This window comes from Streptomyces yokosukanensis, assembly GCF_001514035.1.
Taxonomy (GTDB): domain Bacteria; phylum Actinomycetota; class Actinomycetes; order Streptomycetales; family Streptomycetaceae; genus Streptomyces; species Streptomyces yokosukanensis.
Map to the genome: position 1 here is coordinate 1 of NZ_KQ948219.1, position 113,066 is coordinate 113,066.

101 protein-coding genes, 3 tRNA genes and 4 pseudogenes (1 of these 108 running past the window's edge) are annotated in these 113,066 nt (G+C 71.6%); 60 read left to right on the forward strand and 48 right to left on the reverse strand.

Translation table 11 applies throughout. The features are described 5' to 3' along the window. Positions 1 to 182 precede the first annotated feature (182 nt). Positions 183 to 665, forward strand: coding sequence for a hypothetical protein (locus AQI95_RS30605; RefSeq protein ID WP_067131105.1), 483 nt, complete (start codon positions 183 to 185; stop codon positions 663 to 665). A 127-nt stretch (positions 666 to 792) separates the two neighbouring features. Here the strand turns inward: AQI95_RS30605 and AQI95_RS49230 are convergent, their stop codons facing one another. Further along, complete coding sequence (locus AQI95_RS49230) at positions 793 to 2,529, reverse strand: eCIS core domain-containing protein (protein ID WP_067131108.1); 1,737 nt, start codon at positions 2,527 to 2,529, stop codon at positions 793 to 795. 742 nt (positions 2,530 to 3,271) lie between these two features. Between AQI95_RS49230 and AQI95_RS30615 the strand changes: the two genes are divergently transcribed. From AQI95_RS30615 to rbsD, 5 genes are read left to right on the forward strand one after another with little or no spacing between them, the layout of a single operon-like run. Beyond that, positions 3,272 to 4,327, forward strand: a complete 1,056-nt coding sequence (locus AQI95_RS30615; RefSeq protein ID WP_067131111.1) for a LacI family DNA-binding transcriptional regulator — start codon at positions 3,272 to 3,274, stop codon at positions 4,325 to 4,327. Continuing rightward, on the forward strand, positions 4,324 to 5,856 hold the full coding sequence (locus AQI95_RS30620) for a sugar ABC transporter ATP-binding protein (RefSeq protein ID WP_067131114.1): 1,533 nt from the start codon (positions 4,324 to 4,326) through the stop codon (positions 5,854 to 5,856). Before AQI95_RS30615 ends, AQI95_RS30620 begins: the two co-directional genes overlap by 4 nt. Further along, positions 5,846 to 7,798 carry an ABC transporter permease/substrate-binding protein gene (locus AQI95_RS30625; protein ID WP_067131117.1) on the forward strand — a complete coding sequence of 651 codons (1,953 nt, stop codon included), beginning with the start codon at positions 5,846 to 5,848 and terminating at the stop codon, positions 7,796 to 7,798. Before AQI95_RS30620 ends, AQI95_RS30625 begins: the two co-directional genes overlap by 11 nt. A gap of 57 nt (positions 7,799 to 7,855) precedes the next feature. Beyond that, positions 7,856 to 8,758, forward strand: a complete 903-nt coding sequence (locus AQI95_RS30630) for a ribokinase (RefSeq protein ID WP_067131120.1) — start codon at positions 7,856 to 7,858, stop codon at positions 8,756 to 8,758. Next, positions 8,755 to 9,135: a D-ribose pyranase gene (rbsD, locus tag AQI95_RS30635; RefSeq protein ID WP_067131123.1), complete on the forward strand. Its 381-nt coding sequence runs from the start codon at positions 8,755 to 8,757 to the stop codon at positions 9,133 to 9,135. The genes AQI95_RS30630 and rbsD overlap by 4 nt, the downstream gene beginning before the upstream one ends. Positions 9,136 to 9,170: 35 nt before the next feature. Here the strand turns inward: rbsD and AQI95_RS30640 are convergent, their stop codons facing one another. Next, the gene (locus AQI95_RS30640; RefSeq protein ID WP_425264931.1) at positions 9,171 to 9,521 is read right to left on the reverse strand and encodes a Rossmann-fold NAD(P)-binding domain-containing protein; all 351 of its coding nucleotides are present in this window, start codon (positions 9,519 to 9,521) and stop codon (positions 9,171 to 9,173) included. 58 nt (positions 9,522 to 9,579) lie between these two features. On the opposite strand from AQI95_RS30640, the pseudogene AQI95_RS50405 reads away from it, so the two are divergent. Beyond that, positions 9,580 to 9,698: pseudogene (locus AQI95_RS50405) on the forward strand (transcriptional regulator); the annotation flags it as partial. On the opposite strand, the gene AQI95_RS30645 reads toward AQI95_RS50405, so the two are convergent. Then, positions 9,691 to 9,975 (reverse strand): hypothetical protein, encoded by a 285-nt coding sequence (locus AQI95_RS30645; protein WP_067131126.1) that lies wholly within the window; start codon positions 9,973 to 9,975, stop codon positions 9,691 to 9,693. The pseudogene AQI95_RS50405 and the gene AQI95_RS30645 overlap by 8 nt on opposite strands. 128 nt (positions 9,976 to 10,103) lie before the next feature. Between AQI95_RS30645 and AQI95_RS30650 the strand changes: the two genes are divergently transcribed. Next, on the forward strand, positions 10,104 to 10,928 hold the full coding sequence (locus AQI95_RS30650; protein ID WP_067131128.1) for a helix-turn-helix domain-containing protein: 825 nt from the start codon (positions 10,104 to 10,106) through the stop codon (positions 10,926 to 10,928). Continuing rightward, a complete protein-coding gene (locus AQI95_RS30655; RefSeq protein ID WP_067131131.1) occupies positions 10,915 to 11,121 on the forward strand; it encodes a DUF397 domain-containing protein in 207 nt (68 codons plus the stop codon). Before AQI95_RS30650 ends, AQI95_RS30655 begins: the two co-directional genes overlap by 14 nt. Positions 11,122 to 11,182: 61 nt before the next feature. Here AQI95_RS30655 and AQI95_RS30660 read toward each other — a convergent pair whose 3' ends face one another. Genes AQI95_RS30660 through AQI95_RS30670 form a run of 3 tightly spaced genes read right to left on the reverse strand, consistent with a single transcriptional unit; the run spans position 11,183 to position 14,312 of the window. Next, on the reverse strand, positions 11,183 to 12,016 hold the full coding sequence (locus AQI95_RS30660; protein WP_067131134.1) for a sugar phosphate isomerase/epimerase family protein: 834 nt from the start codon (positions 12,014 to 12,016) through the stop codon (positions 11,183 to 11,185). Continuing rightward, complete coding sequence (locus AQI95_RS30665; protein WP_067131137.1) at positions 12,013 to 13,164, reverse strand: dihydrodipicolinate synthase family protein; 1,152 nt, start codon at positions 13,162 to 13,164, stop codon at positions 12,013 to 12,015. Before AQI95_RS30665 ends, AQI95_RS30660 begins: the two co-directional genes overlap by 4 nt. Further along, positions 13,161 to 14,312: a Gfo/Idh/MocA family protein gene (locus tag AQI95_RS30670; protein ID WP_067131156.1), complete on the reverse strand. Its 1,152-nt coding sequence runs from the start codon at positions 14,310 to 14,312 to the stop codon at positions 13,161 to 13,163. The genes AQI95_RS30665 and AQI95_RS30670 overlap by 4 nt, the downstream gene beginning before the upstream one ends. 223 nt (positions 14,313 to 14,535) lie before the next feature. Here AQI95_RS30670 and AQI95_RS30675 point away from each other — a divergent pair, with 223 nt between their 5' ends. Then, positions 14,536 to 15,591, forward strand: a complete 1,056-nt coding sequence (locus tag AQI95_RS30675; RefSeq protein WP_067131158.1) for a LacI family DNA-binding transcriptional regulator — start codon at positions 14,536 to 14,538, stop codon at positions 15,589 to 15,591. Here AQI95_RS30675 and AQI95_RS30680 read toward each other — a convergent pair. Continuing rightward, the gene (locus tag AQI95_RS30680) at positions 15,577 to 16,833 is read right to left on the reverse strand and encodes an FAD-dependent monooxygenase (protein WP_208614309.1); all 1,257 of its coding nucleotides are present in this window, start codon (positions 16,831 to 16,833) and stop codon (positions 15,577 to 15,579) included. The genes AQI95_RS30675 and AQI95_RS30680 overlap by 15 nt on opposite strands. Positions 16,834 to 16,929: 96 nt before the next feature. Continuing rightward, positions 16,930 to 17,220, reverse strand: a complete 291-nt coding sequence (locus AQI95_RS30685) for a hypothetical protein (RefSeq protein ID WP_208614310.1) — start codon at positions 17,218 to 17,220, stop codon at positions 16,930 to 16,932. Between the two features lie 350 nt (positions 17,221 to 17,570). On the opposite strand from AQI95_RS30685, the gene AQI95_RS30690 reads away from it, so the two are divergent. The 3 genes from AQI95_RS30690 to AQI95_RS30700 all read left to right on the forward strand — a co-directional run bounded on the left by AQI95_RS30690 (position 17,571) and on the right by AQI95_RS30700 (position 20,896). Then, entirely contained in the window at positions 17,571 to 18,500 is a 930-nt protein-coding gene (locus tag AQI95_RS30690) for a bifunctional helix-turn-helix transcriptional regulator/GNAT family N-acetyltransferase (RefSeq protein WP_067131164.1), read from the forward strand. Between the two features lie 17 nt (positions 18,501 to 18,517). After that, a complete protein-coding gene (locus AQI95_RS30695; protein WP_067131167.1) occupies positions 18,518 to 19,318 on the forward strand; it encodes a sugar phosphate isomerase/epimerase family protein in 801 nt (266 codons plus the stop codon). Between the two features lie 159 nt (positions 19,319 to 19,477). After that, positions 19,478 to 20,896 (forward strand): S28 family serine protease, encoded by a 1,419-nt coding sequence (locus AQI95_RS30700; RefSeq protein WP_067131170.1) that lies wholly within the window; start codon positions 19,478 to 19,480, stop codon positions 20,894 to 20,896. A gap of 7 nt (positions 20,897 to 20,903) precedes the next feature. Here the strand turns inward: AQI95_RS30700 and AQI95_RS30705 are convergent, their stop codons facing one another. The 6 genes from AQI95_RS30705 to AQI95_RS30730 form a co-directional block, all read right to left on the reverse strand. Next, positions 20,904 to 21,494 carry a hypothetical protein gene (locus tag AQI95_RS30705; protein ID WP_067131173.1) on the reverse strand — a complete coding sequence of 197 codons (591 nt, stop codon included), beginning with the start codon at positions 21,492 to 21,494 and terminating at the stop codon, positions 20,904 to 20,906. Between the two features lie 89 nt (positions 21,495 to 21,583). Continuing rightward, positions 21,584 to 23,443 (reverse strand): glycoside hydrolase family 3 protein, encoded by a 1,860-nt coding sequence (locus AQI95_RS30710; RefSeq protein ID WP_067131176.1) that lies wholly within the window; start codon positions 23,441 to 23,443, stop codon positions 21,584 to 21,586. 317 nt (positions 23,444 to 23,760) lie between these two features. Beyond that, positions 23,761 to 24,156 carry a hypothetical protein gene (locus tag AQI95_RS30715; protein WP_067131179.1) on the reverse strand — a complete coding sequence of 132 codons (396 nt, stop codon included), beginning with the start codon at positions 24,154 to 24,156 and terminating at the stop codon, positions 23,761 to 23,763. A gap of 89 nt (positions 24,157 to 24,245) precedes the next feature. Continuing rightward, complete coding sequence (locus AQI95_RS30720) at positions 24,246 to 27,974, reverse strand: ABC transporter ATP-binding protein (RefSeq protein WP_067131182.1); 3,729 nt, start codon at positions 27,972 to 27,974, stop codon at positions 24,246 to 24,248. Between the two features lie 91 nt (positions 27,975 to 28,065). After that, positions 28,066 to 29,130, reverse strand: a complete 1,065-nt coding sequence (locus tag AQI95_RS30725) for an esterase-like activity of phytase family protein (protein ID WP_067131831.1) — start codon at positions 29,128 to 29,130, stop codon at positions 28,066 to 28,068. Positions 29,131 to 29,192: 62 nt separating this feature from the next. Next, the gene (locus AQI95_RS30730; protein WP_067131185.1) at positions 29,193 to 30,125 is read right to left on the reverse strand and encodes a serine hydrolase; all 933 of its coding nucleotides are present in this window, start codon (positions 30,123 to 30,125) and stop codon (positions 29,193 to 29,195) included. A gap of 150 nt (positions 30,126 to 30,275) precedes the next feature. On the opposite strand from AQI95_RS30730, the gene AQI95_RS30735 reads away from it, so the two are divergent. Then, a complete protein-coding gene (locus AQI95_RS30735) occupies positions 30,276 to 32,495 on the forward strand; it encodes a mannosyltransferase YkcB-related protein (protein WP_067131188.1) in 2,220 nt (739 codons plus the stop codon). Between the two features lie 91 nt (positions 32,496 to 32,586). On the opposite strand, the pseudogene AQI95_RS45315 reads toward AQI95_RS30735, so the two are convergent. Further along, positions 32,587 to 32,848, reverse strand: a pseudogene (locus tag AQI95_RS45315) (hypothetical protein); the annotation flags it as partial. A 6-nt stretch (positions 32,849 to 32,854) separates the two neighbouring features. Continuing rightward, on the reverse strand, positions 32,855 to 33,265 hold the full coding sequence (locus tag AQI95_RS30740) for an ATP-binding protein (RefSeq protein WP_067131191.1): 411 nt from the start codon (positions 33,263 to 33,265) through the stop codon (positions 32,855 to 32,857). Positions 33,266 to 33,306: 41 nt separating this feature from the next. On the opposite strand from AQI95_RS30740, the pseudogene AQI95_RS30745 reads away from it, so the two are divergent. Further along, a pseudogene (locus AQI95_RS30745) lies at positions 33,307 to 33,567 on the forward strand (Scr1 family TA system antitoxin-like transcriptional regulator); the annotation flags it as partial. An 8-nt stretch (positions 33,568 to 33,575) separates the two neighbouring features. Beyond that, positions 33,576 to 33,779, forward strand: coding sequence for a DUF397 domain-containing protein (locus tag AQI95_RS30750; RefSeq protein ID WP_067131197.1), 204 nt, complete (start codon positions 33,576 to 33,578; stop codon positions 33,777 to 33,779). A 189-nt stretch (positions 33,780 to 33,968) separates the two neighbouring features. Here the strand turns inward: AQI95_RS30750 and AQI95_RS30755 are convergent, their stop codons facing one another. From AQI95_RS30755 to AQI95_RS30765, 3 genes are read right to left on the reverse strand one after another with little or no spacing between them, the layout of a single operon-like run. Beyond that, the gene (locus tag AQI95_RS30755) at positions 33,969 to 35,654 is read right to left on the reverse strand and encodes a thiamine pyrophosphate-binding protein (RefSeq protein WP_067131200.1); all 1,686 of its coding nucleotides are present in this window, start codon (positions 35,652 to 35,654) and stop codon (positions 33,969 to 33,971) included. Positions 35,655 to 35,659: 5 nt separating this feature from the next. Then, complete coding sequence (gene speB, locus AQI95_RS30760) at positions 35,660 to 36,631, reverse strand: agmatinase (protein WP_067131203.1); 972 nt, start codon at positions 36,629 to 36,631, stop codon at positions 35,660 to 35,662. A gap of 56 nt (positions 36,632 to 36,687) precedes the next feature. After that, positions 36,688 to 38,148 carry a sodium:solute symporter family protein gene (locus AQI95_RS30765; protein WP_067131206.1) on the reverse strand — a complete coding sequence of 487 codons (1,461 nt, stop codon included), beginning with the start codon at positions 38,146 to 38,148 and terminating at the stop codon, positions 36,688 to 36,690. 197 nt (positions 38,149 to 38,345) lie between these two features. On the opposite strand from AQI95_RS30765, the gene AQI95_RS30770 reads away from it, so the two are divergent. Next, positions 38,346 to 40,094, forward strand: coding sequence for a PucR family transcriptional regulator (locus tag AQI95_RS30770; protein WP_067131834.1), 1,749 nt, complete (start codon positions 38,346 to 38,348; stop codon positions 40,092 to 40,094). 100 nt (positions 40,095 to 40,194) lie between these two features. Continuing rightward, positions 40,195 to 40,983, forward strand: coding sequence for a phosphatase (locus AQI95_RS30775; protein ID WP_067131208.1), 789 nt, complete (start codon positions 40,195 to 40,197; stop codon positions 40,981 to 40,983). A 12-nt stretch (positions 40,984 to 40,995) separates the two neighbouring features. On the opposite strand, the gene tesB is transcribed toward AQI95_RS30775, so the two are convergent. The 3 genes from tesB to AQI95_RS30790 all read right to left on the reverse strand — a co-directional run bounded on the left by tesB (position 40,996) and on the right by AQI95_RS30790 (position 43,778). Further along, positions 40,996 to 41,862, reverse strand: coding sequence for an acyl-CoA thioesterase II (gene tesB, locus AQI95_RS30780; protein ID WP_067131211.1), 867 nt, complete (start codon positions 41,860 to 41,862; stop codon positions 40,996 to 40,998). Positions 41,863 to 41,906: 44 nt separating this feature from the next. Continuing rightward, positions 41,907 to 43,064 carry an acyl-CoA dehydrogenase family protein gene (locus tag AQI95_RS30785; RefSeq protein ID WP_067131214.1) on the reverse strand — a complete coding sequence of 386 codons (1,158 nt, stop codon included), beginning with the start codon at positions 43,062 to 43,064 and terminating at the stop codon, positions 41,907 to 41,909. Between the two features lie 99 nt (positions 43,065 to 43,163). Next, positions 43,164 to 43,778: an SACE_7040 family transcriptional regulator gene (locus tag AQI95_RS30790; protein WP_067131218.1), complete on the reverse strand. Its 615-nt coding sequence runs from the start codon at positions 43,776 to 43,778 to the stop codon at positions 43,164 to 43,166. Positions 43,779 to 43,875: 97 nt separating this feature from the next. Here AQI95_RS30790 and AQI95_RS30795 point away from each other — a divergent pair, with 97 nt between their 5' ends. The 5 genes from AQI95_RS30795 (at position 43,876) to AQI95_RS30815 (ending at position 50,256) form a co-directional block, all read left to right on the forward strand. Continuing rightward, positions 43,876 to 45,492: a carboxyl transferase domain-containing protein gene (locus AQI95_RS30795; protein WP_067131220.1), complete on the forward strand. Its 1,617-nt coding sequence runs from the start codon at positions 43,876 to 43,878 to the stop codon at positions 45,490 to 45,492. A gap of 11 nt (positions 45,493 to 45,503) precedes the next feature. Continuing rightward, on the forward strand, positions 45,504 to 47,531 hold the full coding sequence (locus AQI95_RS30800; protein WP_067131223.1) for an acetyl/propionyl/methylcrotonyl-CoA carboxylase subunit alpha: 2,028 nt from the start codon (positions 45,504 to 45,506) through the stop codon (positions 47,529 to 47,531). Next, positions 47,528 to 48,472: a hydroxymethylglutaryl-CoA lyase gene (locus AQI95_RS30805; protein WP_067131225.1), complete on the forward strand. Its 945-nt coding sequence runs from the start codon at positions 47,528 to 47,530 to the stop codon at positions 48,470 to 48,472. The genes AQI95_RS30800 and AQI95_RS30805 overlap by 4 nt, the downstream gene beginning before the upstream one ends. A 5-nt stretch (positions 48,473 to 48,477) precedes the next feature. Beyond that, positions 48,478 to 49,638 (forward strand): acyl-CoA dehydrogenase family protein, encoded by a 1,161-nt coding sequence (locus tag AQI95_RS30810; RefSeq protein WP_067131837.1) that lies wholly within the window; start codon positions 48,478 to 48,480, stop codon positions 49,636 to 49,638. A 201-nt stretch (positions 49,639 to 49,839) separates the two neighbouring features. Beyond that, positions 49,840 to 50,256, forward strand: coding sequence for a hypothetical protein (locus tag AQI95_RS30815; protein ID WP_159056609.1), 417 nt, complete (start codon positions 49,840 to 49,842; stop codon positions 50,254 to 50,256). Positions 50,257 to 50,279: 23 nt separating this feature from the next. Here AQI95_RS30815 and AQI95_RS30820 read toward each other — a convergent pair whose 3' ends face one another. Then, complete coding sequence (locus AQI95_RS30820; protein ID WP_067131230.1) at positions 50,280 to 50,921, reverse strand: biliverdin-producing heme oxygenase; 642 nt, start codon at positions 50,919 to 50,921, stop codon at positions 50,280 to 50,282. After that, entirely contained in the window at positions 50,918 to 52,060 is a 1,143-nt protein-coding gene (locus AQI95_RS30825; protein ID WP_244188901.1) for a polyprenyl synthetase family protein, read from the reverse strand. The genes AQI95_RS30820 and AQI95_RS30825 overlap by 4 nt, the downstream gene beginning before the upstream one ends. 257 nt (positions 52,061 to 52,317) lie before the next feature. On the opposite strand from AQI95_RS30825, the gene AQI95_RS30830 reads away from it, so the two are divergent. The 6 genes from AQI95_RS30830 to AQI95_RS30855 all read left to right on the forward strand — a co-directional run bounded on the left by AQI95_RS30830 (position 52,318) and on the right by AQI95_RS30855 (position 59,445). Next, positions 52,318 to 53,364, forward strand: a complete 1,047-nt coding sequence (locus AQI95_RS30830; protein ID WP_067131236.1) for an ABC transporter substrate-binding protein — start codon at positions 52,318 to 52,320, stop codon at positions 53,362 to 53,364. Positions 53,365 to 53,471: 107 nt separating this feature from the next. After that, complete coding sequence (locus AQI95_RS30835; protein ID WP_067131239.1) at positions 53,472 to 54,326, forward strand: siderophore-interacting protein; 855 nt, start codon at positions 53,472 to 53,474, stop codon at positions 54,324 to 54,326. 113 nt (positions 54,327 to 54,439) lie between these two features. Then, positions 54,440 to 55,882 carry a lysine decarboxylase DesA gene (desA, locus tag AQI95_RS30840; RefSeq protein WP_067131241.1) on the forward strand — a complete coding sequence of 481 codons (1,443 nt, stop codon included), beginning with the start codon at positions 54,440 to 54,442 and terminating at the stop codon, positions 55,880 to 55,882. Further along, positions 55,866 to 57,152 (forward strand): lysine N(6)-hydroxylase/L-ornithine N(5)-oxygenase family protein, encoded by a 1,287-nt coding sequence (locus AQI95_RS30845; RefSeq protein WP_067131244.1) that lies wholly within the window; start codon positions 55,866 to 55,868, stop codon positions 57,150 to 57,152. Before desA ends, AQI95_RS30845 begins: the two co-directional genes overlap by 17 nt. Then, a complete protein-coding gene (locus AQI95_RS30850; RefSeq protein ID WP_067131247.1) occupies positions 57,149 to 57,679 on the forward strand; it encodes a GNAT family N-acetyltransferase in 531 nt (176 codons plus the stop codon). Before AQI95_RS30845 ends, AQI95_RS30850 begins: the two co-directional genes overlap by 4 nt. Further along, a complete protein-coding gene (locus AQI95_RS30855) occupies positions 57,676 to 59,445 on the forward strand; it encodes an IucA/IucC family protein (RefSeq protein ID WP_067131250.1) in 1,770 nt (589 codons plus the stop codon). Before AQI95_RS30850 ends, AQI95_RS30855 begins: the two co-directional genes overlap by 4 nt. 59 nt (positions 59,446 to 59,504) lie before the next feature. Here AQI95_RS30855 and AQI95_RS30860 read toward each other — a convergent pair whose 3' ends face one another. Next, positions 59,505 to 61,106: a beta-N-acetylhexosaminidase gene (locus AQI95_RS30860; protein WP_067131253.1), complete on the reverse strand. Its 1,602-nt coding sequence runs from the start codon at positions 61,104 to 61,106 to the stop codon at positions 59,505 to 59,507. A gap of 78 nt (positions 61,107 to 61,184) precedes the next feature. Between AQI95_RS30860 and AQI95_RS30865 the strand changes: the two genes are divergently transcribed. Further along, on the forward strand, positions 61,185 to 62,060 hold the full coding sequence (locus AQI95_RS30865; RefSeq protein WP_067131256.1) for a DUF4429 domain-containing protein: 876 nt from the start codon (positions 61,185 to 61,187) through the stop codon (positions 62,058 to 62,060). A gap of 40 nt (positions 62,061 to 62,100) precedes the next feature. Here the strand turns inward: AQI95_RS30865 and AQI95_RS30870 are convergent, their stop codons facing one another. Further along, a complete protein-coding gene (locus AQI95_RS30870) occupies positions 62,101 to 63,666 on the reverse strand; it encodes a purple acid phosphatase family protein (RefSeq protein WP_067131259.1) in 1,566 nt (521 codons plus the stop codon). Positions 63,667 to 63,832: 166 nt separating this feature from the next. Between AQI95_RS30870 and AQI95_RS30875 the strand changes: the two genes are divergently transcribed. Together AQI95_RS30875 and glmS are read left to right on the forward strand one after the other, a co-directional pair. Further along, complete coding sequence (locus AQI95_RS30875) at positions 63,833 to 64,090, forward strand: hypothetical protein (protein WP_067131262.1); 258 nt, start codon at positions 63,833 to 63,835, stop codon at positions 64,088 to 64,090. A 12-nt stretch (positions 64,091 to 64,102) separates the two neighbouring features. After that, positions 64,103 to 65,920, forward strand: coding sequence for a glutamine--fructose-6-phosphate transaminase (isomerizing) (glmS, locus tag AQI95_RS30880; protein WP_067131265.1), 1,818 nt, complete (start codon positions 64,103 to 64,105; stop codon positions 65,918 to 65,920). 71 nt (positions 65,921 to 65,991) lie between these two features. On the opposite strand, the gene AQI95_RS30885 is transcribed toward glmS, so the two are convergent. Together AQI95_RS30885 and AQI95_RS30890 are read right to left on the reverse strand one after the other, a co-directional pair. Further along, on the reverse strand, positions 65,992 to 66,552 hold the full coding sequence (locus AQI95_RS30885) for a GPR1/FUN34/YaaH family transporter (RefSeq protein WP_067131268.1): 561 nt from the start codon (positions 66,550 to 66,552) through the stop codon (positions 65,992 to 65,994). Between the two features lie 115 nt (positions 66,553 to 66,667). Then, a complete protein-coding gene (locus AQI95_RS30890) occupies positions 66,668 to 67,195 on the reverse strand; it encodes a universal stress protein (RefSeq protein WP_067131271.1) in 528 nt (175 codons plus the stop codon). A 316-nt stretch (positions 67,196 to 67,511) separates the two neighbouring features. On the opposite strand from AQI95_RS30890, the gene AQI95_RS30895 reads away from it, so the two are divergent. The 4 genes from AQI95_RS30895 to AQI95_RS30910 all read left to right on the forward strand — a co-directional run bounded on the left by AQI95_RS30895 (position 67,512) and on the right by AQI95_RS30910 (position 70,318). After that, entirely contained in the window at positions 67,512 to 67,802 is a 291-nt protein-coding gene (locus AQI95_RS30895) for a hypothetical protein (RefSeq protein ID WP_208614311.1), read from the forward strand. 378 nt (positions 67,803 to 68,180) lie between these two features. Then, complete coding sequence (locus tag AQI95_RS30900) at positions 68,181 to 69,401, forward strand: helix-turn-helix domain-containing protein (RefSeq protein WP_067131274.1); 1,221 nt, start codon at positions 68,181 to 68,183, stop codon at positions 69,399 to 69,401. 126 nt (positions 69,402 to 69,527) lie between these two features. Then, entirely contained in the window at positions 69,528 to 70,130 is a 603-nt protein-coding gene (gene orn / locus AQI95_RS30905) for an oligoribonuclease (RefSeq protein ID WP_067131277.1), read from the forward strand. 115 nt (positions 70,131 to 70,245) lie between these two features. Further along, positions 70,246 to 70,318, forward strand: a tRNA-His gene (locus tag AQI95_RS30910). A gap of 1 nt (position 70,319) precedes the next feature. Here the strand turns inward: AQI95_RS30910 and AQI95_RS30915 are convergent. Then, positions 70,320 to 71,804 (reverse strand): DHA2 family efflux MFS transporter permease subunit, encoded by a 1,485-nt coding sequence (locus AQI95_RS30915; RefSeq protein ID WP_244188902.1) that lies wholly within the window; start codon positions 71,802 to 71,804, stop codon positions 70,320 to 70,322. 97 nt (positions 71,805 to 71,901) lie between these two features. Between AQI95_RS30915 and AQI95_RS30920 the strand changes: the two genes are divergently transcribed. Continuing rightward, positions 71,902 to 72,483: a TetR/AcrR family transcriptional regulator gene (locus AQI95_RS30920; protein ID WP_067131283.1), complete on the forward strand. Its 582-nt coding sequence runs from the start codon at positions 71,902 to 71,904 to the stop codon at positions 72,481 to 72,483. Positions 72,484 to 72,525: 42 nt separating this feature from the next. Here the strand turns inward: AQI95_RS30920 and sigJ are convergent, their stop codons facing one another. Together sigJ and AQI95_RS30930 are read right to left on the reverse strand one after the other, a co-directional pair. Continuing rightward, entirely contained in the window at positions 72,526 to 73,461 is a 936-nt protein-coding gene (gene sigJ, locus AQI95_RS30925; protein WP_067131286.1) for an RNA polymerase sigma factor SigJ, read from the reverse strand. Between the two features lie 156 nt (positions 73,462 to 73,617). Beyond that, positions 73,618 to 74,673 (reverse strand): LacI family DNA-binding transcriptional regulator, encoded by a 1,056-nt coding sequence (locus AQI95_RS30930; RefSeq protein WP_067131289.1) that lies wholly within the window; start codon positions 74,671 to 74,673, stop codon positions 73,618 to 73,620. Between the two features lie 374 nt (positions 74,674 to 75,047). Between AQI95_RS30930 and AQI95_RS30935 the strand changes: the two genes are divergently transcribed. The 4 genes from AQI95_RS30935 (at position 75,048) to AQI95_RS30950 (ending at position 79,807) form a co-directional block, all read left to right on the forward strand. Beyond that, positions 75,048 to 76,379, forward strand: coding sequence for an ABC transporter substrate-binding protein (locus AQI95_RS30935; RefSeq protein ID WP_067131292.1), 1,332 nt, complete (start codon positions 75,048 to 75,050; stop codon positions 76,377 to 76,379). Next, the gene (locus tag AQI95_RS30940) at positions 76,376 to 77,401 is read left to right on the forward strand and encodes a carbohydrate ABC transporter permease (protein WP_067131295.1); all 1,026 of its coding nucleotides are present in this window, start codon (positions 76,376 to 76,378) and stop codon (positions 77,399 to 77,401) included. Before AQI95_RS30935 ends, AQI95_RS30940 begins: the two co-directional genes overlap by 4 nt. Next, positions 77,398 to 78,288, forward strand: a complete 891-nt coding sequence (locus tag AQI95_RS30945; protein WP_067131298.1) for a carbohydrate ABC transporter permease — start codon at positions 77,398 to 77,400, stop codon at positions 78,286 to 78,288. The genes AQI95_RS30940 and AQI95_RS30945 overlap by 4 nt, the downstream gene beginning before the upstream one ends. Positions 78,289 to 78,388: 100 nt before the next feature. Then, positions 78,389 to 79,807 (forward strand): GH1 family beta-glucosidase, encoded by a 1,419-nt coding sequence (locus AQI95_RS30950; RefSeq protein ID WP_067131301.1) that lies wholly within the window; start codon positions 78,389 to 78,391, stop codon positions 79,805 to 79,807. 27 nt (positions 79,808 to 79,834) lie between these two features. On the opposite strand, the gene AQI95_RS49235 is transcribed toward AQI95_RS30950, so the two are convergent. From AQI95_RS49235 to AQI95_RS30975, 6 genes and pseudogenes are all read right to left on the reverse strand, one after another. Continuing rightward, on the reverse strand, positions 79,835 to 81,283 hold the full coding sequence (locus tag AQI95_RS49235) for a hypothetical protein (RefSeq protein WP_159056610.1): 1,449 nt from the start codon (positions 81,281 to 81,283) through the stop codon (positions 79,835 to 79,837). Between the two features lie 16 nt (positions 81,284 to 81,299). Then, positions 81,300 to 81,644 (reverse strand): annotated as a pseudogene (locus AQI95_RS50410) (trypsin-like peptidase domain-containing protein); the annotation flags it as partial. Beyond that, positions 81,628 to 81,939, reverse strand: a complete 312-nt coding sequence (locus tag AQI95_RS30960; protein WP_067131308.1) for a trypco2 family protein — start codon at positions 81,937 to 81,939, stop codon at positions 81,628 to 81,630. The pseudogene AQI95_RS50410 and the gene AQI95_RS30960, both read right to left, overlap by 17 nt. Before the next feature lie 55 nt (positions 81,940 to 81,994). After that, entirely contained in the window at positions 81,995 to 83,473 is a 1,479-nt protein-coding gene (locus AQI95_RS30965) for a glycoside hydrolase family 18 protein (RefSeq protein WP_067131311.1), read from the reverse strand. 132 nt (positions 83,474 to 83,605) lie between these two features. Then, a complete protein-coding gene (locus AQI95_RS30970; protein ID WP_067131314.1) occupies positions 83,606 to 84,997 on the reverse strand; it encodes a sensor histidine kinase in 1,392 nt (463 codons plus the stop codon). Next, positions 84,994 to 85,701, reverse strand: coding sequence for a response regulator transcription factor (locus tag AQI95_RS30975; RefSeq protein ID WP_067131316.1), 708 nt, complete (start codon positions 85,699 to 85,701; stop codon positions 84,994 to 84,996). The genes AQI95_RS30970 and AQI95_RS30975 overlap by 4 nt, the downstream gene beginning before the upstream one ends. 98 nt (positions 85,702 to 85,799) lie before the next feature. Between AQI95_RS30975 and AQI95_RS30980 the strand changes: the two genes are divergently transcribed. After that, positions 85,800 to 86,318, forward strand: a complete 519-nt coding sequence (locus AQI95_RS30980; protein WP_067131319.1) for a hypothetical protein — start codon at positions 85,800 to 85,802, stop codon at positions 86,316 to 86,318. Positions 86,319 to 86,413: 95 nt separating this feature from the next. Here AQI95_RS30980 and AQI95_RS30985 read toward each other — a convergent pair whose 3' ends face one another. Together AQI95_RS30985 and AQI95_RS30990 are read right to left on the reverse strand one after the other, a co-directional pair. Continuing rightward, the gene (locus AQI95_RS30985) at positions 86,414 to 87,292 is read right to left on the reverse strand and encodes a spermidine synthase (protein ID WP_067131322.1); all 879 of its coding nucleotides are present in this window, start codon (positions 87,290 to 87,292) and stop codon (positions 86,414 to 86,416) included. 151 nt (positions 87,293 to 87,443) lie between these two features. After that, a complete protein-coding gene (locus tag AQI95_RS30990) occupies positions 87,444 to 87,848 on the reverse strand; it encodes a hypothetical protein (protein WP_244188903.1) in 405 nt (134 codons plus the stop codon). A gap of 266 nt (positions 87,849 to 88,114) precedes the next feature. On the opposite strand from AQI95_RS30990, the gene AQI95_RS30995 reads away from it, so the two are divergent. Beyond that, on the forward strand, positions 88,115 to 89,596 hold the full coding sequence (locus AQI95_RS30995) for an NsdA family TPR-like regulatory protein (RefSeq protein ID WP_208614312.1): 1,482 nt from the start codon (positions 88,115 to 88,117) through the stop codon (positions 89,594 to 89,596). A 150-nt stretch (positions 89,597 to 89,746) separates the two neighbouring features. Here the strand turns inward: AQI95_RS30995 and AQI95_RS31000 are convergent, their stop codons facing one another. Beyond that, a complete protein-coding gene (locus AQI95_RS31000) occupies positions 89,747 to 90,343 on the reverse strand; it encodes a histidine phosphatase family protein (RefSeq protein WP_067131327.1) in 597 nt (198 codons plus the stop codon). A 215-nt stretch (positions 90,344 to 90,558) separates the two neighbouring features. Between AQI95_RS31000 and AQI95_RS31005 the strand changes: the two genes are divergently transcribed. The 8 genes from AQI95_RS31005 to AQI95_RS31035 all read left to right on the forward strand — a co-directional run bounded on the left by AQI95_RS31005 (position 90,559) and on the right by AQI95_RS31035 (position 96,930). Continuing rightward, positions 90,559 to 91,503, forward strand: coding sequence for a phosphatase PAP2 family protein (locus tag AQI95_RS31005; protein WP_067131331.1), 945 nt, complete (start codon positions 90,559 to 90,561; stop codon positions 91,501 to 91,503). Beyond that, positions 91,484 to 92,611, forward strand: a complete 1,128-nt coding sequence (locus AQI95_RS31010) for a hypothetical protein (protein WP_067131845.1) — start codon at positions 91,484 to 91,486, stop codon at positions 92,609 to 92,611. The genes AQI95_RS31005 and AQI95_RS31010 overlap by 20 nt, the downstream gene beginning before the upstream one ends. Then, entirely contained in the window at positions 92,602 to 94,191 is a 1,590-nt protein-coding gene (locus AQI95_RS31015) for a hypothetical protein (RefSeq protein ID WP_067131334.1), read from the forward strand. The genes AQI95_RS31010 and AQI95_RS31015 overlap by 10 nt, the downstream gene beginning before the upstream one ends. After that, complete coding sequence (locus AQI95_RS31020) at positions 94,188 to 95,528, forward strand: AAA domain-containing protein (RefSeq protein WP_067131337.1); 1,341 nt, start codon at positions 94,188 to 94,190, stop codon at positions 95,526 to 95,528. Before AQI95_RS31015 ends, AQI95_RS31020 begins: the two co-directional genes overlap by 4 nt. Beyond that, complete coding sequence (locus tag AQI95_RS47510; RefSeq protein WP_159056611.1) at positions 95,525 to 95,698, forward strand: hypothetical protein; 174 nt, start codon at positions 95,525 to 95,527, stop codon at positions 95,696 to 95,698. Before AQI95_RS31020 ends, AQI95_RS47510 begins: the two co-directional genes overlap by 4 nt. Before the next feature lie 88 nt (positions 95,699 to 95,786). Next, positions 95,787 to 96,155, forward strand: a complete 369-nt coding sequence (locus AQI95_RS31025) for a hypothetical protein (protein WP_067131341.1) — start codon at positions 95,787 to 95,789, stop codon at positions 96,153 to 96,155. A 141-nt stretch (positions 96,156 to 96,296) separates the two neighbouring features. Continuing rightward, positions 96,297 to 96,866 carry a hypothetical protein gene (locus tag AQI95_RS31030; protein ID WP_067131344.1) on the forward strand — a complete coding sequence of 190 codons (570 nt, stop codon included), beginning with the start codon at positions 96,297 to 96,299 and terminating at the stop codon, positions 96,864 to 96,866. After that, positions 96,857 to 96,930 (forward strand) — tRNA-Lys (locus AQI95_RS31035). The genes AQI95_RS31030 and AQI95_RS31035 overlap by 10 nt, the downstream gene beginning before the upstream one ends. A 119-nt stretch (positions 96,931 to 97,049) precedes the next feature. Here AQI95_RS31035 and AQI95_RS31040 read toward each other — a convergent pair. Continuing rightward, positions 97,050 to 98,312, reverse strand: coding sequence for a M6 family metalloprotease domain-containing protein (locus tag AQI95_RS31040; protein ID WP_067131347.1), 1,263 nt, complete (start codon positions 98,310 to 98,312; stop codon positions 97,050 to 97,052). A 320-nt stretch (positions 98,313 to 98,632) separates the two neighbouring features. Between AQI95_RS31040 and AQI95_RS31045 the strand changes: the two genes are divergently transcribed. Next, positions 98,633 to 100,438: a putative bifunctional diguanylate cyclase/phosphodiesterase gene (locus AQI95_RS31045; RefSeq protein ID WP_067131348.1), complete on the forward strand. Its 1,806-nt coding sequence runs from the start codon at positions 98,633 to 98,635 to the stop codon at positions 100,436 to 100,438. Here the strand turns inward: AQI95_RS31045 and AQI95_RS31050 are convergent. The 3 genes from AQI95_RS31050 to AQI95_RS31060 all read right to left on the reverse strand — a co-directional run bounded on the left by AQI95_RS31050 (position 100,417) and on the right by AQI95_RS31060 (position 103,103). Beyond that, a complete protein-coding gene (locus tag AQI95_RS31050) occupies positions 100,417 to 101,505 on the reverse strand; it encodes an LLM class flavin-dependent oxidoreductase (RefSeq protein ID WP_067131350.1) in 1,089 nt (362 codons plus the stop codon). The genes AQI95_RS31045 and AQI95_RS31050 overlap by 22 nt on opposite strands. 81 nt (positions 101,506 to 101,586) lie before the next feature. After that, entirely contained in the window at positions 101,587 to 102,318 is a 732-nt protein-coding gene (locus AQI95_RS31055) for a maleate cis-trans isomerase family protein (protein WP_067131353.1), read from the reverse strand. After that, positions 102,315 to 103,103: a maleate cis-trans isomerase family protein gene (locus AQI95_RS31060; protein ID WP_067131355.1), complete on the reverse strand. Its 789-nt coding sequence runs from the start codon at positions 103,101 to 103,103 to the stop codon at positions 102,315 to 102,317. The genes AQI95_RS31055 and AQI95_RS31060 overlap by 4 nt, the downstream gene beginning before the upstream one ends. A 150-nt stretch (positions 103,104 to 103,253) precedes the next feature. Between AQI95_RS31060 and AQI95_RS31065 the strand changes: the two genes are divergently transcribed. Further along, complete coding sequence (locus AQI95_RS31065) at positions 103,254 to 104,204, forward strand: D-2-hydroxyacid dehydrogenase (RefSeq protein ID WP_067131358.1); 951 nt, start codon at positions 103,254 to 103,256, stop codon at positions 104,202 to 104,204. 15 nt (positions 104,205 to 104,219) lie between these two features. After that, a complete protein-coding gene (locus AQI95_RS31070; protein WP_067131362.1) occupies positions 104,220 to 105,620 on the forward strand; it encodes an amidase in 1,401 nt (466 codons plus the stop codon). 37 nt (positions 105,621 to 105,657) lie between these two features. On the opposite strand, the gene AQI95_RS31075 is transcribed toward AQI95_RS31070, so the two are convergent. Then, on the reverse strand, positions 105,658 to 106,152 hold the full coding sequence (locus AQI95_RS31075; RefSeq protein ID WP_067131365.1) for a DUF3830 family protein: 495 nt from the start codon (positions 106,150 to 106,152) through the stop codon (positions 105,658 to 105,660). Positions 106,153 to 106,198: 46 nt separating this feature from the next. Between AQI95_RS31075 and ehuB the strand changes: the two genes are divergently transcribed. The 6 genes from ehuB to AQI95_RS31105 all read left to right on the forward strand — a co-directional run bounded on the left by ehuB (position 106,199) and on the right by AQI95_RS31105 (position 110,421). Next, a complete protein-coding gene (gene ehuB, locus AQI95_RS31080; RefSeq protein WP_067131368.1) occupies positions 106,199 to 107,116 on the forward strand; it encodes an ectoine/hydroxyectoine ABC transporter substrate-binding protein EhuB in 918 nt (305 codons plus the stop codon). Then, entirely contained in the window at positions 107,113 to 107,832 is a 720-nt protein-coding gene (gene ehuC / locus AQI95_RS31085) for an ectoine/hydroxyectoine ABC transporter permease subunit EhuC (RefSeq protein WP_067131371.1), read from the forward strand. Before ehuB ends, ehuC begins: the two co-directional genes overlap by 4 nt. After that, a complete protein-coding gene (ehuD, locus tag AQI95_RS31090) occupies positions 107,829 to 108,479 on the forward strand; it encodes an ectoine/hydroxyectoine ABC transporter permease subunit EhuD (RefSeq protein ID WP_067131374.1) in 651 nt (216 codons plus the stop codon). Before ehuC ends, ehuD begins: the two co-directional genes overlap by 4 nt. A gap of 10 nt (positions 108,480 to 108,489) precedes the next feature. Then, positions 108,490 to 109,266: an ectoine/hydroxyectoine ABC transporter ATP-binding protein EhuA gene (ehuA, locus tag AQI95_RS31095; protein ID WP_067131377.1), complete on the forward strand. Its 777-nt coding sequence runs from the start codon at positions 108,490 to 108,492 to the stop codon at positions 109,264 to 109,266. Positions 109,267 to 109,480: 214 nt separating this feature from the next. Then, positions 109,481 to 110,239: an IclR family transcriptional regulator gene (locus tag AQI95_RS31100; protein ID WP_067131380.1), complete on the forward strand. Its 759-nt coding sequence runs from the start codon at positions 109,481 to 109,483 to the stop codon at positions 110,237 to 110,239. Between the two features lie 108 nt (positions 110,240 to 110,347). Next, positions 110,348 to 110,421, forward strand: a tRNA-Lys gene (locus tag AQI95_RS31105). A 56-nt stretch (positions 110,422 to 110,477) separates the two neighbouring features. On the opposite strand, the gene AQI95_RS31110 is transcribed toward AQI95_RS31105, so the two are convergent. From AQI95_RS31110 to AQI95_RS31120, 3 genes are all read right to left on the reverse strand, one after another. Next, positions 110,478 to 112,184, reverse strand: coding sequence for an AMP-binding protein (locus tag AQI95_RS31110; RefSeq protein ID WP_067131383.1), 1,707 nt, complete (start codon positions 112,182 to 112,184; stop codon positions 110,478 to 110,480). A gap of 40 nt (positions 112,185 to 112,224) precedes the next feature. After that, complete coding sequence (locus tag AQI95_RS31115; RefSeq protein ID WP_067131386.1) at positions 112,225 to 112,692, reverse strand: DUF3592 domain-containing protein; 468 nt, start codon at positions 112,690 to 112,692, stop codon at positions 112,225 to 112,227. A gap of 149 nt (positions 112,693 to 112,841) precedes the next feature. After that, positions 112,842 to 113,066 carry the 3' end of a lytic polysaccharide monooxygenase auxiliary activity family 9 protein gene (locus AQI95_RS31120; protein ID WP_067131389.1) on the reverse strand. 381 nt of this gene lie beyond the right edge of the window, so 225 of the gene's 606 nt are visible here — the last part of the coding sequence; its start codon lies off the right edge, out of view; it ends in the stop codon at positions 112,842 to 112,844.

Here is a 113,066-nt window from a genome sequence, read left to right on the forward strand (position 1 = left end):
GACCTCCCCCGGTACCGGCTGATAAGAAACGTTTCCGCCCTTGCCATGTTCACAGTTGGTGATCGCGACTGCAACCGCCTGACGTCACAGCCCCGCCACAGGGTCCCTGCGCGAGCGCGCGCCTCCACACGACCGACAGTACCCATGGGGTCTGACATCGGGCGCTGTTACTGTGCGTCCCCATGTGGGGAGCCAGCAGGGCAGACGCCGTCGGGGAGTTCCAGGACCGTATCGAGGCTGCCGTCGCGGGCTCGTCGTACCGGATGCGCCGTACCGGGCAGGGGTTCGACCTCGTCGTGGACGTCCACGGCCGGGAGCGACGAGAGCACACCTACCGCGTCGCGCTGCGGCCGTCGGAGAAGGCGTTCACGATGGCGGACATCGTGCGCGGCACCACATACGACGCCGACCCGGGTCGCATACGCGTGGGCAGATCGGTGTCCTCCGGCCGGAGCCTGTACGTCGTCACGTCCCGGAACCCGGACGGCACCCGGTACCGCTTCTCGTCCGCCGACGGCCATCGCCTGATCCGGGGAGTGGCCCGGGAGCTGGGCTGGCGGGAACTCATGCCCACCAGCGTGAAGGTCGCCATCGGCTTCGGCATCTTCGGCGGCCTCGTCGGCATCGGCGTACTGGTCGGCCTCGCCATCGCCTTCTGGCTCTGATCCGCTCCATTGCGTGTCCGACAGGTCGTGCAAGCCGGTTCCCTGGTGCCGATCCTGATGAGCGGGGTCCCCGGCAGCCACGCCGCCGGGGAACCGACACTGTGACCTACTGTCAGGTCTCGGTGAGTTACGCCAGGATTTGGACCCAGGGATTCATGAGTTGATATGGCGTGTCCGCGGGGATTTTCAGGTCTCCCATCTTCGCTGTGATGTTCCCCCCGGCCTGAGCCGTGTCCTGAGTGTCGGAGGGTATGAAGTATGTGCGTCCGTTCGTCTGGGCAAGGCCCCAGTATTGATAGTGTGTCAAAGTCAGGTAGACACGCTTCTGGATGTAATCGAGCACAACCTTGGTATTGTGCTCGAAGTTTGATCCAGTCCCGGTGTACTCGGCGAATCCTCGCGGGAATCCTGCGGCGTTCTGGATCGAGGATCCTGTGCCTGACTGGGAATTGGCACTGTAGTGGTCGTGGAGGTTGCGGCTTTCCTGCGGAACCTGATCACGGAATTGGTCCGCACCCTGGCGGTGGTCCGCGTTGGTGGAGGGGAGCCGGCCTGCGTCGTCCTGGTGCCAGCTTCGCAGCGTGCCTGGCTCATTGGGCGTTGCATCTCTCCTGGCCAGCTGATTCGGTGTCCGCTCATCGATGAGGGCTCCGCTCTCCAACTGGAATCGAACATCGAAGATCAGGTTCACCAGCGGTCTGGGCAAAAGCTGCTTGGCCTGCTCCCAGGTGAGCTGCTTGAGCGGCTCATTCCCTACGCGACCGAATGTCTCCGTCGCATCCTGGGCATGCTCTCCCAGGCCTTGCCCGAACTCATCCCACATTGCCACATCGTTCGCCCACGGAGCGTCGACACCGACGGATTGGTGCTCGTATCCCGCCAGCGGGTCCACGGAGTACCGCGTGTCCTTGTTGGCTCGGTACGCTTCGGGGACATCCGCAGCCATGACCCTGTTGACTTCCGCAACCAGAAGGTCGAGCTCGGCGGCACCGTTTCCTTCCGATCGGATTGTCGCCTTGAACCTCGCCTTGAGGGCTTTGCCGCCGTCCTCCGCGTACTGCACTGCCAGTCGATAGTCGTCGAAGACTGCTGCCTTGAGGTATTCCATGACTTGTGGACGAGTAAGGGCACTTCTGTCCGCAACGCCTTTGGCTCTCGCATAACCGTCCGGGGTGACCTTGATCGCACGTTGCACCGCCGCTCCGTGAGGCGCCTGCCCCTGCGGAGCCTCACGGCCAGTTGCCGGACCCGGCGACATGGCCGTCCGCTGAGGCCCGGCCATCGACATCACCCGTGTCGCGTTGGCTTCGGCTTCACGCTCGAACCGGTCGGACGGGTCCGAGACCTTGAGTCCGGCCCCGTTGTCACTGCCGGTGACGGGCCCTTGGCGTTGCTGGATCACGTGGGTCAGTTCATGGGCGAGAGTGTGTCTGTCGCTGCCTCCGTCGCCGATCACCACGTGATTGCCGGAGGTGTAGGCACGCGCGCCTATCTCGGCCGCCGAGGCTTTGGCCGCGCTGTCCGTGTGGATACGGACGTCGGAGAAGTCAGCCCCGAGGCGGGTCTCCATGTCGACGCGGGTGGCGTCGGCCAAGGGCCGACCGCTGGAGCGGAGGACGTCATGCACGGCGGACCGCTGCACTGCGGGCTGCTCAGCCTGTTGGTGGCCACAGTCGGCATTGTGCTGATGCTGCTCCTGGGCCCGTGAACGGCCGGCCTGGCGAAGCATCTGTACAACGGCTGCGTTGCCGGCACTCGCCTGGAGAGCCAGGAGGCCCGTGGGTACGTCACCGCGCGAGGTGTTGGCGGGTGCACGGATGGGGCGCTTGCCATCGGACGTCTGGGCTTGTTCGTTGGCGTGCATCGGGTCCTTTCGAGGCTGCGGGCTGCAGCCGGGCGCGGGACCGTGATCGTTTCACGGGGAGGCAACGCACAAGGCTTCTCACCTGATTGTGGACACGATGCCGTGCAGCGACGGCCGACGTAGTTGATCTCTGTTGGAATACGGCGGGACAAGGTGACCGATCGCCGAGCGCCTGAGCTGGTGGTTGCCGTGGCCGAGCCAGCGGAGTCGCGGGGGGGACATGCCGGAGGGTGTCGGCGGCGATCGGCAGGTTTGTGCCACGGATGACGGAGGGACGCCGGGTGCCTTCGCGGGCTGAGCGCCCGGGCATGCGGTGAGGGTGGCCCAGATCTGCCGATTGGCTTCTTGACCGATGACGTCCGCGCACCACAGCAGGGGGCTCTGTTGCTCATTTCCCGGTGCGGATACACGTGTTGGCGGAGGACGGCCCTTGCGAACCGCTGCCGTGTCGTGCGGTCGCGGGGGCAACGTCCATGCCTCCAAGAAGTTGCCCGTCGCTCCAGGGCCAGACCGAGGCCACGGCCCTCGCCGCGTTCCCCGACGGCAGTCCCGTACCGGCCGACCCCGGGTGAAGCCGCCCCCGGGTGCCGCATCCGACCCTGGTCACGATTGGGTTTCGGTCGGCCCTCGGGCTCTTGCCTCCTCCCCGTGTAATCGATTCCAATCCTTTCTGCGGCACGGCGTGGAATCGATTACACGGCACCGTGCCGGCGGAGAGTCTCACGAGGAGGTGAGCCCGTCGATGGCGAGCATCAAGGACGTGGCCGCCGCGGCCGGGGTGTCCGTGGCCACGGTGTCGCGTGTTCTGAACGCGCATCCGTCGGTCAGTGCCGATGCGCGGGCGCGGGTACTGGCCGCCGTCGAGGAGCTGGGGTATCGGCCCAACGCCGTGGCCCGGTCGCTGCGTACCGATCAGACCCACACCCTCGGGCTCGTGATCAGTGACGTGCTGAATCCCTACTTCACCGAGCTGGCACGCTCCGTGGAGGAGGAGGCCAGGGCGCTCGGGTACAGCGTGATCATCGGGAACGCCGACGAGCGGCCCGAGCTTCAGGACCATCACGTGCGCAATCTGCTCGACCGGCGGATCGACGGGCTGCTCGTCTCGCCCACCGATGGCGGGTCCCCGCTGATGCTCGACGCCGCTCGCGCCGGGACGCCCATGGTGTTCGTGGACCGGTGGATCCCCGGTCTGGACGTGCCCGTCGTACGGGCCGACGGGCGGGCCGCCGTACGGGATCTGGTCGCGCATCTGTACGCGCTCGGGCATCGGCGGCTCGCGATCATCGCCGGGCCCGCCGCCACCACGACCGGCAGTGAGCGCGTCGAGGCCTTCCGGGACGCCCTCGCCGAGTACGGGCTCGCGCTCCCCGGCGCCTACATCGGCCAGGGCGACTTCCAGGCCGAGAGCGGGCGGCGGGTGACCGAGGGGTTCCTGGATCTTCCCGAGCCGCCGCAGGTCGTCTTCGCGGCCGACAACCTCATGGCCCTGGGTGCGCTCGACGCCGTACGCGCGCGTGGGCTGCGCGTTCCCGACGACATCGCGCTCGCCGCGTTCGACGACATCCCCTGGTTCGTGCACACGGATCCGCCCGTCACCGCGATCGCCCAGCCGACGGGTGAGCTGGGGCGGGCCGCCGTACGGGCCCTCGTCGACCGCATCGAGGGGCGGACGCCGCGGTCGGTGACGCTGCCCGCCCGGCTCGTCGTGCGGCGCTCGTGCGGGGAGCCGGCCGCACCGGCGCAGGCCCCCTCCGCCGATCTGTCCCCCTCCCCAGTGCAAAGGAGCACGTCGTGAGCAACCCGGACGAGTTGCTGCGCATCGAGGGCGTACGCAAGACCTTCCCCGGCGTGGTCGCGCTCGACGGCGTCGACTTCGATCTGTGCCGGGGTGAGGTGCATGTGCTGCTCGGTGAGAACGGCGCCGGCAAGAGCACGCTCATCAAGATGCTCTCCGGGGCCCATACGCCCGATGCCGGGCGGATCCTCGTCGACGGGCGCGAGGTGCGTGTTCATGGTGCCCAGGACGCCGCCCGGCTCGGTATCGCCACCATCTACCAGGAGTTCAATCTCGTCCCGGATCTGACCGTCGCCGAGAACATCTTCCTCGGGCGCCAGCCCCGGCGCTTCGGGATGATCGACCGGAAGCGGATGGAGGCCGAGGCCGAAATCCTCCTCGCGCGCGTGGGGGTGCACGTCTCACCACGCGCGCGTGTCCGCGAACTCGGCATCGCGCGGCTGCAGATGGTCGAGATCGCCAAGGCGCTCAGCCTGGACGCGCGCGTGCTCATCATGGACGAGCCGACCGCCGTGCTCACCTCGGAGGAGGTCGACAAGCTCTTCGGCATCGTGCGTCAACTGCGCGCGGACGGTGTGGGGATCGTCTTCATCACCCATCATCTGGAGGAGATCGCCGCCCTGGGGGACCGGGTCACGGTCATCCGGGACGGCCGCAGTGTCGGACAGGTCCCGGCTTCGACTCCCGAGGACGAACTCGTACGGCTCATGGTCGGGCGGTCCATCGAGCAGCAGTATCCGCGCCGACGGGCCGACCGTGGCGCCGCGCTGCTGTCCGTCGAGGGGCTGACCCGGGACGGTGTGTTCCACGACGTGGACTTCGAGGTGCATGCCGGGGAGGTCGTCGGGATCGCCGGGCTCGTGGGTGCCGGGCGGACAGAGGTCGTACGGGCCGTGTTCGGGGCCGATCCGTACGACGACGGGGTCGTGAAGGTCTCCGGCGACCGGCTCAAGCGGCATGACGTGAACGCCGCGATGGCCGCCGGGATCGGGCTCGTGCCCGAGGACCGAAAGGGGCAGGGGCTGGTGCTCGACGCCTCCGTCGAGGAGAACCTCGGGCTGGTCACCATGCGCGCGGCCACCCGGAGCGGGTTCGTCGACCGCAAGGCCCAGCACGTGGCCGCCGAGCGGATGGCCGGGCAGCTGGGCGTGCGGATGGCCGGGCTCGGGCAGCAGGTACGGACCCTGTCCGGCGGCAACCAGCAGAAGGTCGTCATCGGCAAGTGGCTGCTGGCCGACACCAAGGTGCTGATCCTCGACGAGCCGACGCGCGGGATCGACGTCGGCGCCAAGGTCGAGATCTACCAGTTGATCAATGAGCTGACCGCCGCCGGCGCCGCCGTACTCATGATCTCCAGCGATCTGCCGGAGGTGCTGGGCATGAGCGACCGGGTGCTGGTCATGGCCCAGGGCCGGATCGCCGGCGAGCTGCGAGCGGCCGACGCCACGCAGGACGCCGTCATGGCGCTCGCCGTCTCCACCCCCACCGCTGAGAAGAACACTGCGAAGGAGGCCAGCCGTGGCCACTGACACGCTCAAGAGCCGGGCGGGCGCGAGCGGCGCCCCGGGCGGCCTGCGCCGGCTGCTCCTCGACAACGGCGCGCTCACCGCGCTGATCGTCCTGGTCATCGCCCTGTCGGCGCTGTCCGGGGACTTCCTGACGACCGACAATCTGCTCAACATCGGTGTGCAGGCGGCCGTCACGGCGATCCTCGCCTTCGGGGTGACCTTCGTGATCGTCTCGGCCGGTATCGATCTGTCGGTCGGTTCCGTGGCCGCGCTGTCGGCGACCGTGCTGGCCTGGAGCGCCACGCAGGCCGGGGTGCCGGTGGCGGTCGCCGTGCTCCTCGGGCTCGGCACGGGTGTCGTGGCCGGTCTGGTGAACGGTTTCCTCATCGCCTACGGCAAGTTGCCGCCGTTCATCGCGACGCTGGCGATGCTGTCGGTGGGCCGTGGTCTCGCGCTCGTCATCTCGCAGGGCTCCCCCATCGCCTTCCCCGGCTCGGTCTCGCATCTCGGGGACACGCTCGGCGGCTGGCTGCCGGTGCCCGTGCTGGTCATGGTGGTGATGGGGCTGATCGCCGCCCTCGTGCTGGGGCGGACGTACATCGGGCGCTCCATGTACGCCATCGGCGGCAACGAGGAGGCCGCGCGGCTGTCGGGGCTTCGGGTGCGCAGGCAGAAGCTCGCGATCTACGCGCTGTCCGGGGTGTTCGCGGCCGTCGCCGGTGTCGTGCTGGCCTCCCGCCTGTCCTCGGCGCAGCCGCAGGCCGCCGACGGCTACGAGCTGGACGCGATCGCCGCGGTCGTGATCGGCGGTGCCTCGCTCGCGGGCGGCACCGGCAAGGCGTCCGGCACGCTGATCGGCGCGCTGATCCTGGCGGTGCTCAGGAACGGCCTCAACCTCCTGTCCGTGTCGGCCTTCTGGCAGCAGGTCGTGATCGGTGTCGTCATCGCGCTGGCCGTGCTGCTGGACACCGTGCGCCGCAAGGCCGGGGCGGCTGCGGTGACCACCGGCGGGGCTCCCGGCGGCAGGGGCAGGCAGGCGGCGACGTACGCCCTCGCGGCCGTCGTGACCGTGGCGGTCGTCGGCGCCACCTCCTTCCTGCACGGTGGCTCCTCGTCCTCCACGACCCCGCGGATGGGCCTGTCGCTGTCCACGCTCAACAACCCCTTCTTCGTGCAGATCCGGGCCGGCGCCCAGGCCGAGGCGGAGAAGCTGGGCGTGGACCTGACCGTCACGGACGCCCAGAACGACGCCTCCCAGCAGGCCAACCAGCTGCAGAACTTCACCAGTTCGGGCCTGGGCGCGATCATCGTCAACCCGGTGGACTCGGACGCGGCGGGCAACTCGGTGAAGGCCGCCGACAAGGCGCGGATCCCGGTGATCGCCGTCGACCGGGGCGTCAACAAGGCGGACGTGGACGCCCTGGTGGCCTCCGACAACGTGGCGGGCGGTGAGCTGGCGGCCCGGACGATCGCCGAGAAGCTCGGCGGCAAGGGCAGGATCGTGATCCTGCAGGGGCAGGCGGGTACGTCGGCGGCCCGGGAGCGGGCGCAGGGCTTCGCGAACGGGCTCAAGGCCTATCCCGGTGTCCAGGTGCTGGCCCAGCAGCCCGCCGACTTCGACCGGACCAAGGGACTCGACGTGATGTCGAACCTGCTCCAGGCCCACCCGGACGTGCAGGGCGTCATCGCCGCCAACGACGAGATGGCACTCGGCGCGGTCAAGGCGCTCGGCTCCAAGGCCGGCACCTCGGTGCAGGTGGTCGGTTTCGACGGCACCCCGGACGGACTGACGGCGGTGAAGAGCGGCACGTTGTACGCGTCGGTCGCCCAGCAGCCGACGCAGTTGGGAAGGATTGCCGTGGACAACGCGCTGAAGGCGGTCCAGGGCAAGAAGGTGGAGTCGACGGTGAAGGTACCGGTGAAGGTGGTCACGAAGGACAACGTGGCCGGATTCAGCGGCTGACCACCGGCGGCCGACACCGGGCGGGCCATCTCTCAGCGGAACAAGGGGAGTCAACTGATGTACGGCTACGACCTGTTGGTCGTGGGTTCGGCCAACGCCGACCTGGTGATCGATGTCGAGCGGCGGCCGGCCGCCGGTGAGACGGTGCTCGGCGGCGACCTGGCCGTCCACCCGGGCGGCAAGGGCGCCAACCAGGCGGTCGCCGCCGCCCGGCTCGGCGCGGCCACGGCCCTGCTGGCCCGGGTCGGCGACGACGGCCACGGTCGGCTGCTGCTCGACTCCCTGCGCACGGCCGGCGTCGACACGGTCGGCGTGCTGGTGGGTGGGGCGCCGACGGGCGTGGCGCTGATCACCGTGGACCCCGAAGGCGACAACAGCATCGTCGTGTCACCCGGCGCCAACGCCCGGCTGGCCCCGGCGGACGTCCGGGCGGCCGTGAGCCTGTTCCTCGCCTCCAAGGTGGTGTCGGCGCAGCTGGAGATCCCGCTGGAGACGGTCGTGGAGGTGGTGCGGCACCTGTCCCCGGACAGCCGTTTCGTACTGAACCCGTCCCCGCCGCAGCCGCTGCCCACGGAGGTGCTCGCGGCCTGCGATCCGCTGATCGTCAACGAGCACGAGGCGCGGGTGATCCTCGGGGAGTCCTGTGTGAGCGAGGACCCGGCGCACTGGGCTCGGCTGCTGCTGGCCAAGGGCCCGCGCTCGGTGGTGGTCACGCTGGGCGCGCAGGGGGCGCTGGTGTGCGACTCCTCGGGGGTGACGCGGGTGGCGTCGGTGAAGGTGGACGCGGTGGACACCACGGGCGCGGGCGACGCGTTCACGGCCGCGCTGGCCTGGCGGTTGGGGGCGGGGGCGGGTCTGGCCGAGGCGGCGGCCCACGCGGCCCGGGTCGGGGCGGCGGCCGTGACGAAGCGGGGCGCGCAGGAGTCGTATCCGACGGCTCGGGAGGTCGACCTGCTGTGAAGAAGGCGGGGATCCTCAACCGTCATCTGGCCGGCGCGCTGGCCGAGTTGGGGCACGGGGACGGGGTGCTGGTGTGCGACGCGGGCATGCCGATCCCGGCCGGGCCGCGCGTGGTGGACCTGGCGTTCCGTGCCGGTGTCCCGTCCTTCGCCGAGGTCCTGGACGGCCTGCTGGCCGAGCTGGTGGTGGAGGGCGCGACGGCGGCGCGGGAGCTGAGCGGCCAGAACCGGGCCCTGCTGGAGGGCCGTTTCCCGGGGCTGGAGCTGGTCCCGCACGAGCGGCTGAAGGAGCTCACGGCGGGCGCCCGGCTGGTGGTCCGCACCGGGGAGGCTCGGCCGTACGCCAATGTGCTGCTGCGGTGCGGGGTGTTCTTCTAGGCGGGCACGGCGCGCATCGGTGCGGAACCGGCCGGTCAGACGTGCGCGTTCGCGAGGAGCTGCGCGGTGGCCTGCCACAGGCGGCGCTCCCGGTCGCGGTCCTGGGCGACGGGCCGCACCTCGGTCACCTTGTCCCGCACCACGAACGCGCCGTCGCGCAGGTGCGCCCACTTCTCGTCGAGTGCGACCGAGGCCAGGGCCGGCCCGGAGCGTTCCGGCGTGGCCACCCGGGGCAGGTGCGCGATGCCGCGGCCGATCGCCCGGAGCACCGCGGGCGCTCCTCTGCCCAGGTCGGTGCCGGGCATCCAGCCGGGTTCGTACACCGTCACGTCGACGCCGGGCCCGGCATGACGCTGGAGTTCGTGGGCGTAGTAGAGGAACCGCACCGTGCACACCGCGCAGGAGCAGGCCGAGCACGAGGCGAGACTCGTCGCCGACCTGCGGCTGACCGCCTCCGGTGACGACCTGCGCTCACGGTGTACACCGCCGAGCCCGGCACCGAGCACGCCGAGCGCCTCGCACTCGCCGTCGTCCTCGGCACCCGGACACTCGCGGCTACCTGAGCCGGGCGCCCCTGCTCTCCGCGACCCGCCTGACGTCCGCCAGGGACTCGCTGAGGCGTCGGGCCAGATAGCGCAACTCCTCGCCCGTCAGCCGCTGTTCCGCGAGGAGCCGGGCCGCGTGCTCCAGCAGATCGTCCGCCATGCCGAGCTGCACGCTCTCGATCCGGTCGGCGAGCCGGGAGACGTACCCCGCGCCGTCGCCCACGAGATAGCAGGGCTTGCCGTCCGCACCGGTCCAGGGAAGGAGGCGCCCTCGAACGGGCAGGAGATCTGTCATGCCGACCTGCTTTCTCACCTGCGGTCACTGCGTTCTGTGGTGAATCACTCACAGAGTGGGGTCGGTGATGGCTACGCTGCCAGGGATGGAGATCTGACACCGCGCCTGTCAGCAAGGGAGTTGGCCCGATGAGCGTTGCCCGCAGGCCGAGGACCCCGCGTGAGAAGTACGGCGAGGAGTTGAGGTTGCGACGGGTGGCAGCCGGGCTCACGCAGGAGCAGCTGGGCGAGCTGGTCGTGTGCTCACCCACGCTGATCAGCCATTACGAGGCGGGGAGACGACTGCCGAAACCGGATGACGCGCGCCGGATCGACTTGGCGCTGAAGACGGACGGGTTCTTCGAGCGGTGGCTGGAGGACCTGGAGTCGAAGTACGCCGACCATTTTGCGGCGGCTGCCGAGTTGGAGAAACAGGCCACTCTGATCCGGCTGTTCGCCCTGACGCTCATGCCGGGCGTACTTCAGACGGACGGCTACGCACGGGCTCTCTTCCGCGCCTACCAGCCGAACCACACCACGGAGGAACTTGACGAGGCCGTTGTCATCCGAACGAAACGTCGACAGCTTCTCGACCGGTCTGCGCGTCCTGTCGTATGGACACTGCTGGACGAGGCCGTGGTCCGGCGATGTGTCGGCGGCCCTCAGGTCATGTCGGAACAGTTGAACGCAGTCGCGGACTTGGCAGAGGCAGGACGGGTACGCCTGCACGTTCTGCCCTACGGCGTCGGCGCGCACTCGCTCATGGAGAGCCTGCTCACGCTCATGAGCTTTGCGGACTCCGCCCCAGCCGCCTACGTCGAGGGCTTCATGACCGGAAATCTCATGGACGATCCGGCCCTGGTGGGTCACTGTGAGACCGCTTACGCTCTGGCTCTGAGCGATGCCTTGTCGCAACAGGAGTCACTGGCCCTTGTCAGGGCCGCAGCGAAGGAACACACGCATGGTCAGCAGTGAGAACACCTTCACCGGGTGGTACAAGTCCAGCTACAGCGGCGGCGGCCAGGGCGAATGCCTGGAAGTCGCACGTGGCCATGTTGCCGTTCCCGTCCGCGACAGCAAGGACATCTCCAGGCCCGCTCTGCTCTTCTCGGCCGACAGCTGGACCTCCTTCGTCACCGCCGTCACGGTAGGTCACATAGCGGGCTGAATTGCGAGAGGCCCGGGTATTCCACAGGAATAGCCGCCCCTTTCACAGAATTGAGCCCCGCTCATTGGAATACGCTGTGGAAACGCTCCACCGTCTCCGCCAGCACCTCCCGCCCGTCCCTGGCCCACAGTTCGTCGTTGAAGAGTTCGACCTCGACGGGGCCCGTGTACCCGGCCGCCTCCACAAGACCGCGCCACTCGCGCATGTCGATCGCACCGTCGCCGATCTGGCCCCGCCCGTTGAGAACGCCCTGCGGCAACGGGGTGATCCAGTCGGCCAGTTGGAAGGCGTGGATACGTCCGCCCGCTCCCGCCCGCCCGATCTGCGCGGGCGCCTGGTCGTCCCACCAGACGTGGTAGGTGTCGACGGTGACCCCGACCTGGTGCGCCGGGAAGCGTTCGGCGAGGTCCAGGGCCTGGGCGAGGGTGGAGACCACGCAGCGGTCCGAGGCGTACATGGGGTGGAGGGGCTCGACGGCCAGGCGGACGCCGTGCCGCTCGGCGCAGGGGCCCAGTTCGGCGAGGGCGTCGGCGATCCGCTCCCGGGCCCCGTACAGGTCCTTGGAGCCCGCGGGGAGGCCGCCGGAGACCAGGACGAGGGTGTCCGTGCCGAGGGTGGCCGCCTCCTCGATCGCCCGGCGGTTGTCGGCGAGGGCGACGGCACGCGCCTGCGGCTCGGTCGCCGTGAGGAAGCCGCCCCGGCACAGGGTCGTCACCGTCAGGCCCGCGTCGCGCATCAGTTTCGCCGTTGCCCGAAGGCCGTACTCCTGGACCGGTGCACGCCACAGACCCACCTGGGTGACACCCGACTCGCCACACGCTGCCGCGAGTTCGGGCATGGAAAGCTGCTTCACGGTCATCTGGTTGATGCTGAAGCGCGCGAGACCGGCCGTCATGAGGTCACCCCGTACAGCGACAGCAGAGTCCTCATCCGCTCCTCCGCGAGCCCCGGGTCCGGGAACAGGCCGAGGCCGTCGGCGAGTTCGTAGGCGCGGGCCAGGTGCGGGAGGGAGCGGGCCGACTGGAGACCGCCGACCATCGTGAAGTGCCCCTGGTGGCCGGCGAGCCAGGCGAGGAGGACCACACCCGTCTTGTAGTAGCGGGTCGGCGGCTGAAAGAGATGGCGGGAGAGGGCGACGGTCGGGTCCAGCAGCCGCCGGAACCCGGCCGTGTCCCCCGTGTCCAGGAGCCGTACCGCCTCGGCCGCCAGCGGGCCCAGCGGGTCGAAGACGCCGAGCAGGGCGTGGCTGAAGCCCTGGTCGTCGCCGGCGATCAGCTCGGGGTAGTGGAAGTCGTCGCCGGTGTAGCAGCGGATCCCGCGCGGCAGGCGGCGGCGCAGCTCGATCTCCCTGCGCGCGTCCAGCAGGGACACCTTGATGCCGTCGACCTTGTCCGGGTGGGCGGCGACGACCTCCAGGAACACCTCGGTCGCGGCGTCCAGGTCGGCCGCACCCCAGTAGCCCTCCAGCGCGGGGTCGAACATCGGGCCCAGCCAGTGCAGGATCACGGGCTCGGCGCACTGGCGGAGCAGGCGGCCGTAGATCTCCAGGTAGTCCTCCGGGCCGGAGGCGACGGCGGCCAGGGCCCGCGACGCCATCAGGATCGCCTGGGCGCCCGACTCCTCGACGACCGCGAGCTGCTCCTCGTAGGCCGCGCGGATGTCGGCGAGCGTCCCGCCCGTGATCTGGTCGGTGCCGGCTCCGCAGGCGATCCGGCCGCCCGCGCCGCGCGCCTCGGCGGCGCTGCGGCGGATCAGCTCGGCCGCGCCCGCCCAGTCCAGGCCCATACCGCGCTGGGCGGTGTCCATCGCCTCGGCGACACCGAGCCCGTGCGACCACAGATGGCGGCGGAAGGCGAGGGTGGCGTCCCAGTCGACGGCGGCGGGCGAGTCGGGCGAGACGTCGGCGCGGGGGTCGGCGACGACATGGGCCGCCGAGAAGACCGTACGGGAGGTGAAGGAGGTGCCGGGCCGGGCGGGAAGAGGCTCGGCGCGGGGCTCGTACGTCCGCAGGGTGCCGTCGGCGGCGGGGAGTCGGAGGGTCACAGCGAGATCTCCGGCACGTCGATGCGACGGCCCTCGGCGGAGGACTTCAGGCCCAGCTCGGCGAGCTGCACGCCACGGGCGCCGGCCAGCAGGTCCCAGTGGTACGGCGCGTCGGTGTGGACGTGCCTCAGGAACAGCTCCCACTGCGCCTTGAAGCCGTTGTCGAAGTCCCCGTTGTCCGGCACTTCCTGCCACTGGTCGCGGAAGACCTCCGTCGCCGGGACGTCCGGGTTCCAGACCGGCTTGGGGGTCGCGGAGCGGTGCTGGGCGCGGCACCTGCGCAGACCGGCGACCGCCGAGCCCTCGGTGCCGTCGACCTGGAACTCGACCAGTTCGTCGCGGTTGACGCGCACGGCCCAGGAGGAGTTGATCTGGGCGACGGCGCCGCCCTCCAGCTCGAAGATGCCGTAGGCGGCGTCGTCGGCAGTGGCGTCGTAGGGCTTGCCCCGCTCGTCCCAGCGCTGCGGGACGTGGGTGGTGGCGAGGGCCTGGACGGAGGTCACGCGGCCGAACAGCTCGTGCAGGACGTACTCCCAGTGCGGGAACATGTCGACGACGATGCCGCCGCCGTCCTCGGCGCGGTAGTTCCAGGAGGGGCGCTGGGCCGGCTGCCAGTCGCCCTCGAAGACCCAGTAGCCGAACTCGCCCCGGACGGACAGGATCCGTCCGAAGAAGCCGCCGTCGACGAGCCGCTTCAGCTTCAGCAGGCCCGGCAGGAAGATCTTGTCCTGGACCACTCCGTGCTTGACGCCCTTCTCGCGGGCGAGACGGGCGAGTTCGAGGGCGCCCGCCAGTGACGTCGCCGTCGGCTTCTCGGTGTAGATGTGCTTTCCGGCGGCGATCGCCTTGGTGACGGCCTCCTCGCGGGCGGAGGTGACCTGGGAGTCGAAGTAGATGTCGACGCGGGGGTCGGCGAGCACCGCGTCGAGGTCGGTGGAGACGTGCTCCAGGCCGTGCCGTTCGGCGATCCGCCGCAGGGCGTGCTCGCGGCGGCCGAGCAGGATCGGCTCCGGCCACAGCACGGTGCCGTCGCCGAGGTCGAGCCCGCCCGCCTCGCGCAGGGCGAGGATCGACCGGACGAGGTGCTGGCGGTAACCCATCCGCCCGGTCACGCCGTTCATGGCGATACGCACCGTCTTGCGTGTCACGTCAGTCCCTTTCGTGGACGAGTTCAGCAAGCGCTTTCTACTGCCGAGAAGCTAACCGCAGGACACCGGTCCGTACAAGACCGTGTCCCCTTCGAGTCGTTCGAGGGGGCGAACACGCCGGGGCCATGGCTTTAAGGTCTGCTCGACGGTTTCTCGGAACCAGCAGCTGGGCCTGGCTGTCTACGAGGGCGTACGACACGATGCACGACCGGAGGACGACGACATGACGGTGACCCTGGCTGATGTGGCGGCCCGCGCCCAGGTCTCACCCGCGACGGTGTCGCGCGTGCTGAACGGCAACTACCCGGTGGCCGCTTCCACGCGCGAGCGGGTGCTGCGGGCGGTGGACGAACTGGACTACGTCCTCAACGGCCCCGCGAGCGCCCTCGCCGCGGCCACCTCCGACCTGGTCGGCATCCTCGTCAACGACATCGCCGACCCGTTCTTCGGGATCATGGCGAGCGCGATCCAGGCCGAGATCTGCGGCCCGGGGGGCCGGGCGGGCGGCGAGCGGCTGGCGGTCGTGTGCAACACGGGCGGCTCGCCGGAGCGGGAGCTGACGTACCTCACGCTGCTGCAGCGGCAGCGGGCGGCGGCCGTGGTGCTGACCGGCGGGGCCGTGGAGTACGCGCCGCACGCGGCGGCGGTCGCGGCGAAGCTGCGCAAGCTCACGGAGGCGGGCACCCGGGTGGTGCTGTGCGGGCGGCCGCCGGCGCCCGGCACCGACGCCGTGGCCCTCACCTTCGACAACCGGGGCGGCGCGCGCCGGCTCACCGAGCATCTGCTCGGCCTCGGCCACCGCCGCCTCGGCTACATCGCGGGCCCCGAGGAGCGCACGACGACCCGGCACCGCCTGGAGGGCCACCGCGCGGCGCTCCGGGCGGCGGGCGTCGAGGACGACCCGCGCTGGACGGTGCACGGGCGCTACGACCGCCAGTCCGGTCACGAGGCCACGCTGGAGCTGCTGCGCCGCGACCCCTCGCTGACGGCGGTCGTCGCCGCGAACGACTCCGTCGCGCTCGGAGCGTGCGCGGCGCTGCGGGAGTCGGGGCTGCGGATTCCCGAGGACGTCTCGGTGGCCGGGTTCGACGATCTGCCCTTCAGCGTGGACGCGGTGCCCTCGCTGACGACGGTGCGGTTGCCGCTCGCGGAGGCCGGGGCGCGGGCCGGGCGCATCGCCATGGGGCGGGCGGAGGCGCCGCCCGGGGGTGTCGCCTCCGTTCAGGGGGAGTTGATGGTCCGGGGGTCTTCGGGGGTGCCCCGGTCAGTGGGGACGTGACCGGCCCAGCAGCGGCAGCGGGGCCTCGCCCCTGCGGCGGTCGCGGTACCAGCGGCGGCCCGTGTCGAAGGCCAGCTGGGCCTTGCGCAGGGCGGGGATCTGGGTGGCCAGGTGGACCTGGTAGCGCCAGGGGGACTGCTTGCCCGTGCGGACCGACATGGCGTAGGCGAAGGCGACCGGGTCACGGTCCAGATAGTCGTCCAGCTGCTCGAACCAGGCCATGCTGGAGCGCGCTCCGGCCTGGACGGGGTGCAGTTCCTCGCGGCGGTGCTCGTCGTAGGCGCGCAGCGCCGCCCCGAGGTCCGCGTGGTGCGTGAGGCTGTGGGCCAGCACGATCGCGTCGATCATCGCCAGCCGGGTGCCGGATCCGAGCGTGAAGTGGGTGGTGTGGGCGGCGTCGCCGACGAGGACGACATTGCCGTCGACCCAGGTTCTGTTGCTGATGTGCGTGAAGCGCTGCCACTTCGCCGGTTCGCCGCGTGACCTGCTGATCAGGGAGTGGCCGTCGAGCGCGCGGTGGAAGATCTTCTCCAGCAGGGGTACGGCGTCCTCGGGGTCGAGCGTGTCGAGGCCGAGCCCCTGCCAGGTCTGCGGTGAACACTCCACGATGCAGGTGCTGATCCGTCCCTCGACCGACGGATAGGCGTGGAACCAGATCCAGCCCGCGGGGGTCTCCTCGAAGCAGAACACGAAGCTGTCGAACTGCCGGTCCGTGCCGAGCCAGATGTAGGGGTTGCGGCCGGTCTCCGTCCTGGTGCCGAAGCGCTCGGCACGGCTCTGCCGCAGCCGGCTGCCCGCACCGTCGGCGGCCACGACCAGGTCGGCCTCCGGGAGGTCGGCGGGGTCGGCCAGGCTCTCGTGCCGGACGTCCACGCCGAGGGACTTCGCGCGCCGGGTCAGCGCCTCCAGCAGAGCGGCGCGGCCCATGCTGTAGCCGTAGCCCCCGAAGTGCGCCGTACCGTCGTGCCTGCTGCCGTGCAGTTGGATGTCCTGCCCCTGCCAGAGCACCGAGCCGGCGCTCACCACCCGCGCGCTCTCGGGGTCGTTGCGGTGCAGGATGTCCAGCAGATCGTTCCAGTACACGACGCCCCAGCCGTACGTCGCCTCCGGCGGGTCCCGCTCGATCACGATGATCTCGTGGCCGGCGTCCCGCAGCTTCGCGGAGATCGAGAAGTACAGCCCGGCCGGGCCTCCACCCACGCAGACGATCCTCATCCGGTCACCGCCTTCACGGCTCTTCATGGCCACGGGGTCGTTCGGAGTCATATGGATCCGGGTGCCCCTCAGGGCACCCGGATCCATCCTTTGTCGTGCGGAAGGTCAGGTCACGACCGGCGGTCAGTCACAGTTGTCGCCGCCCCAGCCGCCGCCGCCCCAACCCCAACCCCAACCCCAGCCACCGCCGCCGCCGTGGTCTCCCCAACCCCAGCCGCCGCCCCAGCCGCCGTCGCCCCAGCCGCCGCCGCCGTGGTCTCCCCAACCGCCGCCGCCGCCGTGGTCGGCGACAACGTTGGTCGGAGCGGCAGTGGTGGCAGCGCTCGCGACTCCGGCTCCGGCCGCCAGGGCCAGGATCGGTGCCGAGCAGACCGCGATGGCCACTCTCCTGATACGTGAGGTGTGTGCGCGCATGATGGACCCCTCTCCGAGGGTGTAATGGATCTTCCGGCGGCCTCGATGGGCCGTTCGCCTGCGCTCTCAGAGCCTGCGCGTAGCTCTGCGCGTCGTCCGCCGCTCGCGATGCGCTTCCGGCGGCGGATCGTCACTGCCGATAAAAACGGACATAAGTGACGTTTGCTTCAAACCTACGATGCAGGCGCGGGGATGTCAAAGGCAGGGCCGGGCACGGAAAGAAATATCCGGCAAAGGAAGTTGGGGTGCCGGCGCGGCCGGGCCGTGGACGTGGGAGACCGGCGGACCTAGGCTCGGAGGGACGGTATCGCTGACTGAGTCAAGCATCTGTCGAGCAACCGGGGGCGATCATGACCGTCCAGGACGTCCGCGCCTTCAACCGCTTCTACACGGGCCTCATCGGCGCCCTCGACCACGGCCGCCGCCTCTACGCCCCCTACACCCTCACCGAATCCCGTGTGCTGCACGAACTCGCCCAGGTGCCGCATCTGGACGCGGTCGATCTGCGCACCCTGCTCGACCTGGACGCCGGGTATCTGAGCCGCATCCTGAACAAGTTCGAGAACGCCGGGCTGGTCGAGCGGGGGCCCTCCCGGAGCGATCCTCGCCGGCGCAGCGTACGGCTGACCGCGCCGGGCCGGGCGGCCGCCGGGCTGCTGGAGGAGCGGGCCCGCGCGAGCGTCGGGGCGCTGCTCGACACCGTGCCCCCGGCCGACCGGCCACGGCTGGCCGAGGCCATGCGGGCCATCCAGGACATCCTCGGCGCCCGGCCCGGCGGATCCCACGAGGGCGTGCTGCGCGAGCCGCGCCCCGGCGACCTCGGCTGGATCGTGCAGCGCAACGCCGCGCTGTACGCGGCCGAATACGGCTGGAACGCCGACTACGAGGGGCTGGTCGCCCGGATCGTCGCCGACTTCGCGCAGGACCACGACCCGCATCTGGAGCGGGTGTGGATCGCCGAGCGGGCAGGCCGTCCGGCGGGCTGTGTGATGTGCGTACGGGACGAGGCACCCGGTGCCGCCCGGCTGCGGCTGCTGCTCGTCGAGCCCGAGGCACGCGGGCACGGCATCGGGGACCGGCTGGTCAGGGCCGTGATCGACTTCGCGCGCGGGGTCGGCTACCGCGAGCTGGTGCTGTGGACCAACGACGTGCTCGGCAGCGCCCGCCGCATCTACCAGCGGCACGGCTTCGTCCTCGTCGCCGAGCGACCGCACCGCTCCTTCGGAAAGGATCTCGTAGGGCAGGACTGGCGGCTGGATCTGCACGAATCGGGCACATGACGAGTAGGGTCCGAGCCATGAAGCTGGCGTTCTCCACCCTCGGTGTCCCCGGACTGCCCGTCCCGGAGGTCCTGGCACTCGCCACCGCGCACGGCTACCACGGCGTCGAGCTGCGCGCCCACCCGCAGGAGCCGGTGCATCCCGGCCTCTCCCCCGCCGAACGCACCGAGACCGCGGCCCTGTTCAAGGAGGCCGGGATCGAGGTGCTGGGGATCGCCGGATACGCGCGCGTCGCCGCTGCCGGTGCGGACGCCCCCGTACTGGCGGAGATCCGGGATCTGCTCCGGCTCGCCCACGATCTGGGCGCGCCGTTCGTCCGGGTCTTCCCCGGAGGCGACCCGGACCGCCCCCGCGAGGAGTCCGACGCCCTCGCCGCCGGCCGGCTCGGCACCGCCGCCGAGGACGCCGCGGCGCTCGGGGTGCGGATCCTGCTGGAGACGCACGACTCGCACCCCACCGGTGCCGCCGCGCTCCGGGTGCTCGGTCCGGTCGGACACCGGCAGGTGGGCGCGCTGTGGGACGTGATGCACACCTGGCTGGGCGGCGAGCAGCCTTCCGACACCTATGCGGCGCTCTCCCCGTACCTGGGATATGTGCAGGTCAAGGACATCGCCTCGGCCGAGGACACGGTGCCGCTGCCGCTGGGCTCGGGCGTGCTGCCGCTCACCGAGTGCGTGGACGTGCTCTGCCGGCACGGGTGGGACGGCTGGCTGTGCTGGGAGTACGAGAAGCGGTGGTACGAGTCGGCTGCGCCGCTTGCGGGGCTGCTCGGTGCGGGGCGGGATCATCTGCTTCGGCTGCTGGGCGAAGCGGCCTGACCGCGGCCCCGAGCACGGAGCCGGCCGCGGAGCGGGATCCGGCGCCGACGGCGGGGCGTACGCCCCCCGTCGCGCCGGCCGGCCGACAACTCCCTCTGGTGTGAGATCAGTTGCTCCGATAGCTTCCGGCGCACATCTGTCTCACAGGGGAGAGTGTGCATGCGCAAGGCGCTCAGATGGCTGCTGGCGCTCGCCGTGCTGATCGGCACGCTGAGCGGCACGGCGGCGGGAGCGGCCACCGCCGCCCGGGCCGAGCCCACCGACATCAAGGACCGGCTGCTGTCCATACCGGGCATGAGCCTGATCCAGGAGAAGCCGTATCCCGGCTATCGCTACTTCGTCCTTGACTACACCCAGCCGGTCGACCACCGCCACCCGGACCGCGGCACCTTCCAGCAGCGGATCACCGTGCTGCACAAGGACACCAGCCGTCCGACGGTCTTCTACACCAGCGGCTACAACGTCTCCACGACCCCGGCGCGCAGCGAGCCCACCCGGATCGTGGACGGCAACCAGGTCTCCCTGGAGTACCGCTTCTTCACCCCGTCCCGCCCCGAACCTGCCGACTGGTCCAAGCTCGACATCTGGCAGGCGGCGAGCGACCAGCACCGGGTGTTCCAGGCCCTGAAGCCGATCTACGGCGGCCACTGGATCGCCACCGGCGGCTCCAAGGGCGGCATGACGGCGACGTACTACGAGCGCTTCTATCCGCGCGACATGGACGGCGTGGTCGCCTACGTCGCCCCCGACGACGTCGTCAACGACGAGGACTCGGCCTACGACCGCTTCTTCACGACCGTCGGCACCAAGGAGTGCCGGGACCGGCTGAACGCCGTCCAGCGGGAGGCCCTGGTGCGCCGCGAGCCGCTGGAGCAGCGGTATGCGCAGTACGCCACCGACAACGGCTACACCTTCGACACCGCCGGCGACCTGGACAGGGCGTACGAGGCGGTCGTCCTCGACTACGTGTGGAGCTTTTGGCAGTACAGCCTGCTGAAGGACTGCGACACCGTCCCGGCGGACGCGGCCACCGCGAGCGACGACGACATCTGGAAGTCGGTCGACACCGTCTCCGGCTTCGAGGCCTACACCGACCAGGGCCTCGCGCAGTACACCCCGTACTACTACCAGGCGGGTACCCAGCTGGGCTCGCCGACCATCCACTTCCCCTCCATCGAGCGGGGGTTGATCCGGTACGGCTATCAGCCGCCGCGCAACTTCGTGCCGCGCTCCATCCCGATGCGCTTCCGGCCGGGGGCGATGCGGGACGTGGACACATGGGTACGGCACCGCGCCGCGCACATGCTGTTCGTGTACGGCCAGAACGACCCCTGGGGTTCGGAACGGTTCCGGCTCGGCACGGGCGCCCGTGACTCCTACGTCTTCACCGCGCCCGGCATGAACCACGGCGCGAACGTGGCGAGCCTGGTGCCGGACGAGAAGACCCTCGCCACGGAGCGCATCCTGCGGTGGGCGGGGGTGTCGTCGGCCGGCGTCGCGCGGGCCGAGCCGCTGGCCCGGTTCGACGCCGGGCTGGACGGCCGGGACACCGAGCGCGAGCCCGCGCTGCGGCCGTAGAGGGGCCTCAGAGCCGCCTGGCGCAGCCCACCGGCAGGGCCCCGTCCAGGTGGACGTAGAGCGTCGTCGACGCGGGGCACTCCCCCCGCGTCGACGCCGCCTCGGTGATCCGGTACTGCGGCCGGTGCTCGGCCGAGCCGTCGCAGCGCGTCTCGCGGACCTCCCCCGCGCCGGAGGTGTACACGCAGTCGCCCGGGATCGTGCGCGGGCCGCCTCCGCCCCCGGGGTCGCCCGGGTGCGGGGGCTCCAGGTCGCGCATGCAGGCGTACCCCGGGGAGATGGCGGCCTGGGCGCCGATGTGCAGCACGAAGTCGGTGGTCGCCGGGCACAGGGGGCCGTCGGTGGCCGCACCGTCGTAGCGGGCGACGACCTTGGCCGCGGCCCGCTCGCTCGCGCAGGGCACCTCGGTGAAGCTGGTCGCGCCGAAGGAACTGCACTCGCCGACCGCGAGGAACTCGGCGCCGTAGCCGCCGGTCGTGGCGGGGGTGGGGCGGGCGTCGCCGACGGGGGCGCCCGACTGGCCGCGGCAGCCGGTGAGCAGGGCGGCCGGCAGCAGGCACATGAGGCACACGGCCCCGACGGCACCTTTCCCACGCATCGCGATCCCCCCTGACACCCCGGTCCAGCGTGGCCCTCGGCCCTGCGGCCACGCCAGACATGCGGGAGGGTTTCCGCCTGTTGGGGGTATTACGCCGGGTGTGCGGCGTACGGCTGGTACGTCAGTCCGTGTCCGATCGGGTACAGCACCTGCGTGGGGTCGTCGGCCCGCTGCACCGGCACCGGCAGCGTGCCGCGCGGCGCGACGCGTCCCGCGATCACCCGTGCGGCGGCGCGCACTTCGACGTCCGTCCAGCCGTAGGACGTCAGGCACGCCTTGACGGAAGGGAACTGGGCGACGTCGTAGGGGTTGCGGACGGCGAGGGCGGCGAGCGGCCTGCCCGTGGCGAGCAGGTGCGCCACCAGCGTGCGCTGCGCGTTGCCCGCCGTCACGTCGTACGTCGCCACGACCACCGCGTCCGCGTCCTGCGCGGCCGTGACCGCCTCGGCGATCGTCGCGTCGGAGGGCGAGGTGCCCGTGGACCGGGCGGTGGCGGAGAAGCCCAGTTCGGTGAGGGCGGCGGCCAGCACGCCGGTGGGCGGACCGGTGGTGCCGGAGGGGGAGTCGGGGTCCGCGCCGACGACCAGGATCCGGCACTCGGTCCGGGGGTCGAAGGGGAGCGTGCGGTCCTCGTTGACCAGCAGGGTCGTGGTGCGCTCGGCGATCCGGTCGGCGGCGGCCAGGTGCGCCTTGGTGCCCACCGTGCGCTCGATGGCCGCCCGGCCGGTGCGCCGGTGGTCGAAGAGCCCGAGCCGTGCCTTCAGTCGCAGGATGCGCAGGATCGATTCGTCCAGGCGGGACTCGGTCAGTTCACCGTCCTGTACGGCCTTCAGCACGGCGTGCCAGGCCACGTCGATCGACGGCGGGTTGAGCAGCTGGTCGACGCCGGCCTTCAGCGCGAGCACCGGCACGCGGTCGTCGCCGTACTTGGTGCGCACGCCCTCCATGCCGAGGGAGTCGGTGATCACGACCCCGTCGTAGCCGAGTTCGCCGCGCAGGATGCCGCTGAGGATGGCGGGCGAGAGGGTGGCCGGGTCGCCGGAGTCGTCCAGGGCCGGGAACTGGATGTGGGCGGTCATGATCGAGTCGATGCCCGCCGCGATCGCCGCCCGGAAGGGCACGGCGTCCAGCTTCTCCCACAGCTCGCGGCTGTGGGTGATGACCGGGAAGCCGGTGTGGCTGTCGACGGCGGTGTCGCCGTGGCCCGGAAAGTGCTTGGCGGTCGCCGCGACCCGGGACGCCTGATAGCCCTTCACCTCGGCGGCCACCAGGGCGCCGACCGCGTCCGGATCGGCGCCGAACGACCGTACGCCGATGATGGGGTTGGCCGGGTTGACGTTGACGTCGGCGTCCGGGGAGTAGTCCTGGTTGATGCCCATCGCGCGCAGTTCGGCGCCGGAGATCCGGCCGAGCGCGTGCGCGTCGGCGCGGGAGCCGCCGGCGCCGACGGCCATGGCGCCGGGGAACAAGGTGGCGGGCTTGCCGACCCGGCAGACCGCGCCGTGCTCCTGGTCGGTGGCGATCAGCACGGGCAGACCGCGCGGCTGGTCCAGGGAAGCCCGCTGGATGCCGTCGGAGAGGTCCGCGATCTGGTGCGGATCACGGGTGTTGTGCGCCCAGGTGAAGTAGATGATGCCGCCGACGCGGTACTTCGCGATCAGCTCGGCGGCCGTGCGGACGCCCAGCTCCTTGAGGTTGGCATCGATGTCGGCCTGGTCGGGGGCGGTGGCGGAGTGGCCGTAGACCCGCATCACGAAGAGCTGGCCGACCTTCTCCTGAAGCGTCATCCGGGAGACGAGGGCGCGCAGCCGGCGGGGGTCGGGGGGTGCGGCGGCGTGGGCGGTGGTCGGTACGGTCAGTGCGGCGGTGAGGCCCGCGGTGGCGGCGATGACGGCGCGTCTGGACGGCCGTGCGGTGTTTCCCGTGCTTCCCGTGCTGGTGTCGTGCACGTGCGCTCCTTCCAGAGGAGAACCGCTGAAGGAAACTTCCGAGGAGTCACCAATATCCGGGAAGTTTCTTTCCGTCAAGGGAATGCACAGTAACCACCGGGGGGCCGCCACCGACGCATTGGAGGGGGCGCGCCGGTGACGGCGGGCTGTCGGCCGTGCCGCGGCGAAGAGGGTGGGTCGGCGTTCGCGGCCAGGCGCGAGGGGCCGACACCACGGCACGGAGGAACGGTCCGGCAGCCCGCGCGTTGGACGGCCCCGGGGCGCTCCGGGTTCCCCCTGGCCGGGCCGTCCGGCGCTCCGCCGCCTTCACACGGCCGTCAGCAGAGGATCCAGCCCGTGTCGACGCCCGGTCCGTCCCCCACCGATCCCTTGATCCACACGCAGCGGTGACCGGCGTGGACGGTGATCGGGCCCGCGTGGTGCACATAGCTGCCCTTGTCGACGACCGGCCGGCCACCGCGGGCCTGCACGCTGACGGAGATCGTCTGGGCGCGTCCCGGGTGCCGGGCGACGGTCGTGGCGCAGACGTAGCCGTCCTGCTTGTAGACGTGTGTGACACCCGCGCTGAACGACAGGGTCCGCACCTCGCGCCCGGCGCAGCTGCGGGGCGTGCCCGCCTGCGCGGTGCCGGCGGTCACGAACCCGAGCATCCCCGTCGCGGCCAGTACGGCCGCACCGAGCGCCAGACGCCGGCGCATCCCACCACTGTCCACTGTTGTCCTCCCCGTCCCCGCAATCGTGCTCCCCCGATGGCCGTACGGATGTACGGACGCACGACGTATGTCGGATGGTTGCACGGCCGTCAGCGGGACGCGGTGACCGGCTCCTCCGGTTCGGGGCGGCCGACGAAGGTGCGCCACAGTTCGGCGTACCGGCCGTCGCGGGCGAGGAGTTCGTCGTGGGTGCCGTCCTCCGCGACCCGGCCGTGGTCCATCACGACCACCCGGTCCGCGCGGGCCGCCGTGGTGAGGCGGTGGGCGACCACCAGGGTTGTACGGCGGCCCGCCAGGCGGTCGGTGGCCTGGTTGACCTGGGCCTCCGTGGCCAGGTCCAGGGCGGCCGTGGCCTCGTCGAGGAGCAGGACGTCGGGGTCGACCAGTTCGGCGCGGGCGAGCGCGATCAGCTGGCGCTGACCGGCCGAGAGGTTCCGGCCGCGCTCGGCGACCTCGTGCAGATAGCCGCCGTCGAGGGTGGCGATCATCTCGTGGGCGCCGACCGCCCGTGCCGCCGCCTCCACCTCGGCGTCGGTGGCGCCCGGACGGCCGTAGGCGATGGCGTCCCGGATCGTGCCCGGGAAGAGGTAGGCCTCCTGCGGGACGACCCCGAGGCGGTGCCGGTAGGAGGTCAGGTCCAGGGCGCGCAGATCCGTGCCGTCGACCGTGACCCGGCCGCCGGTGGGGTCGTAGAACCGGGCCACCAGCTTGACGAGCGTGGACTTGCCGGCGCCCGTCTCGCCGACGAAGGCCACCGTCTGCCCGGCGGGGATCGTCAGGTCGACGCCGGCGAGGGCCGCGTCGGCCTCGTCGGCGGCCCCGTACGCGAAGCGCACGTCCTCGAAGGCGATGTCCCCGCGCAGGGACAGCACCTCCAGCGGCTCCTGCGCGGACTTCGTGGACGTCGGCTCGCGCAGCAGCTCCTGGATGCGGCCGAGGGAGACGGTCGCCTGCTGGTAGCCGTCGAAGACCTGGGACAGCTGCTGGACCGGGGCGAAGAACAGGTCGATGTAGAGGAGGTAGGCGACCAGGGCGCCCGTGGTGAGGGTCGCCGCCTCCACCCGATGCGCGCCCGCGATCAGCACGGAGGCCGCCGCGACGGACGACAGGAGCTGCACGAACGGGAAGTAGACGGATATCAGCCACTGGCCGCGGATCCGGGCCCGCCGGTAGCTGTCGCTGCGCTCGGCGAACCGCCGCCCGCCGTCCTGCTCGCGCCGGAAGGCCTGCAGGATCCGCAGCCCGGCGACCGATTCCTGAAGGTCGGCGTTGACCGTCGAGACGCGTTCGCGGGCGAGTTCGTACGCCTTCACGCTCGCCCGGCGGAAGAAGAAGGTCCCGACGATCAGCGGGGGCAGCGTCGCGAAGACGACGAGGGCGAGCTGGATGTCGATCACCAGCAGGGCGACCATGATGCCGAAGAAGGTGACGACCGAGACGAACGCGGTGACGAGACCGGTCTGCAGGAACGTGGACAGCGCGTCGACGTCCGTCGTCATCCGCGTCATGATCCGGCCGGTCAGCTCGCGCTCGTAGTAGTCGAGGCCGAGCCGCTGCAGCTGGGCGAAGATCTTCAGCCGCAGGGAGTAGAGGACCCGCTCGCCGGTACGGCCGGTCATCCGGGTCTCGCCGATCTGCGCGGCCCACTGCACCAGCACGGTCAGCAGGCCGAGCAGCGAGGCCGCCCAGACCGCGCCGAGGGCCAGCTTCGTCACGCCCGCGTCGATGCCGTGCCGGATCAGCACCGGCAGCAGCAGGCCCGCGCCCGCGTCCACGGCGACCAGCAGCAGGCTGAGCAGGAGGGGCGGGCCGAAGCCGCGCAGCAGGCGGCGCAGACCGTAGGAGTCCTCGCGCCGGACGGCCGCGGCCTCGTCGATGTCCGGGGTCTCGGTGGCCGGGGGCAGCGCGTCCACCTGGGCGAGCAGCTCCGGGGTGGCCGGGGTGCCGGAGAGCGCCTGGTCCTTGGGCTCCCGGTCGCCGGTCCACAGCCTCGGGGTCACGCCCCGCTCGGCGTCGAACTCGGCGTCCAGTTCCTCGCGGACGGAGGTGTCCTCGGCCGGCGCCGCGGGCTCGGCGTGGCCCGGGGAGATCCCGCCCAGCTCGTCCGGGTCGGTCAGCAGCCGCCGGTACAGCGCCGAGCGCTGCTGGAGTTCCTCGTGGGTGCCGAGGTCGGCGAGCCGGCCGCCGTCGAGGACGGCGATGCGGTCGGCGAGGTTCAGGGTGGAGCGGCGGTGCGCGATGAGGAGGGTCGTACGGCCCTGCATCACCTGCTTCAGGGCTTCGTGGATCTCGTGCTCCACCCGGGCGTCCACGGCCGAGGTGGCGTCGTCCAGGACGAGCAGCCTCGGGTCGGTGAGCAGGGCGCGGGCGAGGGCGACGCGCTGGCGCTGGCCGCCGGAGAGGGTCAGGCCCTGCTCGCCGACCTTGGTGTCGTATCCCTCGGGGAGTTCCCTGATGAAACGATCCGCCTGGGCGGCGCGGGCGGCGGCCCCGATCTCCTCCTCGGTGGCGTCCGGGCGGCCGTAGGCGATGTTGGCGCGGATGGTGTCCGAGAAGAGGAAGGAGTCCTCGGGGACGAGCCCGATCGCGGCCCTGAGCGACTGAAGGGTCAGCTCGCGCACATCGTGGCCGCCGATCAGGACGGCGCCGTGGGTGACGTCGTAGAAGCGCGGGAGCAGCAGCGAGAGGGTGGACTTGCCGGAGCCGGAGGAGCCGACGACGGCGAGGGTCTCGCCGGAGCGTATCTCGAAGGTGAGCCCTTCGAGGACCGGGCGCTCGTGGTCGTAGCCGAAGGACACGTCGTCGAACTCGACGGTCGCGGGCGCGTCGGCCGGGAGGGTCTTGGTGCCCTCGTGCAGCGTCGGCTCGGTGTCGATCAGTTCCAGGACGCGCTCGGTGCCGGCCCGTGCCTGCTGGCCGACCGTGAGGACCATCGCGAGCATCCGCACCGGGCCGACCAGCTGGGCGAGATAGCTGGAGAAGGCGACGAACGTGCCGAGCGTGATGTGCCCGCGCACCGCCAGCCAGCCGCCGAGCGCCAGCATGGCGACCTGGCCGAGAGCCGGGACGGCCTGCAGGGCTGGGGTGTACTTGCTGTTCAGGCGTATGGTGCGCAGCCGCCCGGCGAAGAGCCTGCGGCCGACCTCCCTGAGCTTGCCGGTCTCCTGCTCCTCCTGCCCGAAGCCCTTCACCACACGGACGCCGCTCACGGCGCCGTCGACCACGCCCGCCACGGCGGCGGCCTGGGCCTGGGCGTACCAGGTGGCGGGGTGCAGCTTGCTGCGGCTGCGCTTGGCTATGAGGGCGAGCGCGGGCGCGACGGCGAGGGCGACCAGGGTCAGCGGCAGCGACAGCCACGCCATGATCATCAGGGACATCAGGAAGAGCAGCAGGTTCCCGATGGTCATCGGGAGCATGAAGAGCAGGCCCTGGATCAGCTGGAGGTCGCTGGTGGCCCGGCCGACGACCTGCCCGGTGGACAGCTCGTCCTGGCGGCGGCCGTCGAGGCGGGTGATCGTGCCGTACATCTCGGTCCGCAGGTCGTGCTGGACGTCGAGGGCGAGCCGGCCGCCGTAGTAGCGGCGGACGTAGGTGAGGACGTAGACGAGGAGGGCCGCGCCGACCAGGGCACCGGCCCAGGGGGTCATGGAGCGGGTGTGGTTCCCGATCACGTCGTCGATGATCACCTTGGTGATCAGCGGGACGACGGCCATGACGGCCATGCCGACGAGGGAGGAGCCGAGGGCGAGGAGCACGTCCCTGGGATGACGCCAGGCGTGCCCCGCCAGTCTCCGTGCCCATCCCCGTTGCGCTGCCACGCCGGTGCCTCCCTGTTGAACTGCTCTGCCGGAAGGCACCAACGCACACGTGAGCGGATTTCATCCCTCCGCAACAAATCGGAGGGACGGATCAGACCCGTACCCGCAAGTAGTAGAACCTCGTCGTCTGGGCCGCGTTCTGGTTGTCGTCGCTCACCAGCAGGACCTTCAGGCGGCCGGTGCGGTCGCGGCCCGTGATCGTCATGCCCTCGATGTTGTCCAGCAGGGGGTTCGGCTGGGGCTGCTTCGCCGTGGCGCCGAGGGAGGGGCAGGCGGCGACGTCGGTCAGGAGGGTCTTCTCGATCGGACGCACCCCGGGCTGACCGGTGAGGTTCTCGATGCCGCTGGTGTCGGTGGCGTGGCGGAGGTCGGCCAGGTAGAGGCGGACGGTGTTGCCGACGCCGGCGGTGAAGCCGCGTTCCAGCACGAGGAGGCGGCCGTCGGGCGTGGCCTGGACCTCGGGGACGCCGAGGCCGGCGTCGATGCGGTAGGCGTACTGCGCTCCGAGCCGGAAGTGGTCGCCCTTGGTGCGGGTCCAGGTCTGGAAGCGGACGAGGTCCTTGGCGTCGCCGGAGATCGGCTCCTCCATGGACGCGAGGAGCGTGCGCCCGCCGGGCAGCAGGGTCAGGCCCTCGAAGGTCTGGTTGGCGGTGGCGCGCCCGGCCGGGGCGACCAGCAGGGCGGGCGGGACCGGGAGCCGGTCGAGGATCCTGCCGTCGGGCGAGTAGCGGCGGATCGACGGCTCGGTCTCGGAGGTGATCAGCAGGGTGCCGGTGGAGGTCCCCCCGCCCGAGCGGGGCCGGGCGCGCGGGACGTCGACGACCAGGCCCTCGGAGTCGAGGTCGGCGCCCTTCTCGTCGGCGAGGTGGACGGCCGACTTCGGCCGGAGGGTCTTCGGGTCCAGACGGAAGAGGGAGGAGCGGTCCTCCAGTGCGGCGATCGAGCCGTCCCGGTCCACGGCGAGCGCGGAGAAGTTGCCGACGAACGTGCCGTCGTACGTCGTCTTGTCGAGCACGTCGGAGAAGCGGTCGAGAAGGACGGACCGCGAACAGGCGTGGCCGGGCGGGGGGTTGGCGCTCGCCGGCCCGGCGGCGGTCAGCGAGGTGGCCGCCGCCAGGCCGGCGGTGAGGGTGGCGAGTACGGTTCTCAGGCGCATGCCCGTCACCGTAGGGCGGGCGGGTGTCCCGCGGGAGTCCGCCTCGTGAACCGCCCCGCGCGTCAGCCCTGCGAGGGCACCGGGACCAAGGCCTCGCTCGGCCTGCCGGTCGGGGTGTAGAGCGCGGTCCGGGAGGTGGTCGGCACCAGGTCCTTGTGGATGGCCTTGGCGACGTTCTGGATGGTCGTGACGCCGTAGTTCATGGTGCTGTTGTCCTGCGTGAGCACCGACATCATGTAGTCGCGACCGGCGCCGTCGAAGGTGCCGAGGCTGTGCACGCGCCAGCCGTGCGTCGAGCGCTGCAGCCAGCCGTTCTTCACGTGCACGGAGACGGTGGACGGCGCGCCGGCCGGGGTGCCCCAGCGCTGATCGGGGACGACCTGGCCCATCAGCTTCAGGATGTAGGCGCGGGAGTTGTCGCTGAGCACGCCGTTCCTGGCGGTGACGAGCTTGAGCAACTTCTGCTCGTCGGTGACGTTCTCCTGGGTCAGACCCCAGTAACCGCCCGTGCCCGGCACGGTCTTCGTCATGCCGGCGGCGGACAGGAAGCCCTTGATCTTCGTCATGCCCAGCTGCTTCCACAGCTTGCTGGTCGCGTCGTTGTCCGACTTCGTGATCATGGCTGTGGCGAGCTTGGTCTCCGTGCCCGTCAGATACCGGTTGTGCTTCTTGGCGTCCCACAGCAGCGTTGCGAGCACGGTGACCTTGACGGTGCTGGCCGAGTCGTAGGAGCTGGTGGCGCGCAGCGTGCAGGTGGTGCCGGTGGCACGGTCGTACAGGCCGATGGCGACGGTGCCCTTGCGGCCCGCGAGGGCGGCCGTGATGTCCTTCTGCAGCTTGCCGGCGAGGCCCGCCTCGGCGGACGTGCAGCTGACGGTGGGCGCGGCCGCGGCGGCCGGCGCGGCGGCGGCGGTGACGGTGACGGCCGGTACGAGCAGTGCGGCGCCGAGGGCGGCGGCGCGCACGCCGGTACGTCTCGATATTCGGGAGTCCATGCCATCGTTGACGTACGGAGGCGGCCGAATGGTTGTACGACGTTCCCGTCCGGGAGAGTTCACGGCCGGCTCACCCGACTCTCACCGACCCACAGGTTCCGCCCAGGTGCACCACAGCCCCCACCCATCGCCGCTCTGCACGGTGCACTGGTGACATCTGCCACCGATCCCCTCCCCCACTCCACGACCGCGGCCGTCCCCGGCCCGCCGGCACCGGACACCGTGCCGCCGGAGCCCGCGCCCCGCTGGTCGCTGCCCGCTCTGCTCGCGATCCTGCTGCTGGCCGCCGTGCTGTACACCTGGAACCTGTCGGGCAACAGCCTCAACAGCTTCTACAGCGCGGCCGTCTACAGCGGCACACAGAACTGGAAGGCATGGTTCTTCGGCTCGCTCGACGCCGGGAACTTCCTCACCGTCGACAAACCACCGTTCGCCGACATGGTCATGAGTCTGTCGTGCCGCATCCTCGGCTTCGGCACCTGGCAGATGATGGTGCCGGAGGTCGCGGCCGGGCTCGGCGCGATCTGGATCCTGCACTCCTGCGTGAAGCGGTCCTTCGGGCACGCCGCGGCCGCGGTGGCCGCGCTCGTCCTCGCGCTGACCCCCATCACGGTGGCCATCAACCGGGACAACAACCCCGACACGATCCTCGTCCTGCTGATGGTCGGGGGCGCCGCGCTCGCCCTGCGCGCCACCCGCGACGGACGGCTGCTGCCGCTGCTCGGCTCGGCGGTCTGCTTCGGCCTCGCCTTCAACACGAAGATGCTGGCGGGGTACATCGCGCTGCCCGCCGTCCTCGCGGCCTACCTGCTCGCCGCGCGGCCAAGGCTCGTGAAGCGGATCGTGAACCTGCTGATCGCCGGCGTGGTCCTCGCGGTCTCCAGCTTCTGGTGGGCGATCGCCGTGTCCCTGGTCCCCGCCTCCGAACGGCCGTACATCGGCGGCTCGACGGACGGCACCGCCTGGAACCTGATCACGGGCTACAACGGCCTCGGCCGGATCTTCGGCGGCGAGGGCAACGGCGGGGGCGGCGGCGCGGGCGGCGGGGGCGGCTTCTCCGGTTCCGCGGGCCTCGGCCGGATGTTCAACGACATCCTCGGCGGCCAGATCTCGTGGCTGATCCCGTTCTCGGCACTGGCCCTCGTGTGCGGCCTGATCCTGTGCGGCCGCGCCCCGCGCACCGACCCCACCCGGGCCGCGCTCGTCCTGTGGGGCGGCTGGACGGTGCTGCACTACGTGACCTTCGCGACCGCCGAGGGCACGATGCACCCCTACTACACGACCGCTCTCGCGCCCGGCATCGCGGCACTGTGCGGAGGCGGCGGCGTGCTGCTGCTGCGTGCGTTCCGCACCGACAGGCGCTGGGCATGGGCCCTGCCGGCCGCTCTCGCCGTCACCGCGCTCTGGGCGATCGTGCTGCTGCGCCGGGCCTCCGGCTGGAACACCTGGCTGTGGCCGGCCGTCGGTGTGGTCATGGCGGCGGCGATCACCGGCCTGTTCCTCTTCCGCTCCGGTGGCCGCGTACGGCTGTTCGCGGCATCCGTGGCGGCGGCGATCGTCGCCGCGCTCGCAGGCCCGGCGGCGTACGCCTGGTCGGTGCCGTCCGGTTCGGGCGGCGGGATGAGCGGGGTGAACCCGACGGCCGGCCCCTCGACGGGCGGCGGCTTCGGCGGCGGCCGGGGCGGTTTCGGTGGCGGCCGGGGCGACTTCCCGGGCGGCGGCGGGATGCCGGGCGGCGGGCGGAACGCGGGGGCGGACGGCGGCTTCCCCGGGGGTGCTTCCGGTGAGGCGCCTGGTGGGAACAGGCCGGGCGGCGGCTTCCCGGGCAGCGGTCGGAACGGTGAACTCCCCGGCGGCCAGGGCGCGTCCGGTGGCACGGCCCCGGGCGGCACCGGCGCCCCGAACGGCGAGTCGGGACGCACGGGCGGCGGCCGTACGGGTGCCGGTACGGGCGGTGGCCCCGGCGGCATGGGCGGCGCGAACAGCGAACTGATCGCGTACCTGAAGAAGCACCGGGACGGCGCCACGTGGCTGCTGGCGGTCTCCAACTCGCAGAGCGCGGCATCGATCGAGCTGAGCACGAAGGTGCCGGTCATCTCCATGTGGGGCTTCACCGGCACCGACAGGGCGATGACCGTCGCCAAGCTGGAGGAGCTGGTCAAGAAGGGCGAGCTGCACTACGTCCAGCTGGGCGGCGGCATGATGGGCGGCGGCCCCGGCGGCTCCACCAACAGTGTGTCCTCCCAGGTCACGGCCTGGGTGAAGAAGCACGGGACGGTGGTGAAGGAGAGTGCGTACAGCACGAGCGCGACGTCCTCCAAGTCGTCTTCGTCCACGATCTACCGCCTGGACCCGTCGGACATGAGCTGAGGCAGCGGTACGGCCCCTTCACGAACCGCGGCGCACCAAGGCTTCACCGCCTTGGCGCGCCGCGCCGCGGGGCCCCGCGCCCGCCCTCGGCTCACTCCTCGGCGAACAGCTCCGCCGCGTCGGTGGCGTGGACGGCTCGCTGGGCCCAGACCTCCAGCTGGTCCAGATCCGTGCAGGGCATCACACGCTCACGGACGGAGTCGGGCACCGGGATTCCACGCCATTCCAGGACGCGGAGAACGGTGCTGCCAGAAGTACTGGATCGCCGTCATCGGGTCCCTCCCCATCTGCTTCGCCTGGGGGTCGGCCAGGCACGAGTCGACGAACTGCACGAAGACTGCGGCACTGTCGGCAACGACCTACGCCGCCGCAAGTTCGCACCACACGTACTTCCCCCGGTCCCCGAACCGAGCCGTCGGCCGCCACCCCCAGTACTCCGCACAGGCCCGCACCAGCCCCAACCCCCGCCCCTCCTCCGACTCCCCCACCTGCTCCAGCGGGCGCGGCGGATCCGGCGGCGCCGGGTCGCTGTCCCACGCCCCGATCCACACCGTGCCCTCCGGGGTACGGCGGACCCTCAGCGCGGCCGGGCCCTTCGTGTGCCGTACGGCATTGGAGACCAACTCCGCCGCCAGCAGCTCCGCCGTGTCAGCGACACCGATCACCCCCTGCAGGGTCAGGATCAGGCGCAAGGTGCGGCGGCACACCGTCACCGCTCTGAGGTCGTTGGGCACGTAGAGCGTGTAGTCCCAGGACTCGATTTCGGGCATGCGTCATCAACTCCGGTGAGGTGAGGGGATTTCGCGCAGGCTCCGAAGCGGATCACATCACCGTGCGCGTCGTCCCCTTCGACCTGGACGGCTTCGCCAGAGCCTCCAGCACGATGACGTACATGGGCGGCCTCCTGCCCAAGCTGGACACGGTGGTACGAGATGCACCCCACGGCTCGGTCCTCATCGACTCCGAAGCCCAACTCGCCAGCTATCGCACGCGCTTCCGTAAGGTGGAGGCCGTATCGCTTGAGCCTGACCGCTCGCGGAACTTCATGCACAAGCTGGCGAAGGAGCTGTGAGGCACCCCATGATCACCTTCGGCAACTGGCGAAAATCGTCCTACTCCGGCGAAGGCGACGGCAACGAATGCGTGGAGATCGCGCACACCCCCACCCACATCGCCGTCCGCGACTCCAAGGCCCCGGCCCGAGCCACCCTCACCTTCCCGGCCGCCGCCTTCGCCCCCTTCGTCGAAGCCCTGAAGGAGGGCCAGGCTCCCACCCCCGGCTGAGCGGAGCGACCCGGCCGCCCGGGCCGGGTTGCTCCATACGCCGCCGGCTGCTCCTCGCCACTCCTCGCCGAGCGGCCTCACGAACTCCAGGGTCCACGTCTCCTGGAACTCCGGCTCGGGCGCGATGATCGGTGGCCGTCACCATGGAGGTCGGGCCGATGATGTTACGGCTACCGGCTCGCGAACCACCTAGCCCAGGTGCGTCGGCGCGAACATCCGCAGGACCGCCGGGAGTACGACCACCGACGGGCCCGGTGCGGCGAGGGCCTTCGCCAGGTCCGCCTCCAAGGACTCCGGAGTCGTCCGCACCCCCGGGACGCCGAAGGACTCGGCGAGGGCCACGTAGTCCGGGCGGGTCAGTTCCGTCGCGGTGGCCTGGCCGAACGCGTCCGTCATGTACTCGCGGAGGATGCCGTAGCCGCCGTCGTCGACGATCAGCCAGGTGACCGGGAGGTCGTACTGGCGCGCCGTCGCCAGCTCGGCGATGGAGTAGAGGGCTCCGCCGTCGCCCGAGACCGCCAGCACCGGGCGGGTGGGGTCGGCCGCCGCCGCGCCCAGGGCCGCCGGGAAGCCGTAGCCGAGGCCGCCCGCGCCCTGGGCCGAGTGCATGGTGTTGGGGCCCTGGGCGTCGAAGGCCGACCACGCCCAGTACGCCAGGATCGTCATGTCCCAGAAGGAGGGGGAGCCGGCGGGCAGGGCGCGCCGGACCGAGGCCAACACGTCCTGCTCCAGGGTCAGTTCCTGGGACGCGATGCGGGACGCCACCTTCTCCAGCAGCTCCCGCACCCGCTGCGGCGCCGAGGCGTCCGTGCGCTCCTGAACCGTCTCCAGCAGGGCCTGCAGGGCGAGGCGGGCGTCCGCGTGGATGCCGAGCGCGGGGTGGTTGGACTCCAGCTTGCCGAGGTCGGCCTCGATCTGGATGACGCGGCCGCGCGGCTTGAACGTGTGGTAGTTCGAGGAGAGTTCACCGAGGCCGGAGCCGACCACCAGGAGTACGTCCGCGTCCTGGAGGAAGTCCGTGGTGTGGCGGTCCTCCAGCCAGGACTGGAGGGAGAGGGGGTGGTTCCAGGGGAAGGCGCCCTTGCCGCCGAAGGTCGTCACGACCGGGGCGCCCAGCTTCTCGGCCAGCGCCTTCAGCTTGCCCGAGGCGTCCGAGCGGACGACTCCGCCACCCGCGATGATCGCCGGGCGGGCCGCGCGCGACAGCAGGTCGGCCGCCACCGCGGTCAGTTCGGGGCGCGGCACCAGGTCGTCCGGGGTCGCGTCCAGCGCCGTCACGACGGGCAGCGAGGTCTCGGCGAGCAGTACGTCCTGCGGGATCTCCACCCACACCGGGCCGTGCGGGGCCGTCAGCGCCGACTTCCAGGCCGCCGCGACGGCGGACGGGATCTGGGAGGCGGCGCGGACCGTGTGCACCGACTTGACCACGCCCCGGAACGAGGCGGACTGGTCGGGGAGTTCGTGCAGATAGCCGTGGCGGCCGCCGCCCAGGCCCGCCGTCGGGATCTGGCTGCCGATCGCGAGGACCGGGGCGGAGGCGGCGGCGGCTTCCTGCAGCGCGGCCAGCGAGGTCAGCGCGCCCGGACCCGTCGACAGGAGCAGCGGGGCCGCCTCACCGGTGACACGGCCGTACGCGTCCGCCGCGAAGCCCGCGTTGTTCTCCACCCGCAGGCCGATGTAGCGCAGGGAGGAGCGGCGCAGGGCGTCGAACATGCCGAGCGCGTGCTGGCCGGGCAGGCCGAAGACGGTCGTCGCGCCGAGCCCGGCCAGGGTCTCCACGACCAGGTCTCCGCCGTTGCGCCCCGAGGGAGGGTCGAGGGCCGCGGTGATCTGCGCCTGCGTCGGGCGGAGTACCAGGTCGTGGTCGTGAGTCACTGCGCTTACGCGTCCTTCCGGGCCGCCGCGATCTGGCGGCTCATGATGGTGGTCAGTTCGTAGGCCGTGTGGGAGGCGGCGACCGAGGTGATCTCGGCGTGGTCGTACGCGGGCGCCACCTCGACGACGTCGGCCGAGACCAGGTTGCAGGAGGCCAGGCCGCGCAGGATCTCCAGCAGCTCGCGGGAGGTCATGCCGCCCGCCTCCGGCGTGCCGGTGCCGGGCGCGTGCGCCGGGTCGAGGCAGTCGATGTCGATGGAGATGTACAGCGGGCGGTCGCCGATGCGCTGGCGCAGCTGGTCGGCGACCTCGTCGGCGCCCCGGCGGTAGATGTCGGCGGAGGTGACGATGCCGAAGCCCATCTTCTCGTCGTCCGTCAGGTCCTGCTTGCCGTACAGCGGGCCGCGGGTACCCACGTGGGAGAGCGCCTCGGTGTCGAGGATGCCTTCCTCGACGGCGCGGCGGAACGGGGTGCCGTGGGTGTACTCGGCGCCGAAGTAGGTGTCCCAGGTGTCCAGGTGGGCGTCGAAGTGGAGCAGGGCGACCGGGCCGTGCTTCTTGGCGACCGAGCGCAGCAGCGGCAGGGCGATGGTGTGGTCGCCGCCCAGGGTCATCAGGCGGGCGCCGGTGCCGAGCAGCTCGTCGGCGGCGGCCTCGATGGTGTCGACGGCCTCGTTGATGTTGAACGGGTTCACGGCGATGTCGCCGCCGTCCGCGACCTGGGCGAGGGCGAAGGGGGAGGCGTCCTGCGCCGGGTTGTACGGGCGCAGCAGCCGGGACGCCTCGCGGATGGCGTTGCCGCCGAAGCGGGCGCCCGGCCGGTACGAGACGCCGGAGTCGAACGGCACGCCCACGACGGCGACATCGGCGGTGCCGACCTCGTCCAGGCGGGGCAGCCGGGCGAAGGTCGCGGGGCCGGCGTACCGCGGGATGCGGGAGGAGTCGACGGGGCCGCGGGGCGTCTCGTTGCTGCTCATGGTGAAATGCCTTCTTTCCTGCGCTTCATCGCGCATGTACTGCTTTCCCTACGACTCTACTGGTGAGCCGGGACCGGTTCGGACTTCAGTTCGGCGGACCGTCCGGCGAGGCGCTCGCGCCAGGTGCTGAGGACGGCCTCGTCGGTGGGCTTCGTGGCCAGGGAGACGGCCACGTAGACGGCGAGGGAGGCGAGCAGACCGTAGTAGACGGGCTCGTTGGCGAGGATGCCGTAACCGGCCATCAGGCCGATCACGGCGAGGCCGCCGACGATCACCGAGGCCAGCGCGCCCTGGCCGGTGCCGCGCTTCCACAGCAGGCCGCCGAGGATGGGCACGAGCAGACCGGCGACCAGCAGGTTGTACGCCACGGTCAGCGCCTCGACCACGTTGTTCAGCGCGATCGCCGTGCCGATCACGGCCACGCCCATGACCAGGATGAACGCCCGGTTGCCCGCGACCTCGTCATGATCATCGCCGTCACGCCGTACGACACCGCGCAGCCGCGACCAGATGTCGTTGTTGGCGACGGTGGCGCAGGCGATCAGGGCGCCGGAGGAGGTGGACATCACGGCCGCGAGGGCGGCGGCGAGCACCAGGCCGCGCACGCCGACGGGCAGTTCGTCCTTGACGATGGTGGCGAAGGCGTCGTCGGGGCTGCCGAGCTTGGGGTAGAGCACCTTGGCGGCCGTGCCGATCACCGCGCCGGCGAGGGCGTAGGCCAGACAGTAGGTTCCGGCCACCGTCCCGCCCCACCGGGCGGTCCTGTCGCTGCGGGCGGTGAACACCCGCTGCCAGATGTCCTGCCCGATCAGCATGCCGAACGTGTAGATCAGGACGTAGGTGAAGATCGTCTCGCCGCCGATGCCCAGCGGGTCGAAGTACGACGTCGGCAGCTCGGCCTTCATCTCGCCGAAGCCGCCGGCCTTGACGACCGCGATGGGCAGGAGCAGGAGCAGCACGCCGATGGTCTTCACCACGAACTGCACCATGTCGGTCAGGGTGATCGACCACATGCCGCCGAGGGTGGAGTAGGCGACGACGATCGAGCCGCCGATGACGATCGCGAGCGTCCGGTTCATGTCGAAGAGGACGTCGAAGATCGTGGCGTAGGCGATGGTCGAGGTGACGGCCAGCATCAGCGTGTACGCCCACATGACCACGCCGGAGATGACCCCGGCCCGGCCGCCGTAGCGCAGGTCCAGCATCTCGGAGACGGTGTAGACCTTCAGCCGGGCGATGCGTGCGGAGAAGAAGACGGACAGGGCGAGCAGGCCGAGGCCGATGGTGAAGACCATCCAGGCGCCCGACAGGCCGTACTGGTACCCCAGTCCCACGCCGCCGATGGTGGACGCGCCGCCGAGGACGATCGCCGCCATGGTGCCGGAGTACATGGCGGGCCCCAGGCGCCGGCCCGCCACCAGGAACTCGCTCTTCGACTTGGCGCGGCGCATGCCCCACCAGCCCATGGCCAGCATCCCGGCGAGATACAGGACGATCACTGTGTAGTCGACGGCCATGTGGGGCCCTCCTTCGCGCACTGTCGGTGGCGTGTCGTGCAGATGCATGGGGGGTGAGGGGCGCCGGCAGCGGATCGCGGGGACATCCGCCCGTACCCGCGGCTGCCGTGCTGACTTGACATTAGGTGGCCGGAAAGCGACTGCGAAGTGTACGTTTCATCCATAGGAACGGGGCCGGAGTGGAGGGAACGCACACCATGCCGGAGTCGATCACCCCAGCGGTCCCACCGACCCCACCCGTACCACTGTCGGCGCTGCTGGCCCGCGAGGATCTCGCCCTGCGCCGGATCGCGGGCCCGGACGACCCGTCCGTGGTGATCCACTGGGCGCACACCTCGGAGATGGCCGACCCGTACCCGTATCTGCTGGGCGGCGAGCTGCTGCTGACGGCCGGGGTGCACGTCCCGGCGGCGGATTCGAGACTGGCCGCATACTTCGACGACTACGTCTCCCGGATCGTCGCGGCGGGCGGCGCGGCCCTCGGCTTCGGCGTGGCCCCGGTGCACGACACGGTTCCGCCCGCCCTGGTCGCGGCCTGCGACGCCCATGGCCTGCCCTTGCTGGAGGTCCCGCCGCAGACCACCTTCTCCGGCGTGGCCCGCGCGGTGTGGCAGCTGATGGCCCAGGCCCGCCTCGCCGAGCTGCGCCGTGTCACGGAGGCCCAGCAGAGCCTCGCCTCCGCCGCCGCACGCCCGGACCCGGTGCCGTCGGTGCTGCGCCGCCTGGCCCGGCACCTGTCCGGCCTCGCGGTGCTCTACGGCCCCGACGGCACGGTCCTCGCCGGCGCGGGCCGGGAACCGTCCGAAGAGATCCGCACCGCACTGGCCGACCTCACGGCAGTGGTACGCCCCACCGCCACACCGACCCCCGAACCTCCGGCCGCCCTCCCGCCCACCACGGCCGTGGGCGACGGGGCCGAGGGCGGCGAGGGGAGCGCGGGGGGCGAGGGGAGCGCGGGGGGCGAGGGGAGCGCGGGGGGCGAGGGGAGCGCGGGGGGCGAGGGGAGCGCGGGGGGCGAGGGGAGCGCGGAACGACCGCAGCCGGCCGAAGACCGCTCGGCTCCGGCCGCCGTTTCCGCCTCCGCCCGGTCGATGCCCGCTTCCAACGCCGGCAGGGCCTCCGCTGCCGCGAGGCCGGTTCCCGCCTCTGCCACCGATGCCGTCGGGGCCACCCATCTCGCCGCGTACGCGCTCGGCTCCGGGGAGGGGTTCGTCCTCGGGGTGGCCACCGCGCGTCGCGAACCCGGTGACCACACCATCGCCTCCGTCGCCGCGGTGCTGCTGTCGCTGCTGACCGGGGAGCATCACAGCGGAGCCGGTGCGGCGCGGTCCTCGGCGCTGGTACGGCTGCTGCTGGGCGCGCCGCCCGAGGAGGTCGCTCCGCTGCTCGGGGACGACAGCTGGGTCGTGGTGCACGCCCGGCCCGAGGCGCAGCTTCCGGACGCCGTCGCCGCCTCGGCGCTCGGCGCCGCCCTCGGGTCGCCGCTGGTCGACCTCGGCCATGACGTGGTGCGGGTGCTGGTGCCGGGCGGTCGGGTGCCACCGCCGCAGGCCGGCTGGACGCTCGGGATGAGCGCCGACGTGGCGCCGCGCGAGTGGGCGGCCGGCGACGCCCAGGCGGCCCGCGCCCTGGCCCGGGCCCGCGCCACCCGCACCCCGCTCGTCCGGCACGGCGCCCGCCCCGGCCTCGCGGACCTGGTCGCACGGGACGACGCCGAGGCACACGCCCGTACGCTGCTCGCCCCGCTGGCCGCCCGGCCCGAGCTGGCCGAGACCCTGCGCAACTGGCTGGCGTTGCACGGCAGTTGGGACCGTACGGCGGTGGCGCTGGACGTGCACCGCAACACCGTGCGGCAGCGGATCGCCCGCTGCGCCGCCCTGTTGGACGCCGACCTGGACGATCCGGACGTGCGCATGGAGCTGTGGTTCGCCCTGCGGCACGGCTGACCGGCGCGTCGCGGCCCTGCACCGGCCGTGGCGCGTGACCCCCGTCCCAGCGATCGATATGCCGAGGACGCCCGCGGCGCGCTGCCCCACAATGGGAGGCATGCCGATATCCGGGACACCCAGCCGCGCCCAGCTCCTCGACCATCTGGTGAGGACCCGTATCGCGGGGGACGTCGCCACGCCTCGCGAGAACAACCTCTCCCACTACCGCCAGCTGGCCAACGGTGTCCGCAACTTCTGGCTCGGCCTGGAGCTGGGCGACCGCTGGACGGACGAGCAGGACGTGCTCGCGGTGATGGCCGAGCGCGTGGGGGTCAACGACGACCCCGGGTACCGGCACGGGCAGGACACCATCGACCCCGAGCTGACCGTGGACGCGCTGGAGCGGATGGCGGCGCGGCTGCGCAAGGCGGCCGAGGGGCGGCAGCGGGTGCTGTTCGCGACCGGCCACCCGGGCGGCCTGCTGGACGTGCACCGGGCCACGGCCGCCGCGCTGCGCTCCGCCGGCTGCGAGATCGTGGTCATCCCGGACGGACTGCAGACGGACGAGGGCTATGTCATGCAGTTCGCGGACGTGGCGGTGCTGGAGCACGGGGCGACGCTGTGGCACACCCACTCCGGGGAGCCGATGCGGGCCATTCTGACGGGACTTGAGCGCGAGGGGCGCCAGCTGCCGGACCTGGTGGTCGCCGACCACGGCTGGGCCGGATACGCCGGGCAGCACGGCGTGGACTCGCTCGGGTACGCCGACTGCAACGACCCGGCGCTGTTCCTCGCCGAGTCCGAGGGCACCGTGCAGGTCGTCGTACCGCTGGACGACCATGTGGTCAGCCCCCGCTACTACGACCCCATGACCGCCTATCTGCTGGCGGAGTCCGGGCTGCTGTGAACCGCGCCCGGGTCAGCGCGGAACGCGGACCACGCCCTCCTGGATGACGGTGATGGCGAGTTGCCCGTCCCGTGTGTAGATCCGGGCCTGGCCGAGGCCGCGGCCACCGTGCGCGGACGGCGACTCCTGGTCGTACAGCAGCCATTCGTCGGCGCGGAAGGGCCGGTGGAACCACATGGCGTGGTCCAGGGAGGCGCCCACGACGTCTCCCACGGCCCAGCCGCCGCGGCCGTGCGCGAGCAGCACGGAGTCGAGAAGGGTCATGTCGGAGACATAGGTGGCGAGGACGACATGGAGCAACGGGTCGTCGTCCAGCTTGCCGTTGGTGCGGAACCACACCTGGCTGTGCGGCTCGCGCGGCTCGCCGAACCGCCCGTACGGCGGCTCGTCCACATATCGGAGGTCGATCGCCTCGCGGGCCTCGAGGAACTTCTCCACGACCTCCGGGGCGAGGTGGTCGTAACCACGCAGCCGCTCCTGCGAGGTGGGCAGGGTCGCCGGGTCGGGCGAGGCGGGCATGGGCGTCTGGTGCTCCAGGCCCTCCTCGACCGTCTGGAAGGACGCCGAGAGATGGAAGATCGGCTTGCCGTGCTGGACGGCGACCACGCGGCGGGTGGTGAAGGAACGGCCGTCGCGGATGCGGTCCACGGTGTAGACGATCGGTGCGCCGGGGTCGCCGGGGCGCAGGAAGTACGCGTGCAGGGAGTGGGCCGGCCGGTCCGCGGGGACCGTCCGCCCGGCGGCGACCAGCGCCTGCGCCGCCACCTGCCCGCCGAAGACGCGGGGTACGACGGCGGAGCGGGACTGGCCGCGGAAGATGTTCTCCTCGATCTGCTCCAGGTCGAGCAGATCGAGGAGATCCTGGAGTGCCTGGCTCATGGCGTCAGTTGTACCGGCCGTTGATCTCGTCCGGTCACGTGGCCTTACAGGCCCATGTCCTTGGCGATGATCGTCTTCATGATCTCGCTGGTGCCGCCGTAGATGCGGTTGACGCGGTTGTCCGCGTACAGGCGGGCGATCGGGTACTCGTTCATGTAGCCGTAGCCGCCGTGCAGCTGGAGGCAGCGGTCGATGACGCGGTGGGCGACCTCGGTGCAGAAGAGCTTGGCGGAGGCGGCCTCGGCGGGGGTCAGCTCGCCGGCGTCCAGGGCCTCGGTCGCGCGGTCGGCGACGGCCTCGGCGGCGTCGACCTCGGCCTGGCAGGCGGCCAGCTCGAACTTGGTGTTCTGGAAGTGGGCGACCGGCTTGCCGAAGACGGTGCGCTCCTGCACGTACTGCTTGGCGAACCGGACGGCGGCCTTGGCCTGCGCGTAGGCGCCGAAGGCGATGCCCCAGCGCTCGGAGGCGAGGTTGTGGCCGAGGTAGTAGAAGCCCTTGTTCTCCTCGCCGAGGAGGTCCTCGACCGGGACCTTGACGTCGACGAAGGCCAGCTCGGCGGTGTCGGAGGTCTTCAGGCCGAGCTTGTCGAGCTTGCGGCCGACGGAGTAGCCCTCGGACTTGGTGTCCACGGCGAACAGCGAGATGCCGTGGCGGCGGTCCTCGGCGGTCGGCGCGGAGGTGCGGGCGCACACGATCACGCGGTCGGCGTGGACGCCGCCGGTGATGAAGGTCTTGGCGCCGTTGAGGACGTAGTGCGTGCCGTCCTCGGAGAGCTTGGCGGTGGACTTCATGCCCGCGAGGTCGGAACCGGTGCCCGGCTCCGTCATCGCGATGGCCCACATCTCCTCGCCGGTGACGAACTTCGGCAGGTACCGCTTCTTCTGCTCGTCCGTGGCCAGCATCTTGATGTACGGCAGGGCGAGCAGCACATGCACGCCGGAGCCGCCGAACTGGACGCCCGCGCGCGCGGTCTCCTCGTAGAGGACGGCCTCGAACTTGTGGCTGTCCAGGCCCGCGCCGCCGAACTCCTCGGGGACGTTGATGCCGAAGATGCCCAGCTCGCCGAGCTTGTGGTAGAAGTCGCGCGGCGCTTGGCCCGCGGCGAACCACTCGTCGTAGACCGGGACGACCTCGGCCTCGATGAAGGCGCGCAGGGTCTCCCGGAACGCCTCGTGATCCTCGTTGAACACCGTACGGCGCACGGTTACCTCCACGTACCTCGGCATGACATCGGGCATGTCTAAGCGCTTGCTCAGACTCGAAGATACCGGCCAGTACGCGGATGCGTCCAGAGACGCAGGTCACTCGCCCCCCGCCACCCGCTCCCCCGCCGCCCCGAACGCCCCCCGCGCCATCCGGTGCAGCAGGGCCGCCGTGGCCCCCCGGCCGGGGAGGGTGCCCGCGCGGCCCAGGTGGGGTGTGGAGTTCAGCAGGCCGAAGACCGAGTGGACCGCCGAGCGGGCCGCGGGCTCGGTGAGCGCCGGATACACCTCGCGGACCACCTCCACCCACAGCTCGACGTACTGCCGCTGGAGCTGCCGCACCAGTTTGCGGTCACTGTCGCGCAGGCGGTCCAGCTCGCGGTCGTGCAGGGTGATCAGGGGGCGGTCGTCCAGCGCGAAGTCGATGTGGCCCTCGATGAGGGAGTCCAGGACGCAGGAGGCGCCGGCCTGGCCGTCCGCCTCCGCCAGGCGCCGTCTCGCCCCCGTCAGCAGCTGGCCGCTGATGCCGACCAGCAGCTCCGCGAGCATCGCGTCCTTGCCCGGGAAGTGCCGGTAGAGGCCGGGGCCGCTGATGCCGACGGCGGCGCCTATCTCGTCGACGCCGACGCCGTGGAAGCCGCGCTCGGCGAAGAGCCGGGCGGCTTCCTTGAGGATCTGCTCGCGGCGGGTCGGCGCGTCGGTTCTGGAGACCATGCAGGCAATTCTAGACAGCGAGGTTAGCGGTCGTTAACCTGAAGGGAATGGTTAACGCTCATTAACAGGTTCGGACACCGGGTGAGGGGACCGCAGAATGCAGGAGGCACCGGAGCTTCAGAGCGCGGCAGACCCCGCGTCGGAGGCCTGGCGGGCCAATGAACAGGCACATCTCGCGCTGGTCGAGGAGCTGCGGGCCAAGCTGGCCGCGGCGGCCCTCGGCGGTGGCGAGAAGGCTCGCGCGCGGCACACCGCGCGCGGCAAGCTGCTGCCCAGGGACCGGGTGGACACACTGCTCGACCCCGGGTCGCCGTTCCTGGAGCTGGCCCCCCTCGCGGCCGACGGGATGTACGACGGACAGGCACCGGCCGCCGGGGTGATCGCCGGGATCGGCCGGGTCAGCGGCCGCGAGTGCGTGATCGTCGCCAATGACGCCACGGTCAAGGGCGGCACGTACTACCCGATGACCGTGAAGAAGCACCTGCGCGCCCAGGAGGTGGCCCTGGACAACCGGCTGCCGTGCGTCTACCTGGTGGACTCCGGCGGCGCCTTCCTGCCGATGCAGGACGAGGTCTTCCCCGACCGCGACCACTTCGGCCGGATCTTCTACAACCAGGCGCGGATGTCCGGCGCCGGGATCCCGCAGATCGCGGCCGTCCTCGGCTCGTGCACGGCGGGCGGGGCGTATGTGCCGGCGATGAGCGACGAGGCGGTGATCGTCCGCAACCAGGGGACGATCTTCCTCGGCGGCCCGCCCCTGGTGAAGGCGGCGACCGGCGAGGTCGTGACGGCGGAGGAGCTGGGCGGCGGCGAGGTCCACTCCCGGATCTCCGGTGTCACCGACCACCTCGCCGAGGACGACGCGCACGCCCTCAGGATCGTGCGGAACATCGTCGCCACGCTCCCGGCCCGGCAGTCCCTCCCCTGGGAGGTCACGCCCGCCGCAGAGCCCAAGGCCGACCCGTACGGGCTGTACGGCGCGGTCCCGGTCGACTCCCGCACGCCCTACGACGTCCGCGAGATCATCGCGCGCGTGGTCGACGGCTCGCGGTTCGCCGAGTTCAAGAGCGAGTTCGGGCAGACCCTGATCACCGGCTTCGCCCGGATCCACGGCCACCCGGTCGGGATCGTCGCCAACAACGGCATCCTCTTCTCCGAGTCCGCCCAGAAGGGCGCCCACTTCATCGAGCTGTGCGACCAGCGCGGCATCCCGCTGGTGTTCCTGCAGAACATCTCCGGCTTCATGGTCGGCAAGGACTACGAGGCGGGCGGCATCGCCAAGCACGGCGCCAAGATGGTGACGGCCGTCGCCTGCACGCGCGTGCCGAAACTGACGGTGGTGGTCGGCGGGTCGTACGGCGCGGGCAACTACTCGATGTGCGGCCGGGCCTACTCCCCCCGCTTCCTGTGGATGTGGCCCAACGCCAAGATCTCCGTCATGGGCGGCGAGCAGGCCGCGTCCGTCCTCGCGACCGTGAAGCGGGACCAGTCGGAGGCCCGCGGCGAGGACTGGCCGGCCGAGGACGAGGAGTCCTTCAAGGCGCCGATCCGCGCGCAGTACGAGCGCCAGGGCAACGCCTACTACGCCACCGCCCGGCTCTGGGACGACGGCGTCATCGACCCGCTGCAGACCCGTCAGGTGCTCGGACTCGCCCTGACGGCCTGCGCCAACGCGCCGCTGGGAGACCCCCAGTTCGGCGTCTTCCGGATGTGAGGAGGGGAACCGTGTTCGACACAGTGCTGGTCGCCAACCGGGGCGAGATCGCCGTACGCGTCATCCGTACGCTCCGCTCGCTGGGCGTGCGCTCGGTGGCGGTCTTCTCCGACGCCGACGCGGACGCGCGGCACGTCCGGGAGGCCGACACGGCGGTACGGATCGGCCCGGCGCCGGCCGCCGAGAGCTATCTGTCGGTGGAGCGGCTGCTTCAGGCCGCCGCCCGCACCGGCGCCCAGGCCGTCCACCCGGGGTACGGCTTCCTCGCCGAGAACGCGGGCTTCGCGCGCGCCTGCGAGGAGGCGGGGCTGGTCTTCATCGGCCCGCCTGCGGACGCGATCGCCCTCATGGGCGACAAGATCCGCGCCAAGGAGACGGTGAAGGCGGCCGGAGTGCCGGTCGTCCCCGGCGGACGCGACCCCGAACTGGCCGCCGCGGCCCGTGAGCTGGGGGCGCCCGTGCTGCTTAAGCCGTCGGCCGGCGGTGGCGGCAAGGGCATGCGGCTGGTGCGGGACCTGACGGTCCTGGAGGAGGAGATCGCCGCCGCCCGCCGCGAGGCCCGCGCCTCCTTCGGCGACGACACGCTGCTGGTGGAGCGGTGGATCGACCGGCCCCGGCACATCGAGATCCAGGTGCTGGCCGACGGGCACGGGGGCGTCGTCCACCTCGGCGAGCGCGAGTGCTCGCTCCAGCGGCGCCACCAAAAGCTGGTCGAGGAGGCGCCGAGCGTGCTCCTCGACGAGGCCACACGCGCGGCGATGGGCGAGGCGGCCGTGCAGGCGGCCCGCTCCTGCGGCTACCGGGGCGCGGGCACGGTGGAGTTCATCGTGCCGGGCAACGACCCCACCCGGTACTACTTCATGGAGATGAACACCCGTCTCCAGGTGGAGCACCCGGTCACCGAACTGATCACGGGCCTGGACCTGGTGGAGTGGCAGCTGCGGGTGGCGGCCGGGGAGGCGCTGGACTTCGCGCAGCAGGACGTGACCCTCACCGGGCACGCGGTCGAGGCCCGGATCTGCGCCGAGACCGTGTCGGTCAAGGAGGGCGCCCGCGGCTTCCTCCCCTCCGGCGGCACCGTCCTGCTGCTGGACGAGCCGCAGGGCGACGGCGTCCGCACCGACTCCGGGCTCAGCGAGGGCACCGAGGTGGGCAGCCTGTACGACCCGATGCTGTCCAAGGTGATCGCCTACGGCCCCGACCGCGCGACGGCGCTGCGCAGGCTCCGCGCCGCGCTCGCCGAGACGGTCACGCTGGGCGTGCCGACCAACGCCGGCTTCCTGCGCCGGCTGCTGGCCCACCCGGCGGTCGTGGCGGGCGAGCTGGACACCGGGCTGGTGGAGCGGGAGGTGGACGGGCTCGTACCGGACGGCGTACCGGCGGAGGTCTACGCGGCCGCGGCGCTGCTGCGGCACAACGCGCTCGCGCCCGCCCTCGGCTCCGGCTGGACGAACCCGTTCGCCGCCGCCGACGGCTGGCGGCTCGGCGGGGAGCGGGCCTGGACGCCGCATCATCTGCGGGTGCCGGGGCACGAGCCGGTGACGGTCCGGGTGCGCAGCACGCCGGACGGCGGGACGGAACTGCTGCTGCCCGGGGCGGACACACCGCTTCGGGGATCCGCGGGCGCGCCCCCGCGGCCCGGCGCGGAGCACCGGTTCGCCTTCCTGCTGGACGGCGTCTGCCACACCTTCGCCGCCGCGCCGGACGGCTCCTGGCTCGGCCGGGACGGCGATGCCTGGCAGGTGCGCGACCACGACCCGGTGGCCGCCTCCCTCGGCAGGTCCGCGCACGCGGGCGCCGACTCCCTCACCGCGCCCATGCCCGGCACGGTCACCGTGGTCAAGGTCGCCGTCGGCGACGAGGTGGCCGCCGGACAGAGCCTGCTGGTGGTGGAGGCGATGAAGATGGAGCACGTCATCTCCGCCCCGCACGCCGGCACGGTCGCCGAACTGGACGTGGCGGCGGGCACGACGGTCGCCATGGACCAGGTGCTCGCCGTGATCGCACCCAACGAGGTGGAAGGGGTGGTGGCCCCATGACCGGCGAGGGGCTGCCCATGGTCGTACCGGCCGCCGATCTGCCCGCACGGGTGCGGATCCACGAGGTCGGCGCGCGCGACGGGCTGCAGAACGAGAAGACGGCCGTACCGGCCGAGGTCAAGGCGGAGTTCATCCGCCGGCTCGCCGCCGCGGGCCTGACGACGATCGAGGCGACCAGCTTCGTCCACCCCGCCTGGGTGCCCCAACTGGCCGACGCCGAGCAGCTGTTCCCGATGATCAAGGATCTTCCGGGGGTCGAGCTGCCGGTGCTGGTGCCCAACCGGCGCGGCCTGGAGCGGGCGCTGGGGCTCGGCGCGGACCGTGTCGCCGTCTTCGCCAGCGCCACCGAGTCCTTCGCGAAGGCCAACCTCAACCGTTCGCTCGACGAATCGCTCGCCGTGTTCGAGCCGGTGGTGCGGCAGGCGAAGGACGCGGGCGCGCACGTGCGCGGCTATGTGTCGATGTGCTTCGGCGACCCGTGGGAGGGCGCCGTCCCGCTGCACCAGGTGAGCCGTGTGTGCACGGCCCTGAAGGACATGGGCTGCGACGAGCTGAGCCTCGGCGACACCATCGGGGTCGCCACCCCCGGCCATGTGCTCGAACTGCTCGCCCTGCTGAACGAGAAGGGCGTGCCGACGAACATGATCGGCGTCCACTTCCACGACACCTACGGCCAGGCGCTCGCGAACACCTACGCGGCCCTGGAGCACGGCGTGACCACCGTCGACGCATCCGCCGGAGGCCTCGGCGGCTGCCCCTACGCCAAGTCCGCCACCGGCAACCTCGCCACCGAGGACCTCGTCTGGATGCTGCACGGCCTCGGCATCGAGACCGGGGTCGACCTCGACCGCCTGACCGCCACCAGCGTGTGGATGGCCGCCCATCTGGACCGGCCCAGCCCGTCCCGTACCGTCCGCGCTCTCTCGCACAAGGACCAGTGATCAGCATGGACCACCGTCTCAGCCCCGAGTTGGAGGAACTCCGCCGTACGGTGGAGGAGTTCGCGCACGAGGTCGTGGCACCGAAGATCGGCGACTTCTACGAGCGACACGAGTTCCCTTACGAGATCGTCCGCGAGATGGGCCGCATGGGCCTGTTCGGACTGCCGTTCCCGGAGGAGTACGGCGGTATGGGCGGCGACTATCTGGCGCTCGGCATCGCCCTGGAGGAACTGGCACGGGTGGACTCGTCGGTGGCGATCACCCTGGAGGCGGGCGTCTCCCTCGGCGCCATGCCCCTGCACCTCTTCGGCACCGAGGAGCAGAAGCGCACATGGCTGCCCCGGCTGTGCTCGGGCGAGATCCTGGGCGCGTTCGGGCTGACCGAGCCGGACGGCGGCAGCGACGCCGGCGCCACCCGTACGACGGCCCGTCTGGACCCCGACACCGATGAATGGGTCATCAACGGCACGAAGTGCTTCATCACCAACTCCGGCACGGACATCACGGGCCTGGTCACGGTCACCGCCGTGACCGGCCGCAAGCCGGACGGCCGGCCGCGCATCTCGGCGATCATCGTCCCCACGGGCACCCCGGGCTTCACGGTCGCCGCCCCCTACTCGAAGGTCGGCTGGAACGCCTCCGACACCCGCGAGCTGTCGTTCGCCGACGTCCGGGTCCCCGCCGCCAACCTCCTGGGCGAGGAGGGCCGGGGCTACGCCCAGTTCCTGCGGATCCTGGACGAGGGCCGGATCGCCATCGCGGCCCTCGCCACCGGTCTGGCCCAGGGCTGCGTCGACGAGTCGGTGAAGTACGCCAAGGAGCGCCACGCCTTCGGCCGGCCGATCGGCGCCAACCAGGCCATCCAGTTCAAGATCGCCGACATGGAGATGAAGGCCCACACGGCCCGTCTGGCCTGGCGGGACGCGGCATCCCGCCTGGTCTCGGGCGAGCCGTTCAAGAAGGAGGCGGCGCTGGCCAAGCTGTACTCCTCCACCATCGCCGTGGACAACGCCCGCGAGGCCACCCAGATCCACGGCGGGTACGGCTTCATGAACGAGTATCCGGTGGCCCGCATGTGGCGCGACTCCAAGATCCTGGAGATCGGCGAGGGCACGAGCGAGGTCCAGCGGATGCTGATCGCCCGCGAGTTGGGGCTGGTCAGCTAGGGGGTGTCGTTCGGATCATCCCGGCGTCGCGGGCCCCGGCCCCAGTGACCCGAGTCGGGGACACGCGGCCCCGTCGGACGAGTCGGTCCGGCGGGGCCGTCCTTGTCCGTTCGGCGAATCAGGTGGTTCTGCGGGCACGGCAGTGCGTGACGGGCGGGCGGGACGTTGATCCACGTGTCCGTCAACTGCCTGGAGGTATCCGTGAAAGCCGTGACGTATGCGACCGGACTGACGCTGGGACTGGCGGTGACCGCCACGCTGGTCACCACAGCCGCTTCCGCCGCACCCCACTCCGCCCTGGCCAACCGTGTCGTCCTCACCGCCGCCGACAACGGCCACAGCGTGACCCGCTCCGTCGGCGACGACACCGAGATCCGGCTGAAGGCCTCGCACGAGCGGGGCCTGACCTACACATGGAGCATGCCGAGCGCCCGCGACGCCCACGTCCTGGCTCGGACCGTCGGCGGCATCACACCGACCGGCGACGCATACGCGCTCGTGCACGCGGCGACCCCGGGCACCACCACCGTCTCCGCCGTCCGCCACTGCCGTCCCGACCCCGGCTTCATGTGCCCCCGCACCGTCACACCGTGGAAGGCCACCATCGAAGTGCGCTGAGACGCCCCGTGCCACCGTCCGCCCTAGGCTGCCCCGGTCGTCGCCGCCAGGCCGATGGAGAGGGCGGTGGTGATGCGGGCCGTGTGGTGGTAGGCGCGTTCGGCGGCGACCAGGGCGCGGGTCTGGGCGGCCGGGTCGGCGAGGGCCTCGTTCAGCCGGGTGGTGAACCGGCTCCAGCGGGCCCGGTCGCCGCAGCCGTAGTAGGCCGTCCCGTCGGACGCGCCCAGATCGTAGGCGCGGGTGAGGCGGCGGCGCAGGTGGAGCGCGCCGAGGGTGGATCCCTCCAGGACGTACAGCTGGCCGAGCAGCGACGACGGGTCCACGACCGCCGTCCTGCGGATGTCCCGCACGAACGCCGCCGCCTCCGCGGCCGGCCACCGTTCCGGCTCGACGCCGGTCGCGGCGAAGTGGCGCAAATCCAGCTCGATCAGCGGGACTTTGCGCAGGTCCTCGGCCGCCCAGAGCCCGGCGACGGCCGGTTCGGCGGTGCGCGAGAGCTCCGCCTCCAGGGAGCGCAGCACCATCCTGTGGGCGGCCAGCTGGCCCACATAGCGGTCCAGCGGAAGCGTCCCGGCGAGCAGCGCGGTGGCGAAGCCGGTGGTCTCCAGGGTGTCGTGCCAGGCCCGGGTGCCCGTGCGGAGGCAGTCGGCGGCCGTCGCTGTCATGTGCCGCTCCGCTGCCGCAGGGTGCCGTGGAGCCGGTCGATGAGGTGCCCCTTGCGCTCGATCGTGATGTCGAAGTAGGCCGCGCTCGCCTCCGAGCGGCACACACCGTGCACGGCCTCCTTCGCGGCGCTCTTGCGCTCCACCGCCTCGGCGGCGAGGGCGAGCAGGGTCCGGTCGAGTTCCGGATGGCCGAGGACGTACGCGCGCAGCCGTTCGCCGGACGGGTCGCGGTGGGCGCCGGGCGGTGCGTCGCCGAGGAGTTCCAGCAGGACGCGGTTGCTCAGCGCGTCGAAGTCCTCGTGGGTGTCGGCGCCGCCGAGTTGCGGCACGAAGTCGGTGACGTCGTTGAACAGCTGGCTCGCGAGCCCGAGTTGACGCATCGCCTCCTCAAGGGCGGCGCGCTCGTCGGGGACCACGCGGAGGGCGGCCAGCGCCGCGTCGAGCGGCATCCGGAACAGCGTGCCCGTCTTGAGCGCGGCCATCGACTCCCAGAAGGCGATCCGCTCGGCGTACGGGGCGCCGGCCAGTTCGGCGCGGGTGCGGTCCGTGCGGGTCGCGAGGTCGACGGCCTGTCCGGTGAAACCGTTCGCCACCGCCGCGAGCAGGGTTTCCACGACGGCCGGGTCGGCCGCGTGCGCCAGTGCGGCCGCGATCAGCCAGGAGCCGGTGTTGACGGCGAGCGGGACGCCATGGGTGAGGTGCAGGGCGGGTTCGCCGTAGCGGACGGCGCTGTCGTCCTGGACGTCGTCGAGCACGACAGCGGCCTTCAGCAGCACCCGCACGGCGACGGCGGCCCGCCGGACGGCGGCGAAGCCGCCCTCCGGCACGGGGCCGCCGGGCGCGTCGCCGAAGCCCCGGTAGTTGCGGTACGCCCAGTACACCATCGAGGGCCGCAGCGGGGCCCCGCCCCCGGGCGCCCCGGGGCGCGGTCGCAGTGCCTCCTGGCCGACCTTGGAGCCGACCGCGTCGGCGACCGGCAGACGCAGCGCGCGGTCGAGGGCCGCGTCATAGGCCGAGCCGGATCCCGCGGCGCCGGGCGGTCGGACCGTCAGCAGGCCGAGGAACCGGGTCAGATCCTCCTCCAGCAACGCGGCGTCCGCGCGGACGACGTCCTCCACCGCGTTCACATCTCCACCCACCGTCGTGGTCACTCCTGCCCCGCACTCGGTCGTCGTCGGACAACTGCCATCGCGCGGCTCAACATAACCGCGCGTGATCACAACAACCAGGCGAGGAAAGGGAGGTTGAAAGGCGGGGGCGAGGCGAATGGCCGATTCCGCTCCCATGGCGCCGGGCGCGGGATCCGCCCCCACCCTGGACACCAGATGAGGTTAGGCTAACCTACCTTCGAACCTGTCCGACGGGCGCTCCGCCCCGTTCGAAAGCAGTCATACCCATGCCCCATGCCCGTGCCACCCACCTCACTCGCCGCGGTCTCCTGGTCGCGGGCGGCGCCGCCGGACTCGGTGCCGCACTCACCGCTTGCGGGGACGGCAAGGGCAAAGACGGCGGCTCGGGCAACGGGACGAAGGCCGCGAGGTCCGGCCCCTGGTCCTTCGAGGACGACCGCGGTACGGCCGTGAAGCTCGGCGAGGTCCCGGGGAACATCGTCGCCTTCACCGGCGTCGGCGCGGCCCTCCACGACTACGGCGTGCAGGTGAAGGGCGTCTTCGGCCCGACGAAGACCAAGGACGGCAAGCCCGATGTCCAGGCCGGGGACATGGACATCAGCAAGGTGACGGTCCTCGGCAACGCCTGGGGCCAGTTCAACATCGAGAAGTACGCCTCCCTCGCCCCGGACGTGCTGATCACCACGGTGTTCGACGGCGCCGGGACGCTCTGGTACGTCCCCGAGGAGTCGAAGAAGAAGATCGCGCAGCTCGCGCCCAGCGTCGGCATCTCCGTCTACGACCGTCAGCTCACCCAGCCGCTGCAGCGGATGTGGGACCTCGCGCAGTCGCTCGGCGGCGACATGAAGGCCGCCGCGGTCACGGACGCCAAGAAGCGCTTCGAGCAGGCGGCCGCCCGACTGCGTGCCGCCGCCAAGGCCAAGCCCGACATCAGGGTGATGGCCGGCAGCGCGAGCGACCAGCTGTTCTACGTCTCCGGCACCAACCTCTCCGTCGACCTGGAGTACTTCAAGGCCCTCGGCGTGAACTTCGTGGAGCCCCCGGAGAGCGCGAAGAAGCAGGGCGGCGGCTGGTACGAGTCCCTGAGCTGGGAGAACGTCGACAAGTACAAGGCCGACCTCATCATGATGGACGACCGGTCCTCGGCGGTCCAGCCCGCCGACATCACCAAGCCGACCTGGAAGAAGCTGGCCGCGGTGAAGGCCGGGCAGGTCATCTCCCGCTCCCCCGAGCCGATCCTGTCGTACGACAAGTGCGTGCCGCTGCTGACGACTCTGGCGCAGGCCCTGGAGAAGGCCCAGAAGGTCAGCTGACCCCCGGGCGGGCCCGGGCCCGCCCCGAAGCGAAGCCCCCGGAAACCCTGAGACAGCCCGACAGTGCCGAAAAAGTCCTGAATCCCACCCCCCTTCAGGAGCCACACATGACGACGGCCGTAGCCGCCCCGTTCCGATTCTTCTCCTTGCAGGTCGTACGGACGAGGCGGCTGGGGCCGTCTCTGGTCCGGGTCACCTTCGGCGGCGCCGATCTGCAGGCCCTCCACTCCGACGGGCGCGACCAGTCCCTGTCGCTGTTCCTGCCGCATCCGGGTCAGCCCGAGCCCGTCGTCCCGCTGGACCTGGGCGACAACTGGTGGCAGGCATGGCGGGAACTGCCGGACGACATACGGGCGGTGATGCGCTCGTACACGCTCCGCGCCCTGCGCCAGGACGCCCTGGGCCGCACGAGCGAGGTCGACATCGACTTCGCGCTGCACGGCGTCGAGCCGGGTGCGGCCACCGCCGCCGGCCCCGCCTCCCGCTGGGCCTCTCGGGCCGGCGCCGGCGACCGCGTGCTGCTGCTCGGGCCCGCCGTCGCCGACAACCGGGCGATCCGCTTCCGCCCGCCCGAGGACACCGATCTCATCGTGCTGTGGGGCGACGAGACCGCCGTACCGGCCGCGACCGCGATCCTGGAGTCCCTGCCCGCCGGCATCCGCGTGCAGGCCTGGCTGGAGGTGCCGCACGCCGCCGACATCCAGGACGTGCGCACGGTCGCGGACGCGGAGATCACGTGGCTCGTACGGCACGACGGTGCCCCCATGGCCGTCGACGCCGTACGGGCCGCGGACCTGCCGCCCGCAGAGCGGCCGTACGTGTGGATCGCGGGCGAGTCGGGGCAGGTGAAGGCGCTGCGACGGCACTTCGTCGGCGAGCGCGGGGTCGACCGGCGGCGGGTGACCTTCGTCGGGTACTGGCGGCAGGGGATGACCGAGGAGCAACTGCGGGTCGCGGAGTAGTTCCCCCCGCGTGACACCGGTCACGGGTGACGCACGCCTCGACCCATGGAACTTAGGTTAGGCTAACCTAAGTTGAAACCCCCGCACGGACTGTCCCCTCGGAGGACCCCCACATGCGCTCGCACCTGCTCAATGGCCTCACCGCGGAGCACTACCGCAGCTCCGTGACCGAAGGAGTCGAGCGGGTGGCGGCCAAACTCGCCACCACCGACCGTCCGTTCACCGGCGTCACCGTCGACGCCCTCACCCCCCGCGTCGACGCCATCGACCTGGACCGGCCGCTCGGCGACACCGCCGCCGTCCTGGACGAGCTGGAGGACGTCTACCTCAAGGACGCGGTCTACTTCCACCACCCCCGCTACCTCGCCCACCTCAACTGCCCGGTAGTCATCCCGGCGGTGCTCGGCGAGGCCGTGCTCTCCGCGGTCAACTCCTCCCTCGACACCTGGGACCAGTCGGCCGGCGGCACCCTCATCGAGCGCAAGCTCATCGACTGGACGACCGGGCGGATCGGCCTCGGGCCCGCCGCCGACGGCGTGTTCACCTCCGGCGGCACCCAGTCCAACCTCCAGGCGCTGCTGCTGGCGCGGGAGGAGGCGAAGACGGACTCCCCCGCGAAACTGCGGATCTTCGCCTCCGAGGTCAGCCACTTCAGCGTGAAGAAGTCCGCCAAACTGCTCGGGCTGGGACAGGAGGCCGTCGTGACCGTCCCCGTCGACCACGACAAGCGGCTGCAGACCGTCGCCCTCGCCCGCGAGCTGGAGCGCTGCCGGCAGGGCGGACTGGTCCCGATGGCGGTCGTGGCCACCGCCGGCACCACCGACTTCGGCTCCATCGACCCGCTCCCGGAGATCGCCGAGCTGTGCGCGCAGTACGGCGTGTGGATGCACGTCGACGCGGCCTACGGCTGCGGGCTGCTCGCGTCCCTGAAGCACCGGGACCGTCTCACCGGCATCGAACGCGCCGACTCGGTCACGGTCGACTACCACAAGTCCTTCTTCCAGCCGGTGAGTTCGTCCGCCGTCCTGGTGAAGGACGCGGCCACCCTGCGCCACGCCACCTACCACGCGGAGTACCTCAACCCGCGCCGCATGGTGCAGGAACGTATCCCCAACCAGGTCGACAAGTCCCTGCAGACCACCCGCCGCTTCGACGCGCTCAAGCTCTGGATGACCCTGCGCGTGATGGGCGCCGACGGCATCGGCGAACTCTTCGACGAGGTCTGCGACCTGGCGGCCGAGGGCTGGAAGCTGCTCGCCGCCGACCCCCGCTACGACGTCGTCGTCGAACCCACCCTGTCCACCCTCGTCTTCCGCTACATCCCGGCGGCCGTCACCGACCCGGCCGAGATCGACCGCGCCAACCTCTACGCCCGCAAAGCCCTGTTCGCCTCCGGCGACGCCGTGGTCGCGGGCACCAAGGTCGGCGGCCGCCACTACCTGAAGTTCACCCTGCTCAACCCCGAGACGACGCCGGCCGACATCGCCGCCGTCCTCGATCTGATCGCCGGCCATGCCGAGCAGTACCTGGGAGAGTCCCTTGACCGCGCTTCCTGAAGCCAGCCGCACCTATGACTTCGTGGGGATCGGCCTCGGCCCCTTCAACCTCGGCCTCGCCTGCCTCACCGAGCCGATCGCCGCACTGGACGGCGTCTTCCTCGACTCCAAGCCGGACTTCGAGTGGCACGCCGGGATGTTCCTGGACGGCGCCCATCTGCAGACCCCGTTCATGTCGGACCTGGTCACCCTCGCCGACCCGACCTCGCCGTACTCCTTCCTCAACTATCTGAAGGAGAAGGGCAGACTGTACTCGTTCTACATCCGCGAGAACTTCTATCCGCTGCGGGTCGAGTACGACGACTACTGCCGCTGGGCGGCGAGCAGACTCAGCAGCGTCCGCTTCGGCACGACCGTCACCGAGGTGACGTACGAGGACGGGCTGTACCTCGTCCGCACCCGGGCCGGCGAGACCTTCCGCGGCCGGCATCTGGTCCTCGGCACCGGCACGGTCCCCTTCGTCCCGCAGGCCTGCCGGGACCTCGGCGGCGACTTCCTGCACAACTCCCAGTACATGCACCGCAAGGCGGAGCTGCAGGCGAAGAAGTCCATCACGATCGTCGGCAGCGGGCAGAGCGCGGCCGAGATCTACCACGAGCTGCTCTCCGAGATCGACTCCTACGGCTACCAGCTCAACTGGGTCACCCGCTCCCCGCGGTTCTTCCCGCTGGAGTACACCAAGCTGACCCTGGAGATGACGTCCCCGGACTACATCGACTACTTCCGCGCACTGCCCGAGGAGACCCGCTACCGGCTGGAGAAGCAGCAGAAGGGCCTGTTCAAGGGCATCAACTCGGACCTGATCGACTCGATCTTCGACCTGCTCTACCAGAAGCACGTCACCAGCGGCGACCGCCCGGTCCCCACCCGTCTGCTCACCAACTCCAGCCTGACGAGCGCCCGTTACGACGAGAACGGCGGCTACACCCTCGGCTTCCGCCAGGACGAGCAGGGCAAGGACTTCGAGATCGGCACCGAGGGCCTGCTGCTGGCCACCGGCTACCACTACGAGCCCCCGGCCTTCCTCGACCCGGTCCGCGACCGCCTGCTCTTCGACGGCCACGGCCGCTTCGACGTCGCCCGCAACTACGCCGTCGACGTCACCGGCCGCGGCGTCTTCCTGCAGAACGCCGGCGTCCACACCCACAGCATCACCAGCCCCGACCTCGGCATGGGCGCGTACCGCAACGCGTACATCATCCGTGAGCTGCTCGGCACCGAGTACTACCCGGTCGAGAAGAGCATCGCCTTCCAGGAGTTCGCCGTATGACCTTCACCTTCCGCCCGCTCGACGCCCTCGAGGACGCCGAGCTGCTGCACGGCTGGGTCACGCACCCCAAGGCGGCCTTCTGGATGATGCAGGACGCCACGCTGGTGGACGTCGAGCGCGCCTACATGGAGATCGCGGCCGACGAGCACCATCACGCACTGCTCGGGCTGAAGGACGGGGAACCGTCCTTCCTGATGGAGTACTACGACCCCCGCCACCGCGAACTGGTCGGGCTCTACGAGCCGCTGCCCGGCGACGTCGGCATGCACTTCCTGACCCCGGCCACCGACACCCCGGTCCACGGATTCACCAAGGTCGTCATCACCGCCGTGCTGGCCCGCCTCTTCGAGGACCCCGGGGCGCGCCGTGTCGTCGTCGAGCCGGACGTGGCCAACACCGCCGTGCAGCGGCTGAACGAGGCCGTCGGGTTCGTGGCCGAGCGCGCGATCCAGAAGCCGGAGAAGAAGGCGCTGCTGAGCTTCTGCACACGGGAGCGGTTCCTGGCGGCGACGGGGGTGGCCGTATGAGCCTCGCCGACTCCGTGGCCCATCTGTCGCCCGAGCGCTGGGCGAGCGCCAACCGGCTGCTCATACGCAAGGCGCTCGCCGAGTTCGCCCACGAGCGCCTGATCACTCCCGAGCGGGAGGGCGAGAGCTACGTCGTCCGCGGCGACGACGGGCTCACCTCGTACCGGTTCTCCGCGATCCGGCGCGCCCTCGACCACTGGCAGATCGACGCCGACTCGCTCACCCGGCACCGCGAGGGCGAGGAACTCCCGCTCGCCGCCCTGGACTTCTTCATCGAGCTGAAGACCTCCCTGGGCCTGAGCGAGGAGATCCTGCCGGTCTATCTGGAGGAGATCTCCTCCACCCTCTCCGGCACCTGCTACAAGCTCGCCAAGCCCCGCGTCACCTCCGCGGAGCTGGCGAGCAGCGGCTTCCAGGAGATCGAGACCGGGATGACCGAGGGGCACCCCTGTTTCGTCGCGAACAACGGACGGCTCGGGTTCGGCGTCCACGAGTACCTGTCGTACGCCCCGGAGACCGCGAGCCCGGTCCGGCTGGTGTGGCTGGCCGCGCACCGCTCCCGGGCCGCGTTCACGGCGGGCGTCGGCATCGAGTACGAGGACTTCATCCGGCAGGAGCTGGGCGCGGACACCGTCGAGCGCTTCCACGCGAACCTGACCGCCCAGGGCCTGGACCCCGCCGACCACCTGCTCATCCCGGTGCACCCCTGGCAGTGGTGGAACAAGCTCTCCGTCACCTTCGCGGCCGAGGTGGCCCGCCGGCACCTGGTCTGCCTCGGCGAGGGCGACGACGAGTATCTGGCCCAGCAGTCCATCCGGACCTTCTTCAACGCCTCGCATCCCGAGAAGCACTATGTGAAGACGGCCCTGTCCGTGCTCAACATGGGCTTCATGCGCGGGCTGTCCGCCGCCTACATGGAGGCCACGCCCGCCATCAACGACTGGCTGGCCCAGCTGATCGAGAACGACCCCGTGCTGAAGTCGACGGGCCTGACGATCATCCGGGAGCGGGCGGCCGTCGGCTACCGGCACCTGGAGTACGAGCAGGCCACCGACCGCTACTCCGCGTACCGCAAGATGCTGGCCGCGCTCTGGCGGGAGAGCCCGGTGCCCTCGCTGCGGGACGGCGAGTCCCTCGCGACGATGGCCTCCCTGCTGCACGTCGACCACGCCGGCGCCTCCTTCGCGGGCGCGCTGATCGAGCGGTCCGGACTCACCCCGACGCAGTGGCTCCGCCGCTACCTGCGGGCGTACTACACCCCGCTCCTGCACAGCTTCTACGCCTACGACCTGGTGTTCATGCCGCACGGCGAGAACGTGATCCTGGTGCTGAAGGACGGGGCCGTGCAGCGGGCCGTCTACAAGGACATCGCCGAGGAGATCGCGGTGATGGACCCGGACGCCGTGCTGCCGCCGCAGGTGCGCCGGATCCGGGTGGAGGTCCCGGAGGACACGAAGCTGCTGTCGATCTTCACGGACGTCTTCGACTGCTTCTTCCGCTTCCTCGCCGCGAACCTCGCGACCGAGGGCGTCCTGACGGAGGACGACTTCTGGCGGACGGTCGCCGAGGTCACCCGCGAGTACCAGGAGGCCAACCCTCAACTGGCCGACAGGTTCGCACAGTACGACCTGTTCGCCCCCGAGTTCGCCCTGTCCTGCCTCAACCGGCTCCAACTGCGCGACAACAGGCAGATGGTGGACCTGGCGGACCCGTCGGGCGCGCTCCAACTGGTCGGAACCCTCAAAAACCCCATCGCGGGGTTCTGACCCGGACCGACGGGCTCCCCCGAGTACGGTCCTCGGCGGAGCCCGTCGGTCCGTTCACCCTACTTCGCAGGCCACGGCACCTGCGGCGACCTGTAGTAGTCGATCCCGAGCGCCTCCCAGCGCGGTGCCTGGGCGGCCAGACGGACCTTGTACGTGTCCCAGTCGTGCGTGGCCGCCGGCGACCAGCCCAGCTCGGCGGCGCCGGGAAGCCGCGGGAACGCCATGTAGTCGATGTCGGCGTTCGTCTTCAGGGTCTCGGACCACAGGGGCGCCTCCACGCCCCGGACGGCAGAGGCGGGGGCGCCGGGCAGATAGGCGCCCGGATTCCAGTCGTAGGACCGCCTGACCTCGACCAGGCCCGCCCAGTCCAGGCCCAGCTTGGTGTCCTTGGTGTACTTCATGTCGAGGTAGACGCGGTCGGCCGGGGACAGGATCAGGCCGGTGCCGTTCTGGGCGGCCCCTGCGACCTGGGCCTTCTCGGCCGCGCTGGTGCTGTCCAGGCCCCAGTACTGGGCGAGGGCTCCCTTGGCGGGGTGGGCGCCGGTCAGCTGGTGCCAGCCGACGACCGTCTTGCCGTACTTGGCGACGATCGGCTGCACCCGGTCCATGAACGTCACGTAGTCGGTGTGACTGGTGGAGTGCGCCTCGTCCCCGCCGATGTGCAGATAGCGGCCGGGTGTGAGCGCGGCCAGCTCCCGCACCACGTCGTTCACGAAGTCGTAGGTGACCTCCTTGTTCACGCACAGCGAGCTGAAGCCGACCTCCGTGCCGGTGTACAGCGGGGGTGCCTGGCCGTTGCAGTTGAGCTGGGCGTAGGAGGCGAGGGCCGCGTTGGAGTGGCCGGGCATGTCCAGCTCGGGGACGACCTCCAGATAGCGGGAGGCGGCGTAGGAGACGATCTCGCGGTACTCGGCCTTGGTGTAGTAGCCGCCCTTGCCGCCGCCGACCTCGGTGGATCCGCCGTAGGCGGCGAGGCGCGGCCAGGAGTCGACGGCGATGCGCCAGCCCTGGTCGTCGCTGAGGTGCAGATGCAGCTCGTTGATCTTGTACAGGGCCAGCTGGTCGATGTACCGCTCGACCTGCGCGACGGTGAAGAAGTGCCGGGAGACGTCCAGCATGGCGCCCCGGTAGGAGTAGCGGGGGCGGTCCTCGACGGTGCCGCCCGCGATCTGCCAGGGTCCGCTCTGCACGGCCTTCTTCTCCACGGCCGCCGGGAGGAGCTGACGCAGCGTCTGGACGCCGTGGAAGAGGCCGGCGGGGGCGCCCGCGGTGATGGTGACACCGCCCGCGTCGCTGTGCAGTCGGTAGCCCTCGGCCCCGAAGTCGCCCTTGGCCAGGTGGAGTCGGATGCCTCCGGTGCCGTGGTCGGTCAGCGGCAGGGAGAAGCCGGTGGAGGGCCGCAGGATGCCGGCGAGGTAGCTGCCGACGCGGCGGACCTCGGCAACGGCGTCGACGCGGACGCGGGTCGCACGGGTGATGCGGTACGGGCTCCCGCCGGGCTCGACGGAGGCGGGCGCCGGGACCACCCGGTCCAGCGGGGTGGGGGCGGCCGCCTGCGCGGTGGGGGCCGCGCCGAGCGTGAAGGCCCCGGCCGCCGCCAGAAGAAGCAACGAACCGAGGATGCGGGGGGTTCGGGGAGTCGTGCTGTGGTTCCGTCTCACATGCGCTCCCTTCAGATGGGGTGACCGTCGGACATGGTCGAGACCACTGTCCCGCAGATCCGGTGAAACAATCCCTCCATGGCAGAAATCATCCAGAAGGACGGCACCTGGACCTTCGACGGCGACGCTCTGCGACTCACCCCCGGCCGGGACAAGAACGTGGGCCTGCTCCGCCGCGAACTGGGCGAACTCGTCGTCCCCCTGGGGGCGTTGGCCGGTGTCTCCTTCGAGCAGGGGCGCAGGTCGGGGCGGCTCAGGCTGCGGCTGCGCGACGGCGCCGATCCGCTGACGCAGGCCACCGGCGGACGGCTCGCCGACTCCGACGACCCGTACCAGCTGACGGTGGAGTCCGACCGCTACGGGGTCGCCGAGTACGTCGCGGACGAGGTGCGCGGCGCGCTGCTCCTGGACGGGGTCTCACCGGCCCCGGTCGCCGAATATCTGCTGCCGGGGCCCTCGCTGCCGATGTCCGCCGCCGCCGGGGACGGCACGGCGAGCTTCGACGGGGAGCGGGTGCGGCTGGAGTGGAACTGGAAGACGGAGGACGCCAAGGCCACCGGCGGCCCCCGGACGATCCCGGTCGCGGAGATCACCGGCGTGCAGTGGCAGCCGGCGGCCGGACTGGACAACGGCCATCTGCGGTTCCTCGTGCGGGGCGCCCCGGCCACGACCCCGCCCAAGTACGACCCGAACGCGGTCGAGCTGTGGGGCTTCAAGAAGGACCCGCTGATGGCGCTGGTGGCCGCCGCCGTACAGGCGCGGCTGCCGCATCCGGCGGCGGAGGCGGACGCGGCGGACGAGCCGCCGCGGCACACCGAGGAGCCGGAGCCCGCCGGGATCGACCATGACGCCCTGCTGCGCCGGCTGCGCGAGCTGGGCGAGCTGCACCGCGACGGGATCCTGACGGACGAGGAGTTCGCCCTGGCCAAGCAGGCGGTCCTCAAGCGCATGTGAGTGTGCGCGCGAGGACCGCCCACGAGGCTCGTCCAGGGACCTACTTCGCCCTGCGCGACACCGTGAAGTGGTCGATGCGGTCGCCGGTCTCGGCGATGCCCGACACCTTCAGCGTGGTCTGCCGGCCGCGCGGCGCGGGGGTGACGTCCACGCGCAGGAAGGAGTAGTTGAGGTAGCGCACCCGGGACCAGGTGACGGTCTCGTCGACCTTGCCGTCCTTGGTGTTGATGAAGGACGCGACCGAGTCGACCTCGTTCTCGTGGCCCTCGTAGGAGTCCGGGGCGCTGAACGCGTACAGGCTGCGGCCCGCCGCGCCGGCCGTGACGTAGACCACGCCCTCGGTCTCGGGGTAGGCGGTGCCGCCGATCGGGAGCTTCTTGGTGACGGCGCCGGCCTTGATGACGTCGGTGCGCTCGTACTGGTGGTTGTGGCCGTTGATGACCAGGTCCACCTGGTACTTCTCGAACAGCGGCACCCACTCCTGGCGCACGCCCCCCTCCGAGGCGTGCGCGGTGGAGGTGCAGTACGCGCAGTGGTGGAAGAAGACGACGACGAAGTCGACGTCGTCGCAGGCCCGGAACTTCTTCAGCTGCCCCTCGAACCACGACGTCTGAGTTCCGCCCGAGATACCCAGGTTCGCCGGGATCTCGAAGGAGACGTCGTTGGGGTCCAGCGAGATGACCGCGGTGTTGCCGTGGACGAAGGAGTAGACGCCGGGCAGGTTCGCGGCGTCCGGGCCGTTGTCCGGCAGGGTCCAGCGGGCCTCTTCGCCGCCGTAGCCGTTGGGCGAGTACCAGGCCTCCATGTCGTGGTTTCCGTAGGAGACCATCCACGGGATCTGCTTGGCGACCGACTCGGTCTGGTACAGGAACTGGTCCCAGGTGCGCGAGTCGAAGCCCGTGTCCGTGGTCTTGCCCTGGCCGGCCGGGTCGCCGTAGGCGATGTCGCCCGCGTGCAGATGGAAGGCCGGGTTCTGGCCGAGGATCAGGCTGTCGTTGGCCAGCGCGTGGTAGCTGACGCCCTGGTCGCCGAAGGCCGTGAAGGTGAACGGCGCCTTGTGGGCGGGGGCGGTGGTGAAGGTGCCGAGGGTGCCCAGCAGGTGCCGCTCGGCCGGGTCGAAGCCCTCGTGGCCGACGCCGTAGTAGTACGTCCTGCCGGGGCGCAGGTGGGTGAGCCGGGCGTGCAGGTAGTACTGCGTGTGGTCGCCGCTCGCGCCGACGCCGGCCGGGGTGTAGAGGCTGCGGACCTCGGCCTCGATCTTGCGGGAGAGGTCCCAGGGGTGGGCGCCGATGCGGATGAACGGGTTCTTCACGGCGACGGGGACCTGCCAGGAGACGGTCATCTCCGTGCGCGGGTCGTTGCCGAAGGCGAGGTGCCGGCCGAAGGGGGCGACGAGAGCGCCGTCGACCCGCTCGGTGGCGGGGGCGGTGGCCTGCGTCGGCACGGCGGCCTGGGCGGTGGCGCCCGGCACGAACGCGCCACCGGCGACGGCCCCCAGCGTGACGGCGCCGCCACGGATCATGGTGCGGCGCGAGAATCTGGCGCGCAGGTACTCATGCTGCTCGGCCATGCTCATGCGCTCGGCCAGCTTCTCGGGTACTCCCATACGAGGAATGTCCATGGCGCCTGAAAATGGTGCACATCTCCAACGAGACGCAAGACACAGGATGGACAGCCGGCGAACAAAGATCCACGAGACCCTCCCACGGAAGGTTGCCCGAAATCGGGCAGGATTCTTGCGAAACCGACGCCGGTACCCCAGGATCTACCGGGTGCACGACGAACTCGTTGATCATCTGTCGCGGTCCACGCCCCTGAGCCGGGGCGAGGCACTGCGGGTGATCCAGGACGTGCTCGCCTACTTCGACGAGTCGACGGAGGACTACGTCCGTCGCCGCCATCGCGAGCTGCAGACCCAGGGCCTGGTGAACTCGGAGATCTTCGAACGGATCGGGGCGGACCTGAAATACCGCGCGGTGGCACCGCCCGAGCTGACGCTCAGGCAGCTGCGGCGCATCGTCTACGGCTAGGAATACCTATATATGTGCGGAATTGTCGGATACATCGGTAAGCGCGACGTCGCCCCTCTCCTCCTGGAGGGCCTGCAGCGGCTGGAGTACCGCGGCTACGACTCCGCGGGCATCGTCGTCACCTCCCCGAAGGCTCCCGGTCTGAAGATGGTCAAGGCCAAGGGCCGGGTGCGCGACCTGGAGGCCAAGGTCCCGGCGCGCTTCAAGGGGACGACCGGTATCGCCCACACCCGCTGGGCCACCCACGGCGCCCCCTCCGACACCAACGCCCACCCGCACATGTCGGCCGACAACAAGGTCGCCGTCGTCCACAACGGCATCATCGACAACGCCGCCGACCTGCGCCGCAAGCTGGAGGCGGACGGCGTCGAGTTCCTCTCCGAGACCGACACCGAGGTCCTCACCCACCTCATCGCCCGCGCCACCGCAGAGAAGCTGGAGGACAAGGTCCGCCAGGCGGTCCGGGTGATCGAGGGCACGTACGGCATCGCCGTGCTGCACGCCGACTTCCCCGACCGGATCGTGGTGGCCCGAAACGGCTCCCCGGTCGTGCTCGGCATCGGCGAGAAGGAGATGTTCGTCGCCTCCGACATCGCCGCCCTGGTCATGCACACCCGGCAGATAGTGACCCTCGACGACGGCGAGATGGCCACCCTGAAGGCCGACGACTTCCGCACCTACACCACCGAGGGCACCCGCACGACGGCCGAGCCCACCACGGTGGAGTGGGAGGCCGAGTCGTACGACATGGGCGGCCACGACACCTACATGCACAAGGAGATCTTCGAGCAGCCCGACGCCGTGGACCGCGTCCTGCGCGGCCGCATCGACGACCGCTTCTCCACCGTGCACCTCGGCGGCCTCAACCTGGACGCCCGCGAGGCCCGGCAGATCCGCCGCGTGAAGATCCTCGGCTGCGGCACCTCGTACCACGCGGGCCTGATCGGCGCCCAGATGATCGAGGAGCTGGCCCGCATCCCCGCCGACGCCGAGCCGGCCTCCGAGTTCCGCTACCGCAACGCGGTCGTGGACCCCGACACGCTGTACGTCGCCGTCTCCCAGTCCGGTGAGACGTACGACGTCCTCGCCGCCGTCCAGGAGCTGAAGCGCAAGGGCGCCCGGGTCTTCGGCGTCGTCAACGTGGTCGGCTCGGCGATCGCCCGCGAGGCGGACGCCGGGATCTACGTCCACGCGGGCCCCGAGGTCTGCGTGGTCTCCACGAAGTGCTTCACGAACACCACGGTCGCCTTCGCCCTCCTCGCCCTCCACCTCGGCCGCACCCGCGACCTCTCCGTGCGCGACGGCAAGCGGATCATCGAGGGCCTGCGCAAGCTGCCGGACCAGATCACCGAGATCCTCAAGCAGGAGGAGAAGGTCAAGGAGCTGGCCGAGCTGTACGCCGACGCCCGCTCGATGCTCTTCATCGGCCGGGTGCGGGGCTATCCGGTGGCCCGCGAGGCCTCCCTGAAGCTCAAGGAGGTCTCCTACATCCACGCCGAGGCCTACCCCGCCTCCGAGCTGAAGCACGGCCCGCTGGCCCTGATCGAGCCGGCCCTGCCGACGGTGGCGATCGTCCCCGACGACGACCTGCTGGAGAAGAACCGCGCGGCCCTGGAGGAGATCAAGGCCCGCAGCGGCAAGATCCTCGCGGTCGCCCACCAGCACCAGGACAAGGCGGACCAGACGATCGTCGTCCCGAAGAACGAGGACGAACTGGACCCCATCCTGATGGGCATCCCCCTCCAACTGCTCGCCTACCACACGGCCCAGGCCCTCGGCCGGGACATCGACAAGCCGAGGAACCTCGCGAAGTCGGTGACGGTGGAGTAACTCCCCGGACGACAGAACGGACCCCCACGTGCGCCACCGGACACGTGGGGGTCCCTTCGGTGCTGCTCGAATCAGCCGGCGGCCGTCACCCCCCGGCCCGCAGCACGCCCCGGAAGCGTCGTCGGCCAGTGGGCCAACGCCGCGGTCGCCGCGTACCACGCCACCGCGCCGGCGACGGCCGCGACCCAGCCCCCGACCTTGGCCAGCGAGGAGCTGTCGGCGAAGGCCGCGACGGCCAGCACGAGCATCGCCAGGAACAGCAGCCCGTGCATGAGCTGCCCGAGGCTGTCGCCGCCCGCGAGGGTCAGCGTGAGCGCCACGAGGGCGAACAGGAGAAGGAAGAGTCCGGCCGCGTGGGCCGACGAGGGACCGCCGACGGCCCAGGTGAACCAGAGGGCACCGAGCGCCACAAATCCCGTACCGGAGGCGCTGTCACGGTCGCGGAAGGCCAGCAGGCCGACGAGGAACAGGGCAACTCCGCCCACATAGTGGGCCACTGACACGGCGTCGGACGCCGCCACGCCATGGATCACGCCAGTCGTACCGAGGCCGAACGCCAACAGGGTGACTCCCAGGGCGAGTCGGCCCACCACCGTAGTGTTTCCGATTCCCGCAGAGACTTCGTTGTCCACGGCGGGCTCCCTTCATGCTGTGCAGTTGCGCGGTGACCGATATATGCCCTTCACAAGGGCACAAACCACCTCTACGCGCGAGTAGTTTCGCGCTGCACAAAGGGAGTCGGGGCACTCAGGGGATGACGATCACGGGCCGCTGCGCCCGCTTGGCCAGCCGGCCCGCGACGGAGCCGAAGATGCGGCCGACGATGCCGTGCGTGGAGCCGACGACGATCGCGTCGGCCTCGTACTCCCGCCCCACCTCTTCGAGTTCGTGGCAGATGTCCCCGCCCCGCTCGACCAGGATCCACGGCACCTCGGCCAGATAGTCCGCACACGCCAGCTCCAGCCCGAGGACCTCGGTGCGATGGTCCGGCACGTCGACGAAGACGGGCGGTTCGCAGCCGGCCCAGACGGTGGTCGGCAGCCGGTTGGCGACATGGACGATGATCAGGCCGGCGTGGGAGCGGTGGGCCATGCCGATGGCGTAGGCGAGGGCACGCTCACTGGAGGTGGAGCCGTCGAAGCCGACGACGACTCCGTGCCGGAAGGCGGGGTCGCAGGACGGGCGTGGCTCTTCCGCCGCCAGGGGCTCGGACGCCGTGGGATCGGCGACGGGCCGCTTGCGGTCCGCGGGTTCGGAGAATTCGTGACCGGCCATGGCTGTCTCGGCGTTGTGATCCTTTATGGGAGGGACGACAGTGTGCGGCGGAGCTGTGTCCGGGAAACATCTTCCCAACCCCATACCCCCAAGGGTACGGCGGCACGCCTCCTGATCCCAGATCCCGCGCACGCTCCGTAAGCGGTCCCCCGATGTCCGTAGGGGTTCACCGGAGCATGCACGAGCGACGCCCGTAACGCAATGGTTGCTGCCCCGTACAGGCGCTTTGCACTGGATTCACAGACGTACGGCCGGTGACCGACGGGTCGAACAGACGTTGAACCCGGGTGACCCACCGCCACAGGGAGTACGAGTGATGCCCGGTCCCCGATCCACCTCCGAGCCGCACCCCGCGCCGGACACCGTGAGCGATGTGATCCGCTGGGCCGCCTTCAGCTGCGTTCTCGTCCCCGTGGTGCTCGTCTGGTACGGCACCTCACTGGCCGGCGCGGCGGGGGCCGCGCTGGGCCTGGTCGCCGTCACGGCCGTGTGCCGGATCCTCCTGCGTCGCTCCGAGCGGTGTGCCGTACGGCACAACCGTTCCGCAAAGCATTGCGCGGAGCAAAGAGGCGGACGTCACAGCCGCCGACGTACACCGGTCGATTGACCTGTTTCCGTACCCTCGAACGCATCTTTTCAGCCAACTTCTCAATATGACCCAAGGGGGGTCCGAACTCCCCCCCAACCCCCGTTCGACCTGCACGGAAAGGGTCCACGGGCAGTCGCGCACCCTACGCGGTTCGGCCACCGCGACAAGGCGCACTTCCCTGCGCCCTCCGCGAGTGCAACGCTTCGTGATCGAATGCTTCACGCCAAGTTGTCATGTCGACAATCTCTGGCGTGTCGAACCGGCCACCGTGAGACCGCGGTAGCCAGTAGATTCGATCTTGAATGTCTTACGGCGGGGGACTCGTGCAGGACCGAGGGGAAACGTGCAGGAGCGACACAACCGAGGAGCCGCGACCACCGAGGGGGGCTTAGCAGTATGAGCCACGACTCCACTGCCACGCCGGAGGCCGCAGCCCGGAAACTCTCCGGGCGACGCCGCAAGGAGATCGTCGCGGTGCTGCTGTTCAGCGGCGGCCCCATCTTCGAGAGTTCCATTCCGCTGTCGGTGTTCGGGATCGACCGCCAGGACGCCGGCGTGCCGCGCTACCGACTGCTGGTGTGCGCCGGCGAGGAGGGCCCGCTGCGGACCACAGGGGGGCTGGAACTCACCGCGCCGCATGGACTGGAGGCGATCTCACGCGCCGGGACGGTCGTCGTACCGGCCTGGCGCTCGATCACCGCGCCACCGCCGGAAGAGGCGCTCGACGCGCTGCGCCGAGCGCATGAGGAGGGTGCCCGTATCGTCGGGCTGTGCACCGGGGCCTTCGTCCTCGCGGCGGCAGGCCTGCTGGACGGCCGCCCGGCGACCACGCACTGGATGTACGCACCGACGCTGGCCAAGCGCTATCCGTCGGTCCACGTCGATCCGCGGGAGCTGTTCGTCGACGACGGCGACGTGCTGACGTCGGCGGGCACCGCGGCCGGAATCGATCTCTGTCTGCACATCGTGCGGACGGACCACGGCAACGAGGCGGCCGGCGCGCTCGCCCGGCGCCTGGTCGTCCCGCCGCGGCGCAGCGGCGGGCAGGAGCGCTACCTCGACAGGTCTTTACCCGAAGAGATCGGCGCCGACCCGCTCGCCGAGGTCGTCGCCTGGGCGCTGGAACACCTCCACGAGCAGTTCGACGTGGAGACCCTGGCGGCACGCGCCTACATGAGCCGCCGTACGTTCGACCGCCGGTTCCGCTCGCTGACCGGCAGCGCGCCGCTGCAGTGGCTGATCACCCAGCGGGTGCTGCAGGCGCAGCGGCTGCTGGAGACGTCGGACTACTCCGTGGACGAGGTGGCGGGCCGGTGCGGCTTCCGCTCCCCCGTCGCGCTGCGCGGTCACTTCCGCCGCCAGCTCGGCTCGTCCCCCGCCGCCTACCGGGCCGCCTACCGGGCTCGCCGGCCGCAGGGCGACAGGCCGGTCGACACGGAATCGGCGCTGTCCGCGGCGGGCCAGTCCGGCCCGCCCCCGGGCCTCGCGGGGCCCGGCCCGCTGGGGCACCCGCCCGCCATGCTGCACCCGGACCGCGACAACGGGGTCCCGATGCAGAGCCGCCGCCAGGCGGCGGGCGCGGTGGGTCTGCTGCCGGGGCCGCGCAGCGGTAGCTGAGAGCAGCCGGGGAAGGGGGGCGAGCACATGCTCGTCCCCCTTCTTCCTTCTTCATCGGTGCGGGCCGGCGAAGGCGGCACGGGCACGGGGCATCCCAAAAGCTGACGTCAGCTTTAGGGTGGTCGCATGAACGATCGCATGGTGTGGATCGACTGCGAGATGACCGGCCTCTCGCTGTCCGACGACGCTCTCATCGAGGTTGCCGCCCTCGTCACCGACTCCGAGCTGAACGTACTCGGCGAGGGGGTGGACATCGTCATCCGCCCGCCGGACCAGGCGCTGGAGACGATGCCGGACGTGGTGCGTCAGATGCACACCGCGTCCGGGCTGCTCGCGGAGCTGCCGAACGGCACGACCCTGAAGGACGCCGAGGAGCAGGTCCTCGCGTATGTGAAGGAGTACGTGAAGGAGCCCGGCAAGGCTCCGCTGTGCGGCAACTCCGTCGGCACCGACCGCGGCTTCCTGCTGCGGGACATGCCGACCCTGGAGGACTGGCTCCACTACCGGATCGTCGACGTGTCCTCCGTCAAGGAGCTGGCCCGCCGCTGGTATCCGCGGGCGTACTTCAACAGCCCGGAGAAGAACGGCAACCACCGGGCCCTCGCCGACATCCGCGAGTCGATCGCCGAGCTGCGCTACTACCGCGAGGCCGTCTTCGTCCCGCAGCCCGGCCCGGATTCCGACACCGCGAAGGCGATCGCCGCCAAGCACGTCCTGCCTGCTCAGTAGGGCTTCGAGGGGGCCGCGCAAGGACGCCGTAAAACGTGTGCGCGAGCACCCCTTCGGACCCTGTAGACTTCTTCTCGGCCGGTCGGGGAAACGACAAGTTCCACCGCCGGTCGTGGTGGGTGTAGCTCAGCTGGTAGAGCACCTGGTTGTGGTCCAGGATGTCGCGGGTTCGAGTCCCGTCACTCACCCTCATCGATCAGCCGGTGACTCCGTCGCGAGACGGGTCACCGGCTGTTTCTTTTGCGCCGTGCCCGGACCGCCCCGCAGCGGCACCTCCCGCACGGCCAGCGCCAGCGCGAACGCCACCGCGCACACCCCGGCGGCCGTCAGAAAGATGTGCCGGGTGCCGGTCGCCACCGCGTGCCGGTACGCCTCGCCCCGCGCCGTGCCCGGCACCGCCCGGGTGAACAGCGAGCCGAAGACGGCCACACCGATCGAGCCGCCGAGGGTGCGGAACAGGTTCGTCGCCGCCATGGCCGCCCCCATGTCCCCGAGCTCCACGCTGTTCTGCGCGAGGGTGGCCGCCATCTGCATGGTGAAGCCCATGCCGAGGCCGACGAGGGCCATCCAGCAGCCGGCGGCGAGCCGGGAGGTGCCCGTGCCCATGGTGGCGAGCGCCAGCGCGCCGGCCGTCAGCAGCAGGGTGCCGAGCACCGGGAACACCTTGTACCGGCCGGTGCGGGACATGACCTTCCCCGCGATGTCGGAGGCGATCACCACCGGGATCATCAGCGGCAGCAGGAGCAGCCCGGAGCCGGTCGCCGTGGCGCCCTGAACGGTCTGCTGGAACAGCGGCAGATAGAGCGCCGAGCCGAACATCACCACGCCGACCGCCGCCAACAGGCCGATACCGAGCGGGAAGTTGCGGTGTCCGGTGAACACACGAGGCGGCAGCAGGGGTTCGGGGGCACGCCGCTGGAGCACGACGAAAGCCGCCGTGCCGAGGACGGCCACCGCGGCCAGGGAGAGTATCCGCCAGGACGTCCAGGCGTACGCCGTACCGGCCCAGGTCGCCGCGAGGACCGCCGAGCCGATCGTGGCCGCCAGCACGGCGATGCCCGCCCAGTCGATGCGCGGCCGGGCCGTGCGCGCCGGGTTCGGCAGCCGGAGCATCAGCTGGACCCAGACCAGGGCGACGATCCCGAGGGGCAGATTGACGTAGAACGCCCAGCGCCAGCCGAGGTGGCCGGTGACCAGGCCGCCGACCAGGGGGCCGCCGACCACTCCGAGGGCCATCACGGAGGCGGTCATGCCCTGGTAGCGGCCCCGCTCCCGGGGCGGCACGAGGGTGCCGATCAGGGCGAACGCCCCGGCGCCGAGCCCGCCCGCACCGATCCCCTGCAGGGCGCGGAACCCGATCAGCTGGGCCATCGAGTGGGCGGCGCCGGCGAGCAGCGAGGCCAGCAGGAAGACCACGACCGAGGCGAGGAAGACGTGCTTGCGGTTGTACAGGTCACCGAGCTTGCCCCAGACGGGAGTCGACACGGCGGTGGCGAGTGTGTAGGCGGTGACAACCCAGGAGATGTGGTCGAGGCCGCCCAGGTCGCCGACGATCGTCGGCATCGCCGTACCGACGACGTTGTTGTCGAGCATGCCCAGCAGCATGGCGAGCATCACGCCGAGCAGCGTCCAGCGGACGTTCTTCGACGGCGGGGTCATGGGTGGGGTGGTCATGGGTGACGGCGTCATGCGGCACAGAAAAGCACACCGATTCACTAAGTGCAATGAGTCAACTTTTTATCCGCGACAACCGAGCGGGTAGGCTGGGGCCATGACGGAGACGATGGGGCGCCGCGAACGCAAGAAGGCCGCGACCCGCCAGGCACTGGCGGACGCGGCACTGCAGCTCTTCCTGGAGCACGGCTTCGACGCGGTGAGCATCAGGGACATCGCGGAGGCGGCCGACGTCTCCACCACGACGCTCTTCAAGCACTTCCCGAGCAAGGAAGCGCTGCTGTTCGACATGGACGCGGACCTGGAACGGGACCTGGTCGCCGCCGTACGCGACCGGGCGCCCGGCACCCCGCTCGTCCAGGCCCTGCGCGAGCACATGCTGCGGGCCTCGGCCTTCAAGTCCGAGTACGGCGAGCAGCTCGCCACGTTCCAGCGGCTGGTCACCGCCACCCCGGCGCTCGTGGAGTACTACCGGCGCATGTGGATGCGGCACGAACGCGCCCTGGCCGAGGCGATCGCCGCCGACAGCGGTGCCCCCGCCGACGACCCCCGCTGCGCCGCCCTGGCCCATCTCGCCCTGGAGGCCCGATCCCTCGCCGCCACGGCCACCGACCGCGCCGCCGCCGTCGACGCGGCCTTCGACCTGCTGGAGCGGGGCTGGGAGGCGACCCGGCCGTAAGCCGCCCAGGAGACCGGGGGTTCGAGCGACGGCGGGGCCGTGTCACCGCTCCGGCAGGCGGCCGATGTCCGACACCGGGCCCAGGTGACCGAGCTTGTCGGGGTTGGACACCGCGTGGATCGCCCGGACCATGCCGTCGGCGATGTCGAGTTCGACCACGCTGGCCACCCGGCCCTCGGCGTCGTACGTCACACCGCCCGGACGGCCGTTGACCCAGGCCGGCCGGAGCCGCGCACCGAGGATCCGGACCCGGCGGAACCCGCCGACCAGCATCTGGGCGATGCGCCGCGGCTCGGTCTCCGACCTGGCGAGCGCCCGCGCCTTGCCGCCGCCGTCGCCCTGGAACACCACCTCCGGGGCGAGCATGCCGAGCAGCGCGTCCATGTCACCGCCCTCGGCGGCCTCGAAGAACCGGCGGGCCAGTTCCTCGCCCTCGGCCCGGCGCACCGGGGGCGGCGCCACGGCGGCGGCCGGCTGTCCGGCGGGGGCGACGCGCTTTCTGGCCCGGGCGAAGATCTGCCGGCAGTTCGCCTCGGACTTGCCGACGATCCGCGCCACCTCCGGGTAGCCGTACCCGAAGACCTCGCGCAGCACGAACACCGCGCGCTCCACCGGGGCGAGGGTCTCCAGCAGCACGAGGAACGCCATCGACAGCAAGTCGGACAGCTCGGCGTGCTCGGCCGGTCCGGTGCGCTCGGCGGGCACGACGACCGGTTCCGGCAGCCAGTCGCCCACGTAGGTCTCCCGGCGCACGCGCGCCGAACCCAGGTGGTTGATGCCCAGCCGCGTCACCGACGTGGTGAGATACGCCTTCACATTGCCGATCGCGGTTCCCGCCCGTCGCGCCCGGGTCAGGCCCAGATAGGCGTCCTGCACGAGGTCCTCGGCGTCGCCCACCGACCCGGTCATCCCGTAGGCGATGGAGAACAGCAACGACCAGTACCCCTCCGGGTCCGCCCCGACCGCCGACCCCGCCACGGAGTCCCCCTTCCGAAGATCCGTTCGACGTCTCGCAGCGTATCCGGCAGTGGGGCTGGTCTGCCCGCCGTGCTCGACATCGCGCCGGTGCCGGTGGCGCCGGAGATGGACGACCGCCGCGCCCGCCCGCGTCCGCTCGCCCCGCCGGCGACCGCGCTACGACGACGCCCGCGTCACCAACTCCGTGGCCAGCACCGCATGTCGGCGCGCCGGCCCCCGCGACAGGGGCGGGCGGCGGTCGGCGATCTCCGCGAGGAGCAGGTCGATCATCGCGCGGCCCATCTCCTCGATGGGCTGACGGACGCTGGTCAGGGGCGGGTCCATATGGCGGGCGATGGCGGAGTCGTCGTAGCCGATCAGCGCCACGTCGTCCGGGATGCGGCGGCCCGCCTCGCGCAGCACCTGCCGGGCGCCGGCCGCCGTCACGTCCGAGCCGGCGAAGACCGCGTCCAGATCCGGGCGGCGCCGAAGCAGCAGCGTCATGGCTCGCCGGCCGCCCTCCTCCGTGAAGTCACCGGGCTCCACCAGGAGTTCGTCCACCTCCCGGCCCGCGTCGCGCAGGGCGTCGCGGTAGCCGTCGACGCGGCGCTGGGCGCCGTAGACGTCGAGGCGGCCGGTGATGTGCGCGATCCGGGTACGGCCGCCGAGGAGCAGATGCTCGACGGCCGAGCGCGCGCCGCCGTAGTTGTCCGAGTCCACCGAGGTCAGCGTCTCGGCGGCCGAGCGGGGGCCGCTGATCACGGCCGGGATCTCCAGCTGGGCCAGCAGATCGGGCAGGGGGTCGTCGGCGTGCACCGAGACCAGCAGGACGCCGTCGACCCGGTGGGCCGCCAGATACTGGGCGAGGCGCCGCCGCTCCCGGTCGCCGCCCGCGAAGATCAGCAGCAACTGCAGCTCGGTGTCGGAGAGTTGGGAGCCGACACCGCGCAGCATGTCCGAGAAGTACGGCTCGGCGAAGAACCGGGTCTCCGGCTCGGGGACGACGAGCGCGATGGCGTCGGTGCGGTTGGCGGCGAGGGCGCGGGCGGCGGTGTTGGGGACGTAGCCGAGTTCCGTGACCGCTGCCTCGACCGCGGCGCGCGTGGCGTCGCTGACCCGGGGCGAGCCGTTGATCACGCGCGAGACCGTGCCCCGGCCGACCCCGGCCCGGGCGGCGACCTCCTCGAGCGTGGGCCGGCCCCCGCCGCGGCCCCGCGCTCCGTGGCTTGCCATGGGCTCCGCCTCTCTCGACCGATTCCTGGTGCCGGCCTGGAATTTAACAGCACCGATCGCCGCGGTTGCCGCCCTGGGGGCTGCGCCCCCGGACCCCCGCCTCGGCCCTGGACGGGCCTCGTCCTCAATCGCCGGACGGGCTCGGGCAGGGCCAAGCTAACGGCCCGATAACTGAACGCAGTTGCCCGCGTCCGCTCCCTTGACACCCCGCGCCGTACCCACGACTCTTCAACACATCACAGATGGGAGCGCTCCCACACTACCTGACACCTACACATCCCGCACGTTCCCCGCCCGCGCCGCAGTGCGTACGACAGGGCCCGATTCCATGCAGTCGGCCGGGGGGTCGGCACGTCAGGCAACAGGAGGACGCAATGCGCACGAGCATCCGCCGGTCCCAGCGGCTGATGGCCCTCGCGGCCGTGGCCGCCCTGGCCACGGGGCTGCTGGCCGGCTGCGCCAAGGACTCGGACGACGGCTCGTCGGACCACTCCGGCGGCGGCAACGGCAGCGACAAGGGCAAGATCACGCTGACCGTCGGCACCTTCGGCGTCTTCGGCTACAAGCAGGCCGGCCTCTACGACGAGTACATGAAGCTGCATCCGGACATCAGCATCAAGGAGAACGTCACCACCCGCACCGACGTGTACTGGCCGAAGGTCCTCACCCGCCTCCAGGCGGGCTCCGGCACGGACGACATCGAGGCCATCGAGATCGGCAACATCACCGAGGCCGTGCAGACCCAGGCCGACAAGTTCGTGGACCTCGGCAAGGACGTCGACACGTCCCAGTGGCTGGACTGGAAGAACGCCCAGGCCACCACCAAGGACGGCAAGCTCATCGGGCTCGGGACCGATGTCGGGCCGATGGCCGTCTGCTACCGGAAGGATCTGTTCCAGAAGGCCGGGCTGCCGACCGACCGCACCAAGCTCGCCGAGCTGTGGAAGGGCGACTGGTCCAAGTACGTCGACGTCGGCAAGCAGTACATGAAGAAGGCGCCCAAGGGCACCAAGTTCGTGGACTCGGCCTCCTCCGTCTACAACGCGGCGGTGGGCGGCGCGAGCGAGCGGTACTACGACAAGGACGGCAATGTCGTCTGGGACAGGTCCGAGGGCGTGAAGAAGGCCTGGAACGCCGCCATGGCCGTCGCCACCAGCGACATGTCGGCGAAGCTGAAGCAGTTCGACCCGACCTGGGACCAGGGCTTCGCCAACGGCACCTTCGCCAGCGTCGCCTGCCCGGCCTGGATGGTCGGCTACATCGAGCAGAAGTCCGGCGACTCGGGCAAGGGCAAGTGGGACGTGGCGGCGGCGCCGGCGGCGTCCAACTGGGGCGGCTCCTTCCTCGGTGTGCCGACCGCGACCAGGCACCAGAAGGAGGCCGTCGCGCTCGCGAAGTGGCTGACCGCGCCCGAGCAGCAGGCGAAGGTCTTCGCCAAGCAGGCCAGCTTCCCGTCGACGCCGTCGGCGTACCCGGGCCTGAAGCCGCAGGCCGACACCACGGCGTACTTCTCGAACGCGCCGCTCACCCAGATCTTCTCCGACGCGGCGAAGACCATCCCCGCACAGCCCCTCGGCCCCAAGGACAAGCCGATCGACAACGCGATCAGCGACATCGGCATCCTCCAGGTCGAGCAGAAGGGCAAGTCGCCGTCGCAGGGCTGGGACGCGGCGGCCAAGGAGATCAAGGACGTGCTCGGCCAGTGAGCAGCCCCAAGCAGGCCCTCACGCACTCCGCGTCGAGCGCCGACACCGCGTCCGGCAGCTCGCCGGGCGCGGCCCGGGGCGCTCACGGTCGGCTCGCGCCGGCGGGCACCGGCTCCTGGCGCAGCCGGCTGTACCGCTGGGACATGAAGGCGTCGCCGTACGCGTTCGTGTCGCCGTTCTTCGTTCTGTTCGCGGCGTTCACCCTGGTCCCGCTGCTCTACACGGCCTGGTACTCGCTGCACCATGTGCAGCTGTCCGGGCTGAACCACCAGACCTGGGCGGGCCTGGACAACTACAAGAACCTTCTGTCCTCGGACTTCTTCTGGAACGCGCTGAGGAACACCCTGGCCATCGGGATCATCTCGACCGTGCCGCAGCTGCTGGCCGCGCTCGGACTCGCGCACCTGCTGAACTACCGGCTGCGCGGCTCGACCGCCTGGCGCGTGGTGATGCTGACGCCGTACGCCACCTCGGTGGCCGCGGCGACCCTGGTGTTCACGCTGCTGTACTCGTGGGACGGCGGCATGGTCAACTGGGTCCTCCACTTCCTCGGGGTGGACCCGGTCAACTGGCGTGAGTCCGACTGGGGTTCGCGGTTCGCGGTGTCGTCGATCGTGATCTGGCGGTGGACCGGCTACAACGCGCTGATCTACCTCGCCGCGATGCAGGCGATCCCGGCCGATCTGTACGAGTCGGCGGCGATCGACGGCGCGAGCCGCTGGCAGCAGTTCCGGCATGTGACGGTCCCGCAGCTGCGGCCCACGATCCTGTTCACGGTCGTCGTCTCGACGATCGGCGCGACCCAGCTCTTCGGCGAGCCGCTGCTGTTCGGCGGGGTCAGCGGGTCCAAGGGCGGCTCGGAGCACCAGTACCAGACGCTCGGTCTGTACATGTACGACCAGGGCTGGATCATCGGCAACCTCGGCAAGGCGTCCGCGATCGCCTGGTCGATGTTCCTGCTCCTGCTGATCGTCGCCGCGGTCCATCTGCTGCTCACCCGACGGCTGAGGAAGTCCTCATGACCACCAGTGAACTGACGCTTCCTCGGAACGTGCGCGCGAAGCGGCGGCGCGGCCGGACGGGCGCCGGCAAGCAGCTGCACGCGGGCCCGGTGACGTACGTCGTACTCACCGTCTTCGCTCTGGTCTCCCTCGCCCCGCTGGTGTGGACGGCGATCGCCGCCTCCCGCACCGACCGGCGGCTGGCCGAGACCCCGCCGCCGCTGTGGTTCGGCGGAAATCTGTTCAAGAATCTCCAGACGGCCTGGGACCAGGCGGGCCTCGGTACCGCGATGTTCAACTCCGTGGTCGTGGCGGGCACGATCACCGTGAGCACGGTGCTGTTCTCCACGCTGGCCGGTTTCGCCTTCGCCAAGCTGCGGTTCCGCTTCTCGGGCCTGCTGTTGCTGCTGACCGTCGGCACGATGATGATCCCGCCGCAGCTGGCCGTCGTACCGCTGTACCTGTGGATGTCGGACCTCGGCTGGTCCAACCAGTTGCAGACAGTGGTCCTGCCGAGTCTCGTCACCGCGTTCGGTACGTTCTTCATGCGGCAGTACCTGCTGCAGGCGCTGCCGACGGAACTGATCGAGGCGGCCCGGGTGGACGGCGCGAGCAGCCTGCGGATCGTCTGGCACGTCGTCTTTCCGGCGGCGCGGCCCGCGATGGCGGTGCTCGGCCTGCTGACGTTCGTGTTCGCCTGGAACGACTTCCTGTGGCCGATCATCGCCCTGAACCAGCAGAACCCGACCGTGCAGGTGGCCCTGAACTCGCTCGGCACCGGGTACGTCCCGGACCAGGCCGTGATCATGGCGGGCGCGCTGCTCGGCACGCTGCCCCTGCTGTTCGCCTTCCTGCTGTTCGGCAAGCAGATCGTGGGCGGGATCATGCAGGGCGCGATCAAGGGCTGACCGTCCTGCCCGGGGGCCGGGCAGGCGCGGCCCGGCCCCCCGCTCGCCCCCCTCGCCATCCCCTTCTCCGGTCTCCTACGACTCTCATGGGAGCGCTTCCATGCCTGAATCCCCTTCTCCGGTAGCCTTTCCCCCCGCCTTCCTCTGGGGCGCCGCGACCTCCGCCTACCAGATCGAGGGGGCGGTGCGCGAGGGCGGCCGCACCCCCTCGATCTGGGACACCTTCAGCCATACGCCGGGCCGGACGGCCGGCGGTGAGACCGGTGACGTCGCCGTCGACCACTACCACCGCTACCGCGAGGACGTCGCGCTCATGGCGGAGCTGGGCCTGACCGGCTACCGCTTCTCCGTCTCCTGGTCCCGGGTGCAGCCCACCGGCCGGGGTCCGGCGGTGCAGGTGGGCCTGGACTTCTACCGCCGCCTGGTGGACGAGCTGCTGGCGCACGGCATCAAGCCCGCGCTCACCCTCTACCACTGGGACCTGCCGCAGGAGTTGGAGGACGCGGGCGGCTGGCCGCAGCGGGACACCGCGTTCCGGTTCGCCGAGTACGCGATGCTGGTCGGCGAGGCGCTCGGCGACCGGGTGGAGCAGTGGATCACCCTCAACGAGCCCTGGTGCAGCGCCTTCCTGGGCTACGGCTCCGGGGTGCACGCCCCGGGCCGCACCGACGCCGAGGCCGCCCTGCGCGCGGCCCATCACCTCAACCTCGGCCACGGTCTCGCGGCGTCGGCGCTGCGCTCGGTGATGCCGGCCCGCAACGAGATCGCGATCAGCCTCAACTCCTCGGTGGTCCGGCCGCTTTCGCCGGAGCCGGCCGACCTGGCCGCGGCCCGCCGGATCGACGACCTGGCCAACGGCGTCTTCCACGGCCCGATGCTGCGCGGGGCGTACCCGTCGTCGCTGCTCGCGGCGACGGCCTCGGTCACCGACTGGACGTACGTCCTCGACGGCGACATGCGCGCGATCAACGTCCCGCTGGACGCGCTGGGCCTCAACTACTACACGCCGACACTGGTCTCGGCCGCGTCCCACGAGGCCAGGGGCCCCCGGGCGGACGGCCACGGCGCCAGCGACCACTCCCCCTGGCCCGGCGCCGACGACGTCCGTTTCCACCAGACGCCGGGCGAGCGCACGCAGATGGGCTGGACGATCGATCCGACGGGCCTGTACGACCTGCTGATGCGGTACACGCGGGAGGCGCCCGGCCTGCCGCTGTACGTGACGGAGAACGGCGCCGCCTACGACGACAAGCCCGACCCGGACGGCCGCGTCCACGATCCCGAGCGCATCGCGTACCTGCACGGCCATCTCTCGGAGGTCCGCCGTGCCCTCGCGGACGGCGCCGACGTGCGCGGCTACTACCTGTGGTCGCTGCTGGACAACTTCGAGTGGGCGTACGGCTACGGCAAGCGGTTCGGCGCGGTGTACGTGGACTACGCGACCCAGGAGCGCACGCCGAAGTCGAGCGCGCGGTGGTACGGGCAGGCGGCGCGGTCGGGGGTGCTGCCCCAGGTGTGAGGGGCGCGAGGGGCGCGGTCGGCGTGCTCAGTCGCCGAGCCCGAGGTGGGCGAAGACGACGTCCCGGGTGCGCAGGACCGCCGCGGGGTCGACGGCCGCGAGGACCGGGAGGGCGTGGTGCCAGCCGTCTCGGGTCAGGGCCTGCGCCAGCAGCTCTCTGGCGTGGAGGAGGTCGGGGCCGGCCGGCGGTGGGAAGAGGAGGGTGGCGAGGCGGAGGGCGGAGTGGGCGCAGTCCCTCGGCTCCGCCATGGGCCGGGTGGGGACGGAGGGGCCCGGCGCACCGGCCGCGTAGGCGGCGAGGTGGGCGAGCGTCTCCGAGCGCTCCTCCTCCCCGGCGGTGCTGTCCAGCGCCATGGCGTGCGCTGCCTCGGACTCGCGGAGCGCGGCACACACGAGGGCGAGTACGGTCGCCGGCCCCCGATCGATCCCGCTCTCCCGTTTCTGCACCAGTCGCTCCAGCGTGTGCCGGGCGGCGGCGGAGTCCGTCGTGGCGGTCAGCAGACAGAACAGGGCCCTGTCCTCGTCCGGCTGGAAGCCGCGGGGGTAGGAGAGGCCGAGCAGGAACTCCATGACCCGACTGCCGCGTACAGGGTCATGGGGCAGGGCGGCGGCGAGGAAGTGCGCCGCCTCGGGGACGAGGGAGTGATCCATGTGCGCGAGGAACGCGTCGAAGAGCCGCTCCGTCGCCTCCGGGGCATGCGCCCACAGTCCTTCTGCCGCCAGAGCACGCGCACGATGCGACATCGAGTCGCCCGACAGCTCTCCCGCGATCTGTTCGACGGCTTCCCCGAGCCGGTCCGCCGATGCCGACCGGGCCCAGGCCTGGACGATCGCGGTCGCCGTGTTCTCCCGGACCCACCCGTCCTGCGACATCCGTGTCACACGGGCCGCCTGTCGGACGCAGTGCAGCGCCGCTTGCGCGTCGGTGTCCGCCGAGGCGACGGACACGGCCGCATATGCCCAGGCGCGTACGTCCGGTGAGCCGATGGTCGCCACGAGCCGCTCGGCCTCCTCGGCCCGGCCCGCGCGGGCAAGCGCTCCGGCGAAGACGGCGAGCCGCTCGTCCCGGTTGCTGTAGGCGGCCGCGCCCTCGGCGTCTCGGACCTGCTGAGCCTGGTCGAGCAGGCGCAGGCACCGGGCGGTGTCCCGGTCGGCGAAGTGGCGGGCCAGGGCGGCGAACCCCGCGGCGACCGTTCTCGGCGAGGCCCCCGTCGAAGCAGACAGCAATCCCTCCAGCCGATCGGCGGCTCCGGCTCCGGTCAGCAGATCGACGATGCGGGAGGCCGCGCGGTCGTCCTCGTCGAAGGGCTCCTGGTCCTCCTGGGAGGCCACGAGCACGGCCCAGGCCTGCTCGGCGCTGCCCGCACGGGCCAGCCCTTCGGCGATCGCGAACCACGCGTCCGCCCAGAGCCTGTCCTGCGCAGGTGGCCCGTACGTGCTCGGCGTCCCGGAAGCGCGAACCGGCGGCGTCCGCACGGAACTTGAAGCGGGGGAAACCGAGGCTGGTGCAGGTCAGCACCGCGTCCAGCTCGCCGACGCGGCCGTAGGAGACCGGCGCGACCCCTTCGTGCGGGACGGCCGGTTCCATGGCGAGGAGCGCGATGTCGATGCCCTGGTGCCGCCAGGTCACCGCCGCCCCCGCGGTCCGCTCCTCGGGGCGGTCGGCCTGGAAGCGGGTCCGGATCCGCGCGGCGCCTTCGACCACGTGCGCGGCGGTCAGGACCAGACCCGCCGAGACGAGGTATCCGGTCCCGCGCCGGCCCCCGCCCTCCGGCAGGCTGACGATGATCTCGGCGACGCGCTCCGGCCGAAGACCGGGTTCAGCGCTCGCCGTCAACCTCGCCGCCCGCGATCAGAACGGGCCGGACCGGGCTGCCGTCCGCCGGGACGGCCTTCGGGGCCAGGGTGACCTTGATCCGCTGGGTCTGCGCGTGTGCGTACTTCCCGCTCGCGCCCGCGTCGACCACCCACAGCCGCACCTTGGCGTCCGCGCCCGCCTCGCGCGTGACCGCGACGGTCGCCTCGACCTCCACCGGCCCCAGTTCGAACCGGACGAGCTGCCCGTCCCCGTCCGCCACGGCAGACGTCAGCTGCGCCCTCAACTCGCGGATCATGTCGGACAGTTCGATCACTGCGCCCCCTGGTGCACCGGATGCCCCGATGCTACCGGGGGGCGCGGGGGGCGGGTCAGTTGAAGGCGCCGAACGCCTTGGAGAAGGCGTTCTTGTCCTGGACGATCGAGCTGCAGGTCGGGTCGGCGGAGTTCTTCGCGCCGCCGTCGCACTGCTTGTCGCGGGCGGCGGACCACATCGACAGGCCGCCGAGGCCCTTGGACTTGGCGAAGTTCACCAGCTGGGTGGCGTCGTCCACCTTGAAGACCTCGGAGGAGACGTCGTTGACGCCGATCATCGGGGTGACCGCGACCGCCTTCCAGGCGGCGGAGTCGGACAGCCCCAGCACGCCCTTGATCTGGGCCTGGGTGGCGGTCGCGGCCTGCTGGGCGTAGTCGCCCATGTCGCCGCTGTAGGAGGCGCCGTAGTCCATCGCCATGATGTTGACGGTGGAGATCTTCGCGCCGTTGGACTTGGCGTCGGACAGCAGGTTCACGCCGTCCTGGGTGAGGCCCTCGGGCATCACCGGGAGGGTGAAGGAGACGTCCAGGTCCGGGTGGAGCGCCTGGAGCTTCGCTATCGCCTTGGCCCGCAGGGTGTTCGCCGCCGTGTTCGGCAGCGCCCCGCCCTCGACGTCGAAGTCGACCTTGGTGAGCTTGAACGCGTCGACCGCCTTGCCGTACGCCGCCGCCAGCGCGTCGGCGGAGGAGCAGGTGGTGGCCAGCTCCGAGCCGGAGGCGCCGCCGAAGGAGACCCGCACGTCACCGCCCTTGGCGCGCAGGGCGCCGATCTGCTGGGCCACCGCGTCGCCGTTCAGGTCGCTCACGCCGCCCCACTTGGGGGTGCAGCCGCCGCCGTCGGTGACGAACGCGAGGTTGTAGTTCTTCACACCGGTGGCGTCGGCCGCGCCGACCAGGTCGAAGGCCGGGTAGAGGGAGGTGTCGACGTACGGGGCGAAGCCCGCGGCGGCCTTGGTCCCGCTGCCGCTGCCGCCGCCGGTGGTCGGGGTGGCGGTCGGGGCCGGGGTGCCGGTCCCGGTCGGGGTGGGGGTGGCGCTCCTGGTCGGCGTGGCGGTCGGGGCCGGCGACCGGGTCTCGGTGGGCCTCCCGCTCGGCTCGGGGGTGGCGCCACCGTCCGCGGAGCACGCGGAGTTGTCGATCCGACAGCCCGTCGGGGCGCCGCCGCCGTCGACCACGAAGCCGACGGTCACCGACTTGCCGGGGGCGAGGCCCGCGGTGTCCCACGTGGCGGGCTTCACGGTGACGTGCGAACCGCTGACGCTCGACTCGCCGTTCCACAGCGAGCTGAGCTTGGCGCCCGCCGGGAGGTCGAACTCCAGGGTCCAGGTCTTCTCCTGCTGACCACTGTTGTTGGTGACGACGTACTGGCCGGTGTAGCCGGTCGACCAGTCGCTGGTCCTGGTGTACGCGGCGTTCACGCCGGCGGCGTTGGCGGTGCCGGTGAGCAGGACCGCGCCGCCACCGACGACGGCCGCGGCCACGAGACCGCCTATCGCCTTGTTCCTGCCGCTGATCCTGCGCCGATGCGTGGTCATGCGCGTGCCTGCCTTCGCTGTTCACGGGGGTGAGGTGCGACAGCACGCTAGCGATCCGGAATCGGGCAATTCGCCTGATCGGGACGGCCGTTGCAGACCTTAGGGTTCGCTTAAGAAAGGCATCGGGGGCGATTAATGGTCGAGACCGGAGGGGACCGGTTTGCCCGATCGGCGTCTTCGGACCCGCCCCCGGTGCCCGCGCCCGACCGGCCCCCGCCCGTCCAGCTGGAACCAGATCCGCACCTCCGCACCGCCCAGCACCGAGGCGCCGAGGCGGACGTCCCCGCCGGTGGACTCGGCGAGCCGGCGCACGATGTCCAGCCCGAGGCCGGTCGAACCGGCGCTCCCGGAGCCGCGGCCGCGGGCCATCGCCGCGTCCGGGTCGGGTATGCCGGGGCCCGCGTCGGAGACCAGCACGATCACCGCGTCCTCGCCGTTGTGCACGTCGAGTGCGAAGGCGGTGCCCTCGGCGGTGTGCCGGAAGACATTGCCGAGCAGGGCGTCGAGGGCGGCGGCCAGATCCGCGCGGGCCACGGGTATGCGTACCGGCCGCTCGACGCCGGCCACCCGCCATTTGCGGCCCTCGTCCTCGGCGAGCGCGGACCAGAACTCCATGCGCTCGCGCACCACTTCGGCCGCGTCGCACCCGGCGCCGGGCCCGGCCGCGACCGTCTGCGGCTTGGCCTCGCGGGCCGTACGGATGATGGTGTCGACCTCGCGCTCCAGCTGGGCGACGGCGGCCCGGGTCTGCTCCGCGGCGGGTCCGGCGCCGAGGGAGGCCGCGTTGAGCCGCAGGACGGTGAGCGGGGTGCGCAGCCGGTGGGAGAGATCGGCCGCCAGCTCTCTTTCGTTCGCGAGGAGTTGGACGACCTGGTCGGCCATGGAGTTGAAGGCCACCGCCGCGAGCCGCAGCTCGGTCGGGCCGTCCTCCGGCACCCGGGCGCCCAGCCTCCCCTCGCCCAGTTCGTGCGCGCCCCTCACCAGCCGCTGGGCGGGCCGCACCATGCGCACCCCGAGCCGGTCGGCGACCGCGACCGAGCCGAGGATCAGCGCGATGCCGACGGCCGCGAGCACCGCCCAGGCCGTGCCCACGCCGTTGGTCACCTCGGACTCGGGCACGAAGACCTCGACGACGGCGATGTCGCCGGAGCCGAGCGCGACCGGCTGGAGCAGGGTCGAACCGCCGGCCACGGTGGTCGTGGAGGCCCGGCCCATTCTCCGCACGGCCTCGATGTCGCGGTCGGCGGCGCGCTGCCGGCCGAGGTCGAGCGCGGACCGCGCGTCACCGGCGGGCAGATGCACGGCCATCCCGGAGTCGGCTCCGGCGGAGGCCACGACCCGCTCCAGTTTGTCCCGGTCGGTGGTGATGGACAGGGCGGGCGCGACCGCGGCGGCCTCCCGCTCGGCATTGGAGAACGCCCGGTCGCGGGCCATCTCCTTGACGACCAGGCCGAGCGGCACGGCGAAGGCGACCACGACCATCACGGTGACCGCCAGGCAGACCTTGACCAGAGCCCACCTCATCGCGCCGGCTCCCCGTCCATGGGCGGCTCCAGCTTCACGCCGACCCCCCGGAGCGTGTGCAGATAGCGGGGCCGAGCGGCCGTCTCCCCCAGTTTCCGGCGCAACCAGGACAGATGGACGTCGATGGTCTGGTCGTCGCCGTAGGACTGCTGCCAGACCTCCGCGAGGAGTTCCTTGCGCGGGACGACCACCCCGGGCCGGCCGGCCAGGAAGGCGAGCAGATCGAACTCGCGGCGGGTGAGGTCGAGCCGGACCCCGTCCAGTTCGGCCTGGCGGCGCAGCGGGTCGACGGTGAGGCCGCCGACGCGGAGCACGGAGGAGGGCGGGGGCTCCGCACCGCCGGAGCGGGCGCGGCGCAGCACGGCGGCCATCCGCGCCGAGAGGTGCTCGACGGAGAACGGCTTGGTCAGGTAGTCGTCCGCACCGGCGTTGAGCAGCCGGACGATCTCCGTCTCGTCGTCCCGGGCGGTGGCGATGATGACGGGCACGTCGGTGATGCCGCGGAGCATCTTCAGCGCCTCGGAGCCGTCCAGGTCCGGCAGTCCGAGGTCGAGGACGACCACGTCGAAACGGAAATGGGCGACCTCGCGCAGCGCCTCCAGTGCCGTACCGACGCTGCGCACGGTGTGTGCGGCGTCGGTCAGATGCCGGATGAGCGCCGAGCGTACGAACTGGTCGTCCTCGACCACGAGCACACTTGCCATGCGCCGCACCGTACGCCATGCGGACCACACCGGGCGGGCGCCTGTGGACAACTCGCGGCGGGTGCGTGCGGCGCTGCTCTGCGGCAGTATGGCCCGCGATGCGCAGAGGACTCGTACACGTACTGGCGTGGCTGCTCGCGACGGGAGCGGCGGTCACGCTGTCGTGGTGGGGTGTGCACACGGTGATGGCCGGGACGGCGTACGACCCGCCGCGCGCCCTGCCGATCACGGACGCCGACACCACCACGCACGGCGCTCAGGCCGTGGGTTCGCCGACACAGCGGCCGTCCCCGTCGAGACGGCCGTCGACCGGCCCGGCCACGCCGTCCTCCCCCGCCCACACCCCCCGGACGCCGGGCCACTCGCCCACCGCCTCCGCACCTGCTTCCGCGTCCGGCCAGGTCAAGTCCTACGACACCGATGGCGGGCGGGCGGTGTTCGAGCTGGGTCCGGCCGGCGCCACGCTGGTCTCGGCGACCCCGGGGGCCGGTTGGTCGATGCAGGTGTGGAAGACCGGGACATGGATCCGGGTGGAGTTCAGCCGGGGCACCGGCCGGGTGTCGGTGATCTGCACCTGGCACGACGGGCCGCCGCATGTGGAGATCGGCACCTACTGACCGCCGCGAGGCCACGGCCCGGTCAGGCGGCGCGGACGACGCGGACCGCGCCGCCATGACGCGAGTTGTACCGATTCGCCACGGGTTGCCGGTCCCTAGCGGAACACCGAGGCGGGTGGGGCCGGGGAGGCCGCCGCCGTGTCGTCCGTCACCGGGAGCGCGCCGCCGGTGAAGTCCGTGAGCGGCTTGCCGTGCTCGACCCGGGCCGGGTGCGGGTCGGAGGCGGCGCGACGGGTGAGTTCGGCGAGCGGGAGCGGGGCGTCGCAGGCCACCAGGATCGCGTTGCCGAAGCGCTTGCCGCGCAGCACGGCGGGGTCGGCGATCAGCGCGAGTTCGGCGAACCGGGCGGCGGCGGTGGCGATCTGGCGGCGCAGATGCGCGAGCGGCGGGCCGTCGGCGAGGTTGGCGGCGTAGACCCCGGACGGCTTCAGGGCCCGGCGGACCTCGTCGAGGAACTCGGTGGAGGTCAGGTGGGCGGGGGTGCGGGCACCGCTGAAGACATCGGCGATGATCAGGTCCGCCCAGCCGTCCGGCACCTTGGCGAGACCCGCGCGGGCGTCCGCCGAGCGGACCCGGATCCGGGCGTTCGGATCCACCGGAAGCTCCCGGCGGACCAGTTGGACCAGGCTCGCGTCCCGCTCGACGACCTGCTGGGTGGAGCGGGGGCGGGTGGCGGCGACGTACCGGGCGAGGGTGAACGCGCCGCCGCCGAGGTGCACGGCGTGCACCGGCTTACCGGGCGGGGCGACCAGGTCGATGACATGGCCGATGCGGCGCTGGTACTCGAAGGAGAGGTGGGCGGGGTCGTCCAGGTCGACGTGCGACTGGGGCGCGCCGTCGATCAGCAGCGTCCACGCCCGGCTGCGGTCGGGGTCGGGGACGAGCTGTGCGAGCCCGCCGTCGACCGCCTCCACGACGGCTTCGGCGACGGCCGACCCGCGCCGCGCCTGCCGTGTGTTCCTGGGCCTGCCCATCCGCCCATTCTCGCAGGCCGTACGGGCTCGCGCCGCATCGGCGACCGGCCGGACCCCACGACCGGCGCGGGCCGGTGCCGACGTGCGGTGGGCGTCGGCGCTCCGTGGCGGGTCGGTGCGGGTGGCGTCTCACGTGCATGCGGGTGGTGTCTCAGGTGCAGCTGTCGGCGGCCTCGATCAGCCGGGCCGCCTCGCCGAGGGCCCGGCGCAGCACGACCGGGTCCGTGGCGAGGTCGGCCTCGCCGGGCGGCAGCAGCCAGTCGGAGCCCTCCACCGGCGGCTCCGGGTTCAGTTCCAGTCCGCGTCCGTCCGTCTCCGTGCAGGTGCTGCCCGGCACGTCCCAGCAGGCGGCCGTGCCGGCCGGGACCAGGAAGCCGAGGGTGGCGCAGCCGCCGTCGTGCAGCACGGGTCCCATCGCGTCGCCGACGCCGCGCCGCAGGATGTCGACCGCCTCGAGGCCCTGCCGGGCCGGCACCGTCACGAGGTCGCAGGCCGCCGCGTCCACCACGGACGACGACGGCGACGTACAAGGATCGTTGCTCTGGCTGGTCTCCATGCCGGCCTCCACCACACAGCCCTGTTGCGGTCCATGGAGTCCAACGCACGAGCGCGTCAACGGCTACGGCACAAGTGCGCCGCAAAGGATGGCACTTCATGGCAGATCGTGGATGAGATATCCGGTTTGTAGCCAAACACAGCGTGGCGGGTCCTTCACAGCAGGTACGTTCATGCCCGCCGGAACCAGGGCGTCACTCGGACAACTCGTCCCGAATCCGTCCCGGATCCGGCATGGTTCGACGGTTCGCACGAGAGGACCCGGCCATGGCGTCGTCAACCGTGACCTCGTCACAGCCCGAACGGCCACCCCGGCCCAACCTCGCCTTCCGGCAATTGCGCGGCAGGCGTTCACCGGCCGAGTTCGCGGCGCTCGTACGGCGTGCCGCGCGCGAGATCGGTGAGCGGGTGAGCTGTGACGCGCGTTACGTCGGCAGGGTCGAGGCGGGCGAGATCCGCTGCCCCAACTACGCCTACGAACGGGTGTTCCTGCACATGTTCCCCGGTCGCACGCTCACCGACCTCGGGTTCGCGCCCCGTTCGACCGTCCGCGGCCGCGCCGCGCGTACGGCGACGGACGCGCCCGGGGCACTCATCGTCATCGGTGAGCGCCAGGGGGCCGGTGAGACGCCGGGGGCGTGCGAACCGTATGACACACCGGGTGTGCACGACCGGCACGACCCGCACGAGCCGTACGCGAAAGACCACCTGAACCACGAGGAGAGCGACGTGCTGCGTCGCGCATTCATGACCGGCGGAGGCGCCACAGTGGCCGCCGCCACGCTGAGCCCGCTGGGGCTCACCACGGACGCCACGGCACCGGTACGGCCCGCCCGCCGGCCCGGCAGCCCCGAGGCGGCCGCGCTGGAGGAGGCCGTCCGCCGGATCCGGCTGCTCGACGACCGGCACGGCGCGGACGGTCTCTACCGGCGCGCGGCGGCTCCGCTGCGCGCCGCCTACGCGCTGCTGGACGCCGGCGCGACCCGGCAGACCACGGCCGAACGACTGCACTCCGGCGCCGGTGAACTCGCCATCTCCGTGGGCTGGCTGGCGCACGACTCCGGTCGCTTCGACGACGCACGCTCGCACTACGCGGAAGCGCTGGCCACGGCCCGGATGACCGGGGACCCGGCGCTGGAGGCGCACGCGTTCTGCAACACCGCGTTCCTGGCGCGGGACGCCGGCCGCCCCCGGGAGGCGGTCCGCGCGGCACAGGCCGCACAGCGCGCCGCCCGCTCCCTGGGTTCCGACCGGCTGATGTCACTGCTCGCGCTGCGCGAGGCGGGCGGCTGGGCGGGGCTCGCCGACCGCACCGGCTGCGAGCAGGCGCTCGTGCGGGCGCAGACCTTCTTCGGGCGGGGCCGCTCGGACGCCGACCCCGAGTGGATGAGCTTCTACGGAGAGGCCGAGCTGGAGGGCCTGGAGGCGCAGTGCTGGTCCACGCTGGGCGACTGGCGGCGCGCGTCCCGGCATGCGCGCCGGGCGGCGCATCTGCAGGATCCGCACTTCACCCGGAACATCGCGTTGTACACCGCGGAACTGGCCGACGACCTCGCCCGCGAGGGTCGGCCCGACGAGGCGGCGGAGGCGGGGCTGCGGGTGCTGACCCTGCTGGACCAGGTCCAGTCGTCCCGGATCCAGTCGATGCTGGCGGGGACGGCACGCGTGTTGCTGCCGCACCGGCGGGCGTCGGGGGTGTCGGACTTCCTGGACCGGCACGCGTCCGCGCCGAGAGCTGCGCGGGCATAGGCGGTCAGAGGGTGGGGGCACCGGTGCGCTTCGGGCTGCGGGTGCGTCGTGACCGGTCGAGCAGTTCCCCGCGCCCCTGGGGAACTGCAGTCGCCGCACGCCCGCGGCGCACCGTGGCCGAGGGGAGCCGAGGGGCTGCCCCACCCCCTGCTACCCCGCCAGGTGCCCCATGTCGTTCCAGCTCTCGATCGCCGGATCGCCGTAGGCCCAGCCGAGGACCGACAGTGACGTCGGGTTGAGGCGGATGCGGGCGGCGAAGTCCAGGGGGAGGCCCAGCCAGCGGGCGCCGATGGAGCGCAGGATGTGGCCGTGGGCGAAGACCAGGACGTCCCGGTCGGCCGACCGCGCCCATGCCACCACCTCGTCGGCACGCGCGGTCACGTCGGCGACGCTCTCGCCCTCGGGCACCCCGTCCCGCCAGATCAGCCACCCCGGCCGCACGGCCTGGATCTCGGCCGGCGTCATGCCCTCATAGGCGCCGTAGTCCCACTCCATGAGCGTGTCCCACGTGGTGGCCCGGTCACCGAAACCGGCCAGTTCGCACGTCTCACGCGCGCGTGCCAGCGGGCTGGTGCGCACCTCCACCCCCGCCAGCCCGTCCAGCGGGGCGCGGTGCAGCCGCTCGCCGAGCAGCTTGGCCCCGCGCCGGCCCTCCTCCAGCAACGGCACGTCGGTCCTGCCCGTGTGCTTGCCGGACAGCGACCATTCCGTCTGTCCGTGCCGGGCCAGCAGGATGCGCGGTGCCATGAGGGACCTTTCCGGGAGCGGGACGCCACACAGACGCCACGGGAACAAGAAGAGAGGACTTCTCCATCATCGCTCACACCCGTTCGGGGCAACCCGGTGGCCGATCTCGGCGTCTTTGTGGGCCGGAGGGCCCGCATGGGCGAGATACGGACGCCGTAAAGTGGCACGGTCGCCCACCGGGGCGCACCACACAGCAGAAGGGGGAGGGCGATCGGATGCCGCCGACCGAGCCACCGGGCACCGAGGAGGTCCCGCGTACCCGGCTGCGCTGGTGGACCGAGCTGCCCCTGATCCTCCTGGTCTACGGCTGCTACTCGGCCGGCCGCCTCCTCGCGCGCGGTGACGTGCACAGCGCCGTCGACCACGGCCTGGCGATCCTGCGCCTCGAGAAGGCCCTGCACCTCAACGCCGAGCACCCGCTCAACCGGCTGTTCACCCGTGCGCCCTGGCTCGGTGTGCCGGCGGACTTCTGGTACGCCTCGCTGCACTACCTGATCACGCCGGCCATCCTGATCTGGCTGTTCCGGGCCCGCGCCGAGCACTACCGGCGGGCCCGCACCTGGCTGATGACCTCCACCTTCATCGGCCTGATCGGCTTCACGCTGATGCCGACCTGCCCGCCCCGGCTGCTCGCCGCCGGGCACGGCTTCGTGGACACCATGGCGCAGTACAGCTCGTACGGCTGGTGGGCCGGGGACGCGAGCGCGCCGCGCGGCATGGGCGGGATGACCAACCAGTACGCGGCGATGCCGAGCCTGCACGTCGGCTGGGCGCTGTGGTGCGGCGTGATGCTGTGGCGCCACGGCGGCACACGCCTCGCGAAGATCCTCGGTGTCGTCTATCCGCTGGGGACCGCGCTCGTGGTCATGGGCACCGCCAATCACTACTTCCTCGACGCGGTCGCCGGTGTCGCCGTGATGGGCGTCGGCTTCCTGCTGGCTCCGCACGTGATGCGGGGCCTGGACCTGCTCCGGTCCCGGCTGTTCCCGCGCCGCACAGCCGTCGCGGGCGCCACGGGGTCCCCGATTGTCAGTGGCGGATGCCAGACTTCCGCGGGTGAGCGAATTCCACGGCAGCGCGAGTCCCGGCTCGACGCCGGGGCCGAACCGGACGCCTCCCCGAGCGACGCGGGCGAAGGGGCTGCGGCACCGGCTCGCTGAGCTGCGCGGTCCCGACGTACCGGCCAAGGCCCTGGACGCGCGCGCCCTCGCGGCGCTCGCCGCGAACCCAGGGTGCGCGCGGCGGGCGATCCTGGACGGCGCCGGGGTGGACAAGGCGCGGCTGGCGAGCGCGCTGGGCGCGCCGTCCGCTTTCGGGCAGTCGCAGTTCGCGCTGACCCGGGGCAACGCGTTCGAGGCGCGGGTGAAGGCCGACGGCGGCGCTGAGCTGCTGCGGCTCGCCCATGCCCGCCTCGACCCGGGTGCCGAGCCACCCGCCGGGGCCGCCGTGCCCGACCTGAGCGCACACGGCCCCGAGGGGCGTACCGCGCGTACGGCACTGGCGCTGCGCGAGGCCGCGGGCGCGGGCGGCTGGACGCTGCTCGACCACCCGATGCTGGCGCTGGACGTCGCCGGCTCGCCCGCCTTCCTGGAGCCGGACGCGGTGGTGGTGCACCCCGACGGCAGCTGGTCGGTGGTGGAGATCAAGTCCTTCCCGATGCTGGACGGTTCGGCGGACCCGGCGAAGGTCGGCGCCGCGGCCCGGCAGGCGGCGGTGTACGTACTGGCCCTGGAGGAGGTCGCCGCGCGGCTCGCCCCGGTCCCGCGCGTCCATCACCGGGTGCTGCTCGTGTGCCCGAGGGACTTCTCGAACCTGGCCGCGGGCTGCGCCGTCGACGTCCGCAAGCAGCGCGCGGTCACCGCCCGGCAGCTGGCCCGGCTCACCCGGATCGAGGAGATCGCGAAGGTGCTGCCCAAGGGCGCGACTTTCGCGCCCGACCGCGGTGCCGAGGAGCTGACGGCCGCCGTGGAGGCGGTCCCGGCGACGTACGCGCCCGAGTGCCTGTCCGCCTGCGAACTGGCCTTCCACTGCCGCGAACGCTCCCGCGAGGCGGGCGCCGTCACCCGTCTCGGCCGGCCCCTGCGGGCGGAGCTGGGCGGTCTGACCACGGTGGAGGACGTCCTCGCGGCGGCCCGCGGCGAGCGGGGCGACCCGGACGACCCGGCGGTCGCGGCCCTGCGCCGGGCGGCGGCCCTGCGCGCGGAGGCCCTGCGGACGGCCGAGGCACGCGCGTGTGCGGACGCGGAGGTGGCGGCACTGTGTCCCTGATCACCACCCTCGCCCGCCTCGAGGCCGTCAGCAGCGGGCGCGCCCAGCCCACCGCGACCGTCCGGCACCGGCATCTGTCCGAGCGTCCGCTGGTGTTCGTGCCGCTCACCACCGCCGGTGAGGCGGGCGCCCCGCTCGGCGCGCTGGTCGGTACCGACCGGGACGCCCCGCGCCTGCTGGTCGTACCGCAGCCGCGCGACCGCGATCTGCGGTTCTCGTTCCTCGCCGACCTGGCCGACACCGTGCTGCCGTACCTCGACTCCCACGCCGAGTCCGTGGAGGCGGCCGAGCGCACCGAGACCGATCCGGAGACCGGCAAGCGGGTCAAGGTCGAGGTGGAGCTGTGCGCGGACGCTCCCCAGCTGATCGTGCCGAGCCGCGCGGGCCTGGACCTCGTACGGCTCCTCGGCCGCTCGATGCGGTTTCGCCGCACGGCCGAGCAGGACCCGGAGGCGCCCCATCCGGCGCCGCCCCGGATCCCGCTGCTCGGCCGCTGGCTGACCCACTACGGCGAGCGGTCCCGGGTCCCCGGCTCCGCCCTGCTGCTGGCACTGACCGATGTGCTGTCCCGGCACTGGGCGACCGGCCAGTCCGGGCTGGAGGACCAGCACCTGGGCGCGCTGCTCGCCTGGATCGACCCCCCGGACGGCACCCGCGGCGACGAGGCCGCGCGCGGCGCCGAGCTGGCCCGGGACGCCGCGGGCCAGCTGCTGTGCCCGCCGGCCGGCCCCGCCACCGACCCGGCGTTCGACAACAAGCTGCTGGCTCCGGCGATCGAGCGCTACGACCGCGCGCGCACCGCGCTGGCCGCGGCCGAGGACGCCCTGGCCGCCGACGACCGGCTGGCCGCGCTCACGGCGGCCGAGCGGGAGGTCCGCGACCTGGTGGAGAGCCGCACCCGGCCCACCTGGGACGCGGTGTGGCGGGGCCTGGACCTGCTGCGGGCGCTGCCGCAGGGGGCGCATGCCGAGGAGCGCTGGACCCGAGACCGCTGGTCCTTCACCGGCCATCGCGACCGGGTGCTGGCGGGCGAGCCTCCGCAGCCGCGCCGGGACGACGCGGTGACGGCGGCGAACAAGCTGGCCGCGCGCGAGCGCGAGCAGGCCCGGCTGGAGGCGCAGGAGGCGCTGGACGACCCGCTGGTGATGGCGGGACGGCGGCTGGCCGGGGAGGCGTTCGCGGGCGAGGTGACCGATGTCGTCCTCGCGTACAGCGAGGGCAAGCGGCCGAGCCCGCGCCCGCTGGTGACGGTCCGCACGGACGACCGGCCGCATCTCGCGGAGCGCGCCCGGGTGTATCGCTCGCTGGGCGGCAAGCCGCAGTCGGCGGAGCTGGTCGGACAGGAGGCCGAGGGCGTGCTGGTCCTTCGCGTCCTGGACAGGATGGGCCGGGGCAGGGAGCCGGAGCCCGGTTCGGTGCCGGAGAAGGGCGACCGGCTCTGCTTCACCCTGTTCGAGCACGAGCAGCGCGGCGGCGCGAAGCTGCCCGATCCGCAGGACACGCCGTGGACGCACGGCGGCCCGCCGGGTGAGCCCGCGCCGGAGGCCCCCGACACCGTGACCGAGGAGGACGTGCTGTGACGACGGTCGACTTCGACCCCGGAGCCGCTGCCGCCCGCGCCACCGACGCGATCCTCCACGACACGCTGCACGGCACCGAGCGAGGAGTGGTCGTGGACTCCCCGCCGGGCGCCGGAAAGTCGACGCTCGTGGTCCGCGCGGCGCTCGAACTGGCCGACGCGGGACGCCCGTTGATGATCGTGGCGCAGACGAACGCCCAGGTGGACGACCTGGTCCTGCGGCTCGCCGAGAAGAACCCGGACCTGCCGGTCGGCCGCCTGCACAGCAGCGACACCGACGCCTACGACAAGGCCCTGGACGACCTGCCGCAGGTCCGCACGTCCGCGAGGGCAGCGGACCTCGGCGGGCTGCCGGTGGTGCTGTCCACGGCGGCGAAGTGGGCGCACGTGAAGGTCGACGAGCCATGGCCGCACGCGATCGTGGACGAGGCGTACCAGATGCGTTCCGACTCCCTGCTGGCCGTGGCGGGCCTGTTCGAGCGGGGGCTGTTCGTCGGCGACCCGGGGCAGCTGGACCCGTTCGCGATCGTCGGCAGCGAGCAGTGGGCGGGCCTGTCGTACGACCCGTCGGCGTCGGCGGTGACCACGTTGTTGGCGCACAACCCGGCCCTGCCGCAGCATCGCCTCCCGGTCTCCTGGCGCCTGCCCGCCTCGGCGGCGCCGCTGGTCTCCCGCGCGTTCTACCCGTACACCCCGTTCCGCAGCGGCACCGGCCACGGCGACCGCCGGCTGGCCTTCGCGGTGCCCTCGGACGGCTCCGGTCCGGACCGGGTGATCGACGAGGCGGCGGAATCCGGCTGGGGCCTGCTGGAGCTGCCCGCCCGGCACACCCCGCGCACGGACCCCGAGGCGGTGCGCGCGGTCGCCGCCGTCGTGCGCCGCCTGCTGGACCGGGGCGGCGCGGCGACCTCGGAGCGGGCACCCGGGACACCGCTGCCGCTGACCGCCGACCGCATCGCGGTCGGCACGGCCCACCGCGACCAGGCCGCCGCGGTCCGGGCGGCGCTCGCCGAGCTGGGCGTCGCGGACGTCACGGTCGACACCGCGAACCGGCTCCAGGGCCGGGAGTACGACGTGACGGTCGTCCTGCACCCGCTCTCCGGCCGCCCCGACGCCACCGCCTTCCATCTGGAGACCGGCCGCCTGTGCGTCCTGGCCTCCCGCCATCGGCACGCCTGCATCGTGGTCTGCCGCGCCGGCGTCGGCGACCTCCTGGACGACTACCCGTCCACGGAACCGGTCCAGCTGGGCACGCTGGTGAAGTTCCCGGACGGCTGGGAGGCGAACCACGCCGTCCTGGCCCAGCTCTCGGAACACAGGGTCGGCTGGCGACCATGACCGGCTCCCCGGCGCCTGACCGACAAGCCCCGAGCCCGACACCGCCCCCTCGCCGGACGGAGTTCGGCACGCCGCCGGAGGCGGCCGACGGAAACAGCCCGGACGGCTGGGAGGCCAACCACGCCGTCCTGGCCCAGCTCTCGGAACACCGGGTCGGCTGGCGACCGTGACCGAGGGGCCCTTGCGGGGACGCGGGACAATGGACGGTGGCCCACCTGAAGGCGGTGCCCAGCGAACCGTACGAGGAGGAGACAGGACATGGCGGAGCCCACGCCGCGTCGTCACGAACCGCGGCTACGCCCCGCGCCGCTGATCTTCGAGCCCGCGGAGGCGGCCGCCGATCCCGAGCACTTCTTCGACCTGGAGTCGATCGAGGATCCGAGGGCGTTGCTGGCCCGGGCCACGGAGCTGACCCAGGCGTTCCGCGCGGCCGCCGACCGGGCGGTGGAGTTCCAGGCCGTCGCGGCGGCCCAGCTCGCCGACCCGCGCCGCTTCGACCGGCTGACCCCGGCGGACATCGCCGAGCAGGCGGAGTGGACCGAGGACTACGCCAAGAAGATGGTCGAGTTCGGGCGGGATCTGATGCGTGGCGACACCGAGGGGCGGACGTCCGCAGACCCTGTGTGATCCGGGCCGCTCGGGCATCCAGTACATGTAATCCCGTCTGGCATATGCCGGGCGGGCAAGATACTCCTCCATGCGTGCCGTTGTCCCGTCTTTCGGCAACTCAGAAGAACGGTCTGCTCACCCGCGGTACATGTTGGTGTCATGAGCAGCGCACCGAACGTCACCCGAGTCACCCGCGCCGGCGTCGCCTGGCTCGCCTCGGCAGGAACGTATCCGCGTCACACGCCGGACCGCCGGGAGGAGCACCGGGACACCCCGGTCGCCCTGCCCTGCGGCACCGCCTTCGACGTGGTGAGCGCGCCGGCGATCTTCGGCCGCCGGATGCTGGACCGGCTCTGGGACGACGGTCCGGGCTCGGGCCCGGTCGCGGTGTTCCGCGGCCGTGTGCTGCTGTTCGCCGCACCGGGCACGGCCCAGCGGCTGCCCTCGCTGCTGGCGTGGGAGGAGTGGGGCTCGAACCGCATGGAGGCCGTGCCGCCGCTGCTGTGCCACGGCACGGGCGACGCGGTGACCGTCCCGGCGCCCGGCGGAGGCGGGGCTGCGGGCACGTCGCGCTGGCTGGTCGCCCCGGACACCCGCCACCCGTGGCTGCCGGGCCCGGAGGTGGTGCTCTGGGCCGCCTTACGCGCGGCCCGTACGGCGGTGCGGATATCGATTTTTCCTCCCGCCGACCAGGATGCTAAGGTCTACGACGTCAGCAGGCGCCGCTAGCTCAGTTGGTTAGAGCAGCTGACTCTTAATCAGCGGGTCCGGGGTTCGAGTCCCTGGCGGCGCACGCGAAGGAAACGGCGGGTCGGTTCGAAAGAATCCGGCCCGCCGTTTTCGTATACGACAGCGCCCGGCGATGCCAGCGATGCCCCGTCCCACGCGCCCAGCCCAGTCGCACGGCCGCGTTCAGCCGTCGTGCGCCCCCGGCGTGATCCGCACCGTCCACGCCCCCGACGCCGTCCTCCCCTCCACCTCCACCTCCACGCCCTCCCCGGGCACGGTGAAGCTCTCGCCGAGGGCGACCGGGGCGTCGGCGAGGGGCGGGTAGACCGAGTTCTCCCAGCAGGCATCGGTGTGCGGATGGGCGTCGACGACCTCCACGGGGCCGCCGCCGGACTCCGCCCCGCTCCTGATCCGGTACACCAGCACCCCCTGCCGGCAGCCGGCCCGGTCGTTCCCCGCCGAGCCGCGCGCCTCGAAGGCCAGGGCGCTGTCGGGCCCGGTGGGCACGATCGCGAGCTTCAGCCCGTGCCCGAGGCCGAAGGCCGGGGCACCCGCCGCACCCCGCACCGGGACCCCCGGACCGGCCTCCAGCGGTTCCAGGGTCAGCCGGGTCGGCTGGGCGCTGCGCACACACGCCACCTGGCGGGGATCCAGCCAGCCCAGCCGCCACTTGTGCCAGGCGAACAGGTCCGGGGAGAGCCCGAACTGGCTGCCCATCAGGTCCCAGTCGCCGACGTAGGTGTCCCAGTCGCCCTTGCCGTCGTCCGGACGGTGGTAGAGGTCGGGCAGGTCGAAGACGTGTCCGGTCTCGTGGGCGAGGACCAGCCGGTCCGGCGGATGCTTCTCGAACACGGTGACGACCCTGCGCACATCCGTGCCGTCCACGTGCATGGGCGTGTCGAGGTTCACGACCTTCGTGGCGTCGGAGTCGACGCCGGGCGCATCCGGGTCGGCGACGAAGTACACGACCCGGTAGCGGGAGAAGTCGACCTCGTGGTCGGCGACCGCGAACGCGTCGCGCAGATAGGCGGCCCGGTCCTCCACGCTCCAGTCCCGCTTCATCGCGTACGCCGTGGACGGCCGGGGCATCCGCAGCCAGTGCTTCAGCGGGTGCGGGCGCAGGGTGAACCTGCCGTAGGAGGCCTGCTCGTAGTAGCGGCTGGTGGCGGGGAAGTGGTCGGCCGTCAACTCGGCGGGGGTGGCGTTCGGGGTGGAGTCCGGGAAGGAGAGGAAGACCAGCACGGCGTCGAACCGGCCGGTCGGGCGGGTGTACTCCGAGTCCCAGGTGTCCACACCCTCGGAGTGGTGGGCATCGGTCCGGTGCAGGGCGCAGGGGGTGATGGAGAACGGCTTGGCCACGGACGGGCCGCCGAGGATCGACGTAGCGGCGAGCGCCGACAGCGTGGTGCACACGGCGGCGGCACTGCGCAGCATGGGCACGGACATGACCTCCGGATGCAGTTCTCTGGACCCTCATCCAGATTGCTGGCATGTGTTGCGCTATGCCCTGTTTATCTGAACCACTAGGGTGAGTGCGCCGTTCGGCGCGCCCGCGCGCTCCGGCGCTCGACACCCCGAAACACTCACGGAACGTCACAACTGGTCGGGGGCCTCAAGAACCCGCCCACGTGCGGGCAGAAACGATCTGTCAGAAACCTTGTCCGATCCGGGACACTGGACAGTGGCTGGAAGGGCCCGGGGCCAGCCTCTATGATCGGCACACTTTCCGGCACGGACAGAGATCGAGTGCACTGCGGGAGCGAGCGGTGAGCGGAACGTCCGAAGGGCCGACGCCCGCGGCAGACCTCGACCGGTCAGCCGTCACAGACAGTGACCATTCCACCTATCATCGTGTCTTCGCGACTGCCCCACTCGCCATGGCCGTCGTGGACCGCGCCGGGCACGTCGCCGCCGCCAACGCGGCCTTCGGCGAGTTGCTCGGCACCGATCCGGACACACTCACCGGCCGAGTCGCCGCCGATCTGGTGGACCTGGCCTCGGACACCCGCAGCTGGCACGCCTACCGCGAGGTCCTGCGCGGTCGGCAGGCCCGGCTGCGCTGCACCCGGCGGCTGAAGCACCCCGAGGGGCACTCGGTGTGGGTGCAGGTCACCATCTCCCCGCTCGGCGACGGGGAACCCGGGGTGCTGCTGTCCGTCGCCGACATCAGCGCCCGCCGCGAACTCCAGGCACGGCTGCGGCACTTGCAGATGCACGACCCGGTGACCCGGCTGCCCAATCGCACGCTGTTCTTCGAGCGGCTGACAGCCGCGCTGGAGGCGGAGTCGTACGAGCAGAGCGGCACCGGCCGGATCGGCCTGTGCTACCTGGACCTCGACGGCTTCAAGGCCGTCAACGACACCCTCGGCCACCGCGTCGGCGACCGGCTGCTCGCGGCCGTCGCCGAGCGCCTGGGCCGGGTGGCGGACGAGGCCGGCTACGCCCGTGCCGTCACCCCGCTGGTGGCCCGGCTCGGCGGCGACGAGTTCGCGCTGCTCGTGGAGGACTCCACCGGCACGGAACAGCTCGCCGAACTGGCCGAGTCGGCGCTCGAGGCCCTGCAGCGGCCCTTCGACCTGGCGGGCCAGCGGCTGTCCGTGTCCGCCTCCATCGGCGTCGTGGAGCGGCACGCGGCGGGCACCACCGCGACGGGTCTGATGCAGGCGGCCGATACGACCCTGTACTGGGCGAAGGCGGACGGCAAGTCGCGCTGGACCCTGTTCGACCCCGAGCGCAACGCGCACCGGATGACCCGTCAGGCCCTTTCGTCCACCCTGCGCCCCGCGATCGAGCGCGGCGAATTCATGCTCGAATACCAGCCGTTGGTCGGCATGGAGGACGGAGCGCTCAGCGGGGTGGAGGCGTTGATCCGCTGGAATCATCCTCAGTTCGGCACACTGACGCCGAATCGGTTCATCGGACTGGCCGAGGAGGACGGGTCGATCGTCCAGCTCGGCCGCTGGGCGCTGGCCACCGCCTGCCGCCAGGCCCGCCGCTGGCAGCTCGACCACCCGGGCGAGCCGCCCATCTTCGTCAGCGTCAACGTGGCCGTGCGGCAGGTGTGGGACTCCGACCTGGTGGCCGATGTGGCGGAGACCCTCGCCGAGACCGGACTCGCCCCGCATCTGCTCCAGTTGGAGCTGACCGAGTCCGCGGTGATGGGCTCGGCCGGCCGGCCCCTCCAGGCGCTGCAGGCGCTCAGCGACATGGGTGTCCGCATCGCCATCGACGACTTCGGCACCGGCTACTCCAACCTCGCCTATCTCAGCCGGCTGCCGGTCTCGACGCTCAAACTCGACGGTTCCTTCGTGCGCGGCTTCCAGTACGAGGGCGACGCGAGGGCGATGGCGCCCAACCCCGCAGACGAGGTCATCGTCGAGGCGATGATCCAGCTCGCCCACCGGCTCGGCATCACCGTCACCGCGGAGTGCGTGGAGACCTCGGCCCAGGCCACCCGCCTGCGCCGGATCGGCTGCGACACCGGCCAGGGCTGGCTGTACTCCCGCCCGGTGTCGCCGGATCGTATCTCCGAACTCCTCGGCGCCCAGACCTACGCGGTCGGCAATCCGTAGGCGTCCGCGATCAACTCGTAGGAGCGCAGGCGCAGTTCGCCGCGGTGGGCGTGGGAGACGAGCATCAGCTCGTCGGCGCCCGTGCGCTTGCGCAGTTCGTCCAGGCCGGCGCGGACCTCGTCGGCGGTGCCGTGCACGATGTTGGACGTCCAGGAGGTGATGAACTCCTCCTCCATGGGGCTGAACTCGTGCTTCTCGGCCTCCGCCGGGTCGGGGAAGAGGCCGGGCCGGCCGGTGCGCAGACGCAGCATGTTCAGGGCCATCGCCCGGGTCTGGCGGCGGGCCTCGCCCGGGTCGTCGGTGGCGAGGGCGGAGACGCCGATGAGGGCGTACGGCGCGTCGAGGACCGCGGAGGGGCGGAAGGTCTGCCGGTACAGGTCCAGGGCCGGGACGGTGTTCTGCGCGGAGAAGTGGTGCGCGAAGGCGAAGGGCAGGCCCAGCAGGCCGGCCAGCCGGGCGCTGAAGCCGGAGGAGCCGAGCAGCCAGAGCGGCGGGCGGTGCGGGGACTGGACACCGCCGGGGCTGGTGGCCTGCACCGGCCCGGGTATGGCGTGGATACGGCCGTACGGATGCCCGTCGGGGAAGTCGTCGTCCAGGAACCGGGTGAGTTCCGCGAGCTGCTGCGGGAAGTCGTCGGCGCCCTCGTCGAGGGTGTCGGTACGGCGCAGGGCGGCGGCCGTGGCCCCGTCCGTGCCCGGCGCCCGGCCAAGACCCAGATCGATCCGCCCCGGCGCCATCGCCTCCAGCGTGCCGAACTGCTCGGCGATCACCAGTGGGGCGTGGTTGGGCAGCATCACGCCACCCGAGCCGAGCCGGATGCGCTCGGTGTGGGCGGCGAGGTGGGCGAGGATCACGGCGGGCGAGGAGGAGGCGACGCCGGGCATCGAGTGGTGCTCGGCGACCCAGTACCGGTGGAAACCGCGCGCCTCGGCGAACCGGGACAGCGCCACGCTGGTGCGCAGCGCGTCGCCAGCGGTACTGCCCGCGCCGACGGTCACCAGGTCCAGTACGGAGAGGGGGACGGGGGCGGTCCCGTGCGTCGTGCCCCGGATCTCGTCTGCCGACACGGTGTGGGCCTCCTGGTTGCGAGCGTGAGCTGTCTGCACGGCACTAACAGGAGGCGGTCTCCGGTTATTCCCGGTGGGCGGTCAGACCTGCACGATGGGCTCCCTCGTGAACAGCGTCCCCAGCACGGGAGCGTTCACCCGCCGGCCGGCGAGCCGCAGCCCCTCCCACACGGACACCTGGTTGGCCGTGAGCACCGGCTTGGACAGCGCCTTCTCCAGCAACGGCAGACACGCCGCCGTGTGCAGCGCGGTGTCCGGCAGCAGGACGGCCTCCGCGTCGCCGGCGTCCGCGGCGCGTGCCAGCGTCAGCACGTCCTCCTCGCCCCAGGTGCCGACCTCCGCGGCCGTGACGATCCCCGAGGAGCGCATCCCGGCCACCTCCAGTCCGCCGGCCCGCAGGAAGTCCGCGAACAGCGCGGCGATGTCGTCCGGGTAGGTCGCCCCGACGGCGACCCGCCGCACCCCGATCTCCCGGGCCGCGCGCACGAAGGCGAACGACGTCGAGGACGCGGGCATCCCGGCCAGCCGGGCGAGCGTGCGCACCTGCTCCTGCGCGCCCTCCCACCCGTGCACGAACCCGCCGCTGGTGCACGCCCACACCACCGTCTCGGCGCCGGCCAGCCACAGCCGCTCCATGCCCGCCCCGAGCCGCTCGGCCGAGCCCATCTCACGCAGCGCGTCCACCCGGTGCGCGTCCTCACCGATGTCGGTGTGGACCAGGTCCAGCCGGACGTCGCTGCCCAGAAGCTGCTCGATACGCGGATAGTCGTCCTCGGCGGAGTGGCCCGGGTAGAGGAATCCGAGAGCGGTCATGTCCAGCCTTCCTGCGTCTCTTCCGGCAGTACGGGGGGCCACGCACGCGCCGCTTCGTCCAGCAGTGCCTGATAGGGCCCCACGGCTCGGGTACCCAGTCGGCGCAGCGCCGCCCACATCGTGACCTGGTTGGCAGACAGCACCGGGATCCGCAGCTCGGCCTCCAGCTGGGGGATCACGTCGTACGTCGGCAGATTGGTGCACGAGATGAAGAGCGCGTCGGCGGTACCGGGGCGGACGGCCTGCCGCGCCATGGTGACGACGTCCCGGTACGGCACCTGCCAGATGTGCCGGGTCAGCCCCATGAACGCGCACCCGGTGACCTGCACTCCGGCCTCGGCGACGAACTCCTCCAGCGCCCGGGTGACCGACACCGTGTACGGCGTGACCAGCGCGACCCGGCGGACGTCCAGCTCGGCGAGGGCCTCCAGCAGCGCCCCGGAGGTCGTCACCGAGGCCGGTGCGCCTGCGAGGCTCATCGCGGCGCACATCGACCGCTCCCCGGCGATCCCGGCGACGAAGCTGCCGGAGGTGCAGGCGTAGCCGATGACCTCGGGCGCCACGGCGGTCAGCGCGCGGACCGCCTCGCCGAGGGTCTCGTGCTCGCTGACCAGCCGGGCCAGGTCCAGGCTCACCTCGACCGGCACGTACGGGGTGCGGGTCAGATGCAGCGACACCTCGTCGGGCACCCAGCGCCACAGCTCCCGGTCGAGGGCGAAGTCAAAAGGGGCGACGACACCCACGCCGCGCTGGGGGCGGGGGCCGCCGAGAAAAGATACGTCCATGGCAGACACCGGCCTCACGGTGAGTGGACGGGTGGGCAACGGATCGCGAGTACGCCCGTGTTGACGAAGGTAGATTCGGGTGCGAGCGTGGTCAATCCGCGCATGAATTGCGCATGATCCGTGCACGTCAGACGCCCGGAGCCGCCCCGTATGACGACCCTCCCCACGCTTCTCGTCCTTGACGCCGAGCCCCCGCCCCGGCTCGGCCGGCTCACCGGCCGCGCCCGGATCATGCACACCGACGCCGCTCGCCTGGCCGAGCGGCTCCCCGGCGCGGACGTCCTGCTGGTCTGGGACTTCACCTCGCACGCGGTGCGTGAGGCCTGGCCGGGCGAGGGGGCACGGCCGCGCTGGGTGCACACGGCGAGCGCGGGCGTGGACCATCTGATGTGCCCGGAGCTCGCCGCGTCCGACACCGTGGTGACCAACGCGCGCGGGATCTTCGACCAGCCGATCGCCGAGTACGTGGCGGCGCTCGTGCTGGCCGTCGCCAAGGACCTGCCGCGGACGCTTCAGCTGCAGCGGGACCGGGTCTGGCGGCACCGGGAGGGCCGGCGGTTGGCGGGCACGCGCGCGTGCGTGGTCGGCTCGGGCCCGATCGGCCGGGCCGTCGTACGGACCCTGAAGGCCCTCGGGGTGACGACGGCGCTGGTCGGGCGGGTGTCGCGGACCGGTGTGCACGGCCCGGCCGACCTGGACCGGCTGATCTCCCGCGCGGACTGGGTGATCGCGGCGGCACCGCTGACGGAGCAGACGCACCACATGTTCGACGCCCACCGGTTCGGCGTGATGCAGCCGTCCGCGTGCTTCGTCAATGTCGGCCGCGGTCAGCTCGTCGACGAGGACGCCCTCGCCCACGCCCTGACCCACCGCTGGATCGCGGGTGCCGCGCTGGACGTCTTCAGCACCGAGCCCCTCCCCGAGGACAGCCCGCTGTGGGGTCTTCCGGGGCTGATCGTCTCCCCGCACATGAGCGGCGACACGGTCGGCTGGCGCGATGAACTGGGCGAGCAGTTCGTGGAGTTGTACGAGCGGTGGGCAGCGGGCAGATCACTGGCGAACGTGGTCGACAAGAAGCGCGGTTACGTGCCCGGTCACTGACCTCTGGGAGGGTGCATGCAGCTCACCGATCTCACCGCCGTCCAACTCCTCGACGGGTACCGCAAGGGCGAGTTCAGTCCGGTGGAGGCGACCGGGCAGGCGCTGGAACGGGCCCGGCGGATCCAGCCGGAGGTGAACGCCTTCGTGCGGCTCACCGAACAGGACGCGCTGGCCCGGGCCCGGGAGTCGGCGGAGCGCTGGCGGCGCGGAGAACCGATGGGACTGCTCGACGGAGTGCCGGTGACGGTCAAGGATCTCCTGCTGATGCGCGGCCACCCGACCCTGCGCGGCTCCAAGACCCTTTCCGAGCAAGGCAGTTGGGCCGAGGACGCGCCCTCGGTGGCCCGGCTGCGCGAGCACGGCGCGGTGTTCCTCGGCAAGACCACGAGCCCCGAGTTCGGCTGGAAGGGCGTCACCGACTGCCCGCTCACCGGCGTCACCCGCAATCCGCACGACCCCTCGCGCACCGCCGGCGGCTCCAGCGGGGGCAGCGCGGCGGCCGTCGCGCTCGGCGCGGGCCCGCTGTCGCTGGGCACGGACGGCGGCGGCAGCATCCGGATCCCGGCCGCGTTCTGCGGGATCTTCGGGCTGAAGCCGACGTACGGGCGGGTGCCGATCTATCCGGCGAGCCCGTTCGGCACGCTGTCGCACACGGGCCCGATGACCCGGGACGCGGCCGACGCGGCCCTGCTGCTGGACGTCGTCGCGGGACCGGACGCACGGGACTGGTCGGGTCTGCCGCCCGCGCCGGGCTCCTTCACCGAGGGCCTCAGGGGCGGTGTGCGCGGGCTGCGGGTGGCCTACTCGCCCTCCCTGGGCGGCCAGGTCGCGGTCCAGCCGGCGGTCGCGGCGGCCGTACGGCGCGCGGTCGCCTCCCTCGCCGGCCTCGGCGCGTACGTCGAGGAGAGCGACCCCGACTTCAGCGACCCGGTGGAGGCGTTCCACACCCTGTGGTTCAGCGGCGCCGCGAGGCTCACCCAGCGGTTCTCCCCGCACCGGCGGCAGCTCCTCGACCCCGGCCTGCGCGAGATCTGCACCCAGGGCGCCCGGATGAGCGCGCTGGACTATCTGGCCGCCGTCGACGTCCGCATGGACCTGGGCCGGCGCATGGGGCGTTTCCACGAGCGGTACGACCTGCTGGTGACGCCGACGGTGCCGGTGGCGGCGTTCGAGGCGGGGGTGGAGGTGCCGCGGGGCTCGGCGCACCGGCGCTGGACGGGGTGGACTCCGTTCACCTACCCGTTCAATCTGACCCAGCAGCCCGCGGCGACCGTTCCGGTGGGCACGGACGGGGACGGCCTCCCGGTGGGGATGCAGCTCGTGGCCGCCCGGCACCGGGACGATCTGGTCCTCCGCGCGGCCCACGCGCTGTACGAGAGCGGGGCGGCCCTGGCTCCCCGGCCGCCCTCCCGTTGACCTTGCGGATCCGCGACCACGGTCCTCGGCCCGGATCTCACGCCCGCCGGAAGGACAGCGCCTCCCCCGCCGCCCCCGTCCGCCACAGGTCGTTGCAGGCCTCGGCCATGAGCTGGAGGCCCTCCACCACCTGGCCCCACACGATCCCCGGCACCCAGCCCACATCGCCGTTGAGGAGGAGGTTGTTGCGCTCGTAGAACAGGGCCAGGTCGACGACCGTGCCGCCGGGGCGGACCTCGCGGTCGTAGCCGTAGGCCGGCGTGGCCAGCTCGGTGCCGGCGAAGGAGAAGTAGCAGAGATCGCCGGGAATCGGGGTGACCGTCGGGTTCTCCAGTGGGGGTTCCGTGGAGGCGAACGGCGGGAAGAGGGCGTAGATCTCGTTGCGCGCGTACTTGGCGTGATAGACGTCTCCCGCGAGCGGGAGCGCGTCCCATACCGCCGCGCAGGTCAGGGGCGCGCGGTCGGTCAGCAGTCGTGCCGTGCAGTGCACGTCCCGCTTGTCGAGCGAGACGGTGACGAATCGATCGGCCATGAAACCAGGGTGCATAGCCGGGTTGCGCTTGGGTAGCCGCGCCGCCATGGCTCCACCACTTGGGAACGACGTACACACATTTCGGTCGGAACACAGACCCACCCGGCGCTCGGTGCTCGGGGGCGCCGCCGCCCTCGGTGCGCTGGCCGCGACGGGCTGCACACGGATCGCCGAGGCATCGGGCAAGAAGGGCGGCGACCTGCTCGAACGGCTCCGCGCACAGGGAGTCGTACGGCTCGGGATCGCCGGTGAGGTCCCCTTCGGGTACATCGACAAGGACGGGCGGCTCACCGGTGAGGCGCCCGAGCTGGCCGAGGTGGTCTTCAAACGGCTCGGGGTGAGGAAGGTGCAGCCCGTGCCGACCGAGTTCGGCTCGCTGATACCCGGACTCAACTCGCAGCAGTTCGATGTGGTGGCCGCCGGGATGTACGTCAATCCGGAGCGCTGCCAGCAGGTGATCTTCGCCGACCCGGACTACCAGATGCTGGATTCGTTCATCGTCCGCAAGGGGAACCCGCTGGGGTTGCACTCCTACAAGGACGTCGTGGCGAAGAAGGCGAAGTTCGCCACCGGCACCGGGTACGCCGAGATCCAGTACGCCGTCGAGGCCGGCTACCGGCAGAGCGACATCCTCGTCGTCCCGGACCAGGTGGCCGGGCTGAACGCCGTCGAGGCGGGCCGGGTCGACGTCTTCGCCGGTACGGCGCTCACCGTCCGCGCGGTGGTGAGGAAGTCCGCCGGGACGGAGGCGACCCAGCCGTTCGCACCGCTGGTCAAGGGCAAACCGCGGGTCGACGGCGGCGCGTTCGCGTTCCGGCCGACCGAGGCGAATCTGCGGGACGCCTTCAACGTCGAGCTGCACAAGCTGAAGAAGAGCGGCGAACTCTTCCGGATCCTGAGGCCGTTCGGCTTCACCAGGGCCGAGATGACCGACCTCACCGCGAAGGAGCTGTGCGGCGGATGACCTCGGGACTGTGGAGACTCGTGCTCGACGGCGTCTGGACCACCGTCCAGTTGCTGGTGTTCAGCGCGCTGCTGGCCACGGCGGTGTCCTTCGTCGTCGGAGTCGCGCGCACCCACCGGCTGTGGATCGTGCGGTTCGCGGCCGGCTTCTACACCGAGGTGTTCCGCGGCACTTCGGCGCTGGTGATGATCTTCTGGGTGTACTTCGTGCTGCCGCTGGTCACCGGCTGGCAGCTGGTGCCGATGTGGGCGGGCACGCTGGCGCTCGGCCTGACGTACGGCGCGTACGGCTCGGAGATCGTGCGCGGCGCACTGAACGCGGTGGACCCGGCGCAGAAGGAGGGCGGGATCGCGCTCGGCTTCACGCCCTGGCAGCGGCTGCGGCTGATCGTGCTGCCGCAGGCGGTGCCGGAGACGATCCCGTCCTTCTGCAACCTGCTGATCGAACTGCTCAAGGGCACCGCGCTGGTGTCCGCCATGGGCATGGGCGATCTGACGTTCAGCGCGAATCTGGTCCGGCTGGCGTTGCAGCAGAGCGCGGAGATCTACACGTACGTCCTGCTGATCTACTTCGCGATCGCCTTCGTGCTCACCCGGTTGATGCGCTCCCTGGAGAAGCGGCTGAAGGCGGGCGTCGGCAAGGACGCCGGGACGTTCTCGGCGGCGCGTGAGCTGAAGCGGGCGCGGACGACCGGAGTGGAGGGGCGGGTCGCATGAAGTGGGACTGGAACGCCGTACGCGACTTCATGCCGCACTTCTGGGACGGCCTGCTGGTCACCCTGGAGGCCGTGGCTCTCGGTTCGCTGCTCTCCTTCAGCCTCGGCCTGGTGTGGACCCTGCTGATGCGGACGCCCACCCGGTGGGTGCGCTGGCCGGTCGGGGTGGTCACGGAGTTCGTGCGCAACACCCCGCTGCTGGTCCAGCTGTTCTTCCTCTTCTACGTGCTGCCCGAGTGGGGGCTGACCTTCTCCGCGCTGACCACCGGTGTCTTCGCGATCGGCCTGCACTACTCGACGTACACCATGCAGGTCTACCGGGCCGGCATCGAGGCCGTGCCCGTCGGCCAGTGGGAGGCCGCGACGGCGCTGAACCTGCCCCGGCAGCGGACCTGGACCGCGGTGATCCTGCCGCAGGCGATCCGCCGGGTGGTGCCCGCGCTCGGCAACTACGTGATCGCCATGCTCAAGGACACCCCGATGCTCATGGTGATCACGGTGCTGGAGATGCTCGGGCAGGCCCGCCTCTACTCCCAGCAGCACTTCCAGTTCACCGAGCCGGTCACCGTGATCGGTGCGGCCTTCATCCTCATCTCCTACCTGGCCTCCCTTCTGATGCGAGCCCTGGAGCGACGTCTTGTCCGCTGACACTCCCCTGATGAAAGACCCCGAGCCGCGCGCCGGCACGACCGCGCCCGGCGGTGAGCTGATCCGGCTGGAGGGCGTCACCAAGCGCTTCGGCACGAACACCGTCCTCGACGACCTCGACTTCACCATCGATCCCGGCAAGCATGTGACCCTGATCGGCCCGTCCGGCTCCGGCAAGACGACGATCCTCAGGCTGCTGATGACCCTCACCCAGCCGGACGAGGGCACGATCACCGTCGACGGGCAGCGGCTCTTCCCGGCGCCGGAGAAGCAGGTCCGGGAGGTCCGCAAGAAGATCGGAATGGTGTTCCAGCAGTTCAACCTGTTCCCGAACATGAGCGTGCTGCGCAATGTCACCGAGGCTCCGGTGCAGGTCCTCGGCATGTCCAAGGACGAGGCCGAGGCTCGGGCCCGGGAGCTGCTGGAGCTGGTGGGGCTGGCCGACAAGTGCGACGCGAGGCCCACCCGGCTCTCCGGCGGGCAGCAGCAGCGGGTGGCGATCGCGCGGGCGCTGGCGATGCGGCCCCAGGTGCTGCTGCTGGACGAGGTGACCTCCGCGCTCGACCCGGAGCTGGTCGCGGGCGTGCTCGATCTGCTCCGGGACATCGCGCGCAGCACGGACATCACGATGCTCTGCGTGACCCATGAGATGGGTTTCGCCCGTGACATCTCCGACAAGGTGCTGATGTTCGACGGGGGTCGGGTGATCGAGTCGGGTTCCCCGGAGCAGATCTTCAGCGAACCGGAGCAGGACCGCACCCGGGAATTCCTCGGCGCGGTGCTGTGAGTCACGGCATGGATCCGGCAGATGCCGAGGTCCAACCATTGGGTCATGACACAGGCATATGCCAAAGAGACTGCGTCGCAGTTGGGAGGGGCACGGCGGAGGCAAGAATCTCGCCAACCCCCTCTCCCCGCACCGGGTTTGCCCGTTATCGTGGGAAGCGATCCGCCGACCGGATGTCGCGGCCACTGACAGGCGAGCGCAGGGGGAGACCACCGTGGCGCTGATGCACGAGCCGACCGCCCCCTACCACTCCGCCCAGGACGCGCTGCGCGTACTGGAGACCGTGGCCCGTCACTCCGCCGGCGTCACCGACACCGAGCTGGCCCGCCACACCGGCCTGGACTCCGAGCGGCTCACCGCGCTGCTGCGCATGCTGCGCCGCGAGGGCTACGTCGAGCAGATCACCGACGGGGCGTACGTCACCGGCGACACCCTGCGCCGCCTCACCTCCGCGCACGAGCGCGAGCAGGCCGTGCGCGAGAAGCTCCAGGACACCCTGGACCGGCTGCGCGACTCGGTCGGGGCGGCGGTCTACATCAGCCGGTACGTCGACGGCGAGGTCAAGGTGACCCAGTACGCCGCCGGACCGGGGACCCCGGCGGTGAACGAGTGGGTCGACTTCCGCTACTCCGCCCACGCCACGGCCGTCGGCAAGAGCCTGCTCACCCAGCTCGACCACAACGCCCGTCGCGACCACCTCTCCCGGCACAAGATGGCCCGCCTCACCTCGCGCACGATCACCAGCGACAAGCTGCTGCTCTCCCGCCTGGAGTCCCAGCCGCCGACCGTGCCGGTCCTGGACCTCCAGGAGTACGCGGTCGGCACGGTCTGCGCGGCGGTCCCGATCACGGCGGGCTCCTCGGTGGGCTGCCTGGCGCTGTCCCTCCCGGTGGAGCACGCGCACCGGCTGAAGCAGGCGGCGGACGCACTCAACCGCAGCGCGACACCGGTGCTGCTGTCCCTGACGATCTAGGCGGAGACGGGGGCGATCACAGGGGTGGTCACAAGCACCCCTCGGGACCAGGTAGTATTTTCTTCGTCGCCGACCGCGGGAAGAAAAACCGCGAACGGCGAGAGTCATGCGCCGCTAGCTCAGTTGGTTAGAGCAGCTGACTCTTAATCAGCGGGTCCGGGGTTCGAGTCCCTGGCGGCGCACGATGACGATGGCGAGCCACGTCCGCAGAAAGCGCGGACCTGGCTCGCCATCTCTGTTATTGCGCGGCTGTGCCGCGCGCAGTGGGGGCTCCGCCACCCACACCCCCCACTGACGGACCCTTCGCAGCAGCGAGGGGCCCTTCGGCGTCCTCCCGCGTGAGCCTCCGGTAGGTCCCCTCCCCCGGTGGGCGCCACCACACCGGATCGGCGCACGCGTACCCCTCCCGTCTGAGCCGCGCCCGGTGGATCTTGTTCGTGGCCGTCACCGGCATCCGCTCCACCACTCGCACGAACCGGGGCGCCATCTTCGTCCCCAGGTCGGGCTGGGCCGCCAGGAACTCGGCGAAGCCCGCCGGGTCGAAGGAGCCGGCGAGCGTCGCCATCACCTGGTCCCCGGTCACCGGATCCGGCACCCCGTACACGGCGACGGCCGCCGCGCCCTCGTACCGGGCGACGATGTTCTCGATCATCGCGGCGGCGAGGTTCTCCCCGTCGACGCGGATGCGGTCGTCCGTACGGCCGGCGAAGTAGAGATACCCGCGGGTGTCCCGGTAGAAGAGATCACCCGTCCAGTACGCCCCTCCCCGCCGGCGCTCGGCCTCCGCCGCCGGGTTGCGCCAGTAGCCCTCGAAGGGGTTCGGCGCCCGGTTCACCAGCTCGCCGATCGCCTCCTGCCCGTTGCACAGCCGCCCGGCGGAGTCGAGGACGGCCGGCGGGCACTCGCGTCCGGTCGCCGGATCCAGCACCACCAGCCCCGGCCCGGCCGGTCCCACCGCTCCTGTCGGGGTGCCCGGCGCCCACTGGATCGCCGCGCCGCCTTCAGAGGAGCCGTATCCCTCCACCAGCCGCACCCCGAAGCGCCGTTCGAAGGCCGCCGCGTCCACCGCGCCCGCCTCCGTGCCGAAGCCGAGCCGCAGCGGATGGTCGCGGTCGTCGGGGCGGGGCTCGGTGGCCAGGATGTACTGGACGGCCCGGCCGACATAGGTGAAGTAGGTCGCCCGGTGGCGGCGCACGTCGGCGAGGAAGCCGGACGCCGAGAAGCGCCGGCGCAGGGCCACTCCGGCGCCGGCGGCCAGTGCGGGGGCCCAGTCGGCGATGACCGCGTTGCCGTGGAACATCGGCATGCAGATGTAGTGCACGTCGTCCGCGCGCACCCCGAACTGCCGGACCAGGGCCTGTCCGGCCGCCGCCAGCCGCCCCTGGGAGCAGATCGCCGCCTTCGGGGCGCCGGTCGAACCGGAGGTGAAGTACAGCAGCAGCCGGTCGTCGGGCGCGGCGCGGGACGGGTCGGGCACGGCACCGGCGTACGGGGCGAGCAGGGACCCGTACTCCTCGTCGTCGGTCACGAGGACGCGGACCCGGCCGCGCTCGGCCCCGCTCGCGCGGGCGGACGCCCATGGCAGCTCCAGGCCGGCGAGCAGGGGCAGCTGGGCTCGCTCGGTGATCAGGAGCGGGCACTCGGTGTGCAGGATGTCCCGGGCCAGTTCGGGGCCCCGACGGGTGGGGTTGATCCCGGCGACGGCCGCGCCGGCGAGGGCCGCGGCGCCGAGCCACAGCGGGAACTCCTCGGTGTTGTCGAGGAGCAGGCCGATGTGGGGTACGGCGCCCGAGGGCAGCAGGTCGGCGAGCAGCGCCGCCCGGGCGGCGGCGCCCGCGGCGAACTGGTGCTGCGTCAGCGTGCGTTCCTCGCAAGCGAGCCCCGGCCGGTGGTCCCCCCACCGGGCCGCGACCAGTTCGGCGACCGTGCGCGTCGTGGACTCCATGACCGCGCACGGTAACTGACGCAACGTCAGATGTGGAGGGTCACGGCATCAGGCCGCCGCCCGCCTCCGTGAACATCGAGTGGGCGACGACGATGAAGCCCACGCAGAAGGCGATGCACACCCCGAGGAAGGCCAGCCCGAAGCCGGTGCCGACGGCGAGCCGGGCGCGCGCCGGCGGGCGGGCGGTGGCCCTCTCGGGCTGCTCCGGCAGGTACCGGACGGTGACGACGTCGCCCTCCACGACCGTCGCGGGGCCGTCCTCCTCCTCGAACCGGACGGTGCGGCCCTCGCGCGTGGTGAACTCGTAGACATGGTGCAGGGTCGTCCGCACGGACGTGTCCCCGCCGCCCCCGCTGGTCGTCGTGAACATCCGCATGCAGCGCGCCTCGGCGGTCAGGCCGTGCGACCAGGTCCTGTTGATGCGCCGGGCGCGGTGCAGCAGCAGAAGGGCGGCGTACCCGAAGCCCGCGATCATGAGGCTGGGCACGGCGTAGAAGAGCAGGTCCATGAGGTCCCCCGAGGTCCGGTGCGCCGTCCCGCTCGGTCGGCGTGCGAGGAACGTACCCGCTGGTAGGGGCGGCCCGCCTCAAGAGAAGCTCAGTATCGGAACCGGGACATGCGCCGGTGACCGGGACACCCGGCACCGGCGCACACGGATCAGAAGGTGACGTCCGAGCAGGCGTAGAACGCGTTGCCGGTGTCGGCGATCGTCCACACCGCGAGGATGACGTGGTGCCCGCTCAGCCCGGACGGCAGGGTGCCGCTGTGGCTGAGGGTGGCCGGCGGACGCTGGCCGTTGTACGGGACCGTCAGGAACGGGGTGAGGTCGAGGTCCGAGCGGGACAGGGCGTGGTTCTGGTTCCAGCCCAGCTTGGTGACGTA

Bases quoted from the DNA above. Each gene is read 5' to 3' on its own strand.
- AQI95_RS30740 (WP_067131191.1), bottom strand. From the start codon at position 33,265: ATGCCCGAAATCGAGTCCTGGGACTACACGCTCTACGTGCCCAACGAC.
- AQI95_RS31030 (WP_067131344.1), top strand. From the start codon at position 96,297: ATGAGCAGCGCACCGAACGTCACCCGAGTCACCCGCGCCGGCGTCGCC.
- AQI95_RS30605 (WP_067131105.1), top strand. From the start codon at position 183: ATGTGGGGAGCCAGCAGGGCAGACGCCGTCGGGGAGTTCCAGGACCGT.
- AQI95_RS30675 (WP_067131158.1), top strand. From the start codon at position 14,536: ATGACGGTGACCCTGGCTGATGTGGCGGCCCGCGCCCAGGTCTCACCC.
- AQI95_RS30855 (WP_067131250.1), top strand. From the start codon at position 57,676: ATGAGCCTCGCCGACTCCGTGGCCCATCTGTCGCCCGAGCGCTGGGCG.
- AQI95_RS30770 (WP_067131834.1), top strand. From the start codon at position 38,346: ATGCCGGAGTCGATCACCCCAGCGGTCCCACCGACCCCACCCGTACCA.
- AQI95_RS30655 (WP_067131131.1), top strand. From the start codon at position 10,915: ATGGTCAGCAGTGAGAACACCTTCACCGGGTGGTACAAGTCCAGCTAC.
- AQI95_RS30775 (WP_067131208.1), top strand. From the start codon at position 40,195: ATGCCGATATCCGGGACACCCAGCCGCGCCCAGCTCCTCGACCATCTG.
- AQI95_RS31110 (WP_067131383.1), bottom strand. From the start codon at position 112,184: ATGGAGTCCACGACGCGCACGGTCGCCGAACTGGTCGCGGCCCGGTGG.
- AQI95_RS30660 (WP_067131134.1), bottom strand. From the start codon at position 12,016: ATGACGGCCGGTCTCGCGCGCTTCAGCATCAACCAGATGACCGTGAAG.
- AQI95_RS31065 (WP_067131358.1), top strand. From the start codon at position 103,254: ATGACGACCCTCCCCACGCTTCTCGTCCTTGACGCCGAGCCCCCGCCC.
- AQI95_RS31005 (WP_067131331.1), top strand. From the start codon at position 90,559: ATGCCGCCGACCGAGCCACCGGGCACCGAGGAGGTCCCGCGTACCCGG.
- AQI95_RS30615 (WP_067131111.1), top strand. From the start codon at position 3,272: ATGGCGAGCATCAAGGACGTGGCCGCCGCGGCCGGGGTGTCCGTGGCC.
- ehuB (WP_067131368.1), top strand. From the start codon at position 106,199: ATGGCTCCACCACTTGGGAACGACGTACACACATTTCGGTCGGAACAC.
- AQI95_RS30865 (WP_067131256.1), top strand. From the start codon at position 61,185: ATGGCAGAAATCATCCAGAAGGACGGCACCTGGACCTTCGACGGCGAC.
- AQI95_RS31060 (WP_067131355.1), bottom strand. From the start codon at position 103,103: ATGGACGTATCTTTTCTCGGCGGCCCCCGCCCCCAGCGCGGCGTGGGT.
- AQI95_RS31055 (WP_067131353.1), bottom strand. From the start codon at position 102,318: ATGACCGCTCTCGGATTCCTCTACCCGGGCCACTCCGCCGAGGACGAC.
- AQI95_RS30995 (WP_208614312.1), top strand. From the start codon at position 88,115: ATGGCGTCGTCAACCGTGACCTCGTCACAGCCCGAACGGCCACCCCGG.
- AQI95_RS30980 (WP_067131319.1), top strand. From the start codon at position 85,800: ATGCGCAGAGGACTCGTACACGTACTGGCGTGGCTGCTCGCGACGGGA.
- AQI95_RS30810 (WP_067131837.1), top strand. From the start codon at position 48,478: ATGGACCACCGTCTCAGCCCCGAGTTGGAGGAACTCCGCCGTACGGTG.
- AQI95_RS30850 (WP_067131247.1), top strand. From the start codon at position 57,149: ATGACCTTCACCTTCCGCCCGCTCGACGCCCTCGAGGACGCCGAGCTG.
- AQI95_RS30965 (WP_067131311.1), bottom strand. From the start codon at position 83,473: ATGACCACGCATCGGCGCAGGATCAGCGGCAGGAACAAGGCGATAGGC.
- AQI95_RS31075 (WP_067131365.1), bottom strand. From the start codon at position 106,152: ATGGCCGATCGATTCGTCACCGTCTCGCTCGACAAGCGGGACGTGCAC.
- speB (WP_067131203.1), bottom strand. From the start codon at position 36,631: ATGAGCAGCAACGAGACGCCCCGCGGCCCCGTCGACTCCTCCCGCATC.
- AQI95_RS30990 (WP_244188903.1), bottom strand. From the start codon at position 87,848: ATGGAGACCAGCCAGAGCAACGATCCTTGTACGTCGCCGTCGTCGTCC.
- AQI95_RS49230 (WP_067131108.1), bottom strand. From the start codon at position 2,529: ATGCACGCCAACGAACAAGCCCAGACGTCCGATGGCAAGCGCCCCATC.
- AQI95_RS30805 (WP_067131225.1), top strand. From the start codon at position 47,528: ATGACCGGCGAGGGGCTGCCCATGGTCGTACCGGCCGCCGATCTGCCC.
- tesB (WP_067131211.1), bottom strand. From the start codon at position 41,862: ATGAGCCAGGCACTCCAGGATCTCCTCGATCTGCTCGACCTGGAGCAG.
- AQI95_RS31070 (WP_067131362.1), top strand. From the start codon at position 104,220: ATGCAGCTCACCGATCTCACCGCCGTCCAACTCCTCGACGGGTACCGC.
- AQI95_RS30790 (WP_067131218.1), bottom strand. From the start codon at position 43,778: ATGGTCTCCAGAACCGACGCGCCGACCCGCCGCGAGCAGATCCTCAAG.
- AQI95_RS30975 (WP_067131316.1), bottom strand. From the start codon at position 85,701: ATGGCAAGTGTGCTCGTGGTCGAGGACGACCAGTTCGTACGCTCGGCG.
- AQI95_RS30685 (WP_208614310.1), bottom strand. From the start codon at position 17,220: ATGCGCGCACACACCTCACGTATCAGGAGAGTGGCCATCGCGGTCTGC.
- AQI95_RS30645 (WP_067131126.1), bottom strand. From the start codon at position 9,975: ATGACAGATCTCCTGCCCGTTCGAGGGCGCCTCCTTCCCTGGACCGGT.
- AQI95_RS30895 (WP_208614311.1), top strand. From the start codon at position 67,512: ATGCCCGGTCCCCGATCCACCTCCGAGCCGCACCCCGCGCCGGACACC.
- AQI95_RS30970 (WP_067131314.1), bottom strand. From the start codon at position 84,997: ATGAGGTGGGCTCTGGTCAAGGTCTGCCTGGCGGTCACCGTGATGGTC.
- AQI95_RS30700 (WP_067131170.1), top strand. From the start codon at position 19,478: ATGCGCAAGGCGCTCAGATGGCTGCTGGCGCTCGCCGTGCTGATCGGC.
- AQI95_RS30725 (WP_067131831.1), bottom strand. From the start codon at position 29,130: ATGCGCCTGAGAACCGTACTCGCCACCCTCACCGCCGGCCTGGCGGCG.
- AQI95_RS30630 (WP_067131120.1), top strand. From the start codon at position 7,856: ATGTACGGCTACGACCTGTTGGTCGTGGGTTCGGCCAACGCCGACCTG.
- AQI95_RS30950 (WP_067131301.1), top strand. From the start codon at position 78,389: ATGCCTGAATCCCCTTCTCCGGTAGCCTTTCCCCCCGCCTTCCTCTGG.
- AQI95_RS30765 (WP_067131206.1), bottom strand. From the start codon at position 38,148: ATGGCCGTCGACTACACAGTGATCGTCCTGTATCTCGCCGGGATGCTG.
- ehuC (WP_067131371.1), top strand. From the start codon at position 107,113: ATGACCTCGGGACTGTGGAGACTCGTGCTCGACGGCGTCTGGACCACC.
- AQI95_RS31115 (WP_067131386.1), bottom strand. From the start codon at position 112,692: ATGGACCTGCTCTTCTACGCCGTGCCCAGCCTCATGATCGCGGGCTTC.
- AQI95_RS30750 (WP_067131197.1), top strand. From the start codon at position 33,576: ATGATCACCTTCGGCAACTGGCGAAAATCGTCCTACTCCGGCGAAGGC.
- AQI95_RS30650 (WP_067131128.1), top strand. From the start codon at position 10,104: ATGAGCGTTGCCCGCAGGCCGAGGACCCCGCGTGAGAAGTACGGCGAG.
- AQI95_RS30890 (WP_067131271.1), bottom strand. From the start codon at position 67,195: ATGGCCGGTCACGAATTCTCCGAACCCGCGGACCGCAAGCGGCCCGTC.
- AQI95_RS30820 (WP_067131230.1), bottom strand. From the start codon at position 50,921: ATGACAGCGACGGCCGCCGACTGCCTCCGCACGGGCACCCGGGCCTGG.
- orn (WP_067131277.1), top strand. From the start codon at position 69,528: ATGAACGATCGCATGGTGTGGATCGACTGCGAGATGACCGGCCTCTCG.
- AQI95_RS30915 (WP_244188902.1), bottom strand. From the start codon at position 71,804: ATGACCACCCCACCCATGACCCCGCCGTCGAAGAACGTCCGCTGGACG.
- AQI95_RS47510 (WP_159056611.1), top strand. From the start codon at position 95,525: ATGACCGGCTCCCCGGCGCCTGACCGACAAGCCCCGAGCCCGACACCG.
- desA (WP_067131241.1), top strand. From the start codon at position 54,440: ATGCGCTCGCACCTGCTCAATGGCCTCACCGCGGAGCACTACCGCAGC.
- AQI95_RS30870 (WP_067131259.1), bottom strand. From the start codon at position 63,666: ATGGGAGTACCCGAGAAGCTGGCCGAGCGCATGAGCATGGCCGAGCAG.
- glmS (WP_067131265.1), top strand. From the start codon at position 64,103: ATGTGCGGAATTGTCGGATACATCGGTAAGCGCGACGTCGCCCCTCTC.
- AQI95_RS30945 (WP_067131298.1), top strand. From the start codon at position 77,398: ATGACCACCAGTGAACTGACGCTTCCTCGGAACGTGCGCGCGAAGCGG.
- AQI95_RS30835 (WP_067131239.1), top strand. From the start codon at position 53,472: ATGACGACGGCCGTAGCCGCCCCGTTCCGATTCTTCTCCTTGCAGGTC.
- ehuA (WP_067131377.1), top strand. From the start codon at position 108,490: ATGAAAGACCCCGAGCCGCGCGCCGGCACGACCGCGCCCGGCGGTGAG.
- AQI95_RS30920 (WP_067131283.1), top strand. From the start codon at position 71,902: ATGACGGAGACGATGGGGCGCCGCGAACGCAAGAAGGCCGCGACCCGC.
- AQI95_RS30795 (WP_067131220.1), top strand. From the start codon at position 43,876: ATGCAGGAGGCACCGGAGCTTCAGAGCGCGGCAGACCCCGCGTCGGAG.
- AQI95_RS31040 (WP_067131347.1), bottom strand. From the start codon at position 98,312: ATGTCCGTGCCCATGCTGCGCAGTGCCGCCGCCGTGTGCACCACGCTG.
- AQI95_RS30930 (WP_067131289.1), bottom strand. From the start codon at position 74,673: ATGGCAAGCCACGGAGCGCGGGGCCGCGGCGGGGGCCGGCCCACGCTC.
- AQI95_RS30695 (WP_067131167.1), top strand. From the start codon at position 18,518: ATGAAGCTGGCGTTCTCCACCCTCGGTGTCCCCGGACTGCCCGTCCCG.
- AQI95_RS30680 (WP_208614309.1), bottom strand. From the start codon at position 16,833: ATGAAGAGCCGTGAAGGCGGTGACCGGATGAGGATCGTCTGCGTGGGT.
- ehuD (WP_067131374.1), top strand. From the start codon at position 107,829: ATGAAGTGGGACTGGAACGCCGTACGCGACTTCATGCCGCACTTCTGG.
- AQI95_RS31025 (WP_067131341.1), top strand. From the start codon at position 95,787: ATGGCGGAGCCCACGCCGCGTCGTCACGAACCGCGGCTACGCCCCGCG.
- AQI95_RS30830 (WP_067131236.1), top strand. From the start codon at position 52,318: ATGCCCCATGCCCGTGCCACCCACCTCACTCGCCGCGGTCTCCTGGTC.
- AQI95_RS30690 (WP_067131164.1), top strand. From the start codon at position 17,571: ATGACCGTCCAGGACGTCCGCGCCTTCAACCGCTTCTACACGGGCCTC.
- AQI95_RS31000 (WP_067131327.1), bottom strand. From the start codon at position 90,343: ATGGCACCGCGCATCCTGCTGGCCCGGCACGGACAGACGGAATGGTCG.
- AQI95_RS30705 (WP_067131173.1), bottom strand. From the start codon at position 21,494: ATGCGTGGGAAAGGTGCCGTCGGGGCCGTGTGCCTCATGTGCCTGCTG.
- AQI95_RS30730 (WP_067131185.1), bottom strand. From the start codon at position 30,125: ATGGACTCCCGAATATCGAGACGTACCGGCGTGCGCGCCGCCGCCCTC.
- AQI95_RS30935 (WP_067131292.1), top strand. From the start codon at position 75,048: ATGCGCACGAGCATCCGCCGGTCCCAGCGGCTGATGGCCCTCGCGGCC.
- AQI95_RS30900 (WP_067131274.1), top strand. From the start codon at position 68,181: ATGAGCCACGACTCCACTGCCACGCCGGAGGCCGCAGCCCGGAAACTC.
- AQI95_RS30985 (WP_067131322.1), bottom strand. From the start codon at position 87,292: ATGGGCAGGCCCAGGAACACACGGCAGGCGCGGCGCGGGTCGGCCGTC.